Origin of the sequence: Nocardia puris (assembly GCF_003315035.1) — a bacterium.
Lineage (GTDB): Bacteria > Actinomycetota > Actinomycetes > Mycobacteriales > Mycobacteriaceae > Nocardia > Nocardia puris.
Window position 1 is genome coordinate 1 of the sequence record NZ_QNRE01000009.1, and the last position, 113,865, is coordinate 113,865.

The window sequence follows — 113,865 nt, forward strand, 5'->3', positions numbered from 1 at the left end:
ACCGCATCCGACAACCGCTCCAACACCACCAAACCCACACCCTCCGACCACCCCGTACCACCCGCACCCGCACCGTAAGAACGGCACCGACCATCGGCGGAAAGCCCACGCTGGCGCGAGAACTCGATGAAAGTGTTCGGCGTGGACATCACGGTGACGCCACCGGCGAGCGCGAGATCGCACTCGCCGCTGCGCAGCGACTGCGCGGCCAGGTGCAGCGCGACCAGCGACGACGAGCACGCGGTATCCACCGTGATCGCGGGACCTTCGAAGCCGAAGGTGTAGGACAGGCGGCCCGATACGACGCTGGACAGGTTGCCCGCCAGCAGCAGTCCCTCGAACTCGCCCGCGGCGCCCTGCACGCGGACGGCGTAGTCGTCGTACATCGCGCCGGTGAACACGCCGGTGCGGCTGCCGCGCAACGTGGCCGGATCGATGGCGGCGTTTTCCATTGCCTCCCAAGAGGTTTCGAGCAGTAGGCGCTGCTGCGGGTCGATCGCGGTGGCCTCGCGCGGCGAGATACCGAAGAAGGCCGCGTCGAATACGTCCGCCTCGTGCAGGAAGCCGCCCTGCTTGGTGATCGAGGTGCCCCCGCGCTCGCCGGTCGGATCGAACAGGTCGTCCACGTTCCAGCCCCGGTTGACCGGGAACTCGCTGATGGCGTCCACGCCCTCGCTCACCAGCCGCCACAGATCGGCGGGCGTGCGCACCCCGCCGGGGTAGCGGCAGGCCATGCCCACGATGACGATCGGGTCGTCGTCGGTGCGCGCGGTGGCCGTGAAAGCCACTGCGGTGGTGGTCTTCTCGGGCTTCAGGAGTTCGCCGAGGTGGGCCGCGAAGGCGGCGGGTGACGGATGGTCGAAGACCACGGTCGCCGACAGCGCGATGCCGGTGTCGGCGCTGACCTTGTTGCGCAGCTCCAACCCGGCCAGCGAGTCGAAGCCGAGTTCGCGGAAGGCGGTGTCCACGTCGATGCCGGCCGCCGAGGTGTGGCCGAGCACCGTGGCGCTCGCCGCGGTGACGTAGTCGAGGATCGCGGCGGCACGCTCGTCCTCGGGCAGCGCCTCGATCGCGGCGGCCCATCCGCCCCCGCGGGCGGCGGTCGTGCGACGGGTGGGCGGGCGCAGGATCGCGGGACCGTTCGCCGCGGCGGCGGCCGTGTCGATACGTGCCGCCACCACAACGGGATCCGGGTGCGCGAGAGCCGCGTCGAACAGCGCGAGCCCCTGGTCGGCGGTCAGCGGCGGAGTGCCGACGCGCTTCCAGCGCTCGACGTCGGTGTCCGAGAGACCGGTGCCCATGCCCGCTTCCCACAGACCCCAGGCCAGTGACAGCGCGGGCAGGCCGAGCGAGGCCCGGTACGCGGCGAGGCCGTCGAGATAGGTGTTGGCGGCCGCGTAGCTTCCCTGGCCGGCCGTGCCCACGTGGCCCGACAGCGAGGAGAACAGCAGGAACGCATCGAGATCCAGCTCCGCGGTGGCCTCGTGCAAGTACCAGGCGGCGTCCACCTTTGGGCGCAACACGGTGGCGATCCGCTCGTCGGTGAGCGCGTCGAGGGTGGCGTCGGCCAGCGTGCCCGCGGCGTGCACCACCGCGCGCAGCGGGCGGTCGTCCGGGATCGCGCCCAGCACGTCGGCCACACCGGCGGCGTCCGCGACATCGGCGGCGATGACGCGCGCGGTGGCGCCCGCGTCGCTGAGTTCGCCGAGCAGCCGGTCCACACCGGGCGCGGCCGGGCCGCGACGGCTGACCAGCACCAGGTGCCGCACACCGTGCGCAGTCACCAGGTGCTTGGCGATCAGCGCGCCGAGTCCACCGGTGCCGCCGGTGACGAGCACCGTGCCATCGGTGCGGATCGGGCGGGGTGCGGGGGCGGCGGTGCGCTTGATCACCTTGGGCGCGAACAGTTTTCCGTCGCGCACGGCCAGCTGGCTCTCGCCGCTGCCCACGGCGCGGCGCGGCCAGGCGCCGATCTCCTCACCTTCGGGCAGGTCGAGCAGCAGGAACCGGCCGGGGTGCTCGGTGGCGGCGACCCGGCCGAGGCCCCAGACCGCCGCGCCCGCGAGATCGGTGACCCGCTCGTCCGGGGTGACGGCGACCGCGCCGCGGGTGATCAGCACCAGCGGTGGCGCGCCGTCGGCGATGCGCTCCCGAATCGTCTGTGCGGCAAGTGAAACCGCCGCGTACACCGCTTCCGGTGCACGGCCCGCGGGCACCTCCAGCGCCACGGCGTCGGCCTCGCCCGCATGCGCCGCCTCCGGTCCACGACCGGCGGGCACCTCCACCGCGACGGCGTCGGCCTGGTCCGCACCGGGCAGCGGCGACCACGTCACGCCGTACAGCGGTGGGCGCGTGGCCGATCCGGCGACGGCGGTGGGGCGCAGATCGAGCGAGTCGACGGTGACGACCGGCGTACCGTCCGCACCCGAGACCGCGATGGTGACCGACCGGTCCCCCGTGCTCGTCAGTCGCGCCCGCAGCGCACCTCGGCTGGGATTCGCGACGCGCACACCCGTGAACGCGTAGGGCAGCAACAACTCTCCGGGTTCCGACGACGCCGCCAGTTCCAACACCAGCGGATGCAGCACGGCGTCGAACAGCGCCGGATGCACGGCGTACCGGTCCGCACCGGTCACCTCGCCGATCTCGGCGAACAACTCGCCTTCGCGCCGCCAGAGCCGGGTGACCAGGCGGAACGCCGGACCGTACGCGTAGCCGATCTCGGCCAGCCGCTCGTAGAGGTCGCCGACCGGCACCTCCTCGGCGTCGGCGGGCGGCCACGCACCCACGGGTGCGGCGGCGGGAGCCTCGGCGTCGAGGAAGCCCGACGCGTGCCGGGTCCATGCGCCGCCATCATCGGCGGGCCGGGCGTGGATCGCGAGCGCGCGCCGTCCGGTGTCGTCGGCGGCGGCAGCGACGACCTGGAGGTCGACGGGTCCGTCGAGCGGCAGCGCCGCCTCCACCACCAGCTCCGACACCTGTCCCGCGCCGACCTCGCCCGCCGCCGCGAGCGCGAGATCCACGAACGCCGTGGCGGGCAGCAGGGCGGTGTCGGCGATGACGTGATCGCGCAGCCATCCGTGGTCGGCGCCGGTGACGCGCCCGCCGAACAGCACCTCGTCGCGGTCGGCGGGGTCGAGGCGGGCGGTGAGGAGCGGATGCCCGGTGTCGGACCGGTCCGTACCGGTGGGCAGCCAGTACCTCGTGTGCTGGAAGGCGTAGGTGGGCAATTCCACAGGCGCGGAATCGGTTTCGTACAGCGCGGTCGGTTCGGCGGGTGCGCCGTACACGTGCGCGGTGTGGACGCCCACGCGGAACGTCTCGTCCTCCGGCCTGCCGTCGCGCTGCAACGCCACCGCCACCGACCCACTCTCGGCGAAGGAAGCGCGGGCGAGACCGGTGAGGACCGCGTCCGGCCCGATCTCCACGAAGACCCGCGCGCCGTCGCGCTCGAGCCGCCGGACCGCGTCGTGGAACCGCACGGTGCCGCGCAGCTGGCGCACCCAGTAGTCCGGGGAGCTCGATTCGGCCTCGCCCGGCGCGTAGGTGGACACCACGGGAATCGCCGGCGCGGTGAATCGCACCGAGGCGGCCACCTGCCGGAACTCGTCGAGCACGCCGTCCATGTGGGCGGAATGGAACGCATGGCTCACCCGGAGTTCGCGCGTGCGGCGTCCGGCATCGCGCCACCGGTCGGCCACCGCGCGCACGGCCTCGGCGTCGCCGGAGAGCACGACCGCGTCGGGGCCGTTTACCGCCGCGAGATCCACACCGGCACCGAGGGATTCGGCGATCTCCTCGGCGGTCGCGGCGATCGCGACCATGGTGCCGCCCGCCCGCGCGGCCTGCATGAGCCTGCCGCGCGCGGCCACCAGCCGCGCCGCGTCGGCCAGGCCGATGCCGCCCGCGACGTGCAGCGCGGCGAGTTCCCCGATCGAGTGCCCCGCGACGAGGTCCGGGACGAGTCCGGCGTGCGCGCACAGCGCCGCGAGCGCGACCTCGACCGCGAACAGCGCGGGCTGGGTGTACTCGGTGCGGTCCAGCAGATCGGCGTCGTCGCCGAAGACCACCTCGCGCAGCCCGCGCTCCAGCCACGGGTCGAACGCGGTGCACACGTCGTCGAACGCGGCGGCGAAAACCTCGGAGCGCGTGTGGAGTTCGCGGCCCATGCCGAGCCGCTGGGCACCCTGTCCGGTGAACAGGAACGCCGTGCGCCCGGTCTTCGCGGCGCGGCCGGTCACCAGACCGGGCGCGTCGGCATCGTCGCGCAGCGCGCGCAGACCGGCCAGCAGCTCGTCGGCGGTGCGCCCGAAGACCGCGGCTCGCTCGTCCAGCAGGGCGCGCGAGGTCACCAGCGAGCGCGCGACCGCGCCGACCGGCAGTTCCGGTCGCGCGGAGACGAAGTCGGCCAGCCTGTCCGCCTGGGCCCGCAGCGCCGCGCGATCGCGGGCGGACAGGAACCAGGCCACCGTCTCGTCCGCGTGGTCGGCCGCGACGGGTGCGCTCGGATCGCCCTCCTCGAGCACCAGGTGGGCGTTGGTGCCGCTGATGCCGAACGACGAGATGCCGGCGCGACGCGGTCGCTCACCGCGTGGCCAATCTCGCTGTTCCACAAGCAGTTCCACGGCGCCCGCGCTCCAGTCCACGTGTGGAGTGGGCGCGTCGACGTGCAGCGTCTTGGGCAGGGTCGCGTGTCGCAGCGCTTGCACCATCTTGATCACACCGCCGACGCCGGCGGCCGCCTGGGCGTGCCCGATATTGGATTTGAGCGAACCGAGATACAGCGGACGGTCCTCGGCGTGCCGCGCGCCGTAGGTGGCGAGGATCGCGTCGGCCTCGATGGGATCGCCGAGCGCGGTGCCGGTGCCGTGGGCTTCCACGGCGTCCACCGCGTCGGCGGTCAGGCCCGCGTCGGCCAGCGCGCTCGCGATCACCCGCCGCTGCGCGGGCCCGTTCGGCGCGGTGAGCCCGTTGGACGCGCCGTCCTGGTTGATCGCGGTGCCACGGATCACCCCCAGCACCCGGCGCCCGTGCCGCCGCGCCTCCGAAAGCCGCTCCAGCACCAGCACACCCGCGCCCTCGGCCCACGCCGTGCCGTCGGCCGCCGCCGCGAACGGCTTGCACCGGCCGTCGGGCGCCAGGCCGCGCTGACGCGAGAACTCCACGAACATCCCGGGATTCGCCATCACCGCGACACCGCCCGCGAGCGCGAGCGTCGCCTCGCCGGAACGCAGCGAGCGCACCGCGAGATGGATCGCGACCAGCGACGACGAGCACGCGGTGTCCACCGTCAGCGCGGGCCCGAGCAGCCCGAGCTGGTAGGCGACGCGGCCCGACATCACGCTCGGCGCGGTGCCGGTGAGCACGTAGCCGTCGGTGCCCGCCGCGGGCGTGTGCATCCGGGGACCGTAGTCGGAGGTGGTGGCGCCGACGAAGACCCCGGCGCGGGTGCCGGACAGTGACTGCGGGTTGATGCCCGCGTGTTCCACCGCCTCCCAGGATGTTTCGAGCAGCAGCCGCTGCTCGGGGTCCATGCCGAGCGCTTCGCGCGGGGAGATGCCGAACAGTCCGGCGTCGAAATCGCCCGCGCCGTCGAGGAATCCGCCGCGCCGGACATAGCTGCGGCCCGCCCGCTCCGGTGAGGCGTCGAACAGCGCGTCGTCCCAGCCGCGATCGGCGGGAAACTCCGAGGTGGCGTCGACGCCGTCGAGCACCACGCGCCACAGCTCGTCCGGGCCGGTCACACCGCCGGGGAAGCGGCAGGCCATGCCGACGATGGCGATCGGGTCGTCGGTGGTGGCGACCGCCGACACGGCGTCGAGATCGATTGCCGCGCCGGAGAGTTCGGCGCGCAGGAACTCGATCAGCGCCGCGGGCGTCGGGTAGTCGAACAGCAGGCCGCCGGGCAGCGATCGGTCGAGCGCGCGCGCCAGCGACGTGCGCAGCTCGACACCGAGCAGCGAATCGAAGCCGAGATCGCGGAAGCGGGCGCGCTCGTCCAAGCGCTCGGTGGGGTCGAGTCCGAGCACGGCGCGCACGTGGGTGAGGACCAGGTGATCGAGGTCTGCGGGGAGGTTACGTTGGGAGGAGCCGTTCTCCGCAACGGCCGACTGTCCCCCGGCGCCGGGTACCGCCTGGTGCGCGGCCGTTTGCCCATCGGAGCGGTTCTCCGTCCCGTGGGAGCTGCGCTCCGTCGCGTCAGCAACGGACGCTCCGCTCCAATCAGCGGACGCACCCGGCAGCGGGTACCGCCTGCGCTGGAACGGGTACGTCGGCAGATCCACCACGCGCGCACCGCTTTCGGCGAACAGCGCCGCCCAATCCACTCCTGCCCCGCGCACGTGCAGGCGGGCGGCCGCCGCCACGGCGGTCTCCGGTTCGGACCGGTCCGGCCGCAGAACGGGCACGGCGGCAATGCGCTCGGGATGCTCGGCCGCGTCCGCGATCATCGCCGAGCAGATGCCGTCGGGCCCGGCCTCCAGCACGGTGGCCACACCGGCTCGCTCCAGCGCGCGGACCGCGTCGAGGAAACGGACGGGTTTGCGAACGTGCTCGACCCAGTAGTCGGCGGACGCCCAGTCGGTCGCGTCGCCACCGGTCACCGACGACACGCCCCGCAGCCGGGGTTGCTCGAAGCGCAAAGTGCCGACCACATCGGCGAATTCGCTGAGCATCGGCTCCATGAGAGGCGAGTGGAACGCGTGCGAGACGCGCAGGCGCTTCACCTTGCGCCCGCGCCCCGCGAACTGCTCGGCGACGGCCAGCGCGTCCGCCTCGGCGCCAGCGACAACCACGGCTCGCGGCCCGTTGATCGCCGCGATCCCGAGTTCGGGCCGCCCGGCCAAGAGCGGGGCGACCTCCTCGGCGCTCGCCTCCAGCGCGATCATCGCGCCACCCGCGGGCAGCGCCTGCATGAGCCTGCCGCGCGCCGCGACCAGCCGCGCCGCGTCGGCGAGCGAGAGCACACCGGCCGCGTGCGCGGCGGCGATCTCGCCGATGGAGTGCCCGGCCACGAAATCCGGTGCCACACCCCAGGATTCCGCCAGCCGGAACAGCGCCACCTCGAGCGCGAACAGCGCGGGCTGGGCGTGACCGGTCTCGTCCAGCCGCGCGCCGGACGCGATGAGCTCGCGCAGGGGGCGCTCGAGTTCGCCGTCCAGATGGGCCGCCACCTCATCGAAAGCCGCGGCGAAGGCCGGGTATTCGGCGTACAGCCCCAGCCCCATGCCGGTCCGCTGGCCACCCTGGCCCGCGAACACCACGGCCAGGGCGCCGGGCTCCACCCGTCCGGAAACCAGTGCGGGCGAGGGCAGCCCGGCGGCGACCGCCGCCAGCCCGCCGAGCAACGCCCGCTCGTCCGCGCCCCACACCACGGCGCGGTGCTCGAAACTCGCCCTGGTGCGCACCAGCGACCACCCGACGTCCACCGCGTCGCGACCGGTCAGGTCCAGCCGGCCCGCCGCGGCGGCCAAGGCCTCGGGTGTCTTGGCCGACAGCACCAGCGGCACCACCGCGGGGCGACGGCCCGGCGCGGCCGGTTCGGGGTCGGGACCGGCCCCGACCACCACGTGGCAGTTGGTGCCACCCATGCCGAACGAACTCACGCCCGCCAACAGCGCCGCATCGGGAGCGGGCCACGGCGTGAGTTCGGTCTGCACCGCGAGCGAGAGCTCGTCGAACGCTATGGCCGGGTTGGGCTCGGAGTACCCGAGGCTGGGCGGCAACTGCCGATGCTTCAGTGCCAGCAGCACTTTCAACAGTCCGGTGAGCCCGGCCGCGCCCTCCAGGTGGCCGACGTTGGTCTTGGCCGACCCGATCCGCAGCGGCGCCGCACGACCCGCACCCAGCACCGCGCCAAGGGCGGCCGCCTCGATCGGATCGCCCACGGGCGTGCCGGTGCCGTGCGCCTCCACGTACTGCACCTGCGCGGGCGAGACACCGGCCCGCCGGTACGCCTCGCGCAGCACCTGCTCCTGGCCCTGCTGCCCGGGGACGGTCAGCCCGTCGGTCGCGCCGTCGTTGTTCACCGCGCTGCCCAGAATGACGCCGTGCACCCGGCGACCGGCCGCGAGCGCCTCGGCCAGCGGTTCGAGCACCAGCACCACCGCGCCCTCGCCGCGCACGAAACCGTCGGCGCTCGCGTCGAAGGCCGCCGAGGTGCCCGTGGGCGACAGACCGCCGAACCGTTCGGTGGCCACCGCGCCGGATTCGGCCAGGTTGAGGTTGACCCCGGCGACCAGCGCCGTCGACGCCTCGCCCGAGCGCAGGCTCTGGCAGGCCAGGTGCACCGCGACCAGCGACGACGACTGCGCCGAATCGACGGTCAGGCTGGGCCCGCGCGCGCCGAGGAAATAGGAGAGCCGGTTCGCGATGACGCCTCGGCTGGCGCCGGTGAGCGTGTGGTGGGTGATCGACGCGTCCTCGGCGGTCGCCAGCAGTGCCGCGTAGTCGTCGCGGTGCGCCCCGACGAAGACGGCCGCGTCGGTGCCGCGCAACCGGTCCGGGACCGTGCCCGCGTCCTCGAGCGCTTCCCAGGCCAGTTCCAGGACGAGCCGCTGCCGGGGGTCCATCGCCGCGGCCTCGCGCGCCGAGATGCCGAAGAATTGCGCGTCGAACCCCGTCACGTCGGCGAGGAACGCGCCGCGGCGGATGCCGGTCGCGGTGGGAGTGCGGAATTCCGTGCGTCCGGCGGGCCACGCCGATATCGCATCGTTTCCGGACCGAAGTAATTCCCAGAATGCTGCCGGATCGGCGGCGCCGGGCAACCGGCACGAGAATCCCGTGATGGCGATTTCGGCGGCGCCAGCGGCGTGTGTCGAAGTCAAAGCGATTCTCCCCTTAGTCCCACCGGAAAACAGTCGATCACCATGGACGTAACGACAACGTAGCAATGCGCGGGGCACGGCTCGGTAATCCGCGAGTAATCGCGCCCTCACGAACACGAAACAGGGCGGCCGGTACGGGCCGCCCTATTCGTTTCGATCACTGTGCGACAAATGGTTTCCGGAAAAACAATGACCGGATAATGAAAGATGACGCGCCGGTCGTCAACGCACGTCGGCGACGGATTCCGCGCCGGTCAGCCGGGCCCGCAGCGCGCCCGCCACCGCGTCGGCGTGCTGGTTGAGGAAGAAGTGCCCGCCGGCGAACTCGCGCAGCGTGAACGCGCCCTCGGTGTGCGCGCCCCACTCGGCCACCTCCTCGACGGTGGCCTTCGGGTCGGCGTCCCCGGTGAATGCCGTGATACCGCAACGCAATACGGGCCCGCCCGCCCGCCGGTAGCGCTCGATGGCCCGGTAGTCCCCACGGATGACCGGCAGCACCATAGCCGCGATCTCGGGGTCGTCCAGCGCGGCCGTGTCGGTGCCGCCCAGCCGCCGCACGTCGGCCAAAAGCTCTCGGTCGCTTGCCAAGTGAGTGCGCTCGTCCCGGAACGTGCCCGGCCCCCGCCTGCCGGACACGAAAAGCTCGGTCAGCGTCACACCGGTCTGCTGCAATCGGACCGCCACCTCGAACGCGACAGCCGCCCCCATGCTGTGCCCGAAGAACGACACCGGCCGGTCGATCCAGGGCAGAACGGCCTCGGTGACGCGGTCGGCGAGGTCGCCGATGTCCTCGATGATCGGTTCCGCGCGACGCTCCTGCCTGCCCGGATACTGCACGGCGACCGCGTCGATCTCGGGCGCGAGCGCCTTGGTCAGCCGGAAGAAGTAGCTCGCCGAGCCGCCGGCGTACGGAAAGCACACCAGCCGGTGCGCGGCGTCGGGCGCGGGACCGAATTGCCGGACCCAGCGGCCCGCCCCCGCGCGAGTGTCGGTGTCCACCATGGGAATCCCTCAGTTCGTCGGAGCCCCGCCCGATCCGCGGCAGGGTGGCCGGCGCGGGCGGCCCGGCCGGACCGCCCGCGCCGAAGGTGCTACGCGTCACCGCCGGGCAGCAGCCCGACCTGCTGCGACATATCGAAGAAGTCGAAGCTGATCCGCCACCAGGAGATGAGCCCGCCGCGGAACTCGTAGGTGTCGGTGCCCTCCAGCGTCCACTGCTTGCCGGTGCCGTCGACGCGCGGGGCCGGGTTCTCCGGCGGCCAGCGGTCGATGTAGCCGGTGAACGTCGCGGTGCCGCGCCACGGCACCACGATGCGGTTGCCGTCCAGCGCGATCAGCGGCGCCGTGGTGGCCTCGAAACGCATATCCGGGAACGCCGTGTAGGTGATCTCGGAGAACAGGCGGAAATCGTCGTGCCCGCGCGAATTGCGCCCCATCATCGACGGATCTTCCACCACGATGTCGTCGGTGACCAGCGTCAGCAGCGTATCGGTGTCGTGGGTGTTCAACGCGGTGAACCAGCGCTCGAAGATATCGCTGATCTGTTCCGCGCTCGGCAGCGAACCGCCCAGCGCGGCGCGCGCCTTCGTATATCGGTCGTCGAAATATTCGATTTTCTCCAGGCCAGCCATCGGAGAAATCCTTCCGGTAGAAATCAGTCGTTCGTTCAGTCGGCCGGACGGACGGCCAGGGTGTGGGTGAAGTGATTGCCCGGGTCCCAGTCGGCCTTGACCTGCCGCAGCCGCGGGTACGCGGACCCGAAGAGCAGTTCCTCCCAGGAGTGGCCGGAATCGTTGAGTTCCGGGTCGGCCAGATCGGTATCGGTGTAGTTGAGGACCGCGCCGCCGTTCGGGCCACCCGCCGCGGGCACGCCGCCGGTCGCGGCGTAGACGTCGCGGTACCAGCCGCGGATCCACGCCAGGTTCGCCGCGTCCTCCGCCTCGGTCGCCCACATCACCAGGAACAGCAGCTTGATGATCGAATCGCGCTGCGGCGCCGCGGTTTCCGCGGGATCGACGGCGTTGACCCGGCCGCCGTAGCCGCCGAGCTCGACCAGCGTGGCTGGCTCGCGGAAGTCCGGGTCGGTGAGCCGACGGTAGAACGCGCTCGCCTGGTCGGCGGGCAGTTCGGTCCGCAGGTAGGCCGACTTCGCCTTGAACCGGCCCTTGCCCTCCCAGCCGTCACCGCCCAGGTTCGCCCAGGCGGTGACGTGGCTGATCCACGACACCCGCTCGCGCACGTCCACCCGGTACTCGGCCACGCCCTCGGCGACGGCGGCCAGGAACTCGTCCAGGATCCGCTCGGCATCCGGTGTGGCGGCGTCGATCTGGGTGGAGAGCAGGAACTCCCCGGCCGAGATGTGGCGCGGCTTGAGCGCGCTGAACAGGTTGACGGCCGGCGAATCCGGCGCCGAGTTGCGCGCGTGCCAGCCGGTGAAGTTCGTCAGCAGCCTGGTGAACTTCGCCTCGTCCAGATCGGCCCAGCGAAACACCACTTCGGAGACGAGCATTTCCTCCGGCGCGGCGGGCAGCGCGTCGGCGGGCGCGTCGCCCTCGGCGTCCGGCGCGCGGAACCAGAACTTGGTGACGACCCCGAAAGTCCCGCCGCCACCGCCGGTGTGCGCCCACCACAGATCCCGGTTCGGATCGTCGGCGGCCCGGCTCGCCACCACGGCCCGAGCGCGCCCGCCCGCGTCGACCACGACCACCTCGACCGCTTCCAGATAGTCGACCAGGTGGCCGAACTGGCGCGTGAACGCGCCGTAGCCCGCGTTGGTGACCTGGCCGCCGAGCGCGACCGGCGGGCCGACGCCCGCCGGCACCGTCACGCGCCACTGCTCGTGCAGCGCCTTGTACAGGTCGACGGTGGTAATGCCCGGTCCGACCGCGAAGGCGGAACGCTTCGCGTCGTACTCCACCGACGTCAATTGCGAGGTGCTGATCACGACGCGGTTCTGCGGCGCCGCGATCAGACCCTCATACCCCGCGCCGCTGCTGTGGACGGCGAAGCGGGCGCCGCTGTCCACGACGTGCTGCACCGCGGCGACGGTCTCCTCCACCGAGCGCGGCAGCAGCACGTAATCCGGTGTGCCCGACCATCGTCCGTTGAAGCTCGCCGTCAAGGTGGCGTACCTCGGGTCGTCCGGTGTCACTCGCTCGACTTCGGAGGTCACGGTCATTCCTCAATCTCCTCACTGGGTTGGCGCTGAATTCCGGTGCGGCACGGGCTCAGGCGATGGCCGCCAGCCGTGCCCCGCCCGCGTCCCTGATCTCGCGGCACACGTCGCGCAGTGCCGCCGCCAGGCGCTCGATATCGGCGGTCTCGATGTAGACCGAGGGCTCGAAGCGCAGCGTGTACACCGCGCTCGAGGTCGGGAAGGTGCGAATGCTGTGCTCGCGCAACAGGAATCCGGAGACGTAGTAGCCGAAGAAGCCCGAGGCGTCCACCTCACGCAACGCCGCCGAGTCCGACTCCGCCTGGTTCACGAACTCCAGGCCCGCCATCAGGCCGCGGCCGCGCACGTCGGCGACCACGTCGGGGAACTCCTCGCGCACCGAGCGCAGCGCCGCCAGCAGTTCCGCGCCGCGCCGTTCGGCCGCCCGGTAGAGCGCGCCGTCGTCGGCCTCCAGGATGTCGAGCACCCGGCGCGCGATCAGCGTGGAGAAGCTGTCCTTGGCGAAGGTCGAGCTGTGCATCAGCTCGAAATCGCTGAGGTAGCGTGACTCCCGCACCAGCAGCACGGCGGCCTTGGCCACCCCGCCGCCCAGGCTCTTGGCGATCGCGTAGTAGTCGCCGCGCAGGCCGAGGTGACCGCTGGCCAGGAACGCGCCGGTGCGCCCCATGCCGGTCTGGATCTCGTCGATGATCACCGGGATGCCGAGTTCGGCAGCGACCCGCTGGACGTCGGCGACGAAGTCCGCGGGCATCTCGTGGATGCCGCCCTCGCCGAGGATCGGCTCGAGCACCACGGCGGCGAACACGGGGAACGGCCGCTCCACGACGCGCACGGAACCGCCTTCGACTACAAGGCTTTTCGCAACCCGGCTCTCCGCCCGCACCACCGCGTCGAGCGCGCCCGGCTCGTCCACGGGCACGAACCGCGCCTGCGCGGCCAGCGCCGAGAACACCGCCCGGTAGTTCGGGTTGTAGGTGAGCTGGACGCTGCCCGCGAGCTTGCCGTGGAACGCGCCGACCGGCGACAGGAACAGCGGCGTGGCGGCGAACAGCGCCTCGTTGTGCGCTGTCACCTCCGCCACCAGCGCGTCGATCTCCGCGGCAGGCACCGAGGCCTCGCGGGCCGCCTCGATATCGGCCTCGATCTGCGCCCGCAGTCCGGCGGCCCGCACGAATCGCTCGAACTCGGCGTGCTTGAGCCCGGCCTCGATCGCTTCCGCGCCGCTGTTGGCGAAGATCGCGAAGTAGCCTTCGTCCGAATCCAGTTCGCGACGCACGATGCGATTGAGCTGGTTGGCCACGTCGTTGGCGTACGGGTGGCGGGAGAACTGCGCGTGGATGGGCGTCTGCGCGGCCAGCAGTTCCCTGGCGTACTCGATGATTTCGGGGTTGCTGTGCCCGAGCAGCGTGGAGCCGTAGCCGCCCACGAAATCGAGCACCGCGATCTCTTCGTCGCCGCGGCGGTAGTAGAGCGTATCGCCTTCGCCCCGGGTGTATTCCACGTCGAGGCCCGCCGTCGCCAGCACCCCGCGCAGGTACGGCTCGGCGAACTCCCGTTCGGTCGCTACGGCGGTCATCGGTTCTCCAGCTGTTCGGTGCGGGCCAGCCGCACGATTTCGGCCGCGACCGTCTCCGGGTCCTGCTGCGGCTGCCAGTGCGAGGTCTGCTCCAGCGTCACCAGCCGGTACGGACCGGTCACGTGCTCGCTCGTCTTCTCGACCGCCAGCTTGCTGACGGCGGTGTCGGTGACGCTCCACACGAAGGTGGTCGGGACCGGTACAGGGCCGAACTCGAAGGGTTCGCCGAGCAGGTTGTTGGCGCGGTACCAGTTCAGCGCCGCGTCCAGCACGCCGGGCTCGCGGTGCTTGGTGACGTAGCGCTCCACTTGTTCCGGGGTGAGCACGCCCTCGCCCGCCTGCGCGAACCACCCGTAGAGCTGGGCGGCGTCGTCGGCGAGGAACTGCTCGGCCGCGCCGTCGGACATCAGGAACTCCACGTACTGGGAGCTGTGCTGCTGTTCGGCGTCCACCCGGTAGGCGTACTGGTAGGCGTCCAGATGCGGGATGGCCAGGGCGACAAGGCTGTTCACCCGGTCGGCGTGCCGCGCGCCCAGGTACCAGGCCACCGCCGCTCCCCAGTCGTGGCCCACCACGTGCGCCGACTCGACACCGAGCGCGTCCAGCACGGCCAGCGCGTCGGCCGCCAGCAAGGGCAGCGCGTACTCGCTCACCGTGGTGGGCCGGGCGTCGTCGGAGTACCCGCGCTGGTCGGGCGCGATGGTGCGCAGCCCGGCGCGGTGCAGGATCGGCGCCACTTCGGTCCACGACGCCCGGCTGTGCGGGAAGCCGTGCAGCAGCAGCACCGCGGGACCGTCGGCGGGGCCCTCGACGTCGACGTCGAACGTCCACTGCCCGAACGGGATTCGCTCGACGCTCATGCCGGCACCTCGCCCAGGATCTTGGCCTCGAGCTGCGGCTCGTGCAGCACGCTCGGGTGGTCGGCCAGGCCGATCACGCGCTGGTAGGCACGCGACACATCGCCGTCGCGGCTGGCCGCGTCCTGGACCTGCGCGATGAACGCGTGCGCCTCCAGGATCTCCGGGGTGCGCTCGCCCTGGACCTCGGGGTAGCTGAGGTCGGCGCCGATCGCCATCTGCCAGCAACCGTCGATCGCGTCGGCGGCCAGGTCGGCGAAGTAGGCCAGCGGATCGATCTCCTCGTCGCGGTTGACGTGCTCGCGCAGCACCGTCGAGCCCATCGCGGCCACCGTCATACCCTGGGCGTAGCTGGGATTGAAGCTGGCGACCGCGTCGCCGATCACCAGGAAGCCCGCCGGGAAGTCGGTCATGCGCTGGTAGTGCCTGCGCAGGTTGGTCGGGAACTTGTAGGCCACCGGGTCGTTGATCGGCTCGGCGTGCTGCAAGGTCTCGTAGATGTCCGGCGCGGCAAGGGTTTTGATGAACGCCAGGTAGCCCTCGGGATCGGTCGGCGGGTGATCGCCGAGGATGCCGTAGGCCGTGACGATGCTGCGCCCGCCGTCGATCTTCTGGCAGATGCAGCCGCGCGGCACGCCCGCCGAGGCCACCGTGTTGATCGAGATGTCGCCGCCGAACGCCTCGTCGGGGATCGTGTAATACCGGGTGGCGTAACCCATCCCGATCTTGTGCTTCTCCTCCTCGACCCGCTCGTAGCCGAGGTCCTCGAGCCACACCGCCGCGCGCGAACCGCGCCCGGAGGCGTCGACGACGAGGTCGGCGGGCAGCAGGGTCTCGTGCGACGCCTCGGGGAACACCCACACGCCCGCGATCCGCTTACCGTCGTCGACCACTTCCAGCCTGCTGATATCGGTCTGCTCGAGCAGGTCGACGTTGGGCAGCGCCAGCACCCGGTCGCGGATATGGGATTCGAAGAACGGGCGGCTGGCGGTGAGGCAGACCAGCCCGGAATCGACCTGCACCAAGCGCTTTCCGTTGATGATCCAGCGCACGTCGGCGGAGGCGTCGCCGATCGCCGCGCCGTCGGCCACCATCTGATCGGTGACACCGGGGAAGTGTTCTTCGGCGATCTGCTGGCCGCGCGAGAGCAGCCCGTGCAGATGGTGGCCCTGCGGCAGACCGCGCCGCAACAGATTCGGGCCGGTCAGGTGGTCTCGGTCCACGAGGGTTACCCGCTCGTACCGGTCGGCGAGCACGCGGGTCGCGAACAACCCGGCGAGCCCACCTCCCAGCACGACAGCGCGGCTCCGCACACGGCTGGTCATGGCCTGTCTCCCTTGCTCGTACAGCTCTTGCCGAGGGGCGGCCGGTGCTCCCGGCCAGCCCACGGGGCGACCGTATCCACGGGCCTGTAATCGACCGCTCATCGTCCGGAAACTGCCCGCTGTTCGCGCTGGTAGAAGCGATATTTCCGCGCGGAAGGGCCGGTTTTCGCGGCCGTGCGCGGACCGCTCAGGACACCCGGCGCACGTCCAGGACTGCCTTGCCTTTGATCCGGCGGTTCAGCAGGTGGTCGGCGGCCTCGCGGTAGTCCACCCAGTCCCCGCGCCAGCCGATCGGAAGGCTCAGCGCGCCGCGCTCGGCGAAGTCCACCAGCGTGGCCAACTCCTGCCCCAGCGGCGCGTGCAAGTTGAACGCCTCGATGCGGCCCCGGTCGACCTGGATGCGCGCCTCCTCGAAGTCGATGGTGGTCGGCTCGCGTGACGCCTTGCCCACGGCCACCACGGTGCCGCCCGCCTCGAGTCGCAGGTAGGCGTCGGCCAGCTGCCGGCCGCCGACGTTGTCCACGACGCCGAAGACGCGCTCGCGCAACGCTTCCGGACCCACGATCACTTCGGACGCGCCCAGTTCGGCCAGGCCCTCGCCGCGCTCCGGGCTGCCGACCGACGCGATCACCCGCGCGCCCGCCAGATGCGCCAGCTGCACCGCGAACCGGCCGACGCCGCCGGACGCGCCGGTGATCAGCACCCGGCGCCCGACGATCGGGCCGAGCGCGCGCAACGCCTGCAACGCGCTCACCCCGGCCACCGGCAGCGCGGCCGTGGCTCCCAGGTCGAGTCCGTCGGGCACCACGGCCAGGTTGGCGGTGTCGACCGCGCGCAGCTCCGCCCAGGCGCCGGTCCACCCGAAGGTGACCACGCGCGTCCCGGCGGGCGGACCGGACCCGTCCACCGCGGCCCGCGCCACCACACCCGCGGCGTCCCACCCCGGGATCAGGCCCGCGGGCGCCTCGGGCGAGCGGAACGCGACCTCCCCGAAGTTGAAGGAGAACGAAACCACTTCCACCAGAGCCTGATCCGGCCGCGGGGCCGGCGGCTCGGCGCTGCCCAGGCGCAGCATGTGCGGACTCACCTTGTCGTGCACGAGTGCCTTCAACGCCCGCGCTCCTTTCGGTACGGCCGGCTACGCGCCGGCGCTCGAGCCGCGCGAGCACGTCCGGCCCACGCGGTACGGACATGACGAGACCACCCCGCGCGCACCGGCCTACCGGTGCCGCGCGCGGGGTGATCGTCGCGGGAATCAGGCCGAGGCGACCTTGTCCAGGGTCGGGTAATCGGTGTACCCGGTGTGGTCGCCGCCGTAGAAGGTGGCCTGGTCGGGGGTGTTGTACGGCCCGCCCGCCTTGATCCTGGCGTCCAGATCGGGGTTGGCCAGCCACAGCGCACCCAGCGTGACGGCGTCGGCGACACCGGACTCGAGCGCCTCGGTGGCGGCCTCGACGGTGGCCGGGAAGGCCTCCGGGGTGGGGTGCGGGTTGAGGATGAAGGTGCCGGGCCACGCGGCGCGCAGGGTCTTGGTCAGCTCGCGGCTGCCGCCCTCGATGATGTGCACGTAGGCCAGGTTCAACTCGGCCAGCTTGCTCAGCAGCTCGGTGTAGAGCGGCGCCGGGTCGGCCTCGACGATGTTGTTGAACGGGTTGGCCGGCGAGAGGCGGATGCCGGTGCGGTCGGCGCCGATGGCGTTGATCACCGCGGACGCGACCTCGAGGACCACGCGGATCTTGTTCTCGACCGAACCGCCGTACTCGTCGGTGCGCAGGTTGGTGTTGTCGGCCAGGAACTGGTGCAGCAGGTAGCCGTTGGCACCGTGCAGCTCGACACCGTCGAAGCCGGCGTCGATGGCGTTGCGCGCGGCCGAGACGAAATCGGCGACGGTGGTCTTGATGTCCTCGACGGTCAGCTCCCGCGGGGTGGGGTGATCGATCATGCCGTCGGGGGTGAACAGCTGCTCACCGCTGGCCACGGCCGAGGGCGCGACCGGCAGGGCGCCGTCCGGGTACAGGGCCGGGTGGCCGATGCGGCCGGTGTGGGTCAGCTGGGCGAAGATGCGCCCGCCCGCGTTGTGCACCGCGTCGGTGACCGCGCGCCACGCCTCGACCTGCTCGGCCGCGTGCAGGCCGGGGGTGAGGAAGTAACCCTGCCCGATGACGCTGGGCTGGTTGCTTTCGCTGATGATCAGGCCCGCACTGGCCCGCTGTGCGTAGTACTCCGCGGTGAGCTCGGTGACACGTCCGTCGAGGGTGGCCCGGTTACGGGTCATCGGCGCCATGAACAGGCGGCTCGGGAGCTCCAACTTGCCGATCGTGATCGGCTCGAACAGGGTGCTCACCTTGACTCCTTCTGCTTGGGTCGCGCGCGGCAGCCCCGGCGCGAATACTTTATCGAATCAAGCGCTATCGTGGCACAGGTGCTTGATCGGATCAAGCATTCCACTCAACGTTGGCATAGAATTCGCGTTATGGCAGTTCCGGCAGGCCCCGTACGCGCGTCCACCGACCTCGAGCGCGTGATGTTCGACTTCGTGGACGCCTACAACCACGCCTTCGAGGCGGCGGCGCGCGAGCACTCGATGAGCATGGCGCACGCCTGCGTCCTCGGCCGGGTCGGCACCCGCCGCGGCATGGGCGAACTGGCCGAGGAACTCGGCTGCGACGCCTCCAACATCACCCAGATCGTCACCCGGCTGGAGGGGCGGTCCCTGGTGCGGCGCGAGCCGAACCCCGAGGACCGCCGCTTCCGCCAGATCGTGCGCACCCCGGCGGGCGACGTCGTCAACGACGCCTTCGAGGAGTCCTTCGACTTCCCCCGCCGCGCGGTCGACGGCCTCACCGACGAGGAACAGCAGCAGCTCGCCGCCCTGCTCCACAAGGCCCTGGCCGCGCAGAGGCCCACGGCCTGAACAACACTCGGCACGCGCGGCCGATGGCTCGAATCGCCCGGTCGCCGGCCGAGAGTCCGGGCCGACTTGCCTGCTCAACAGCATCGATACGTATCTGCCCGGCGAAGGGAAAATCATCGCCCGCCGCACCGTTTGACTTCCGGAACAGCGGGAACCTCGATTCCGCACATTGTTACTCGGTATGTGGGAATTGCCATGATCATCATTCTCGGAGTCCTCGTCGCGGTGCTGGCGGTCGCCGCCGGTGTGGCCGGAGTCGCCGCCAACACCGGCGATGCCAACCGCCTCGGCAGCGAGTTCTCGGTATTCGACTACCAGTTCGGCGGCACCACCGGTGAGCTGTTCCTCCTCGGCATCGTCGTCGGCCTGGTCGGCGGTGTGGGCGTGAGCCTCACGCTCAGCGGCGTCTTCCGGTCCACCCGCAAGAACATGGCGGTCCGGCGCGAATTGCGGGAATCGCGGCGGGTGGCCGCCGCGGCGCGCGCCGATCACACCGGTGATCGGAAATCGACGGCGCGCACGCCACAGTGGCGGGTTCCGCAATTCCTGCGCAAATCCGGCTCCCCCACTCGCGGCGCCACCACCAAATAATTCGAACTGAAATACTCGATCGGAAAGCTCGTCATGATCGTTCTCGGACTCGTTCTGCTCATCGTCGGATATCTGCTCGGATTCGGGCTGCTGATCACCGCCGGCGTCATCCTGCTCCTCATCGGCGCGGTGCTGTATATCGCCGGTTCGGTGGGCCGCCCGGTGCGCGGCCGCCGCCACTATTTCTGAGTTCCTCCCCGACAGCGGCCGTGCCAGAATCACCGCATGTCACGACCAGTCCCGACCGATCCCCTCGCGGGCCGCGTGCCCCTCGTCAACGCGCCGATGGGCGGTGCGGCGGGCGGTGCGCTCGCGGGCGCGGTTTCCGCGGCGGGCGGACTGGGGATGATCGGCATGGGCAGTTCCGGCACGCGCGCGGCACTGAGTCGGGAATTGGACCGCGTGCCCGAGGGGGTGCGCGTCGGAATCGGGGTGGTGGACTGGGTGGTTCGCCGCGAGCCCGCCCTGCTGGACCTCGCCCTCGAATCAGGCCCGCTGCTGCTGTCCGTCAGCTTCGGGACGGAACTGGACTGGATCGCCCGCGCCCACGCGGCCGGCATCCCCACCGCCGTCCAGGTCGCCGACACCGCGGAGGCCGAGGCCGCCCACCGCGCGGGCGCCGACCTCCTGGTGGCCCGTGGGCAAGAAGGCGGCGGGCACGGCCGCCCACTCCACAACCGCGACACCCTCCTCGCGAACGTGCTGCGCGTCACCGACCGCCCCGTACTCGCCGCCGGGGCGATCGCCACCGCCACCGACGTATCGCATGTCCTGTCCCTCGGCGCGGCGGGCGTATGGGTCGGCACCGCCTTCACCGCCTGCCGCGAAGCGCTCACCACACCCGGCGAGCGCGCGGCCCTCCTCGCCGCCGACGGCGAAAACACCCTCCTCACTTCGATTTTCGACCAGGCCGCCGGCTACCCCTGGCCCCCGGACCTCCCCGAACGCGTCCTCGCCAACGACTTCACCCGCCGCTGGAGCACCGGCCTCACCGACCTCCCCACCGCCACCGCCGAACTCCACCGAGCCCTCACGGCCGACGACCCCCGCAACCGCCCCGTCAACGCCGGCCTCGGCGTGGGCAACCTGACCGAGGAAACCTCGGCCGCCGAGGTGGTGCGCAGGCTCGCGCCTCGCTGAAACCCGTTGCCCGGCAACCTGAAACGTGATGGGCACCGCGATTACCGGACATGGTGCCTCGACGAGGAGCTTCACCGCTTCCACGGTCAGACTTGGTCCGGGGTCGCCTCCACGCGATCGAAGTGGAACGGCAGTGACTCCCGCCCCGGCCGATGGTCGTCGCGCGTTCGAAGCGGAATCCGTGCCGGTCGGGATCGATGGCCGCGATCCAGGTGGCGTCGAACTCGCACATCTGCGGTGTCAACTCGGCGACGCCGTCGGCCCGCAGGACGTCGTGGTAGAAGCAGTGCCGGACGTTCACGTGGTAGCGGCGGTCGTCGTCGGCCGCGTGCTCGAAGACGAAACCGCGTCCGAAGGCGAAGGTTTCGCGGGACCGGCTGAGCTCGACCATGGCGGCGAACGGGTCCTCGACGGCGTCGAGCATCGCCCGCGTACCCGCACATAACGTGTCGGCGAGGGGTTCGACGAACGCCTTCCGCACGGCGACGCGCGCGGCGGTGCTCCCGAGCGCGGGCCGGAGGAACCGGTAGGCGAACACGAGCGCGAGCGTCATGCGCAGATTGTGGCGGGCGGGTTCGTCGACGACGCGATGTTCCTGTCGCACCGCCAATTCATCCAGGCGAGCGCGCATTTCGGGCACCGGGTCGCCGAGCCCGTGCGCACGCACGGTCCGGGCGACGCTGTCGAAGACCCCGTCGATGAGCAGGCGGGTGTCGCGCTCCGGATCGGGAACGTAGGCACCGGAATCGAGAGGGAACGGGTCGGTGTTCACCGTGCCGTCCTTTCGAGACGAGTCCGGTCTCGAAACACGGCCACCCGCGGGTCACGCAGCCGGCCGTGCTCGCTACCGAACGAGCACGCCGACGCACTCCACCGACCAACCTGGCGTCATCGATATGTTGTCGATATTACGAGGTCAGGATGCCATGGGCGCGCCGCCCTGTCCACTCCCTCAGTCACGAGAAGGCAATTCGCACCCGTCGGGTCCGCAGGTCTCGTCGCTCGCGCCGATGGGCTGGAGGGTGGGTTGGTGGGTGGACCAGCCTTGGGTGAGGGCCTGGGTGAAGACGGCAGGAGGTTGGGCGCCGGAAACCGCGTATTTGCCGTCGAAGACGAAGAAGGGGACGCCGGTGATGCCGAGGCGGCTCGCCTCGGTCTCGTCGGCGCGGACGGCGTCGGCGTAGGCGGTGGGATCGGCGAGGACCGCGCGGACGGCGGCGGCGTCGAAACCCGCGTCGGCGGCGATCTCGACCAGGCGTTCGGCGCTGCCGAAGGCGGGGCGCGCGTCGGCGAAGTTGGCGCGGTAGAGGGCGTCGAGGAGGTCGGCCTGCCTGCCCTGCTCGTGGGCGAAGTGCAACAGCCGGTGCATGTCGAACGAGTTGCCGAAGTCGCGGCCCTCGGTCAGGTAGGTCAGGCCCAGCTCACCGGCCTGCGCGCCGATACCGCGCTCGTTGGCGGCGGCCTGCGCCTCGCTGATGCCGTACTTGCTCGCGATCTTCGCCACCACCGGCCCGGTCTCCTCGGGCCCCAGCGTGGGATCCAACTCGAACGAGCGATGCACCACCTCGACCTGCTCGCGCTGCGCGAACTCCCCCAGCGCGCGTTCGAACCGCGCCTTCCCCAGGTAGCAGAACGGGCAGTTGATGTCGGTCCAGATGTCTACGCGCACGTTTCTGGCAACACCCGCCGCCACCGGCCTGTTCCCCGGAGGGGTGTGTTTCACCAGACGTCGTCCGCGTCGTAGTGCAACCGGCGCGGCCCCGGCCCTTCCACCGAGAGCCGGTCCCCGGGGTTGAGGACCCGGCAGGTGTTCAGCGACAGGCAGCCGCAGCCGAGGCAGCCGGTGAGCTCCTCTTCGAGCCGTTCGATCTCCCGCCGCCTGGCCTCGAGCCGGCGATGCCAGCGCGCGGAGATGCGCCGCCAGTCGCGTTTGCCCGGCATCCGGTCCTGCGGGAGGTCGGCGAACATCTCCGCGACTTCGGCGAGCGGAATGCCGAAACGCCGCGCCGCCAAGATGATCCCGAGCCTGCGCAGCACGTAGCGCGCGTAGCGGCGCTGGTTGCCCGACGTGCGCACCGACGAGATGAGCCCTTGCTCTTCGTAATAGCGCACGGCGCTGGTGGCGATCCCCGCGCGCTGGGCCACCTCCCCCACGGTCAGCAAGTCCTTCGGCGTGTAATTCACCGCACTCCTCGGCATCCGGTGTGTTGACTTCAAGTCAACCTTAACTTTTAGTTTGGCGTGCGTGGAACTCTCCCCTGTGAAACAAGACCTGGCGCCCAGCGGCTCGTGGCGCACGCTCTTCGGCAGGCCTCACCTGCCCGTCGTCGTGGTACTGGCCGGCGGCGTCGGCCTGTACGCGATGAACCTGTACTTCACCGCGGCGTTGATGCCGTCGGTGGTGCACGACCTGGGGGGCGCGCGGTATTTCGCGTGGGCCTCGACCGGGTACCTCATCACGGCGGTGATCGCGACGGTGCTGGTCGGCCGCTTCCTGCGCTCACGCGGCCCGGCCCGCTCCTACCTGATCGCGTACACGGTGTTCGCGCTCGGCACGGCGCTGGGCGCGGTGAGCCCGACGATGGAACTGTTCGTCGCGGGCCGGGCCGTACAAGGGTTCGGCGCGGGACTGCTCACCGGACTCGGCTACGCGGTGATCCGGTCCGTGCTGCCCGCCGGACTCTGGACTCGCGCAACAGGTCTGGTGTCGGCGATGTTCGGCGTCGGCGCGCTCGTCGGCCCGGCGGCGGGCGGCGCGTTCGCCGAACTCGACGCGTGGCGGCTCGCGTTCGCGATGCTGGTCGCGCTCGCACTCGCACTCGTCGTCCTGACCGTCCGCGCGCTGCCGGGCGCCGCGCCCGCCCGATCCGGCCCCGGCGCGGCCGTGCCCGTCCTCCCCATCCTCGCCCTCGCGCTCACGGCCGCGGTGATGAGCATCGGATCGACCGCCACCGGCGCGCTCGTGCCGGTGTGCATCGGATTGGGCATCGCCCTGCTCGCCACCTTCCTCGTGCTCGACGCGCGCACCCCGAACGGCGTGCTGCCCCGCTCGACCTACGCGCGCGGCAACCCCCTGAAGTGGGTCTATCTGACGGTCGCCGCCCTGTGCGCGGGCGTGATGACCGAGAACTTCATCCCCCTGTTCGGCCAGGAACTCGCGGGCCTCACGCCGCTGCTCGCCGGTTTCCTCGGCGCCGCGCTGTCCTTCGGATGGGTTGTCGCGCAACTGTTCAGCGTGAACGCCTCGCCCACCACCGCGCCCGGTCTGGTCCGGCTCGCGCCGTGGTTGCTCGCCGGTGGTCTGGGCGGATACGGGCTGCTCCAGTTCGCCGGGGCGGGCGCCGGTGTGGTGATCGCGTGGACGGTACTGCTGTTCATCGCCGGCGCCGGTATCGGCTTGGCCTTCCCGCACCTGTCGGTCGCCGCGATGAGCAGCAGCGCCGACGAGGGCGAGGGCGCCAAGGCGGCCGCGGCCGTCAGCACGACCCAACTGATCGCCTACACCCTCACCTCCGCCATAGCGGGCAACCTCCTCGCCCTCGGCGGGGAGGATATGGCCGCGTCGGCCCGCTGGGTCGTCCTGGGGATCGCGGCACTCGTATTCCTCGGTACCGCAACCGCTTTCGCGGCGACCCGGAGAACCACCTGACGACGCGGGCCGGCTTCGTCCACCGGCGGAAACCGAACCGCGTCGTCACCGGCGAGCAGGTGGAGCGACGGCCCAGCGGACGTGCACGGCCGGAAAGCCTTGCCACACCGGCGCCGCCCTGCCCGCAGCCGACTACCGCCATCCGGAACCCTTTGCGGGACAACAGGTTATCGGCGCGGGCAACGACCGTGTGGATCGCAGGCGAACCGACCGAACACGCCGGGGTGACACCGGTGAGCCTTCCGAGACGATCGGCGTCACCCCGAACGTCGCGATACGCCTCCGGAAACGGTTGATCCCCTCACCCCACGTCGCGGCGCAGCCAGGTGACTTCCGCCCCCACTCCCCCGTCACCCGACCGGTACACCTCGAGGTCGTCGTCCCACGGCGTGCCGAGCGCGCGATCGATCTCGGCGGCCAGGTCGTAGGCCGAGTACTTCCCGAGTTCGCGCGCGGCTTGCAGCATGGTGCGCAACCGCATCTCGCCCAGCGTCACATCGCCGTTGGCGCCGGTGGATCCGTGGAACAGGCCGAGACCGGGCACGAAACTGTAGCGCTCGCCGTCGACGCCGTCGCTCGGATCCTCGGTCACCTCGAACCGCAGGACCGGCCAGGAGCGCAGCGATTGGGCGATGCGGGAGGCCGTGCCGACCGGTCCGATCCAGTCGCTGGTGGCGCGCAGATGACCGTCGGCGGGCTGGGCGGTCCAGCGGAGTTTGGCGGGGGAACCGAGGGCGGAGGTGAGCGCCCACTCGACATGCGGGCACAGCGCGGCCGGCGACGAGTGGATCCACACCACACCCGCCGTCGAGTCCGCGAACTGACTCGATGCGCGCACCACTGACACCTCCAGCTCCGACGAGGGACGTCTTCCCCAACGGCCCGTCTCGGCTGGCGTTGCCCGAGTTTACTGGAGTGTCCGGAGTTACGTCTGTTACTTCGCGAGCGTGTTGCCCGCGAGTCGCGCCTCGGCGACGACGGCGTCGCTCAGGACCGGCCACACCTCCCGCGCCCAGTCCCCGAAATTCTCGTCCGCCAAAGCCACACACGCCACCGATATTCCGGGATCGACCCACAGGAATGTGCCCGACTGACCGAAGTGGCCGTAGGTGCGCGGCGAGTTCGCACCACCCGTCCAATGCGGCGATTTCCCGTCGCGGATCTCGAATCCGAGCCCCCAGTCGTTGGGCCGCTGCGACCCGTACCCCGGCAACACCCCGTTCAAACCGGGGAACTGCACGCTGACGGCCTCGGCGTGCGCCTGTGCGGAAATCAGCGTGGGTTCCAGCAATTCGGCCGCGAACCGCAGCAGATCGGCCACGGTGGACCGGCAGGCGTGTCCCGCCGACCCGGTCAGCACCGAGGCTTTCATGCCGAGCGGCTCGAATACCGCGCCCCGCAGATAATCGTCGAACGCGATCCCCGTCTCCTCGGCGAGAAAGTCGGCGAGCACCTCGAATCCGGCGCTGGAATAGATGCGCCGGGTGCCCGGCTCGGCCATCACATCGGTGGTGGCGAAGGCCAGTCCCGAGGTGTGCGCGAGCAGATGCCGGACGGTAGCTCCGGGCGGGCCCGCGGGCTGATCGAGTTCGAGCGCGCCCTCTTCCACCGCGACCAGCACGGCATAGGCCACCAGCGGTTTGGTGACCGAGGCGAGCGGGAAGACGCGTTCGGCGTCGCCCTGCGCGACGGCGCCGGCGCGGGTCACCACCCCCGCCGCCGCGTGCCGAACCGGCCAGTCCTGGATCTGCTCGAGTGAACGCACACCGCGAGCGTACGGAATGCCCGGCGTACGGGCGGCATCTCGCACCGGTACCGCCGGTACCATGGTCGGATCATGAGCACCCTACCCGCGATCCACGGCGAGGCGGCCCCCGGTTTCGGCCCGGTCGCCGACGCGTTCCGCCGGAATTTCTCCCACCACGGCGAGATCGGCGCCGCCGTCGCCGTCTACGCGGGCGACGACCTGGTCGTCGACCTGTGGGCGGGCCACCGTGACCGCCACCGCACGCTGCCGTGGGAGCGCGACACCATCGTCCCGGTGTTCTCCTCCACCAAGGGCATGGCGGCGTTCGTCGTCGCGAGCATGGTGTCGCGAGGCGTGCTGGACTACGAGAAGCCGGTGGCCGACTACTGGCCGGAGTTCGCCGCGCACGGCAAGGGCACGGTCACCGTCCGTCAGCTCATCGACCATCAGGCCGGGTTGTCCGGGCTCGACCGGATCGTGACGCTGCGCGAACTCGCCGATCTGGACGGGCTGGCGAAGATCCTCGCCGAGCAGAAACCGGCGTGGCGGCCCGGCACGCGCCACGGCTATCACGCGCTGACGCTCGGTCTCTACCAGGGCGAGCTGGTGCGCCGCGTCGATCCGCGCGGGCGCACCCTCGGGCGGGTCTTCGCCGAGGACATCGCGGGCCCGCTCGGCCTGGATTTCTTCATCGGGTTCCCGGAGTCGGAGCCGATCGAACGCGTCGCGACGCTCTCGGCGACGCGCGGCCTGGACATCCTGCGCTTCGAGCGCGACCTTCCGCTGCGCATCGGCACCGAGATCTACCTGCAACGCGGGCATTCCCATGCGGCGCTGACCAATCCGCGCTGCGGAGCGCCCGTGCGGGCCGCCCGGCGCGAGTTCCTGGGCCTCGAGCTGCCCGCGCACGGCGGCGTGGGCAACGCGCGCTCGCTGGCCAAGGTCTACGGCGCGGCGGCCGGGCGGACCAGCGCGCTACCGCTGGCCGACGACGTGCTCGAGCTGCTGGCCGCCGCCGACACCGCCGACGACGTGCCCGCCGACGATCTGGTGCTGCACACCAAGAGCCGCTACCACCTCGGGTTCCGCAAGTCGCGCGGCTCGTTCCGCTTCGGCGCCGACAAGCGCGCCTACGGCACCACCGGGCTGGGCGGTTCGTTCGGATTCGCCGATCCCGCCACCGGACTCGGCTTCGGCTACACGATGAACCGCCTCGGCATGGCCGTGCTCGACGACGTGCGCAGCCGCAACCTGCGCGAAGCGCTCCTGCGCTGCACCCGCTGAGCACTCATGACGAAAGCTCGGCCCGGCGAACCGGTTTGGCGCCACCCGCCCACGCGGGTGGCGCTGCGGCTCGCCGGGTGAACCGTTACCAGTCGGCCTCGGTGTAGCGGATGATGCCGCGAATGTTCTTGCCGTCCAGCATGTCCTGGTAGCCCTGGTTGATCTCCTCGAGCGAGTAGCTGCGGGTGACCATGTCGTCCAGGTTCAGCTGGCCGCTCTTGTACAGGGCGAGCAGGCGCGGGGCGTCCTGGCGGGCGTTGCCGCCGCCGAAGATGCAGCCCTTCACCGTCTTCTGGAGCATGGACAGCAGGAAGCTGTTCATCTTCACCTCGCCGGCGTCCATGCGGCCCATGGAGGTGACCACGAGGGTGCCCGCCTTGGCGGTGAGGATCAGGCCCTCCTCGATGTAGTCGCCGTGCATCTCGCCCATGGTGAGGATGACCTTCTCGGCCATGCGGCCCTCGGTCGCGTCCATCAGCGGCATGATGGCCTCGGCCATGCTGGCGTAAGTGTGTGTCGCGCCGAACTTCTGGGCCTGCTCGCGCTTCCACGGGTTCGGGTCGATCGCGACGACCTTCGACGCGCCGGAGAGCACGGCGCCTTGCAGCGCGCTCATGCCGACGCCGCCGATGCCCGCGATCACCACGGTCTCGCCGGGCATCACGTTGGCGACGTGGGTGGAGGAGCCGAAGCCGGTGGGCACGCCGCAGCCGACGAGGCAGGCCACCTCGAACGGGACGGTCGGGTCGATCTTGACCACCGACGTGTGGTGCACCGTCATGTACGGCGCGAACGTGCCGAGCAGGCACATGGGGATGACGTTCTGCCCGCGCGCCTGGATGCGGTAGGTGCCGTCGCTGATCGCCTGCCCCAGCAGCAGCCCCGCGCCCAGATCGCACAGGGCCATATGGCCCGAGACGCACGCCGGACAGCGCCCGCAGGCGGGGATGAACGAGAGGATGACGTGATCGCCGACCTGGAGGTCGGCGGGCACGTTGGGGCCGAGCTTGGTGATGACGCCCGCGCCCTCGTGACCGCCCATCACCGGGAAGCCCGGCATCGGTGTCGCGCCGGTGACGATGTGGTGGTCCGAATGGCACATCCCGGCGGTCTCCATCCGGATCTGCACTTCGCCCGCGACCGGATCACCGACTTCGATCTCTTCCACCGACCACGGCTCGTCAATCCCCCACAGGATCGCGCCCTTCGTCTTCATTGCTGCCGACCTCTCGCATGCACGTGCTTCTCTGTGACTGCACCCACACTACGAGAAAAATGGAACGCGTTCTAGTGGTGTCGCGGAAATTGATCTACAAGGCCGATATCGGCACCCGAACGCGTTCTAGATTCTGCCTCGCGCGGGCCCTCGGTCACCCGGGACCCTACGCGGCACCCGCCCCGCGCCGAGGCCTTTTCGACCCCGACGGCGGCAATGGTCAGCCCCGGACGTCGTGCACGTGGTGGACGAGGTCGTGCGCGAAGTACTTCGCCAGCGACTCGACGGTGAACAGCGAGCCATTGCTGCGCCGGGCGCGCAGGCCCCGATCCGCCGGCGGCACGGCGGCGAAGGCGCGGGCGGCGGCATCGGCCGCCACGGACAGATCGGCGGCGACCATGGCCGGGTCCTGTGCGCCGTAGCGGTCGGCCACGGCGGTGGCGTCCTGATCCCAGTTCGAGAACTCGGGCAGGCCGTCGGGCGTCTCCCCCGCCGCGCGCCCGCGCGGGTCGAACGCGGGCACGCCGGGGTCGATCGCCTCGGCGCCCGTCACCACGGCGGCGCGGTAGACGAAGATCCGGCACACGTCGCGCACGTGGGCCCCGTATTCGAGCGCCGACCAGGTCGACGCGTCGGGCCGCACCGCCGCACCGGGCCGTTCCAGCGCCGCGCCCAGCCGGCGCGCGCTCGCCCGCGCCAGCTCGGGCACCTCGTCGTAGGCGGTGGCGGTGGCGTCGAAACCGCAGTCGGGGCAGACGCGTTCGAGCACCCAGGTCCAGTCCTTGACATCGGGAACGATCGACATGGCACCGACCCTAGACTGGCTCGATATCAATCTCCATCAATATCCAGCCAGTCCCCGTCGAGATCGCGACGCTCACTCCAGCAGCCGGTCGGCCTTCTCGAACAGCTCCAGGGTGACCGCGTGCAGGAAGTCGCCGACCTGCTTGGGCGCCTTGTTGGCGAACGCGCGCGCGTAGGTGCCCTCCAGCACGATGCCGAGCTTGAAGCAGGCCAGCACCGTGTACCAGGTGACCGCGCTCAGGTCGCGATCGGAGAAGCGCGCGTAGTGCGCGATCATCTCCTCCGGCGTCGGCAGCCCGCCCGCGGCGCCGAGTTTGCCGACCAGCGCGGAGGCGGTGGAGCCGGGGTCGGGCCGGGTGGCGATCTGCCAGCCCAGGTCCAGCAGCGGGTCACCGATGGTGGACATCTCCCAGTCCACCATCGCCGCGACCTCGGGGCCGTCGTAGTCGAACATCATGTTGGCCAGGTGGCAGTCGCCGTGCAGGATGCCTGGCGTCCAGTCGGCGGGGCGGTGGCGCTCGAGCCAGTCGCCCACCCGGTCCAGCGCGGGGATGGCCGGGCCCGGGTAACCCTCGTTGGCCGAATACGATTCGAGCTCGCCCAGCCAGCGCGGGACCTGTCGTTCCAGGAAACCGTCCGGCTTGCCGTAGTCGGCCAGGCCGAGGGCCTGATAGTCCAGCGACCCCAGCCGCGCGATGGCCTCCACGGCGGACAGGCCCATCTGCCTGCGCACCTCCGGATCACCGGCGTGCAGGGCGGGCAGTTCGTTCTGCGGGTTGAATCCGGTGATCGGCTCCATGAGATAGAAGACCGCGCCGATGAGGGTCTCGTCGGTACACGCGGCGATCACGCGCGGGGACCGCACCTCGGTGGCGTCGAGCGCGCCGAGCAGGCGCGCCTCGCGGCGGATCACCTCGTTGCTCTTGGCGCGCAGGTGCTTCGGGCCGCGGCGCAGCACATAGTCGCGGCCGCCGCGGGTGAACCGCAGCATGATGTTCTGGGTGCCGCCGCCGAGCGAGGTCACCCCTTCGAAGTCACCGCCGGGCAAGCCCTGCTCGTCCATCCACTTCCCGACGATCGCGAAGTCGACGACCTCGCGATCCACTGCGACCGGCTGCGCTACAGACATGCCCACATTGTGCACCACCGGTCCACAACAACTGAAGGCACCTGCCAACAGTTCTGCGCGCGCGGCCGGGCGTAGGGTTCGGTACACCATGCGCACGCTGTTGATCGACAACTACGACTCGTTCACCTACAACCTGTATCAGCTGATCAGCGAGGTGAACGGCGTCGAGCCGACGGTCGTGCGCAACGACGAGGCGCGCACGGTGGCGGCGCTGGGGTTGTCGCGGTTCGACAACGTGGTGATCTCCCCCGGCCCCGGCCGCCCCGACGTGGCGCGCGACGTGGGCGTCTCCGCCGCCGTGATCGCCGAGACCGACCTGCCGCTGCTCGGCGTCTGCCTGGGACACCAGGGGATCGTCGTCGCGGCGGGCGGCGTCGTGGGTCCCGCGCCCGCCGCCCGCCACGGCTATCTGGACCGCATCGAGCACGACAACCGCGACGTGTTCGCGGGGCTGCCCGCCGGATTCGTCGCCGTGCGGTACCACTCGCTGAGCGCCCGGCGGCCGTTGCCAAACGACCTGGAGATCACCGCCGCGGCGGCCGACGGCGTGGTGATGGGCGTACGGCACCGCACTCGCCCGCAGTGGGGCGTGCAGTTCCACCCGGAGTCCATCGCCAGCGAGTTCGGCGCGGCGCTGCTGCGGAACTTCGCGGGACTGACTGCCGCGCATCATGAGTCGCGCGGGGGCGGGCCTGTGGGGACGGGCGCGTTGTCGGCCGTGCACCGGCCTCGTCGGTCGGGAGAGACGCGGGTGCCAGGCTTTTCGTCGACCACACCTCCTGCCGCGCAACAGTTTCCGACGGCGACAGCTTCCGGTGCGGCGGACCGGTCCATCTCGCCCACCGCGGTGCGTGAGCGACCGGAACAACCGGAACAAGCTGAGCTCGCGGAGTCAGCGGATGCCGCACCCGACCTCCGCGTACCGGCGACAGGTTCCGCTGAAACGGCCGGCGATGCGGGTCATCCCACCGCGGCCGACCCGCGCGAGGCGAGCCGCGCCGGATCAGCGCGCACGGCGGGCTCGACACCGGTACCCGCCTCGGCGGCCGCCGTCACTCCCGGACCGGGACCCCGAGGCAGGATTCCCGCTCCGGCGATCACCTCCACGTCGCTGGACTCGGGGCCGGGTTCGGTCAGCACGGGATTGCCGATCGAGGACGAAAACCGTTACCCCCCTGTCGATTCCACGCGACGGATGCGGCTGCTGCACTCCGTGATCGACCGAGCCATCGACACCGAGGCGGCGTTCGTCCGGCTCTACGGCGCGTCGCCCACCGCGTTCTGGCTGGACAGCGAGCACGTGGAGCCGGGGCTGGACCGGTTCTCGTTCCTGGGTGACGCGAGCGGACCACTGGCCGAGGTGGTGCGGTATCGCGTCGGCGACGGCGCGGTGATCGTCGAGACAGCCGAGGGCGGGCGGCGCACCGTCACGGGCGACGTGCTCGACTACCTGGCCGCACAGCTGCGGGCCCGCGAGGTCGAGATCCCCGAACTGCCTTTCGATTTCGCGTGCGGCTACGTCGGGTATCTCGGCTACGAGGTGAAGGCCGACTGCGGCGCGAACGCCGCGCACCGCGCCGAAACACCCGACGCGCAGTGGATCTTCGCCGACCGCCTGGTCGTGGTCGACCACGTGGCCGGGCACACCCATCTGCTCGCCCTCACCGACCCCGCGCCGGAAAGCGCTCTGGCCGCGGCGGATTGGCTGCGCGATACCCGCGAGGTGCTGGGCACGCTGCCGACGTGGTCGAATCCGCCCGAGCTCGAGGTCGATTCGGATACCGCGGCAGTCGAAGCGCTGCTCACCCGCGGCCGCGAACGCTATCTCGCCGATATCGCGATCTGCCTGGACCGGCTGCGCGCGGGCGAGTCCTACGAGATCTGCCTGACCGACGGCCTCACCGTCGCCGCCGATATCGGCGGCCTCGACTTCTACCGGGTGCTGCGCCGCTGCAACCCCGCCCCGTACGCGGCGTACCTTCGTTTCGACGACCTCGAGGTGGCCTGCTCCTCCCCCGAGCGCTTCCTCAAGATCGACCGCGCCCGCACGGTGGAGACCAAGCCCATCAAGGGCACCGCGCCGCGCGGCGCCACCCCCGCCGAGGACGAGCGCCTGCGCCGCGGCCTCGCCGAGGACCCCAAGACCCGCGCCGAGAACCTGATGATCGTGGACCTGCTGCGCAACGACCTGGGCCGGGTCTGCCAGATCGGCAGCGTGCACGTGCCCAACCTGATGGCCACCGAGACGTATACGACGCTGCACCAACTGGTTTCGACCGTGCGCGGCACCCTGCGCCCCGGCACGGACGTCATCGATTGCCTGCGCGCCTGCTTCCCCGGCGGGTCCATGACGGGCGCCCCCAAGCTGCGCACGATGGAGATCATCGACGAGCTCGAGACCGAGGCGCGCGGCGTCTACTCGGGCACCATCGGCTTCCTCGGGCTGGGCGGCACCGCCGATCTGAACATCGTCATCCGCACCGCCGTCCGCCACGCCGGGCGGTGGCGTATCGGCGCGGGCGGCGCGATCGTGCTGGACTCCGATCCGGAGGCCGAGTTCCGGGAGATGCTGCTGAAAGCGGCCGCCACCTATCGCGCGCTGGGACGCTGAACCGTCAGCGGCGCTTCTTGCGGCGCGGCTCTTCGGGCGGTTCCGGCTCGACCTTGGTGCTGATCCCCGTGACGCGCCCCAGCAGCGAGATCCCCGGCAACCTCGACAGCGCGCCGAGCACGTCCTCGCCGAGCGAGATCATCGCCTCCAGGCGCGGCAGCAGGCGGTCGTAGGCGGCGAACGCCGGATCGGCCAGGGCCAGGGTGCGGTCGAGGCGGTCGATGGTGGAGTTGAGCCGGTCGATCGCGACGGAGAGGTTCTCCACCAGGTCGGGCAGCTGAGCGGCGAGCTGGGCCGAGGCCGGTGGCAGCCGGACGGCGGCGTCGAAGGCGTAGCCCGCGGTCTGCTGGGCGGAGTCCAGCGCCTGACCCGCCGCCGACTGGGCGGCCTCGACCGCGGCCTGCGCGGCGGCGAGGATGTCGGCGGGGCCGGGCACGCGCGCGCCCGGCTGCTTCGGGGGCCGCCCCTCGCCGGGGTCCCGAGGGGTGCTCATGACCGGACCCGACCGGCGCGCGCCTGCGGGATCAGGATTCGCTCACCGCGTGCGCTCGTGCCCCGCGCCCTGCGTTCGTTCATGGCTCTACTGTGCCCCACCCGAGCCCGTCCGGGCGGTAAATCACCGACCGCCCGGTCTGTGTCGCGGGCCTCCGACGTCGGCGAATACGGCGTGTCGGACCGGCGTGGCAGGATTCCAGCACGATGGAACTCAGCAGAGGCGCACACGCACCGGTACCGACATCTCTTCTCGCCGTGATGGTTTCATGGCGCTCGGAGCAGGTCGTCGACGCGCATGCGCTGCTGCTCGCCGACGGCGGCGCCGTCCGCACCGACCGCGACTTCGTGTTCTACAACGCGCCCCGCCACGTCTCGCAGGCCGTCACGCTGGACCAGGAGCCCGCGCCCGGCACCGCGCGGCTGAGCGTGTCGCTGCCGCGCACCGAGGCCGACGTGGCGCGCGTGGTGATCGGCGGTTCGCTCGAACACGGCACCTTCGCCGACGTCGCGGGACTGGCCGTCACCGTGCTGGCGGCCGACGGCCCGGTAGTGCGCTTCGAGATGGACACGCCCGACCCCGTGTCGGCCATGATGTTCGGCGAGTTCTACCGCCGCGACGGGCGCTGGCGGTTCCGCGCCATCGGACAGGGGTGGGACAGCGGGCTGGCCGGGTTGGTGACCGAGTTCGGCGTCACCGTCCAGCGGGAACCGGCCCGCACACGCCATTCCACCAACCCGTTCAGCCCCTATCGGACCGGCCGCGGACAGATCGTGCGCGCCTCGGCTTCGTCCGGTTCGGCTGCGGGAGGGTCCGTTTCGAGCGTGCCCGCGTGCGAGACGTCGGAGCGCACCGGCGCTACCCCCGCGGGCTCGGTCGCGCGACGGCCATCGGTTCGGCCTGGAACCGCCGAGACGGGAAGCGGCGCAGCCGCATCCCCGGCAACGACGGAACACCCGGGCTCGACGGCGTATCCGTTGCGCGACACGACGGAGGCGAGTGAGCTCCCCGGGAACCCACCGCGCACCGCATCGAACGACTCGCGCGACCGCCCCCATCCCGTCGACCTCGCACGGCATTTCACCGAACCGCCGCACACCCCACCGCCCGCGCCGCCGAATCCCGAACGCGCCGACTGGTATCCCGATCCCGACGACCCGCAGCGTCTGCGGTGGTGGGACGGCACGGAGTGGACCTCCGCGACCCACCCGCTGCGCCGCCCCGATCCCCGCGCCTGCGAGCGCTGCGGAAACCCGCGGCGGCGCAAGCTGTTCGGCGGGCTCGCGCCGTGCCAGACCTGCGAGGTGGAGATCGGCGAGTTCCTCACCCACTGGCACGCGCGGGCGTGGCGGGTACTGATCACCTCCGGGCCGCAGGGCGCGGAGTGGGACGCGCTGTGGGCGTCGCTGCGCTATCAGCGGGTGGACGAGAGCATCGGCCACACCTCGCTGCGCGAGGTCGGGATGGGCTACGTGGAGCGGCTGGTCACCTTCGCGCTCGCCGACGGCGCGGTAGCCCAGGACGAGTACGACGCGTTCGAGAACGCCGTCGCCGAACTCGCGCTTTCCGGTCCGCTCATCGACGATCTGCGCGTCCACATGACGCGCGGGCGCACCCTGAGCCGCCTGCGCGAGGGCGACCTGCCCGTGGTCCGCACGCCCGGCCTGCACCTGGACCCCGAGGAGCGCGTGCACCTCGACCTGCCCGCCACCCACGTCCGCCACCTGGCGAAGGGGCCACGCCACACCGAGGGCCGACTCATCGCCAGCAACAAGAAGATTCGTTTCGTCGGCGCCGGTGCGGGTGTGGAAATGCCGTGGTCCCGGGTGGTTTCGGTGCACACCGACGGGCACGAGATCGAGATCGCCGCCACCTCCGCTCGCGGCAGCGCCACCTTCGCCGTCGCGGACGCGGAATACGTCGCGGCCGCCCTCGAAGGCGCCCTGCGCGTCGCCAAACGCCTCGTCCTCACCCCCGGCCAGCTCGACACGCGCAGCATCCCGCAGGAGGTGAAAGCCGAAGTGTGGCAACGCGACGGCGGACGCTGCGTGGAATGCGGCAGCGGCCACTACCTCGAGTTCGACCACATCATCCCGCTCAGCCGCGGCGGCGCCACCAGCGCGGGCAACCTCCAAATCCTCTGCCGCGCCTGCAATCGCTCGAAGGGGGCACGGATCTAGCGGCCCGCCTCCCCCGCGAAGAACACACCCCGCCCGAGCACTTCGACGCCGACCTCGTCCCCAGGACGCACCACCAGTGGCGCGGGCACCCGCGCCAGCAGGTCCGCCCCCGACGACGTCCGCAGCGACACCACCGCGTCGTGACCGTGGAAGCGCACCGTCCGCACCACCGCCACGGGATGCCCGTTCACGGCCGGAACGAGGCGAAGTTGCTCGGGGCGCAACAGGATCGCGCCCGCACCCCGCGCGGGCGCGGCCAATCCCACTCGGCCCAGCGCACTCTCGGCGTCCGCGCCCGCCGCCGTGGCGGGCAGCAGCACGGCGTCGCCGAGGAATCGGGCGAGCGCGATATCGACGGGCTTGCCGTAGATCTCCTCGGGCGGGCCGGCCTGCGCGACCCGCCCGTCGCGCAGGACCGCGACCTGGCCCGCCATGGACAGCGCCTCGTCCTGGTCGTGGGTGACCAGCACGGCCGTCGCGCCGAAGCCGGTGAGAATGTCAAGCACCTGGGTACGGACCTGGTCACGCAGACCGGCATCCAGGGCGGAGAACGGTTCGTCCAGCAGGACGGCGGCCGGGCGCGGGGCGAGCGCCCTGGCCAGCGCGACCCGCTGTTGCTGGCCGCCGGAGAGTTCGTGCGGACGCCGCGCGCCGTGCCCGGCCAGACCCACCAGCTCCAGCAATTCCCCCACCCGCTCGCGCCGCACCTTGCGCGCCCGGCCGCTCCACCCCGGCAGCCCGTAGCCGATATTGCCGGCGACCGACAGGTGCGGAAAGAGCGCCGCTTCCTGCGGCACGATGGTGACGCGCCTGCGCTCGGGCGGCAGCGACGACGACGCGCTCGCCACCACCCGCCCGCCGACCTGGATCTCCCCCGCCGCGGGCCGCAGGAACCCGGCGATCGCCCGCAGCAGCGTGGTCTTGCCGCACCCCGACGGTCCCAGCACCGCCGTGAGTTCGCCGGCGGGCACGTGCAGGTCGACGCCCCGCAGCACCTCGGTGCCCCGGTATCCGGCCACCAACCCGGCGATCTCGAGCTCACTCATGCCCGCACCTCACGGCACGCCAACCGGCACCGGCATTGTGGGCCGGCGGCCGCGCCGATCTCGCCTGCGGGTCGAGCTCGCCGCCGCACATCCGCGTGTCACTCGAGCGAACTGGCACACCCCTGCGCGATCCTCGGCCGCTCACTGCTGGTACCCACCCGATTCCGAGCGGTGTCGAACGGTCCGTCCTTCCCGTGCGCTCAGCCGACACCCTGTCCCAGGCGCGCGGACCAGAATCGCCGAAAACCATATGGGCACAACGAACTTTGTCGGTTTCCTCGCAGGACGACCACTCCTCGCCCACCCGAGCCGGCACGCACCTCCTCCTCATCGCCCACGCACCGTCCCTTCGGCGACCCGCTGCAACACGATCGTCGGCAGCACCGCCACCACGACCAGCGCCACCGCGTACCAAGCCGCTTGGGTGTATTCGAGAACTTCGGCGTGCTTCCACAATTCGAGGGCGAGAGTGTTCCCGCCGGGCGGTTGCAGGATGAGCGTCGCGGGGAGTTCCTTGGCGCAGCTGACGAAGACGAGCGCGGTGCCCGCGAGGATCCCCGGCGCGGACAGCGGCACCGTCACCCGCGCGAGCGCCCCCACCCCGGACGTGCCGAGCGATCGCGACACCTGCTCGAACCGGGGCGAGGCCGCCGCCACCGACGCGCGCACGGCGCCGATCGCGATCGGCAGGAACAGCACCACGTAGGCCAGCACCACCATCTGCCCGCGCCCGTACCAGGCGGGCGCGGCGTTGATCCCGAAGTACACCAGCGCCAACCCCACCGAGATCGCGGGCAGCGCGTACCCGGCGTAGGCGGCCAGTTCGATTCCGCGCGCCACCGTGCCGCCCGACCGCGCCGCCATGATCCCCACCGGCAGCGCCAGCAGCAACGCGATCACCGCGCCGGACACCGAGAACGACAGCGTATTGCCCAGCGCGGCAAGCAATTCCGTAACATCCAATCGCCCGGTGGTGCGTCCGGCCAACCACGGCAGCAACCCGCCCAGTGGGAACACCACCGAAACCACCACCAGCACAACGCATCCCGCCAACGCCATCGGCTTCCACGCCCCCAGCCGCACCACGGCGGGTGGACGCGGACCCGCCGACCCCACGCTCACCTTTCCCCGCGCCACCGACTCCACCACCGCGAACATCAGCGCGAGCCCGACCAGCACCAGACTGATCACCCCAGCGGCCGTCCGGTCGAAGCTCGCGTTATAGGCGTACTGGATTCCCTTGGTGAAGGTTTCGTAGCGCATCATCGCCACGGCACCGTAGTCGTGCAGCACGTAGAGCGCTCCAAGCAGCGCTCCCGCCAGCAGTGGCAACCGGATCTGCGGCAACGTCGCGGTCAGGAACGCCCGCACCGGTCCCGCCCCCAACGACCGCGCCACCTCCTCCGGCGCGGCGTCGGTCCCCCGCAACGCCGCGTACACCGGCAGCAGCACCAGCGGCGTGTTGCTGCACGTCAACACCAGCCAGGCACCGCGGAACCCGGCCGACTCCGGAAAGTGCGCCACCCACGAGAACGCCGCCACGTACGACGGGATCGCCAACGGCATCACCACCAGCGGCAACAGGATTCGCTTCCCCGGCAGATCGGTCCGCGCCAGCAGGAACGCCGCGCCGGTCCCCAGCACCACCGACGCCACCGTCACCGCCGCCAGCAATGTCAGCGTATTGACCGCCAACTCCGCCGTGCGCGCCGAGAAGGCGTACCGCCACACCGGTTCCCACCCGCGGTCGGTAGCGCGCAACACCGTGTACACCAGCGGCAGCAGCGCGACCACCACCGCGGGCAGCGCGGCGAGCGGAACAACCGCGCGCCGCACCGTGTCTCGCAGCGCGGCGGGCCCGGCGGTCATTTCAGCAGACCGGTGTCTTTCAGCAGCTGCTCGGTGGCCGCCACCGATTCCAGCTGGTTGAGGTCGATGACCGGCGGGCTCAGCTCCTCCAGCGTGGGCAGCGCGTGCTTGGAGGTCACGGCCGCGACCACCGGGTACTCCCCGGTCTCGTCGGCGAAATACTGCTGGGAGTCGGCGGCCAGCAGGAACCCGATCAGGTTCGCCGCGGCCTCCTTGTTGTCCGAGCAGGTGAGGATGCCCGCGGCGGCGATATTCACCAGCGCGCCCGGTTCGTCGCCGCCCCGGAAGTAGTGGATCCGCGCGTTCACGGAGTCGGCGCCCTCCGCATTCGTCTTCATGAACCAGTAGTAGTGGTTGATCAGGCCGAACTTCACCTGCCCCTGGTCGACACCGGTCAGGACCGCGTTATTGCCGTCGAACTCCACCGGCTCGGTGGCGCGGAACTTCTCCAGCCACTCGCGTGCGCCGTCCTCGCCGCGCAGCACCCGCAGCGCCGTGACGAAGCTCTTCCACGAGGCGTTGGTGGGCGCGTAACCGATGGCGCCGCGCCATTTCTCGTCCACCAGCTCGTCGATGCCGGCGGGCAGTTCGGCTTCGGACACCTGGCGCGGATCGTAGGCGAGCACCCGCGACCGCAGCGTGACCGCCGCCCAGCGGTGGCCCGGATCGACGTACTGCTCGGGGACCTGGCTCACCACGTCGTCGGGCAGTTCGGCGAGGTAGCCCTGCGCGGCGAGCGCGCCGAGCTCACCGGCGTCCTGGCCGAACCACACGTCGGCCGGACTGCGCGGGCCTTCCTCGAGGATCTTCACCGGCTTCTGGTCGTAGAGCGCCTCGACCCGCACGCCCGGCCCGAGCACGCTCTCGTCCATTTGATCGATCAAGGGTTTGACGAGCTTCTCGGTGCGGCCGGAATAGAGGGTGAGGACGTTCGGGTCGCCGGTCGGGGCGCATTGCGCGGCGAGGTCGGTGGCGGTCGCGGTGCTGTCGTCGTCGCCGGTACAGGCGGTGAGGGCGAGTGCGGCGGCGGCGCCCAGAGCCGCCAGCCGCAGAGAAGTGCTGTTCACGAGAGTGTCCTTCGTGGCGCGGCTCGGGGCGAGGCCGTGCTCGATCCCGCCCGGCCGGGAAGCGCCAGGCGGCTCGGACAATGCCCGCTCCACAGCGTGGAGGAAGTTGAGCCTGGCCTATCTTAGCCGACCCTGAGAAAAGTCTGAGAGGGAATGGTGCCCGAAGTTTGCCGGACAGTCATCGATTCGCCAGGCCGGTGGTCCGCGCCAGGTCGGCGAGCATCGCGTCGAACACCACGTCCGGATTCGACAGCGGCACCGGGAAATTGCCGAACACCTCGAGCGTCACGTGCCCGTAGAGCCGGACCCAGATCTGCATCATCAGATACGTCACGCCCAGGTCCAGCTTCTCCGCCGGGAACTTCTGCCCCGACTCCGACAGCGAGGCCAGCAGTTCGGTCTGGAAGCGCGTCAGGTCCTCGCGCAGATCGGCCGGGATCACGTCGGCGGGCGGGGTGACGATGTCGTAGGTGGCCAGCAGCCGGCCGGCCGCCGCGAGGAAGATCCGGCCGAACGGCTCGTCGAAGCGGCGCGTCATCGGGGCCGCGCCGGTGCCGGGCGAGGCGAACACCAGCGTGAACTCGGTGGTGTGCGCCAGCGCCCAGCGTCGGAAACCCTTGCAGATGGCGAAGAACTGCACCATGCCGTCGTCGGGCAGTTCCTCCATCTCGGCGGCCAGCCGCTCGGCGAGGTCGGCGCAGCAGTCCAGGCGCACCGCTTCCAGCAGATCGTCGCGCGAGTTGTAGTGCCGGTACAGCGCGGGCGCGGTGATGCCGAGGTCGCGGGCGATGGCCCGCAGCGTCACCGCCTCGTGTCCGCGTTCGGCGAGCAGGCGCCGCGCCACCCGGCGGATGTCGGCGTCGGTGACCACCGGCGCGCGCCCGCGCGGCCTCGGCTCGCTGCGCTCACTCATGCACCGATTCAAGCGTATTCGACGTCCCAGCGCTTGATCCCGTTCAACCAGCCCGAGCGCAGCCGCACCGGCTCCGCGAGCTGCCGCAGGTTCGGCATCACGTCGGCGATGGCGTTGAACATCAGGTCGATCTCGAGCCGCGCCAGGTTCGCGCCCACGCAGTAGTGGGTGCCGGTGCCGCCGAACCCCACGTGCGGATTCGGGTTGCGCAGCACATCGAAGGTGAACGGGTCCTCGAACGCGTCGGCGTCGAAATTGGCCGAGCTGTAGAACAATCCGACGCGCTGGCCGGCCTTGATCAGCTGCCCGCCCAGTTCGGTGTCGCAGGTCGCGGTGCGCTGGAACGCCGTCACCGGGGTCGCCCACCGCACGATCTCGTCGGGCGCGGTGCGCGGACGCTGTTCCTTGTAGAGCTCCCACTGGTCGGGATTGTCGACGAACGCCTTCATGCCGTGGGTGATCGAGTTGCGGGTGGTCTCGTTGCCCGCCACCGCCAGCAGGATGACGAAGAACGCGAACTCATCCGACCCGAGGTGCTCGCCGTCCACGTCGGCGTTGACCAGCTGGGTGACGATATCGCCCGCCGGGCAGCCGCGGCGCTGCTCGGCCATGTTCCACGCGTACCCCATCACCTCGGCGGTGGCCACGTGGTGGTTGCCCTCGAACTCGGGGTCGTCGTAGGAGATCATCTGGTTGGTCCAGTCGAACAGCTTCCTGCGGTCCTCCTGCGGGACGCCGAGCAGTTCGGCGATGGCCTGCAGCGGCAGCTCGCAGGCGACCTGTTCCACGAAGTCGCCGCGCCCCGATCTCTTCGCCTCGTGCACGATCCGCTCGGCGCGCTCGGTGAGCGCGGCGCGCAGACTCTCCACCGCACGCGGCGTGAAGCCCTTGGACACGATGCGGCGGGTCTTGGTGTGCTGCGGCGGGTCCTGATTGAGCATCAGCATGTCGCCGAGCATGTCGATCTGCTCGCGGGTGGTCTCCTCGTTGAACCGGATGATCGCGGTGTTCTCGTGCGAGGAGAACACCGTGGGATTCTTCGAGATCTCTTTGATGTCAGCGAGTTTCGACACCACCCAGTAGCCGCCGTCGTCGAAGCCGCTGGCGCGGCCGGACTGCGCGCACCACCACACGGGCGCCGTGCGGCGCAGCTCGGCGAACTCCTCGATGGGCAGCCGGGTGGCGAGCACGTCGGGGTCGGTGAAGTCGAATCCCTCGGGAATCGCGGGCATGGTCGCGGTCACGGATCTCTCCCTACCGGTCTGGGCTGCAGACCTCACAACGCTGTGCGGAACACTTCCTGACCCGATACAACCACGGATCGACGTTTCATGAACGCCGTTTACTAAAACCCGTTAAGAAATTACCCGCGCGCCGCCCGGCCGGTGCGCCACCGCACGTACCGGCCGAACAGTTCGGGCACCGGCCCGCTGTTCGGGACCGGCCGCACCCGGGTGTTCTGGAACGCCGCGACCTGCCAGTTCGCACCGATCCGGACCAGTACCCAGGTGTTGCGGGACTGTCGCGAGGCGGGCACGTCCCGCTGCCAGGCGAACACCACCGAGCCGAGTGCGTGCAGCACCGCCACGTCGTCGGCGAGGAATCGCACCGACTCGATCTCGACCACCATCCGGGTGCCGTGCAGCACCGTGGCGAACAGGTCGGCGTGCAGCGCGCGATTCGCCTCGCGGCCACGCAGCAGAGTGCCGTCGAATGCGACGTAATCACTGTCCTCGGTGAACTCCGCGGCGTAGGCCGCGGCGTCGTGCGCGTCCCACGCCCGCGCCGCGCGCGCCACCGTCTCGCGGATCAGCGCTTCGTCCTTCGCGCGCTCGGTCATGTCCGCTCCTCTCGTCTCGCGATACCTCGATGGTCGCGCGCGACGACGGCGGACGAATCAGGGAATCACCCTGAGGAATCACCGATTTCGGGCTCGGGGTGGCCTCACATCCCGACGACGGCGTTCATGATGGTGCCGGCACTCGTGGCGACGACACCGCCGATCATGGCCCCCGCCACCATCTTCGGGGAATTCATGCCGCTGCCGCTCCACTTCTCCCACGCGAAACGCCCACCCGCGTAGATGATGCTGATGATGCCCGACAGCAGCGCGAACCACGTCGCGTACCGCACGAACTGTTCGATCTTGTCCGACAGCGGCGGCGCTTCGGGGGTCGGATTACCGACCTGGGCCACCGTGGAGATCGCATCACCGACCGACAGCAGAATGAGGCTCATTGTGGTTCCTCGCCGACTCCCCGACCGGCACGACACCGGTACTCACGCACCACCCATGATCCCGGTGCGCGGCGTCCTCCGCAAGCGCCGCCCGCCCGACACCGGCGGGAGGTGACCACGCGTGAGCGCCGGACCGGATATCATTCGTGCAGCGATTCCCCTTGTCCCGAACCCGGAATGAGCAGCACAACGATGATTCTGGCCGTCGCATTCGACACCCTGGCGCAGATCGGCAATCCGACGCCCGAGGCTCCGCCGGTGTCCGACCGTATCCTGCAGCTCGTCCGCTACCTGACCTGGTTCGTTCTGCTGTCGGGTGTGTGCGGAATCATCTACGCGGGCGGCCGGTTCGCGTGGGAGAAGTGGACCGGCGGCGGCCTCGAGTCGCCGAAGATGGTGGCGGGCGCCATGATCGGCGGTGTGGTCGCCACCAGCGCGGGCACCATCATGAACGCCGTCATCGGCTGACGCCGGTCACCCCCGCGGCGGCGGCCGCGCGCAGCCACTGCGGGAACTCGCCGAGCAGGCGGGTGTAGAGCTGCGCGTCGTCGACCACATCGATGTCGTCGAGGGCGAAGAATCCGGCGTTATCCACCACGCGGCCGTCCAGGTCATCGAGCTCGCGCAGCAGACCGTAGTTGGCCGCGCCGAGTCCGACGAACTGCCAGAACGCCGGCAGTCGTGACGCGTCGCGCAGCAGCGCCGAGATCTCGCGGCGCTGCGCGAAGCCGCCGTCGGTGAAGAACAGCACCAGCGTGGGCGCGCCACCCGGGCGCAGCGACTCCAGCAGCGTGCGGATGATCGGCAGTTCGTCGTTGCGCCCGCCCAGCGGCGCGTAGTCGATGCCGCCGTGAACCCCGTTGAGGTGCAGGTAGGTTCGCGCCCACTGCTCGGCGCCCGCGACATCGATATCCGGCAGCTTGGCGAAACGGCGCGCGTACAGGTACGCCTCCAGCGTGCCGTCGTCGTCCAACTGCGTGGCCACCGGCACCATCCGCTCCACCACCCGGTGCACGACGCCCTTGCGGTACTGCTTGGCCATGCTGCCGGTCTTGTCGATCACCAGCACCACCCGCGCCCGCACACCCAGCGCGTCGCCGTCGATGAGGACCTTGGCGACCTCGCGCTTGCGCAGGTCGAGGACGGCGCGTTTCTCGAAGGAGAGTTCGGTTTCGCCGGGGACGGTGCGGACTTCTGGGAGGGGGCGGGAGGGGCCGGTGGAGGTGGTCGGCCCGACTTGTGCTGCGGGCGTTGCGGAGTCGGCGTGCCCAGCGGGCCATGCCTGAGAGGAAGGCGAGGCGGGTGAGGCGGTATCCGCCGACCGCACTTGCGGTTCCGCTGCGGACTCGTCGTCCACCACCACACCGTGATCGGTCACCAGCGCGGCGAACCCGCCCGCGTATCCCTGACCGACCGCCCGCACCTTCCACTGCGTGCCGCGTCGATACACCTCGAGCGCGATCACCACGGATTCGCTGTCCAGACCGCCGATCACGTACTCGTACAGCGGGTTTCCCGTCGCTTCGGCGAGCGTGACCACCGGCGCGCCGTACCGGCCGAAGGTGTCGCCGTCACCGTCGAGGGTCAGCACCGCGCGCACCTGTGCGATGTCGGCGGGTAGCTGCCCGAACGAGATCGCAATGGCCGCAGGCGTTCCCGGCCGCAGCTCGACGCCCGGCGCTTCGGGTTGGTTGTAGAAGACGAAGTCCGCGTCCGAGCGCACCTTGCCGGATTCGGTCACCAGCAGAGCCGAGACGTCCACCTCGGTGTCGGCCCGCACCGAGACCACGACGCCGTCGGCCGCGATCGGCCCGTTCTGCCCTTTGACCAGGGCGACCACCACGTGCACCTCCCACCGTCCGCGTGTGCGGGCCCAGCGTACGTCAGCGTCCCTGAAGCACACGAGGGCTCGAGTTCGGCCGCAGCCGCTGTTCAGACCCCGTCGAATCGCGAACTCACGCCGACGGGGTTCGCGCGTCGCCGCCGAGCCGGCCCCCGCTCGCTCAGCCCGCCTCGTCCAGGGACGTCCGGTAGGCGGTCTGGATCTGCTCACGCAGGTGCTTGTCGGTGAAGCGGATGGCCGGGCCGACGAACGCCTGGATGATCTTGTCGAGCGCGCGGCCCGCCAGACCGCCGGGCACCTTGTAGTCGGCCACCACGCGGATGCGGGTCGAGGTGGCGTCGATCGGCGCGAAACTCCACCGCATGGTGGCCTCGATGCCCTTGGTCGCGTAGAGGGTGATCAGCCTGTCGGCGACCCACTCGGTCACTTCGGCGTGCATGTTGAGGGTGGTCGGGCCCAGGTTGAGGGCGGTATCGAACTTCGCGCCCAGACCCCTGGTCTGCGTGCCGAGGGGCGTGAAGCGTTTGACGCCGAACATCCACTTCGGCACGTTCTGATAGTCGGCCACGTACTCGAAGGCGAAATCCACCGGCGCGTCACCGATGGCACTGTGTTCCACGTGCCCCATTCCGCTCCCCTTCCACTCCACCCGCGAACAGGATCGTTCGCGAAATACGAGCGTAAGCGGTGCGGGCGGTGTATCGGAACAGGCTCGGCGCACGCGTCTCCCGCCGAGTTCCCGGCGTTTGCCGACGTTTTGCCGGAAACCACTGGGCAGGTGCGGCTTTCGTCTCAGCGGGTGCTCTCGACCGGACTCGAGGCGATCTCCCCGGCCAGCGGCGCGACCGCACCGATGATCTGCGCGACCAGCTCCGGCGGCACCCCGGCGTCGGCCAGCGCACCGGATAGGTGCCCGGCCACGAGCTCGAAATGGTGCATGGTGATGCCACGGCCCTGGTGCACGCTCTTCATCGACGCGCCGTGGTAGGGCTCGGGCCCGCCGAGCACCGCTGCGAAGAACTCCACCTGTTTGCCTTTGAGCCGCGCCATAGTGGTCCCCGAGAAGAACGGCGACAGCTCGCCGTCGGCGAGAACCCGCACGTAGAAGTCCTCGACGACCGCCTCGAGCGCCTCGTACCCGCCGATCCGCTCGAAAATCGGGGGCGGCTCCTCGACCGCCGCGCCGCCCTTGGACATGGACTTGAACCACGATGAAATACCCATATCCAAGAACAACACCGGTCGGTTTCCACCCCTTTAGACCCGCGTCACAAGCCATTTTCGGCCAGTGGCGCGGGGATTACCCGCGGTTACCCGCACCTCACCGGTGGTTGTGGGTGCCGGTGAGATGTCTCGGCTCCCGCACCATCCGGCAGGCGTCCAGACCGCTGAGGCGCCCCGGCTTCAGCACCACTCGGCAGGCGAGCAGAGGGTGAGGCGCCTCTGCTCCCACATCACCCGGCAACCGGCGAGACCCGCCTACCGCACCCACCCGCGTCCGGGCGGTTCGATCCGGCGCTGCCGGTCGACGGGCTCGCCCGGGTGCAGGGAGTTCTGGAGCGTCCGCAGCGCGTCCTCGTCGAGGTCGTGCTCGATGACAGCGGCCGCCCAGTCCCAGCCGGGCGTCGACCAGACGTAGTGCACCGGCCCCCAACTGGGCGTCCACGCCTCGGGCCCGCGCGGGCGGCGGGACAGCATCGTGTGCCGGTTGTAGGCGTCGAACCCGCCGGGTTCACGGAAGTGCACGGTTTCGGGTGTGAAGTCGACCCGGACTCGGGTGTCGAGCGACGAGGCGCCGACCAGCTCCGCGAACCTCGCGATCTGCGCGGCGTGCTCCGCCTCCCGCCGGTCGCGCTGTTCCCGTTCGTACTCCTCCATCGTGAGAACCGGCCCCGCCCAGGTGAATACCGCGTCGTCGATCTCCTCGCCGATGACCGGGTCCTCGAATTGCGCACCGACACCGGCCTGTTCGGCGCGGTATCCCAGCATCTGACCGGATTCGATGTCCACCCAGATGCGCAACGGCATCGGCTTGTGCGGCGGTGGCGCGAGTTCCACTGTCCAGCAACGGCGTCCGGCGAAATCGACCTCCTCGACGGGGCCCGCCGGCTGGGTGAAATCGTCACCCGCCCACTCACTCGCGGGGCGCCGCTCCAAGAGAAACTGATGCTCGCCGAAGTACCGGACCCGGTCGATCGGTCCGGTGCGCGGCCGCTCGGCGTGCCCGGAGAAGTCCCACCCTCGCGCTCCGTCGGTGATGAAGACGGGCCTGCCTTGCCCGTCCTCCACCCGCAGCTTCTTCCCGGCCCGCCACACCCGGCACCCGTCCCCCACCGCGACCACCACCGGCAACTTCCCCGCCGACGCGAAGAACGCGACCCCCGCCGTCTCTTCCTTCGGCGCCACTTCCCGGATCGCCGCCCTGATGGGCAGGTCAGGGCCGGTCGTGAGCGCGGTGAGGACCTCGATCCATGCGGTCATGGGTGCGAGCCTAGGCGGCGCGGGAGCCCCCTCGGCCATTCCCCGCCGAACTCGTCTCCGCTCGAAATTCGATTGGCGCCACTCCTCGAGTGCCGCAAGATCCAGTGGGTGACCACAGTGCGGATGCGACGCTACGCCGGCCCCGGCGACCTCAGAGCCATGCAGACCCTCGCGCAACGTGTGTGGTCCCCCTCCAGCCTCTGGCATATCGGCGACCTGGCGTGGCAGCGCAGTCATCCCGCCGGCCACGAACCCAACTGGCCGACAGCGTTGTGGGAAGCCGGCGGCGAGGTACTCGCCTGGGGCTGGGCCGAACCGCCCGGTGAGCTGTTCTTCCAGGTCGACCCGTCCCATCCGGACCTGACCACCGCCGTGCTCGACTGGTTCACCGACGTCGCCACGACATCACGGACGACGGTCACGGTCCTGGATTCCGAGTGCCACCTGACCACCGCGCTCGAAAGCTACGGCTATGTCCGACAATACATTTCGCACCACTGCTCCTATATGACCCGCCCACTCGACGACCTCCCCGAACCGGAGCTGCCATCGGGTTTCCGTGCCCGCCCGGTCCGGGGCGAGGTGGACCTGCCGTCCCGCGTCGCCGTCCACCGAGCGGCCTGGGCGCCTTCCCTCCTCACCGAGGACAGGTACCGCAACGTCATGTCCACCTGGCCGTACCGCCCCGATCTCGACTGGGTCATCGAAGCTCCCGACGGCACGTTCGCCGCCAACTGCCTCCTCTGGTTCGACGACCGCAACGCGGTGGGCGAGCTCGAACCGGTCGGGACCGCCCCCGACTTCCGCCGCCGGGGGCTGGCCCGTGCCGTCTGCCTGGCCGCCCTCCACCGCCTCCGCGACCTCGGCGCGCAGAGTGCCATCGTCTACCCGGTCGCCGACCGCCCCGGCCCGGTCGCCCTCTACGGGGACCTGGGCTTCCGGCCGTACGCGCGCACGGTCACGTTCGCGAAGAACAGTTGAACGGCGCGGGTCGCCCACCGGGCGTCCCGTATCCCGGCGCCACGTCTCCCGCCTGCGCGAAGGTCACCACCATAGCCGGTAGGGTGCACCGCGGCCGGGCGCGAAGCGTGAGGAGTACATATGGACTGGGAGCAGTGGCAGCTGAGCTGGGATCGTCAGCAGGAGTTCTACCTGCCGGATCGCGAGGACCGCTTCCGGATCATGCTCGATCTGGTCGAGGCGGCCGTGGGGCCGGCACCCCGCGTGCTCGACCTGGCGTGCGGGACGGCGACCATCAGCAGGCGCCTGTTCGCCCGCTTCCCGGACGCGACTTCGGTGGCCGTCGACATGGACCCGACATTGCTGGCGATCGCGCGCGGCTCCTTCGCCGGCGACGACCGGATCACCTTCGTCACCGCCGACCTCGCGCAACCCGATTGGATGGACGACCTACCCCCCGAGCCATTCGACGCCGTCCTCACCGCCACCGCCCTCCACTGGATGCAACCCGACCCCCTGACGCGCCTCTACACCGACCTCGCCAAACTCGTCCGCCCCGGCGGAATCTTCCTCAACGCCGACCACACGCCCGACCCCGAAACCCCACTCCTCAACACCCTCCACGAATCACTGCAGAGCGCGCACGCCGACCGAGCCCGCGCGCAGGGCGCCGTCGACTGGGACGAATGGTGGTCCCTCGTCGCCGCCGAACCCGGCCTCGCCGACGAATACGCCCGCAGCCGAACAATTTTCGCCAACCACACCAAGGGCGTCACCCACCCACCCTCCTGGCACACCACCCATCTCACCGACGCCGGCTTCCTCGAAACCGCCATCGCCTGGAAGTCCGTCACCGACGCCATCGTCGTCGCTATCAGGTGAGTGCAGGAGACCCGGACTCCGTATTCCTGATTCCCGCCCGGCCCCGCGCTACCGGTAGTGTCCCGCCTGTACAGCGAAGGGGAGTTGTCATGAGCTATCCGTATGGGCCGCAACGTGGACCGATGCAGGGCGCGTATCAAGCGCCGTACCCGGCGAATCCGGGACCCTATCCGAACGCTGGCGGCTACCCACCCGGATACGGTTACGGTGCGCCGGGATTCGGCCAACCCAGTGGCGGCACCGCCCTCGCCGCGGGCTTCCTGGGCGTCGTGGTCGGGTTGCTGTGCGGCTTCTCGGCGACCATGGCACTCAACGCCGCCAACGAGATCGAGAAGCTGTCCAATCGCTTGGGCCAGGGCAGCGCCCAGGAGCACATCACCGGCCTCCAGACCATCGGCGGCATCAACATCGTCGTCGGCCTCCTGTGGTTCCTCGGCGCCCTGTTGCTGATCGGCCGCAAGCGCGCCGGTCGCGTCATCCTCATCCTGCTGTCCTGCGTCGGGGGCGTCCTCAATCTGGTCTCCGCCGTCATCAGCCTGGGTTCCGAAGCCCCCGCAGCCGGAGTCGGCAGCATCATCGGACTCATCCTTGCCCTCCTGATCCTCATCCTCGCCGCCTCCGGCTCCACCGGCCGCTGGCTCGCCGCCGCACCCCGCCGCCATTACGGACCCCCGTACGGCCAACCCACCCCACCCCCGTACGGCCAACCCACCCCACCCCCGTACGGGCAACCTGCCCAACCCGCGTACGGGCAACCTGCCCAACCCGCGCCCGGCTACGGTCAACAACCCCCACCGCGCTACTGAGTCCCCGCACACGGGTGATCCGCTGCTACTCGTCCACCGAGAAACGACGGCATGTCTGCCGCGCACTCCCGGCGACAGCAACAGAGCTGGTCCCGGCTGCTCGCGACCGATCGGGTCGAAAGCTCTTGGCCCAAGAGATGTTCCGACTCCTGAAGTCGGCGCACCTGGGATCAACGCGGTCTCTCCGGTCTCCCATCGGAACGCCGCACGCAGAGCTGGCGGGCCACCGACGGTAGCGGCAACGTGCACGCGCGGGTGGGGTTCAAGGTTCGCCGACCGAGCGATTCCTAGCCGGCACGCCGCCGGGGGCGAACACCGAGCGCCATCGCTGATCGTCGTTCGACAGGCGTGTGCCCTTCCGCGAACTCGGGCGACCGCCTTGTGGTGCCACAGATGACGACCGCTGGTCGGCGGGCTCAGCTGGCGCGTGCGGCACGAGCGCGCTGTAGAAGCTCTTCGGTCACGTCCATGAGCCGCTGCGCGTTCGCGGGATCGAAGGCGGGGTTGGTGAGGGGTACGGGGTTTCCCCGGTCGACGGCGGTGAGGGGTGCGGCGGGCGGGTGGTCGAGGAAATCATGGATCGGGGCGATGGCGGAATCGATGGTCCGAGCGGCGATTCGGGCGGCCGCGCGGATCAGTCCGCGCATGGGCGCGGAGAGGGGTGTGAGGTCGCCGCTCTTGGTGAAGCCGGGGTGGTAGAGGACGTACTTGATCACCTCGTCGGGGCGGGCGGCGAAACCGGCTCCGAGCAGGTCGTTGGCCCGCCCGGCCTGGAGTTGGGCGGCGAGCGTGCTGTATCGCCGAGCCAGTGACAGGTCGTCCCAGTGGACGCGTCCCCGAGCGGTGCCGGTGCCCGCGACGTTGACGATGACCGGAGAAGCGCTGCGCCGCAAGGACTCCGACAACCCCTGGCCGAGCAGATACCGGCTGAGGTAGTACAGGGCGAAGGTCCGTTCCAGACCGTCGACGGTGACGATTCGGCGGGGCGCCTGCCGATTGGCGAACAGGGCGAGGGCGTCTATGACGTTGTGGCGGCGCGTGATCCGCTCGACCGCGGATTCGGTCGCGGCGATATCGGACAGATCGACGCCGAGAAACTCCACGCGCCCGGGAGCATTCAGCCGCTCGGCGTCGGCGAGCAGGCGCTGCCCTTTGTCCTCGCTGCTACCGAGCGCGACGACCGTGTCGCCCCGCGCCGCCCGCGCGAGCGAAAGCGCGCGCCCCATTCCATCGGTGCCGCCGCTGACCACGACGACGCGACGATTACTCTCTGGCACGTTCCTGCTCCTCCGATGGATACGATCGGTACGACGACGATCATCGGCAACCGACCGGCCGAGCGTAAGGAGGCAGTTTCATGTCCGATACGCACACGGATGTGCCTTCCCTGGTCAGCGCGCCGCTCCCCAGCCCGGTGCCCGCCGGTGAATACGGGCAATGCCCCGTGACCGACATGCTGCGACACGTCGGCGACAAATGGCCGATGCTGGTGATCACCCTGCTCGCCCGCCGCCCGCACCGCTTCAACGAACTGCACCGTGAGATCGAGGGCATCAGCCAGCGGATGCTCACCCGGACCCTGCGCGGTTTGGAAACCGACGGGCTGGTCGACCGCGAGGTCTTCCCCACCGTCCCGCCGAGCGTTCAGTACAGCCTCACCCCACTCGGGCTCTCCCTGCTGAAACCGCTGTCCGCCCTGGCGGATTGGGCCGTTGAGCACGCCGAGGAGATCACGGCGGCACGGGCAGCGTCGGGAGATGACCAGCCCGCGATCCAGAACCCATTGACGCAGTAGACGATTCGGCGCTAGTCGCGCCCCGGGCGCATGCGGAACTCCACGATCGCCTCGGCGTTGGTACTCACCCACTCCAGCAGCCCGCGCAGCTGAGCGGCCGCTTCCGCGCCCCTCGGGGTCAGCGAGTACGAAACGCTCGGGGGCATGGTCGGCTGCACGGTGCGTTCGACGAGGCCGTAGTCGGTGAAAGTGCGCAGATTCTGGGACAGCATCTTCTCGCTGATCCCCCCGATCCGGTCGCGCAGGACGTGGAAGCGCAGGGGGCCGTCGTACAGGGCCGCCAGGATCAGCACGCCCCAGCGGCTGGTGAGCTTGTCGAGGACGGTGCGCGCGGGGCAATCGCTGTCGAATACGTCACTGCCGCCGGCGGGCGTACCCTTCGCCGCCCGGAAACCTACCGCCATCTCCAGAGCTTACCTCGAGGTATGCCCTTTCCAAGGGTAAGTTCCCTGCTTAGGGTCTGGACTATGGCTCGAACGAACAGAATTCTCGTGATCGGCGCTACCGGACATGTGGGCGGCCAGGTCGCCGCCCAACTCATCGGCTCGGGTGCCGCGGTGCGCGCGCACTGATCCGTGATCCTGCGGCGGCCTCGCTACCGTCGAGCGTCGAGATCGCGCCCGGCGATCTGACCGAACCCGGCACCCTTGCCTCGGCGCTGGCCGGTGTGGACACGGTGTACCTGACGTGGCCGATGCTCTCGGCGGCGGTGGCGGATGCGGCGGTCGAGGTGATCGCCGCGCACGCGCGCCGGATCGTGCTGTTGTCCTCGGCCGCGGTCGACGAGCAGGACAACCCGATCGGCGCGGCGCACGCGATCATCGAGCGGCCGATCCTCGCGTCCGGACTGGAATGGACCTTCCTGCGGCCGCACGGATTCGCCACCCTCACCCTCGAATGGGCGCCGCAGATCCGGGCCGGCGATGTGGTGCGCGGGGCCTACGGCGCGGCGACGATGACGCTCCTGCACGAGGCCGATATCGCGGCGGTCGCGGTGCGCGCGCTGACCGGCGACGGCCACGCCGGGGCCCGCTACGAACTGACCGGCCCGACGCCGTTGAGCAGGGTCGAGCCCGTGGCCACCATCGGGGCGGCGCTGGGCCGCGAACTCACCTGGCAGGAGATCCCGCGCGAGCGGGCGAAGGCGGAAATACGCTGGATCGCACCGGAATACGCCGACGCCATCCTCGCAGGCCTGGCCGGACTGGCCGACTCGCCCGGACGACCGACCTCGACCGTGGAAGACCTCACCGGCACACCCGGCCGCACCTACGCGCAATGGGTGCGGGACCACCTCGCGGATTTCACCTGAGCGACCCGCACACTCACCGCACGGCGACCGGTCCAGCGCAGACCGCGTCCGCTCGGTCGAAAACCCACCGCCGCAGGACATCCGGCGGGAGGACGCAGTCGAACCGCCCTCCGGCGACAATCCATTGCCGTAGGAGCGCTGTTCTGGATCGAAACCTCTCGACGGATTCACAAAAACGCAGGTGAGAGGGGGTTTGTGGGGCGGGCGGGGCTCGAACCCGCGACCAATGGATTATGAGTCCACGGCTCTAACCGACTGAGCTACCGCCCCGAATGCGCTGGTTTCCGCGACGAGGGGGATGGTACCTGGCGGGAGTGGGGGATCTCCAATCCGGTTGCGGTGGGGGCGTAGGGTGGGGGAAACGGAAACTTACCGGAGGGTCAGATATGGCCAGTCTGTTCGCGAATGTGCTGCGAGTGCACCAATGGGTCTACGAGAAGAGCGACGGGTGGGTGGGGCATCGCCTGCTGTTCGGGAACCCCACGCTGCTGCTGCGCACGGTGGGGCGCAAGACGGGGCAGCCGCGCACGTCCGCGCTGACCTACGCGCGGGACGGGGGTAGTTACCTGGTGACGGCGTCCAACGGCGGGTCGCCGCGGCCACCCGGCTGGTTGGCGAATGTGAAGGCGCAGCCGGATTGTGAGATCCAGATCGGGCGCAACACGATGAAAGCCGTTGCGCACGCGACCTATCCGGACGATCCCGAGTACCAGCGGCGCTGGGAGCTCGTCGACAAGGTGAATCAGGGTCGCTACAGCGAATATCAGAAGAAGACCACGCGGCCGATCGCCGTGGTGGTGTTGACCCCCGCGAGGTAGGTCAGTCCGCGTCCACCCACTCGCGATCGTCGGCGACCTCCTCGCCGCGAGTGCGGCGCACGTCGGAAGCCGGTGGGCGACCGGCGAATTGGACAACTGCTACAACAAGAATGAGGACGGTGGCGACGGCACCGACGACGATGAGTGTCTGCACGCAGGCACCCTAGCGCCGTCGGCTGCCGATCGCAGGCATTGCCGGACAAGTCACAACTCGAGCACCGTCCGGCCCACCGACTTCCTGAATTCGATTGCGGCGTGGGCACGGTCGGCTTCGGCCAGGGGGAAGGTCTGACCTATCACCACTTCGATTTCACCGGTCGCGACGGCCTCTTGCGCACGCCGCGCCAGAGCGTTCCAGTCCGCGACGGCGCCCGAGATTCCGAACAAGTCCACCACTTCCACCCCGCGCTCCGTCAGCGCCTCGGTATCCAGCTCGGCGAAATCCCCGGCGGCCGAGCCGTATCCGAGGAACCGGCCGCCGTCGGCCAGCGTCGTGGCCGCAGCCCCACCGAGTTCGCCGCCCGCACCGTCCAGCACCACGTGCACGGCGCCACCGGACGCCGCGCGCACGGCGTCGGTCCACCCGTCCTCGGAGTAGTCGACCACGGCGTCCGCGCCGAGCCGCGCGGCCAGCGCGAGCTTTTCCGCCCCGCGCGCCACCGCGACGACGCGAACGCCTGCCGCGCGGGCGAATTGGATGAGCAAGGTGCCGAGCCCACCACCGGCCGCGGTAATCAGCACCCACTCCCCCGGCTCGGGCGCGGCGCGCTCGAACACGGCCAGCGCGGTCCTGCCGTCGTGGACCAGCGCGACGGCCTGGCTCACCGAAAGCTCTTGCGACACTTCCACGAGCGTGTCGGCCTTGGCCAGGGCGAGTTCGGCATAGCCGCCGATGGGCAGCCCACCGCCGATCCCGCTCGCCGCCGTTCGCGAACTCACCCGCTTGCCGATCCACACCGGATCCACGCCGGGCCCGACCTGGATCACCGTGCCCGCGATCGCGCCGCCCGGCACATAAGGCAGTTCGAGCGGGAAGAAGTCCAGGCCCCATCCCGAACGCAGCCGGGTATCGAGGTACATCACGTCGGCGGCGGCGACCCGCACCAGCACCTCACCCGCGCCGGCCACCGGCTCGGGCACCTCCCGCACCGACAGCACTTCCGGACCGCCGAACTCCTCCACTACCACCGCACGCATCCTCGACCTCCCGATCTCGTCTCACATCGACGAAGACCAGCATTCAACCTCGAGGTAGGTTCAGGTCAAGCTCCGCTCACGATCCGCCGCCGCAACCCCCGCCACCGCCGCCACAGCTGCTGCTCCCGCCGCCACAGCTGCTGCTCCCTCCACCGGAATCGGACCCGGGCCCGGAGTCCGACCCGCCGAATCCGCCGAAATCCGACCCGCTGTGGCCATCGTGGCGCTGGTGATGATCGTGGTCCACGCCCGCCCCGCCGGCCGTCCACGGCGACCCGCCCGGCCCGCCGAACCCCTGGTTTCCCGAGTTCACCGCGTTGATCACGACCACCACGATCGCGATGATCACCCCCACCACGACGAGCACGCCGACACCCACCACCACCAGGACCATGAAAGCCATACGGGAATCGTAGGGCCGCGCGGTCGTACAGTGGATTGTGTCCGTTTTTCGATTCGGTAACCGGTTGCGCCGCCAGGTCGACCTGCGCGACGTCGATCAGGCCGTCGCCGCCCTGGAACTGCCCGAGGCGGTGTTCAAGACCTGCCCGTGGCAGCCGCGCGAGCTGATCGCCACCGGGCTGCGGCAGTGGCTGCGCTGCTGCGGCGCGGCGATGCGCGACGGACAGGTGATCGGGATGCCCTCGCACGCGGTGGACGAGGCCTGGCACGGCCTCATCCTGTGCACCGAGCGGTACGCGGCGTTCTGCACCGCCGCCTACGGCCGGTTCCTGCACCACTACCCCGAGGGCTCCGCGCCGAAGAACGCCGCCGCGCACGGTTCGATGACCGAGCAACTCGGCCGCACGGTGGTGGCGTGGTCGATGGTCGCGAAACCCGGTGAGCGGTGCGTACTCTGGGACCTGGATCGTCAGGTCGGCGTCGCGCACCCGTGGGGCATCGACACCCGGCGCGTTGCGGCCATCGAGGCCGAATTGCACCGGGCGCCGGAGAATTCGAGCTAGGTCAACTTCACGCGGGCGGCGAAGAACCGCACGACCGCCGGCGCGAACCGGTTGAACTGGTACTGCAACCGCGCTTCCGGCGTCACCGGCACGATGCTGCGGTCCTCGCGCACGGCGCGCACGATCTGGTCGGCCACCTTGTCGGGCGTGTAGCGGCGCATCCGGTACAGGTTGTCGTATTTGGCCTGCTTGGCCTTCTCGTCCTCGGCGCTCAGACCCGAGAATGTCGTGGTGGCAACGATATTGGTGTGGACGATGCCGGGGCAGATGGTGTGCACCGAGATGCCGCGCCCGGCCAGCTCCGCGCGCAGGCAGTCGGAGAACATGAACACCGCCGACTTGCTGGTCGAGTAGGCGCTGAAGCCCTGCTGCGGCGAGAACGCCGCCATGCTGGACAGATTCACGATGTGCCCGCCGAGCCCGCGCTCGGCCATCGCGGCGCCGAAGGCGCGGCACCCGTTCACCACACCGCCCAGGTTGATGCGCAGCACGCGGTCGAACTCCGCCGACGGCGTGTCGAAGAAGCCGCCCGCCTGGCCGATCCCCGCGTTATTGATCAGGATGTCGGGCACGCCGTGCGCGGCGATCACCTCGGCGGCGTGCGCGGTGACCTCGGCCTCATCACCCACGTCCAGCCGATACGCGTGCGCCACACCGTGTTCGGCGGCGACCAGTTCGGCGGTCTCCTTGGCGGCGTCCAGATTGATGTCGGAGAGCACTATCTCGGCGCCGAGCCGCGCGAAGGCGAGCGCGGTCTCGCGGCCGATGCCGCTGCCGCCGCCCGTGATGACGACCAGCTGGTCGTCGAAAGGCCTACGGGTGCGGTCGGTTTCGGCGCGACGCAGCCCGCGCGGGGCCGGCGCGCCGTCCAGCGTGTCGATCAGTTCGGCGGTGGCGGTGGCCAGCAGCTCCGGATGCGAGAACGGCATCCAGTGCCCGGCGGGCACGTCGCGACGCCACAGCCGCGGCACCCAGCGGCGCTCGTCGTCGTAGCCGGCGGGACGCACGGCCACGTCGCGGCCCGCGACGATCAGCTGCACCGGCACGTCGGTGCTGCGTTCGCGCGGCGCGAGCAGGCGCGGCACGATATTGGCCCGGTAGATCAGCAGGCCGTCCACGATGTCCTGCCGGAACGTCGCGCCGAGCTTGACGTTGGCCGGCGGGGTGTCGTTCATCAGCGACACCGCGCGCTGCCAGCGCTCCTCGGTGCCGAACGCGCCGAATGCCGCGCGCGGCAGGCCGGGCGTCATGAAGAAGAACGTGTAGGCCGAGGAGAGCAGCTGGCTCACCGGCTGCCACACGTTGCGCGGGGTGGGCCGCGCCAGGCGGGCCCGCACCCACTTGGCGAGGTGGTCGAGGTTCGGCCCGCTCACCGAGGTGAACGAGGCGACGCGCTCGGCCGCCCCCGGCTCGCACACGGCCTCCCACACCTGCACCGAACCCCAGTCGTGGGCCAGCACGTGCACGGGACGGTCCGGGCTCACCGCGTCGGCGACGGCGAAGAAGTCGGCGGCCAGTTCCTCGAGGCGGAAGTCGGCGGTGCGGCGGGTACGGGTGGAGGCGCCGTGGCCGCGGGTGTCGTAGGTGACCACGTGGAAGCGGTCCGCCAGCAGCGGCACGACCCGATCCCACAGGTGGTGGGTGTCGGGCCAGCCGTGCACGAGCAGCACGGTGGGCGCGGCCGGATCTCCGTATTCGTAGACGGCCAGCTCGAATTCACCGCTGCGCACGATCCGCTCGGTCACGGCCGAGTCCATATCCGTCGTCATCGACATCTCCAGGTGGGAAGAGTTTGGCTTACAGGTCCAGGACGAGACGCCCACCGTCGCAACGCGATACGCAGGCCAGCATCTCCCCCGCGGCGTGCTGGTCCTCGGTGAGGACGGACTCGCGATGCTCGGGCGTGCCGGACAGCACGCGCACCTTGCAGGTGCGGCAGAAGCCCTGGCGGCACGAATACGGTTGATCCGGGCGGTATTTCAGGATGGTGGCCAGCGCCGACTCGTCGGCGGGCACCTCGATCACCTGTCCGGTGGAGGCGAATTCGATCTCGAACGGTTTGCCGTCCACCACGGGCGGCGGCGAGAACCGTTCGGAATGCAGTTCCACCCCGCGCAGGTGCCGCACCGCCGCGGCGACGGTGTCGGTCATCGGCACCGGGCCGCAGCAGTAGACGGCGGTGCCGGTGGTGACGCCGGGCAGCAGCGCGGCCGCGTCGGGCAGGCCGTGCTCGTCGTCGGTGCGCACGGTGACGCGGTCGCCGAAGGATTCGACCTCGTCCAGGAACGGGATGGTGTCGCGGCTGCGGCCGACGTACACCATCGACCAGTCCAGTCCGAGGCGCACGGCCAGGCGCGCCATCGGCAGGATAGGCGTGATCCCGATGCCGCCCGCCACGAAATGCAGGTGCACCGAGGGTGATCCGTACCCCGGCACCGCGAACGGAAAGGCGTTGCGCGGACCGCGCACCACCAGGCGCGAACCGACCGGCAACTCGTCGTGAACCTCCACCGAACCGCCGCCGCCCTCCGGGATGCGCCGCACGGCAACCCGGTAGGCGCGGATGTCGGCCGGGTCGCCGCACAGCGAATACTGCCGCAACCGTCCCGACGGCAACTCCAGATCCAGGTGCGCGCCCGGCCGCCACGGTGGGAGCTCCCGTCCGCCGGGCGCCTCGAGGCGCAGGCTCACCACGTCCTGGTCGTGCGCCTCGACGCGCCGTTCGGTCACCACCAGCGCGATGCGACGGTCGTCGACCCTGGTGGTCAGGTCCCGGCGGTTGACCAGGGTGGCCCAGCGCAGGCGCGCGGTGGCGACCGCGTCGAGCACCTTCGTGGTGCGGTCCGATTCGCGTTTGCCGAACAGGTCGGCGGGCACGCGCTCCGGAATGACGCGTGGGCTCACGAGGCGACCGCGCGCGCCGCCGGGGAGGCGGCCAGGTAGGCCACCGCCTGCGCCGTGGAGCCGACCGACTCGGGGGTGTAGCGCGGGTTGAACGTCGACACCGCGCTCCACAGCAGCGAGGGCACGCCGGGCAGCGCACCGCGCCACATGGAGCCCAGTACGCGCTTGAGCAGGCGGGGGTAGCCCAGATCGGGCAGGCTCGGGTCCTGGTGGACCATGTACTTGGTGCCGCGGAAGACCAGCGCCAGGAAGATCGGGAACACGATCGTCATCAGCGCCGACCGCCGCACGAAGCCCGCGCCGAAGTAGACGGCGACATCGTGCGCGACGTGGCGGTGCTCGACCTCCTCGGCGCCGTGCCAGCGGAACAGATCGGCCACGCGCGGGTCGGCGCCGAACTTCTCCAGCTCGGCGTTGAGTACCCAGTCGCCCAGGAACGCGAAGAAGTGCTCCAGGCACGCGATGAACGCGAGCCGTTCCACCATCACCTGCCGCTGCGCGCGGCCTTCGACGCTCTTGGGTCCCAGGGTCTTCCGGAACAGGTATTCGGCCTGGCGCACGTACGGCATGGGGTCGATGCCGTTGGCCGCGAGCACCTCGTGCAGCACCTTGTCGTGCGTCTCGGCGTGCATGGACTCCTGGCCGATGAAGCCGAGCATGGCTTCGCGCAGCTTCTCGTCCTTCACGTACGGCAGCGCCTCGGCGTAGGCCGCGCAGAACATGCGCTCACCCTCGGGGAGCAGCAGATTGAGCGAGTTGATCAGGTGCGAGGCGATCGGCTCGTCGGCCATCCAGTGCAGCGGCGTATCGGCCCAGTCGAACTGCACGTTGCGCGCGTGGAGGGCGACCTCCCCCGGATCGACGTCCGGCCGCGGGTCCGCCTTGCGAAGTATCTTCATCGGTACTCCCTGGTCATCGTGCGTACGCACCGCGCGGAGAGTCAGCTTCCTGCACGGCTGTAGCAATCATCTTACACATAGCTGCGACTTCCAGTAACACACAGAACCACGACGGTCATGTCTGAAACTTGTTACAGCCACATCCCGAGCCGCATCCCCGAGGTGAAAATCCACCCCCTTCCTGACTATAGACCGCGTCACTGTGACGAATCTCCCGGAATACACCGCTTCAAAACTAGAACACGTTCTAGTAGTCTTTCGCTATGGAACGACTGACCGGATTGGACGCGAGCTTCCTCTACCTGGAGACCGGGACGCAGCACCTGCACGTGTGCGCGCTGCTCGTCCTGGACCCCGCCGCGGAGGGCGCGCCGTACTCCTTCGACACCTTCAAAGCCGAACTCGGCCGTCGCCTGCCCCTCGTGCCCCAGATGCGCAGGCGCGTGCGCGAGGTGCCGCTCAACCTGGACCATCCGGTCTGGGTGGCGGACCCCGATTTCGATCTCGACCACCACATCCGCCTCGTGCGGGCCCCGAGCCCGTGCGGGCACGAGGAGTTGGCGCGACTGGTCGGCGAGATCGCGAGCACGCCGATGGACCGGAACCGACCGCTGTGGCAGATGTTCGTGGTGGAGGGCCTCGACGACGGCAAGGTCGCGGTGATCTGCAAGTACCACCACGCCGCGGTGGACGGCATCACCGGAACGAACATGATGATGCACCTGTGCGATATCGAGCCGGGCGCGGCACGGGTGGACACGGTCGACAGTGCACCGGCCGACCCCGCGCCCGCCACGTGGAAGTTGCTGGCGGAGGCCGCGATTCGCTTTCCGGGTCGTGCGGGCGTGCTCGGCATGGTGCCGAAGACCGTCGGCATGCTGGCCGGTTTCGCGCAGCGGCGGCGAAACAACCAGGCGGGCATGGCGATTCCGCTCACCGCGCCGCGCACCCCGTTCAACAGGGCGATCGGCGCGAGGCGCGCGGTGGCGTTCACCGCGACCGATCTCGACGCCATCAAGGAGATCAAGACCGCGTTCGGCGTGAAGGTCAACGACGTGGTGCTCACCGTCGTGGGCGGTGTGCTGCGAACCTACCTGGACAAACACGGTGAGCTGCCGGACAAGTCGCTCATCGCGTCGGTGCCGGTCTCGGTACACGGATCCACCCGCCACACCGAGGGCATCAACAAGGTCTCCTCGCTGTTCTCCGAACTCGGCACCGATATCGACGATCCGGTCGCGCGGCTGCGCGCTGTCGCCGCGGCCAACCGCGACGCCAAGGACGAGCACGATCTGATCGGCGCCGACTTCCTGCAGGACTGGTCGAAGTACGCGCCGCCCAACGTGTTCCGGCTCGCCTCGCGCGCCTACTCCGCGCTGAAGCTGGCCGAGCACCACCCGGTGGTGCACAACCTCGTGGTGTCGAACGTGCCGGGACCGCCGGTGCCGCTGTACTTCCTGGGCGTCAAGGTGGACGCGATGTATCCGTTCGGCCCGGTCTTCCACGGGGCGGGCCTCACCGTCACCGTGCTGTCCAATAACGGCGATCTGGATTTCGGGTTCATCGCGTGCGCCGACCTGATGCCCGACGTCGACGTCCTGGCCGACGCGGTGCCGCAGGTCATCGACGAATTGCTCACCGCGGCACGCGCATCGGACTGACCACGGCCACCCTGTTCGCCAGAGCCGCCGAACAGGGAGACCTCTCTCAGATCCGCTCCGCGACCGACTCGCACGCATCCAGCAGCGCGGGCACGAAACGTTCGGCCCCGAAGACGCAGCCCGCGTGCCCCACGGCGGCCAGATGGATGGTCGCGCCGGGAATCATGGTCGCCATCTCCAGCTGCCGGTAGACCGGAATCGCGTGGTCACGCGTGGTGATCACCACCGAGGTGGGGGTTTTCAGCGTGGGCAGCCACGGTGAGGCGTCGAACCGGCCGAGTTCCGCGACGACCTGCGCCACCGCCCACCCGCTGGTGCTACGGAACTCCTTCATCGCCCAGCGCTCGAAACCCTCGGTGTCCCAGATATTCTCAGGAACGTCGGGCAGCCGTTCACCGAACCTGGCGACGCGGCGCAGCGAGTACGGGCCGAGCGCACCCGCCATCGCGCCGAACGCCCGATGAAAGGCCTTCTCGCGCAACTTCTCCCGGAACCGATAGGGCGTCGCGCACAGCACGATGCCCGCGACGCGATCCGGATGGTGGTGCGCCGCCGACAGCGCGACCATGCCGCCGAGCGAATAGCCGGCGCAGATCGGGCGCTCCAGCTCGAGCGAGTCGGCGATCGCGATCACGTCATCGGTGCAGTCGGCGACCGTGAACGGGCGCGTGCGGATGCCGCGGCCGTGCCACCGCTGGTCGAACAGGACGACGCGGTAGCGCTCGGCCAGCGACGCGAGCGCCGGGAACCAGGTGAGGGTCGCGGTGCTGGCGGTGCCGTGCAGGAGGATCAGCGTCGGCGCGCCCGGCGGACCGGGGATGTCGGTGACGTAGGTGCTGCCCCGGCCGGGCAGGTCGACGAGGGCGCCGTCGGGGACGCGCGGAGAGTCGGGCACGCCCGCCCGCCGGATCGCCCGCCGTACGCGGGTGTCGGCGTCCCGGTCCGGACTCACCATGCTGGTCCTCCTCGCGATCCCGGTCGAAAAATAGAACCTGTTTCACTAGATGATGCCACACGGCGCCGGACGACTATCACCACGAGGGACCGGTAAATGGGACTGGTCGAGCCGCACTCGGCCACTCTTTCTGTAACGTGTTCCGCGTCGGCGACGAACGGAGGCAGCGATGGCGCGACTGACCGGCAAGGTGGCCCTGATCAGCGGCGGGGCGCGGGGTATGGGCGCCGCCCACGCCCGGCGGTTCGTGGCCGAGGGCGCGCGGGTGGTGCTCGGCGACGTGCTGGACGACGACGGCAAGGCGCTGGCCGCCGAGTTGGGCGAGTCCGCCCACTACGAGCACCTGGACGTGCGCGAACCGGAGCAGTGGCGCGCGGCGGTGGCCGCCGCGACCGAGCGGTTCGGCGGACTGCACGTGCTGGTGAACAACGCGGGCATCGTCAACGGGAACCTGCTGGTGGATTTCGCGCTCGAGGAATGGCAGCGGATCATCGACATCAATCTGACCGGGACGTTCCTCGGCATGCAGGCGGCGACGCCCGCGCTGATCGCCGCGGGCGGCGGATCGGTCGTCAACATCTCCTCGGTGGAGGGGATGCGCGGCAGCCCCGGCCTGCACGGGTACACCGCCACCAAGTTCGCCGTGCGCGGACTCACCAAATCCACCGCGCTGGAACTGGCCCCGCACAATATCCGCGTCAACTCGGTGCACCCCGGCCTGATCAGCACGCCGATGACCGAGGGCATCCCCGCCGACTTCCTCCAGATCCCGCTCGGCCGCGCCGCGCAGCCCGACGAGGTGTCGAATCTGGTGGCGCACCTCGCCTCCGACGAATCCTCCTACTGCACCGGCGCCGAATTCGTCATCGACGGCGGCCTAACCGCCGGCGTCCCTCACAAGTCCTTCTAGCGGGTCAGGTCACCTTTTCGGTGCGGGCGAGGGTGGCGGCGAATTCCTCGAGGAGCGGGGCGGTGCCGGCGTGGGAGAAGCGGAAGACCGGGTGCCACGGGGCGACCTGGCCCGCGACGACGGCGGGGAGGCGTTGCCAAACGGGTTTGGCGGCAAGGGCTTCCGGCGGTAGGGCCGAGCCGCGGCTGTCGAGGATGACGAGGTCGGCCGGGTAGCGGTCGGCGTACTCCCAGCTCAGGTTCTCGAAGAAGCCGCCCGCCTCGGTGCGCTCGGGGACCACCACGTCGACGCCGAGTTCGCGCAGGTAGGACAGGTCGGCGGAGACCTCGGGGTTGGAGACGTAGAAGGCGTCGGCCGCCGCCGAACAGGCCAGCACCCGCAGACCGGGGCGCGCGGCCACGGCGTCGCGCACCGCCTGCGAGGCGGCGGCGAAACGCTGCTGCGCATCGCGGAGCCGTACGGCCTCCGGGTCGGCGCCGAGCGCGAGGGCGAGATCGATGTAGCGGCCGATCGGGACGGGCAGCGGCTTGTTCGCCACACCGATGGCGATGGCGGGCGCGAGTTCGAGGATCTTGTCGCGGTTGTCGTCGGGGATGTACCAGAGGTTGTCGTCCATGTAGGTGTCGGTAATCAAAAGGTCGGGCTCGAGCTCGGCGTATCGCTCGAGGTCGAACTGGCCCCACTGGTCACCGAGAACCGTCACCGTGTCGAGGTCCAGGTCGCCGAGCAAGGCGGTGTCGCCGCCGCTCGTGTCACCGAACACGCCGGCGATCCGGTCGGCCAGCCCGTGATCCACCAGCACCGCGGCGGCCCCGCTGAACGCGACGATGCGCGACGGCGTGCCCGCGGCCTCGGCGGTGACGCCGCGATCGTCGACGAACGACCAATCCTTCTCTCCCCCACCGTCGTCCGCGCCGCCGCACGCGGCGAGCCCGACGGCCAGACCCGCCACACCTGCCACCGAGAACAGGCCCCTGCGACTGAGCACCACCACACCACTCCCTCCTCCGGCGAACACTTAGTTAAGCCTCACCTTAGACGAGGGCGGGAGCATCACCTCACGACAGCACGAGCCCGATCGCCAACGTCACCATCACGACGGCGATCACCGAATCGAGCACCCGCCACGCGACCGGCCGGGTGAACAGCGGACCGAGACGGCGGGCACCGAATCCGAGGGCGGTGAACCACAGCGCACTGGCGACCATCGCGCCCGCGCCGAGGAACCACCGGTCGGCGGCCGCGTATCCGTTCGCGAAGGAACCGAGCAACACGACGGTGTCGAGGTAGACGTGCGGGTTGAGCCAGGTGAGGGCCAAGCAGGTCGCCACCGTCGCGCCCAAAGCGACCGAGGCGCCCGCCGAATCGACCACCAGCGCCGACGAGGTCAGCGCGCGCCGCGCCGCGAGCACCGCGTACCCGAGCAGGAACGCGGCTCCGGCGTAGCGCAGCACCGTGATCAGCGCGGGCGCGGCTTGCACCAGCGCGCCGAATCCGCCGATCCCGGCGGCGATCAGCAGGACATCCGACACCACGCACACCGCGACCACGGCGGCCACGTGCTGCCCGCGCACACCCTGGCGCAGCACGAAGGCGTTCTGCGCGCCGATCGCCACGATCAGCGACAGTCCGAAACCCAAACCCGAGATCGCGGCGAACGCCGCGGAGGAAACCGTCACGCCCTCGACGCTAGGGCCGTTCGATCGAACCAGACAAGCTGAAGATTCTAAAGCATCATTACAATTTCTTGATATGGATCTCCAGCTGGACCAGCTCAGGGCCCTCAACGCGGCGGTCACCGAGGGCACCCTGGACGCGGCGGCGCGACGCCTGCACGTGACGCCCTCGGCGGTGAGCCAGCGCATCAAGGCGCTCGAGGACGCGGCGGGCCGCGTGTTGCTGCTGCGCACGAAACCGGTGCGCCCCACCGAATCCGGGCTCGCCGTGCTCCGCTTGGCGCGACAGGTCGAGCTGCTCGCGGGCGACACGGCGCGCGAACTCGGCGACGCGCACGCCCCGGCGCACGGCCCGATCCGCATCCCGATCGCCGTCAACGCCGACTCGCTGGAAACGTGGGTGCTGTCCGCGCTCCGCGACGCTCCCGCGGGCGTGTGTTTCGAGATCCACCGCGAGGACGAGGAGCACACCACACGCCTGCTGCGCGACGGCACGGTGATGGCGGCCATCACGTCGACGGCGAAACCCGTGCAGGGGTGCAAGGTGAACAGGCTGGGTGCGATGCGCTACCGGCCAATGGCCGAACCGGGCTTCGCGCGGAAGTGGTTCGGCGAGGGGCCGACTTCACGCGCGTATGGGGCGGCTCCGGTGGTGATCTTCGACCGGAAGGACGAGCTTCAGGACCGCCATATGCGTCGGCGCACCCGTCAGCCGATCGACCCGCCACGCCATTACGTGCCGTCCTCGACCGCGTATGGCACGGCCGTGCGGCTCGGGCTCGGATGGGGGATGCTGCCGGACCTACAGACGACGGACGATACGCCCGAGACGCTGGTGCCCATCGACGGTGATTCCCACATCGATGTGCCGCTCTACTGGCAGCAATGGAAGCTGGACTCCCCCGCGTTGAGCGGAGTCGCCGCGGCGATCGCCGCGGCCGCCGCGCGAAGCCTGCGCTGACGGCCGCCGCGTGCCCGTCAGCCGAAGTGGCAGACGTAGTGGACGGTGTCGAGCACCTCGATCTGGAACGAGCTGTCCCCCGGCACCGAGAACGACTCGCCGCCACGGTAGGTGACGGCCTCCGTCTCGCCGGCCAGCGTCACCTTGCACTCACCCTGGACCAGTTCCATGATCTCGGGCGCGCCGGTGGTGAACGTCAGCACGGACGGCAGGATCACGCCCACCGACTTGGCCGTCCCGTCGGCCAGCGTGATGTTGTGGCTCACGCACTTGCCGTCGAAGTACACATTCGCCGTCTTCGCGACACTGACATTCTCGAACTGCGCCATGATCTCTTTCCCGTGGTCGATGAGGGCACGCCAGCCTACTTCAGCAGGTCGGCATGGTTGCGCGACCACTCCCACACCGGCGCCAGCGCCGCGCACAGCGCGGTGCCCGCCGCGGTCAGTGCGTAGGACTTGTCGGCGCGTTTGACGAGCAGTCCGGCGTTCTGGAGGTCCTGCAATCGCACCGACAGCACGCTCGACGAGCACTGCCCCATCCGCCGCCGCAGTTCGAGGAAGCCCAGCGTGCCGGGCTCGAGTTCCCACAGGATGCGCAGCACCCATCGCTGGCCGAGCAACTCGGTGACCGCGAGCACGGGCTCGTCGGCGGCGTCGGCCCGGCCGCGCGACGGTTTGGCGCCCCTTGCGCTTCTCATTTCGAACCACCATAGTGATTCTGAATCAGAAGCACAGCGGCGGGCTCCGTGCCGCGAGCGAGAGGAGAACCGTGGGCACCCAGGACCAGACCCGGCGCGTCGCGCTGGTCACCGGCGCGTCACGAGGCATCGGGGCCGACACCGCGCGGGTGCTCGGCGCGCGGGGCGATCACGTGATCGTGAACTACCGCGAGAAGCGCAAGCGCGCGGAGACGATCGCCGGGGAGATCCGCGCCCACGGCGGCAGCGCGTCGGTGGCGGGGGCCGATGTGTGCGACGAGGCCCAGGTGCGCGCGTTGGTCGCCGAGGTCGGCGCGGAGTTCGGGCGGCTGGATGTGCTGGTGCTCAACGCATCCGGCGGTTTGGAGCGCGGCGCGGCGCCCGACTACGCGATGCGCGTGAACCGGGACGCGCAGGTCGGCCTGGTGCGCGCCGTGCTGCCGCTCCTGCCGCGCGGTGGGCGGATCGTGTTCGTCACGAGCCACCAGGCGCATTTCCACGGGCGCGAACCCGTGCCCGAGGACTACCTGCCGATCGCCGCCAGCAAGCGAGCCGGCGAGGACGCACTGCGTGCGATGATCCCCGAATTCACCGCTCACGGAATCACTTTCACGGTCGTATCCGGCGACATGATCGACGGCACCATCATCGTCCGCCTGCTGGAACGCCGTAACCCGGACGCCGTGACGGACCGGCGCGACCACGGCCCGCTGCCCACCGTGCTGGAGTTCGCCACCGCCGTCGCCGACGCGACCTCCGCCGAAACCGAATCCGGGCACACGGTGTACGTCGGCGGACAGGACTACCTGACCTCGAGTTCGCGAGCGTAGGCCCGTGCCCGGCGACGAGCGAGTAACCGCGGCATACGCGCGCAATGCCGAGTTCTGGATGGACGTCGTTCGCGGCGGTCTGGATCGGTTCCAGACCGAACTGACCGATCCCGCGCTGCTCGAGACGATCGGGGCGTGCGACGGACTGCGCGTGCTGGACGCCGGATGCGGGAAGGTTATCTCACCAGGGCATTGGTCCGCCGGGGCGCGGAGTTCGTGCACGGCGTCGACACGTGCGCCGAATTCGCGGCGGCGGCGCGGAGCCACCCCGAGGCGCACCCGCAGACCAGTGTGTTCCATCTCGCCGATGTGGCCGACCTGCCGGTGGCCGACCGGTCGGTGGACCTGGTGGTGGCGAACCGCCTGCCCCACGGGATCATCGAGCCGGGCAAGCGATTCCGGGAGTTCGCGCGGGTACTGCGCCCATCGGGACGGTTGATCGTGCTCAGCATGCACCCGTGCTTCTACGTCGCGCGCGCCGACCGGAACCGGCCCGAGGCACGGGGTTTCGATCTCGACGCGTACTTCGGCACGCGCACGGTCGAGCAGCCGTTCCAAGTCGCCGGGAAGACCTCGCCCGCAGCGTCGGTGCAGACGTTCTTCAGCCTGGAGGACCACGTGCGGATGCTCACCGACGCCGGGTTCGCCGTCACCGGTCTGCGCGAGCCACGGCCGACCGCCGAACAACGCCGCGATCCGTGGTGGCGGGAGAACTTCCCGCGGCCGCTGTTCCTGCTCCTGGACTGCGTGCGCTTCCGGTAGCCGGGTACTCCCGATCGGGCTATGCTCATCCCGCACAGGGAAGTGCCTGGTGGCCAGCAACTTTCGCGCGAATCCGGGTCGGGGACGGCTGGGGCCGGGCCCCTCCGACGATCGATGCAGCGGGAAGGTTGGGGTTCTGTGCGGGTGCAGGGGGCTGGAGAAGTGCGGGGTGGAGCGACCGCCCGGCGCATCCCCTTTCCGTTCCTGATCGGCGGCGCGCTGGTGACCGTCGCGGCGGTCCTCACGGCCGTGTTCAGCGTTCCCGCCGCGGCGCGCACCGCCGTGGCCGTGGTCCTCGGGGCCGCCGCCGTGGCGCTGTGGGTCGCCACCGCGACCGCCGTGCACTACCGGGCCGCCGCGCTCGCGGCACGCCGGGCGGGGCGGGAGGCGACGGCCGCCGCGTCCGATCGCGTGGCCGCCGTAGGTGATGCGGCGTGGGCGGCCGAATCCCGGGCCGCCGCCGCGATCGCCGAAGCGCGCGCCGCCGCCGACACCGCGCGGGCCGAAGGCGAGGCCAAGGTCGCCGAGGCGCAGACCGCCACGCGGGCGAGCGAGAGCCGCAGGAAGGCCGAGCGCGCCGCGTTCGCGAACATCGCGGGCCGCACCCAGGCCATGACCACCAGCATGCTCGCCGAACTGCGCGAGATGGAGGAGCGCCACTCCGACACCGAGGTGCTGGCCGACCTGCTCCGCCTCGACCACCGCGCCACCCAGGTCGGCCGCCTCGCCGACAGCATCGCCGTGCTCTCGGGCGCGCGGTCCGGACGCCGCTGGGCCAAACCCATTCCCCTGGAACGGATCCTGCGCGGGGCGATGGGCCGGGTCGCCGACTACACGCGCATCCGGCTGCGCGCGGGCGTCGAGATCGCGGTCATCGGCCCCGCCGCCGAGGGCGTGATGCACCTGCTCGCCGAGTTGATGGACAACGCGTGCCGGTTCTCCCCGCCCACCACCGAGGTGCACGTGTACGCCTCCGATATCCCGGCGGGCGTGCTGGTGACCATCGAGGACAGCGGACTGGTGATGAGCGACGCCGCGCTGCGCTACGCCACCCGCATGGTCGGCGAACCCGACTCCGGCGCGGGCCCGCCCGACCTCTCGTCGGTGCGCGGGACGAAACTCGGGCTGGCCGTGGTGGGACACCTGGCCGCGAAACACAAACTGCGCGTGTCGTTCCGGCCGTCGGCGCTGGGCGGCACGGCCGCCGTGGTGGTCATCCCGAGGGAGATCACCACGCGCACTCCGGTCACGCGGCCCACTCCCCCGGCACCGGACAGCGCTCCGGTCGCGGCGGTGCCCGACAGCGTTCCGATCGCTTCGGTGCCCGAGGCGTCCGCCGAGCGGTCGCTGCCGAAGCGTCGCCGGGGCAGCGCCTTCGCCGCCGCCCACCCGGGCGGTTTCGCGGAACCGGTCCGCACCAACTCGCCCGAGCCGGTGCGGTCCAGCGCGCCCACCGAGGCGCCGGCGAGCTCCGACACCGACCGACCGGCAAATGCTCTCGCGAAACCGGTCCGCACGAACTCGTCCGAACCCGTGCGAGCCAGCGGGCCCACGGACGCACCGGCGATCCCCGACACCAACCGAACAGCAAGCGGCGCAACAGCACCCGCCCGCCCCGAACCCGGTTCGCTCGGCGCGTTCCAGCGGGCCGTGAACGCCCGCAGTACCTCGAATCCCCCAGCCGTGGAGACTGATTGATGACTTCGACCGATCCGGCCCGGTTGAGCTGGCTGCTGCTCGGACTCCTGGAACGCACCGCGGGCGCGCGGCACGCGGTGCTGGTCGCCGCCGACGGCCTGCCCGTCTGTCACGCCTCCCACCCCCGGCTCACCGACGCCGAACGCCTCGGCGTCGACGCAGTCGACCGGCTCGCCGCCGTCGCCGCCGGATTCCAGGGGCTGGCGATCGCGGTGTCCGCCGAACACGGTGACGGCCGCGCGGGCGTGCGCCGTTCGATGACCGAATACGGCGGCGGCATCCTGTTTCTCATCGAGGCCGGCGCGGGCGCGCACCTGGCCGTGCTCGCCGAGGAGGACGCCGACGCCGGGGTGGTCGGCTTCCACCTGGCCGAACTCGTCGACCAGCTCGCCGACCACCTGACCGCCGCGCCGCGCTCGCCCGGAGTGGGTGTGCCATGAGCAGGCCGGGGCGTGACGACGAGCCCGACCGGCTCTACACGCTGACCGGGGGCCGCAGCAGGCCGGGCACGGATGTGTTCGATCTCGTCACGCTCGTCGTCACGCAGTCCGCCCCGGTGCCCGGGATGTCGTCGGAGGACACCGCGATCCTGCGGATGTGCGCGACACCCACCTCGGTGGCCGAGATCGCCGCGGCGCTACGCCTGCCCGTCCACATCGTCGTCATCCTGCTCTCGGACCTGCTCGACGCGCGCAAGATCATCGCCCGGCACCCCCGCGTACACGGAACCGTGACGGACAAGGCCCTGCTGGAGAAGGTGCTCGGTGGACTCCGCACGCTCTGAGATCGCCCCCGCCCCACTCGCCGCCACCGCGAGCAATGGGCTGAAGATCGTGGTGGTCGGCGGTTTCGGCGTCGGGAAGACCACCCTGGTGGGCGCGGTCAGCGAGATCCGCCCGCTCGACACCGAGGCCACGCTCACCGAGGCCGGCCTCGGCGTGGACGACCTCGGCGGCGTCCCCGGAAAGCGCACCACCACGGTGGCTTTCGACTTCGGGCGCATCACCATCGACGCCGAGCACGTCCTCTACCTGTTCGGCGCGCCGGGGCAGCCGCGGTTCTTCTTCCTGTGGGACCAGCTGTTCCGCGGCGCGCTCGGCGCGATCGTCCTCGTGGACCCCGGCCGGATCACCGACTGCTTCTACGCGGTGGACCGTCTCGAACATTTCGGCACGCCGTTCGTGGTGGCCCGCAACGCCTTTCCCGGTGGTGATCATCCGCTCGATGCCGTCCGCGAAGCGCTGGACCTGCCCGCGCACGTTCCGCTGGTGGACTGCGACGCGCGCGACCGCGCCTCGGTCAAGCGGGTCCTGATCACCCTCGTCGAGCACCTGTCCGCGCGCGAGCCCGCCTTCACCGCACCGGAGACCGCATGACCACGCCCCACGCCGCGACCGGCTGCCCGGTGCACCGAGGCGACCCGATTCCCTTGAGCGGCCCTCGCTTTCACAACTACGACCCGCGCCAGCTCTATCGCGAACTGCGCCGCGACCACGGCGCCGTGGTGCCGGTGGAACTGCCCGGCGGCGTCCCGGCCTGGCTCGTGATCGGTTACCAGGAACTGCATTACGTGACCAGCGACGCGGAACTGTTCACTCGCGACCGCACGCTGTGGAACCAGCTCGGCACGGTCCCCGAGGACTGGCCGCTGTGGCCGATGGTGGGGCGGCCCATTCCGTCGATCTATTTCACGGCGGGCGCGGAGCACCGCAGGCACGCCGGGCTGGTCGACGCGGCGCTGGAGGCGGAGGACCCGTATGTCCTCGGGGAGCGGTGCGAACAGATCGCCGATGAGCTGATCGACGGGTTCTGCGGGCGCGGGGAGGCCGATATCGTCACCGCGTTCGCCGAACCGCTGCCGGTGCTGGCGCTGGCCTCGGTCCTCGGCTTCCCCGACGAGGACGGGCCCGCGCTGGCGCACACCATGAAGGCCCTCGCCGACGGCGGCGCCGAGGCCCAGGCCGCCTACGCGAGCTACTACGGACACATGAGCAAGCTGCTGGGGGCGAAGAAGTCCGCGCCCGGCGACGATCTGGTGTCGCGGCTGCTCGCCCACCCGGAGCCGTTCACCGACGAGGAGTACGTGCTCGATCTGATGGCGATCTGCGCCGCCGGGCACCTGCCGACCGCCGACTGGATCGGCAACACGGTGCGGCTGATGCTCACCGACGACCGCTTCGCCGCCTCGCTCGGCGGCGCGCGCCACAGCATCGGCCAGGCCATGACCGAGGTGCTGTGGGAGGACACGCCCACCCAGATCCTGGCGGGCCGCTGGGTCGCCCACGACACCGAACTCGGCGGCAGGCACCTGCGCGCGGGCGATATGCTGCTGCTCGGCCTGGCCGGCGCGAACGCCGACCCGCACATCCGGCACGAGACCGCGGGCCCCGCGCACAGCGGCAACAGCGCCCACTTCTCCTACAGCTACGGCGAATACCGCTGCCCGTTCGCCGCGCAGCAGCTGTCGGAGGTGATCGCGGGCACCGGCATCCAAGTGCTGCTGGACCGGCTGCCCGATCTGGACCTGGCGGTGCCCGCCGACCGGCTGATCCGCAGGCCCTCGGCGTTCCTGCGCGGAATGACTTCTCTCCCCGTCCGATTCACCCCAGCCCGCGCCGTCGGAGGCAGATCATGACCCGAGAACTCACCACCATCGACCCCCTCGTCATCGACCCGATGATGGCCGATCTGGCCGGCGAGACCGACTTCCTGCGCGCCAACGGCCCGCTCACCCGCATCGACCTGCTCGGCGTGCCGGCGTGGAGCGTCACCGATCACGCGGTGGCGCGACGGCTGCTGGTGGACGCCCGGCTGGTCAAGGACATCGGCGCGTGGTCGCTGTGGACGTCGGGGGTGGTGACCCGGCAGTGGCCGTTGATCGGGATGATCGACGCCGGACGGTCGATGTTCACCGTAGACGGCGTGGAGCATCGGCGGTTGCGCGCCAAGACCAATCAGGCCTTGAACCCGCGCCGGCTCGACGCCATCCGGCCGGGCGTCGAACGCTTCACCGAGGAACTACTCGACGATCTCGAGGAGGCGGGCCGCGACGGCGCGCCCGTCGACCTGAAATCGGTCTTCGCGTACCCGCTGCCGATGCGCGTGGTGAGCGAGCTGATGGGCGTGGATCGCGCCGACCACCCGATGCTGCTGGACCGGTACAAGGCGTTCTTCTCGGTGCTGACCCCGCAGGACGAGCGGCTGAAGGTGATCGACGATCTCGACGCCTACTACACGGCGCTGGTGCGGGCGAAGACCGCGCACCGCACCGACGACCTCACCTCCGATTTCATCTTCGCGACCGACGGTGGCGAGCCGCTGACCGAGGAGGAGGCGGTCGGCAATCTGAAAGCCCTGGTGGCGGCCGGGCACGAGACGACGGTGAGCCTCATCCTCAACACCGTGCGCGCGCTGCTGGCCCACCCCGAGCAGTTGGCGCTCATCCGCGCCGGCGAGTACGAGTGGAAGGACGCCGTCGAGGAGACGCTGCGCTGGAATGGCCCGGTCACCCATCTGCTGATGCGCTTCGCCACCGAAGACATCACCTTGGGCGACAGCGTGATTCGCCAGGGCGACGGCGTGGTGATGTCCTACCGCGCGATCGGCCGCGACGCCACCGTGCACGGCGAGGACGCCGACGCCTTCGACATCACCCGGGCCACCGCCAACCGCCACCTCACCTTCGGCTACGGCCCGCACATCTGCCCCGGCGCCGCGCTCTCGCGCCTCGAAGCCGCCATCGCCCTGCCCGCGCTCTTCACCCGCTTCCCCGCCCTGCGCCTGGCGGTCCCGGACGCGGAGCTCCAGAACCTGCCGGTGCTCACCCAGAACGACCTGGCCGTCTTCCCGGTGTACCTGACCTGACCGGAAAGCTCTCGGGCGACGGCTCCCACCCCGCACCGAGGTTGTCGACGGGGGTTCACACGGCATTCGCCGCAAGGCCGCCGAAACCGGGTAGTTAGCGGCGCACCATGGGAGGGAGGTGAGGAGGCCGCGATGGAGCTGCGGATCGGGACATTCAACGTCGAGAACCTCTTCGACCGGCCCCGGGCGATGGGCCGCGAACCGAACCCCGAGGTGCTGGCGGCACACGCGCGGTTCGGGGCCGCGATCGCGGAGGTCGAGTACGCCGAGCGGGTGCGGCGCGAGATCCTGGAATGCCTGGAGATCCTCGGACTGCTGCGCTCGGACAGCGCGGCGTACGCGCGATTGCGGCAGGTGCGCGGGCGGTTGATCCGGCGACCGCGCACTGGTGACCCGGAGATCGTGGCGCGAGGCCGGTCGGACTGGGTCGGGTGGGCCGAGCTGACCGACGAGCGCGTCGACGAACTCGCCATCACCCACCTGGGCCAGGTGATCCGCGAGGTGGGCGCGCACATCCTGGCGCTGGTGGAGGCCGAGAACCGCATCGTGGCCAAACAATTCACCGACGCGGAGCTGTGCGATGTGGAGGGCGAGCCGCTGTATCCGCACGTCATGGTGATCGACGGCAACGACGAGCGCGGCATCGATGTGGGCGTGATCAGTCGCGGCGGCTGGCCGGTGCGCTCCATCCGCTCGCACGTGGACGATCTCGGCCCCGACGGGCGGCGGATCTTCTCCCGCGACTGCCCGGTGTTCACCTACGACTTCCCGGCCGGGACGGCGCTCGAAGGGCAGCGGTTGCACGTGCTCGCCAACCATTTCAAATCGAAAGGCTATGGCCGCCAAGCCGACAACGACCGCACGCGCACCCGTCAAGCCACTCGCGTCGCCGAGATCTACCGCGAATTGCGCGATGCCGGAGAGGATTTCGTGGTCGTCGCGGGCGATCTGAACGACACGCCGCAACGTCCGCCGCTGGCGCCGCTGCTCACCGGCACCGATCTGCGCGAGATCGCCACGCTCGACGGCTTCGACGACGGCGGCCGCCCCGGCACCTACGGCAACGGCACCAAGAGCCAGAAGATCGACTATCTGCTGCTCTCACCGGCGCTCGCCGAACGCACCACGGGCGGCGCGATCTTCCGCGAGGGCGTGTGGGGCGGGCGCAACGGGACGCTCTTCCCGCACTTTCCCACCATGACCGCGCCGGAGCACGCGGCCAGCGACCACGCCGCGCTCTACGCCGATATCGACGTGGGCTGATTCCAGTCGAGCAGCCGGTGGCCGGTGTGGCGGGCGACCCAGTCGGCGACTACGGACAGGTCACGCGGGATGAGACCGAGGTTCGGCCGCGGAGTGAACGCGGTGGTGAGGCCCCGCGTTCTGGTGCGCGCCCAGCGCCGCGCGAACACGCCGACCAGGATGCTGTCGTCGGTCCACAGGACCGGAACGTCTTCGCCCACCGTCGCTTTCGCGCATTCGATCTTCCACTGCACCGACAGGTCACCGACCGCCGGATCCAGCGTCGCCGCGACGGCGGGCGGCAGACATGACTCGTCGATCCAGGGCAGTTCCGGCAGGCCCGGGATGATCTCGGGCAGCATCCGCGTGTGCTCGCGCCACGTGGTCAGCCAGCGCACGTCCACGCCCGCGTCGACGGCCCGCGCGATCACCGACACCACGGTGGGCGACCACAGCAGCGGATACACCACCGGCTTGCCGGAACGCTTGGTCTCGCTGGGCATCTCGACCCGCGCGCTGCGCCACTCGCGGTAGCCGACCGTCTTCGGCGGGCGCCTGCTCAGCGCGTTCACCACACCGTCGAAGTCCAACAGCCACACCGGATTCCGCATGAAGACCACCTCTCGCGCGCGACCATCCGGGTCGGCGGCGGCACTGCCGGGCACGACCCCGCGGCGCCCAACCCCGGCGGCCGCGCGGCCGGGCCGAACCCGTGTCGCCGTCGACACGCTCCGAACGCGGCGCCGCCAGATCGGGGAGAACACCCACCGACAAGTGTGCCATCTCCCCGAACGGCCGACAGGATTCCGAAAGCGTTGGTTCATCCCAGGTTTCCCGTCGGAGGTTTTCGCGCCGAGGGTCCCCCGAACCGAACGAAACGGCCGATTCAGCGAACAGGACAGTCAGCCCTTGACGAGCACCGGCTCGGCGTCCTCGGCGACTTCGTCCGGAGCGGGCGCGCGGTTCGGCAGGAAGACGGCCAGCACGATCACGGCCAGCGCCAGCGCCGCCGAGACCAGGAAGGCCAGCCGCGCGCCGTCCAGGCCCGCCTCGAGCGGGTCGGTACCGCCGTCGATCAACGCGGTGCTGCGCGCCGACATCACGGTGACCACGAGCGCGGTGCCGAACGCCGCGGCGACCTGCTGCAGGGTGCCCAGGATGGAGCTGCCGTGCGAGTACAGATGCTGCGGGAGCGCGCCGAGGCCCAGGGTGAACACGGGCGTGAAGATCGCGGCCAGCGACATCATCAGCACGATGTGCAGCACCAGCAACTGCCAGTACGGCATCGTCAGCGAGATCTGGGTGAAGCCGGCCATCGACACCGCGATGCCGACGGCGCCGGGGATCACCAGCGGGCGCCCGCCGAACCGGTCGAACAGCCGTCCGATGGTGGGGCCGAGCAGACCCATGGCCAGGCCGCCCGGCATGACGAGCAGGCCGGTTTCCAGCGGGCTGAGATCACGCATGTTCTGCAGATACAGCGGCAGCAGCATCATCGAGCCGAGCATCGCCATGAACGCCATCGCCATCAGCGCCAGCGCCTTGGTGTAGGTGCCCGAGCGCAGCGTGCGCAGGTCCAGCAGCGGCGTGCCGGTGCGCTGCAGGCTCAACTGGCGGACCACGAAGGCGGCGATGAGCGCCGCGCCGGCGGCCACGATCAGCACGGGCTCGGCGGAGAGGCCGCCCTCGAAGCGGCTCAGGCCGAACACCAGACCGCCGAAGCCGAGTGCGGCCAGGACCACGCTGAGCATGTCGATCGCGCCGGCTTCCGGTTCTCCGACGTTCTCCAGGTGCCGCAGCCCCGACCAGGTGATCGCACCCGCGATGGGCAGCACCAGCACGAAAAGCCATCGCCACGAACCGGCTTGGAGCACGGCGCCGGAGATCACGGGGCCCATGGCGGGCGCGACCGAGATCGCCAGCGTGACGTTGCCCATCACGCGGCCGCGGTCGTGCTCGGGCACCACCGTCATGAGCGTGGTCATCAGCAGCGGCATCATCACCGCCGTGCCGACGGCCTGGACGATCCGGCCCGCGAGCAGCACCTCGAAGGTCGGTGCCACGGCCGACAGCGCCGTGCCCGCGAGGAACACACCCATCGCCACGGTGTAGGCGCTGCGCGTGGTCACGCGTTGCAGGAACCAGCCGGTGGTCGGGATGACCGCCGCCATGGTGAGCATGAACGCGGTCGACACCCACTGCGCCGCCACCTCGGTGACGTCCAGATCGTGCATGAGCCGCGGGATCGCGTTGATCATGATGGTCTCGTTCAGGATCACCACGAACGTGGCGAGCACGAGCACCCGGACGACGGTCGGCGTCCGGCCCGCCGATGCGGGGGCGAGGGATTCGGCGGGCATCGATTTACCTTCCGGAGCATGAACAATGACGACACCCGCCGCGAGCACAACCGTCGCGTCTCGGGTCACGGATGTTGAGACGGGGCTGCTTGCTCGAACTCATCGGGCGTCGGCAAGTATTCCGCCGGGCACCGACAGGAAGCACCTGATTTTCCGGCGCCAACGGACTTACTTCCGGATGGAAACCACCGGTCGGGGCGATATTCGGCAGGCGGCGCCCCTCCACAGTGATGATGGTCACTGTCCGGTCGCGACGGGCGCCGCCGACCGAGGTGGTGTGGCCGATGGAGAAGCACCGGGCTCGGCGCATCTCGAACTCGTCTTCGGCGTTACCCGTCTGCACCCCGAAGGTGCATGGTCGGGCGATGCTGTCCGAGTGGTCCAAGCAGCAGCTGGGTGGGAGGCTGTCCCGCGAGACCGACGGTAAAGGTTCGCGCCGCCACCATCGGCGCGTTCATCGAGTTCTCGGGTCTGTATCCCTGGGCATGGACTGCCGCGATGATGGACAAGTGGAGCGCGCATTCGGTCGGCGAACGGTCTGGCGAAGTCGGCGATCCGGCAGGAGCAGGGTGCGGTCCGGGCTTTCTGCGCCACTGGGCTCGGGCCGAGCCCAGTGGCGCAGCTTGGCGATCACGTCGACGTGACCACCCCGTACCGTATGTGCAGCGCCGTCGGGGTGTTGATCACCTCCAGCGGCTCCAACGGGAGCTGCGCCGCCGGGACGCCGTCGAACAGTCTTGTGCCGGCGCCGAGCAGCACGGGAACCACGTGCAAGGAGACCTCGTCGACCAGGCCGGCAGCCAGGAACTGCTGGATCAGGTGGGCCCCGCCCATCACACAGACGGTGTGATCACCCGCCGTGTCCCGGGCCTGATCGAGCGCGGCGTTGATGCCACCGGTGACGAACCGGTAGACACCGTTCTCTGGCGAGTCGGCCGGCGCCGCATGGGTCACCACGAAGGTGGGGCGCCGCGCCGGACCGCTCGGGCCGTCGGCACCCCACCAGTGGACCGAGTCGTCATAGGTCCGCCGGCCTGCGATCACCGCACCCAGTCCCACCACCATCCTTCCCAGCAGGGCCTGACCGTCCTCACTGCCCATCCAGTTGTGCAGCTGGTCCCCGCCTTGTCCCATCGGCGCGTCGGCCGTACGGCCGGGCCCTGCGATGTAGCCGTCCAGCGAGACGCTGATGTCGAACGCGACCTTGCCCATGATGATCTCCTCGTCGATGCCGCCCGGGTCGTTCCCGGTCGGTTCATGAGGTACAACGACATCCCGATCGCGAACTCATCGGTCCGGATATTCGTACAAGGTGCCGAGCCGGCAGTCTGCGTCATCCGGTCACAGCTCGATGGGCAGTCCGAGCCAGTCGAAGACAGGGCGTTCGAACGTGGTGATCTCCGCGATCAGGCCACCCTGGAACCGCAAGACGTCGAGCTTGAAGGCTCGGTAGGAGTTGTCGCCGGTGGCCCGCCGATAGCAGGCGGCGGCCGGCATCCGATTGACGACGGTCGGCCGTACCTTCCAATCGCCCAGGCCTTCCGGGCCGAAGGCCAGCTCGTGCAAGGGCGCCAGGGAGTCCCACCCGATGAAGCAGACCGGCTGCGGGGGCATGGTGATGCGGATGTCGTCGCGGACCAGAGCCGCCATGGCGGTCGGCTGGGGATTCTCGTGCAGGTCCACGTACCGCCGTAGCAGCTCGTTCTCCTCCGCGCTGAGCTCGGTGCGCCTGCCGTCGGAGTCGGTCGACCGGCGGCTCTGCATGGTACGGCGAGCCCGTTGCAAGGCACTGTTGACCGCGGGGACCGAGGTGTCCAGGGCCTGCGCCGTCTCGGCCGCGGACCAGCCGATCACCTCGCGCAGCACCAGGGCCGCCCGCTGCTGCGCCGGCAGCAGTTGCAGGGCGGCGATGAACGCCAGCTCGATCGTTTCCCGGGCCACCACGATCTCCTCCGGCTGCCGCTCCGAAGGCGACACCTGGTCCAGCAGGTGGTCCGGATAGGGCTGCAGCCACGGCACCTCGGCGAACGACTCCATCGCCGAGACACGCCGGCGCCGGCGCAGCACATCGAGGCATGCGTTGGTGGCGATCCGATACAGCCAGGCCCGGGCGTTGTCGCCGCGATTGAAGGTGTCCCGCTTCGACCAGGCCCGCAGGAACGTCTCCTGGATCAGGTCCTCGGCCTCGTCGAACGAGCCGAGCATCCGATAGCAGTGCACGTGCAGTTCCCGCCGGTGCCTCTCGACGATCGTCTCGAAGCCTGCCTCATTGTCCCACCCGTCGCCCATCCGAGGATTCTGCATCAGTCGGGATCGGGAGTAGCAATGGCCCCGCCATGCGGTGATGATCAACGGTTCCGGGTGGATCGGCACGATCACGCTGATTCGATGAACTGGTCGACGATCTCGGCCAGACGCAGTAGCGGGTCTTGCTGGACGAAGTGGCTGGCATCGGGGATGGTGGCATGCGGATGTCCCGCCCCGCCGGGGATGCGCGATCCGGCTGATCATGGAGAACAAACCCGTGGACGCGTGCTTCGCCGGCGACAGCGACGAGGCGAAGGCGCGTTACCAACAGACCGCGACTGTTGCCGCGACGATGAGCAGGGCGGTGGTGTGCGGGACGGCTTGGGTGACGTTGCCGATTCGCTTGCCCAATTCGTCGTTGGGCGGTGTGCGCGAAGCGCTGGACCTGCCCGACGACTTCGTCCCCTACTCCTTCCGGAAACCCTACTCCTTCCGGAAACTCATCGCGCTGCTGCTCGACGACGCCAATCGTCGGCCCGCGTCACCGCCGACGTCTTGCAGCACGCCGATCCCGCGATGACCCAACGCAAATACATGCGGCGCGGCAAAGCCCATCACGAGGCAGCCGAGGTGATCCACCGCGCCGTGCGCAAGCGCCGCGACGACCGGCCCGACTGAGCCGTCGTGCCCCCGGCACCGGACCGCCCGACCGCCAGTCCGGAATTCGGCGGTGCGAGGCACCACCCAGCCGTCCGCGCGGGCGGTGACCCGCCGAGACCACGGTCCCCACGCGATACGACCGACCACGACGCGATGCGACTTAACGACGACTTTTCTACATTTTTGCGCCCGATCGGGACCAGCGAACTCTGACCCGCCTCGCGTTCCCGCAGGTCAGAGGGCTATGATGCTCCCCCATCTGGACTCGAACCAGAAACCTGCCGATTAACAGTCGGCTGCTCTGCCAATTGAGCTATAGGGGACTATCCTGGTGGCTTCGCCCTTGCCGGGCTGACCGAGGAGAAACTCTAGCCTATCGGTGGTCGGGTTCCCAAATCGTGCCTCTAGCTGGGGGGATGTGGGGGCGACGTTGGGCGATCCGGATCGACAGGGGGACCCCGTGTCGGGCAGGATGGTACCCGCGCACTGGCGATTGGGAGGAGCTCGAGGAATGCTGCGGTTGATCATCGGCGTCGCGGCCGGTTACGTGCTCGGCAGTAAGGCCGGGCGGGCTCGCTACGAACAGATCTCGTCGGCGACGCGCGCGGTCACCACGAGCCCGGTGACCCGCAAGCTGGTGCAGGTCGGCCGCCAGAAGCTGTCCGACAAACTCAGCACCCGCCCCCAGCTCGAGCCGATGGAGCCCATCGACGAGCGCACCACCGTGATGGTCCCCCACGACCAACTCCGCCGCTGAGGGCGCGCTCCGCCTGGGTATCGAGACTGACGGCAACAGCCCGCGCCTCGGCATGCGGTACCCAGGCTCGCGCCGCGTCCCCTGAACCCCGAACCGCCGGCAGACCACCCGACACGACTGGCGGCCCGGCTGGAACCTCATCGCTACCCGCGCGTCTCGGCCGCGCCTCGTTGAAGTGGCCCGGACGAGCAGCGGACTGGTGATCGGCAGGTTTGTGGTTCGAGTCCGGATTCGGGCACCAGAAGCTCCATGCCGATCGAGTGCCTCCGCCCCGGTATGCGGTCGGCTGTGGAGCTCCTCCGAACACCCCACCCCCCGAGGCGTTCGGCAATCAGGTGTTCGGGATCGAGGGGTTCTTCTCGAGCGATCCAGAGGCCGCGAAACCCCATCTGGAACGGTTCTTCGCCGACGTGGTCCCGGTGGTCCGCGCCGAAGCGCGGACCGCTGCGCTCACACCGTGGTGAAGTCGTCGTAGTTGCCCATGGCCTGGGTCAGCAGGCTCTTGCGGTACTGCTCGAGCGCGACCAGGTCGCCGAACAGCGCCATGTAGGCGTCGGTCTGCTCGGTCGAGGAGAGGCGCTGGAGTTTGGATTTGAGTTCGGCGACCTGGCGGCCCACCCACGCCTCCTGCGCGCGGGCGAGCACGCCGGTGACGAAGCGGGGGATGTCGTCGGCGGACTTCACGGGCAGCGGTTCGCCGGCCAGTTCGGAGACCATCGCGCGCAGGGTGAGGTCGTCGGAGGCGTCGGCGACGGCGTTGACCCACTCTGCCCCGCCGAGCCCGCTGGACGTGCCGCCCGCCTCGGCGATCATCGTGCGCACCGCGACATAGGCGGGGTGGGTGAAGGCGTCCACCTCGAGCGAGTCGAACACGGTGCCCGCGATCGCGGGGTATTGCAGTGCGGCGCACAGGGCTTGGCGCTGCGGCAGCAGCACGGGGTCCTTCGGGTTGGGCCGCGTGGCGGGCGGGGCGGGCGGCTGCCCGGCGCGCGCCTTGGCTTCCGCGCGCGCGACGCCCGCGGGGGAACCCTCGCGGCGGTGCTTGCGCGCCTCCTCGTCCACCCGGCGGTGCACCTGGCCGACGTCGAGCCAACCGGTGCGGTCGGCCAGCTGCGTGGCATAACGCTTACGGACGCCGTGATCCTTGATCTGGGCGACGATCGGCACCGCCCAGCGCAGCACCTCCACCTGCATGGCGGGGCTGAGGTCACCGTTGGCGTCCTCGCGCTTCTCGATCTCCATACGCAGGAAGAACTCGAACAGCGGCTCACGCCGGGCGACCAGGTCGCGCAGTGCGGCGTCACCTTGGCGCTGGCGCAGTTCGCACGGATCCTGGCCGTCGGGAGTGACGACGACGAAGGTCTGACCGGAGATCTTCTGGTCCTCCACAAAGGCTTTCAGCGCCGCCGCCTGGCCCGCCGCGTCGCCGTCGAAGGTGTAGATGATCTCGCCGCGCCAGAAGTTGTCGTCCATCAGCAGGCGGCGCAGGATCGCCATGTGCTCGTCGCCGAATGCCGTACCGCACGCGGCGACAGCGGTTTTCACGCCCGCCAGGTGCATGGCCATGACGTCGGTGTAGCCCTCGACGACCACGGCCTGGTGGCTCTTGGCGATCTCGCGTTTGGCGTGGTCGAGGCCGAACAGCACCTGAGACTTCTTGTACAGCATGGTTTCCGGCGTGTTGATGTACTTGCCGGGCATGGTGTCGTCGTCGAACAGTTTGCGCGCGCCGAAGCCGATGACCTCGCCGCCGAGATTGCGGATCGGCCACAGCAGCCTGCGGTGGAAGCGGTCGATGGGCCCGCGCCTGCCCTGGCGCGACAGACCGGCCGCCTCGAGTTCCTTGAACTCGAATCCCTTGCGCAGCAGGTGTTTGGTGAGGGTGTCCCAGCCGTCGGGGGCGTAGCCGCAGCCGAACTGACGAGCGGCCTCGCCGTCGAAGTTTCGCTCGGTGAGGTACTTGCGGGCGGCCTCGGCCTCGGGTTCGCGCAACTGCGCCATGTAGAACTCGTGGGCGGCCGCGTTGGCGGCGACGAGGCGGGCGCGGGTGCCGCGATCGCGCTGCACCGAGGTGCCGCCGCCCTCGTAGTTGATCTGGTAGCCGATGCGGTCGGCCATCTGCTCGACGGCCTCCACGAAACCGATGTGCTCGATCTTCTGGAGGAACTTGTAGACGTCGCCGCCCTCACCGCAGCCGAAGCAGTGGAACAGGCCGTGGTTGGGCCGCACGTGGAACGACGGCGACTTCTCGTCGTGGAACGGGCACAGGCCCTTCATGGAATCCGCGCCCGCCCGCTTCAGGGCGACGTACTCCCCCACCACATCCTCGATCCGGACTCGGTCGCGTATCGCCGCGATATCGCGATCTGGGAGTCGTCCGGCCACGGGTCGAGTCTAGCGCCGTCACCGCCGGTCCGGTCCGCCGGGCGAACGGGTCACACCCCGTACGACGCCGCGAACCGCTCCAGCCTGCTCTCCGTGTACGACGCGATCTGGTCCACCACCACGCGCACGCGGGCGGCGTCGGTGTCGGCGGCCTTCCACCACGGCAGCAACTGCGGATCGAGATGCTGGGGAGCCGCGGCGAGCAGGCGGTCGGCGACGGCGTGGATGAGGTCGCGCTGGGCGGCCTGGCGGCGCAGGTGCTCGGTGTCCGACATCACGTAGCGCAGGGCCACCGTCTTGAGAATCGCGACCTCGGCGGCCACCACGGGCGGGATCTCCAGATCGGCGGCGTACCGAGAGAGGGGTTCGGGTCCGGCGACGGCGCGGGTGGCGATGATGGCGGCGGTGGCGAACCGGCCGACCAGCTCGCTGGTGAGCCGCTTCAGCGCGACGAACCCGGCGAGCGTGTGATCGAACTCGAACACGGCCGCCACCACGGGCAGCTCCGACAGCCGCTGCGCCGCCGCGGCCAGCTCGTCGGTGCTGAGCCCGCTGTGCTGGGCGTGACCCATGCGGGCCAGTTCGGACTGTTCGCCCGGGTCGGCGAGGGCGCGCAGGTCGATGCGGCCGGCGATGATGCCGTCTTCGACGTCGTGCACGGAGTAGGCGACGTCGTCGGACCAGTCCATGATCTGGCATTCCAGGCTGCGCCTGCCGACGGGCGCGCCCTCGCGGATCCAGGCGAGCCGGTCGGTGTCGACGTCGTAGGCGCCGAACTTCGAGCCGGAACCGCTTCGGCCCCACGGGTATTTGAGCGCGGCGTCGAGGGCGGCGCGGGTCAGGTTGAGCCCGGCGCTCACGCCATCAGGTCCGAACACCTTCGGTTCCAGCCGGGTGACGATGCGCAGGTTCTGCGCGTTGCCCTCGAAACCGCCGAAGGCGTCGGCGAACTGATCGAGCGCGCGCTCCCCGTTGTGGCCGTAAGGCGGGTGCCCGATGTCGTGGGCGAGACCGGCGAGGTCGACCAGGTCGGGATCGCAGCGCAAACCGTCGGCGATGCTGCGCCCGATCTGGGCCACCTCCAGCGAATGGGTGAGCCGGGTGCGCGGGGTGTCACCATCGCGCGGGCCCATGACCTGCGTCTTGTCCGCGAGCCTGCGCAGCGCGGCCGAATGCAGGACGCGGGCGCGGTCGCGCGCGAACTCGGTGCGGTGCCCGGTGTCGAATTCGGCGCGCGGCGGGCCGAGTCCGGCGGTCTTGGCGCCCTCGGTGACCATCCGCTCGCGATCGTGGGCGGTGTAGGTGTGGCTCATCGGGCTCACTGGCCCGCAGTGTAGGGGAAGTCGGCGGAGAAGTGCGTGAGCTGATACCAGACCAGGGCCAGGGTTTCCCTGGCGATGCCGTGTGCCTGCGATTCGCGGGTGTAGACGGCGGGGCCGGTGCGGGTGGGCGCGGTCCACGCGCGCAGGCCTGCGTCGCGGGCCATGGTGCGGGTGCGTAGCGAATGCCACGGGTCACTCACCAGAACCGCCGAGGACATATCGCGCGCTTTCATGGCGGTGGCGACCGCTTCGATGCTGCGCAGCGTGTCGGAGCCGGTCTCGACGGCGAGGATGGCGTCGGCCGGGACGCCGCGCCCCTCCAGGTAGTTCTTGCCGGACGCGGCCTCGGTATAGAGGTCGCCCTCCTGTTTGCCGCCGACGGTGATGATGCGCGGCGCGACGCCGGCTTCGAACAACTGATACGCCTGATCGAGCCGCGCCTCGAACACCGAGGACGGCGTGCCCGAGTACTGGGCCGCGCCGAGCACCACGATGGCGTCGGCCGGGGTGTAGTCGTTGATGCGCGCCACCTGCCACACGCGAACAGCGGTGCCGCCGACCAACACCATGGCCATCAGCACCGCGGCCGCGACGATGCGGCGGATCCAGCGCGCCAAGCCGGGGCCGGCCCCGCGCGCGAGACCGGATTCGTGCGCCGGAGCCGAGCGCTGAGGAGCCGAGATCACTCACCAAGTCTGCCAGGTCGCCGGGCCGGGCGGCGGAAGGCGCCGACCTGGTCACTTACGTTGAGGTTCGTACTGGACTTCATTGTGGGTACTTGCCGGAGCGCCCGCACCGCGCCGACGATGGATTCCGGCGCGCCACACCGAATTGATCTCGTATCACCGAGGAGTGGATTCAACATGGCGGATTATCCGCAATCGGCAATTCCGTCTGTCCGGGTCACGGTGCTCGGGCTCGGGGCGATGGGCCGGGCACTCGCCGACGCGCTCCTGCGCGGCGGGCACCCGACGACGGTGTGGAATCGCAGCGCGGGGCGTGACGCGGAACTCGTCGCGGCGGGGGCAATCGGCGCGCGGACCGTCTCCGAAGCGGTCGCGGACGCCGATCTGGTGATCGCCTGCCTGCTCGACCACGCGTCGGTACACGAAGTGCTCGACTCGGTGGCGGCGTCGTTGGCCGGGCGGGTGCTGGTGAACCTCACCAGCACCGAGCCCGCGGGTGCGCGGGAACTCGCCGACTGGGCGACCGGGCACGGCATCGCCTACCTCGACGGCGGAATCATGGCTGTCCCCAGCATGATCGGGCAGCCCGGCTCCACCGTGCTCTACAGCGGCTCACGCCAGGTGTTCGACGCCTACCGCCCGGTGTTCGAATTGCTGGGCACGGCAGAGTATTTCGGCACCGACGCGGGCAGCGCGTCGCTGGTCGACTTCGCGCTGCTGGCCGGGATGTACACGATGTTCAGCGGCTTCTACCACGGCGCGGCGATGGTGCGCACGATCGGCATGAGGGCCGAGGAGTTCGGACACCGTGCGGCCGCGTGGATCTCGGCCATGACGGCGAGCCTGCCCGAGGCGGGCGCCCAGATCGACAGCGGCGATTACACGACCGTCGTCCAGCCGCTGGACTTCACCAAGGCGGCGCTGGACGCCATCGTTTCCGCGAGCCGCGATGCGGGGGTCGATCTCGACATCATCGGGGCGGTGCGCGATCTGGTGGATCGCCAGGTCGCCGCGGGGCACGGGAAGCTCAGCTCGGAGTTGATGTTCGAGAGCTTGCACCCGCCCGCTGTGGCGGTGCGGGGGGAGTAGGCCACTCCCCCCGAGTACCGCCCTCGCCACGCGCACAAAGTAGGCGGCACTTCGGCCGCGTGAACGGCCCGCGCGCCTTACGACTCACCACCCCCGTTCGCGCCACTCCTCCAGATGCGGCCGCTCGACCCCGAGCGTCGTGTCGTCACCGTGCCCCGGATACACCACCGTGTCGTCCGGATAGGCGAAGAGTTTCGTGGTGACGTCCGCGAGCAGGGTGGTGAAATCCTCTGGGTTGTGGGTCTTTCCGACCCCGCCGGGGAACAAGGAGTCGCCGGTGAACAGGTGGGTGCGGCCCGGCTCTTCGGGGAGGGCGAGGGCGATCGAGCCGGGGGTGTGGCCGCGCAGGTGGTGGATGGTGAGGGGGAGGTCGCCGATCTCGAGGACGTCGCCGTCCTCGAGGTAGCGGTCGGGGGTCACCGGGAGCGGGTCGGCGTCGAGGCGGTGGGCGGCGGTGGGGACGCCGAGGGTCTTGGCGACCTCCTCGAGCGCCCACCAGTGGTCGGGGTGCTGGTGGGTGGTGACGATCAGCTTGATCTTGCCCGGCGCCTCCTGGGCGACGAGTTCGAGAATGCGCTCGGGCTCGTTGGCGGCGTCGATGAGCAGCGCGGCGCCGGTCGCGGCACACTGCACGAGGTAGACGTTATTGTCCATGGCGCCGACGGCCATCTTGAGGACGCGCGCGCCCTCGAGATCGCGCTGCTGGGGATTCGATCCGGGGGACACGTGGCCCGTGTAGGGGCGATCGATCGTGATCACGCCTCGATGCTATCCACTCCCCCGACACCCGCCGGGGATACATTCGTGTGATGCTGTCGCAGCCGAGCCGTCTCGCCACCCGGTCCGCCCGGACGGTCGCCCTCCTCTTCCTGCTGATCACCACCGCGCTGGCCGGTGCGCCCGCCGTCGCGGAACCGCCCGCCCGCCTGGACACCTACGTCGTGGACCGGGCCGGCGCGCTCGGCGGCGACCAGGCCCGCGTCGGCGACGCGGTGAACCGGCTCTACGACGACCGGCAGATCCGGCTGTGGATCACCTACGTGCGCGATTTCGACGGGCTCACCCCGCAGTCGTGGGCCGGACGCACCGCCACCGCCTCCGGTTTCGGCGACCGCGACGTGCTGCTGGCCGTCGCCACAGGTGACCGCGAGTACTGGTTCGACGGCGAACTCCCCAGCGGGGTCAGCGAGAGTGAACTCGACCGCATCCTCACCCGCGACGTGGAACCCGCGCTGCGCGACGGCCGGTGGGCCGACGCCGGCGTGGCGACCGCCGACGGTCTCAACGACGCGGCGGGCGCGGGCGGGGTGAGCGTGCGGGGGCTGTTCATCGCCGCGCTGGTGATCGCGCTCGCGGTCGCGGCGCTGGTGTTCTACTCGCGCAAGCGCCGCCGCGACCGGAACAAGAAGGACCTGGCCGCGGCCCGGCAGGTCGATCCCACCGACAGCGCCGCCGTCGCCGCCCTCCCCCTCGAGGCCCTGCACACCCGCTCCACGGAGATGCTGGTGGAGATCGACGACGCGCTGCGCACCAGCGCCGAGGAGCTGGAGCTGGCCGTCGGCGAGTTCGGCGCCACCGCGACCACCCCGTTCACCACCGCCCTGGAGAACGCGAAAGCCGCAGCGGCGCGGGCGTTCACGATCCGCCAGCAACTCGACGACGACATCCCCGAAACCCCCGACGAGCAGCGCAGGCTGCTGGTCGAGCTGATCGGCGCCGTGGGCCGCGCCGACCGCGAACTCGACGCGCGGGTCGCCGAATTCGACGCCATGCGCGATCTGCTCATCAACGCGCCGAGCCGCCTGGACGCGCTCACCCGGGACCTGGTGGAACTCACCGGTCGCGCGCCCACCGCCGAGGCCGAGCTGACGAAACTCACCGCGGCGTATCCGGCCAGCGTGCTCGCCCCGATCAGCGATAACGTGCGGATGGCGCGCGAACGCATCACGTTCGCCGAACAGAACGTCGACGCGGGCAGGCAGGCGATGGCGCAGCCGGTGGGCGCGCAGGGCGGCGCGGTGGCCGCGATCCGGGCCGCCGAAAGCGCGGTGGGTCAGGCGCGCACGCTGCTGGACGCGGTCGACAACGCCGCCGCAAACATTCAGCAGGCGCGCGACGGCATCCCGGCCGCGCTCACCGAACTCGAAGGCGATATCGCCGCGGCCGCCGAGCTGACGCAGTTCGGCGGACCGGAACTGGAACGGGCCACCGCCGCCGCGCGGCAGGCGCTCGACCGCGCGCGCACGAGCGCCGACAGCGACCCCCTGGGCGCCTTCCACGCCGCCGTCGCCGCCGACGCCGATCTCGACCGCGCGATCGCCGCCGCCACCGACCGGAAGCTGGCGGCCGAGGACCTGCGGCGCAGGCTGGACCGGGCGCTCACCGACGCGCGCGCCCGCATCGGCGCGGCGAGCGATTTCATCACCACGCGGCGCGGCGGCGTCGACGTGAACGCCCGCACCCGGCTCTCGGAGGCGCAGCGCAACCTGGACGAGGCGCAGCGGCTCGACGCCACCGACCCGGCGCGGGCGCTGCCGCACGCGCAGGCCGCCGCCGACCTGGGCGGACGGGCGTTGCAGGAGGCGCAGGCCAGCGTGCGGGCGTGGGAGTCGAACCAGACGTTCTCGTCGAGTGGCGCGCAGACCACCGGCGCGGTGCTCGGTGGCATCCTGGTGGAAGGACTGCTGCGGGGTGCGGCGTCGGGGTCGCGGCGCTCCGGCGGCGGGTACCGGCCCCGATCGTTCGGCGGGTCCGGCGGCTCGCGCCGGGTGGGGCGCGGCGGACGGTTCTGAGCGCCGGGCTTGACCCTGACACCGTGTCAGCCGATACACCGGGAGGCGTCATGTTCAGTATCGGAGATTTCGCCAGACACGGACGGGTGTCGGTGCGCATGTTGCGCCACTACGACGCCATCGAGCTGCTGCGGCCGGACGCGGTGGACCCCGCCACCGGCTACCGGTTCTACGAGGCGGGCCAGCTGGCCCGGCTCAACCGGATCGTCGCGCTCAAGGAGCTGGGCTTCACCCTGGAACAGGTGCGCCAGATCCTGAACGACGAGGTGAGCGGCGCGGAGCTGCGCGGCATGCTCATGCTGCGCCACGCCGAGCTCGAGCGGCGGATCGAGGGCGACCGCGCCCGGCTGCGCCAGGTGGAGACCAGGCTCCGGATCATCGAGAAGGAGGGCACCATGCCCGCGAACGATGTGGTCATCAAGTCCATCCCCGCCGTGCGGGTCGCCGAGACGACCGGCGTGGCCGACAGTTTCGAGCCGCAGTCGATCGGACCCGTGGTCGGGCCGCTCTTCGACAAGCTCTGCGCGCTGTTGCAGGCGAGCGGCATCCAGCCCGTCGGCCCCGCCATCGCCTACTACGACGAGCGCCAGGACGGGACCGTGCTGGTGCACGCGGCCCTGCCGGTGAACGCCGAATCCGCTGCGGCGGAAGGGTTCTCGATCGTCGATCTGCCCGCCGTCGAGCGCGCCGCCACCGTGGTGCACCGCGGCAGCATGGACGACGTCCTCGAACCCTGGCAGGCGCTGGGCCGCTGGGTCGACGCCAACGGGTACCGCACCCACGGGCAGTCCCGCGAGGTGACGCTGGAATGGAGCGAGGACCCGAGCGGGTGGGTCACCGAACTCCAGGAACCCATCACGACTCGGTGAGAGGGCTGGTCGGTCCCGGTGGTTCGTCACCGCCGGGATCGAACGATCCAGCTACACCTGAACTTTCACCGAGTGCAGCCCAGACGGACCCGACGGGAACGACGGGCGGTGCGCGCTTTCCTGAACGCGCCCCGAATTGCTGACGCAACGGGCCGACACCGTGTGGGTCCCCGAGGGAAGTTCGACCGTGGTGCGCCAGCGGCGCCAGGCGGCGGGGGCGAGTTCGGTGCCGAGGTCGGTGGGTTGCCAGTCGCCGTCGTCGACGCGGATCTCCACGCGCGCGACGCCGTGCGGGGGCGCCCAGGCGACGCCGGCGACGGTGAGGGTGCCCGCGACGGTGCGGCCGGGAGCGGTGACGTCGATGCGGGCGTGCGGTTCCACCCGCAGCAGGTCCTGGGTCCAACCGCGTTTCACCCAGTAGTCGAGGTGGGAGTCGTCGGTGAGCTCCAGCTCGGTCAGCCATTTCGCGCCGGTGTACTGGCCGTAGAGGCCGGGCACGAACACGCGCGCGGGGAAGCCGTGCTCGGGCGGCAGCGGTTGCCCGTTCATCCCGATGACGAGGTAACCGGGCAGCTCTCCGCTGCGCAGCGGCTCGACCGGCAGCGAGATCGTGTAGCCGTCGGCGGCGCGGGTCACGAGCTTGGTGGCGCCCGGCTCGGGGATCGCGTGCTTCAGCAGGTCGGCGAGCGGCACCCCGAACCAGCGGGCGTTGCCGACGCGCCCCTGCCCGCCGTGATTGTGCACGCACACCATGACGGCGTCGAATTCGACCGCGTCGGCGGCGAGTTCGTCCAGCGAGAGCCGCAGCGGATGCGCCACCTGACCGGTGACGGCCAGCCGCCAGCGCCGCGGGTCGATGCGCGGTGGGCGCGGGCTCACGTCGGCGACGTAGAAGCGGCCAGCGGTGGTGACGAGCGGGGAGAGTCCGGGCTCGTCGAGCCCGTCCTCGGGCACGAGACCGAGCCCGCCCATCGGGCCCACGCTACGGATCTCGTTGTGCCACTTGCGATCATGATCGCGCTGCACGATCTGCGCCGCGGCCAGCAGACCGGCGCCCGCGGCCGCCGTCGCGGCGGTGAACAGTCGCCCTCGCGGCCGCCCGCGCAATCCGGCGGCCAGCGTCGCGGCCGCGACACCGGCACCCGCCACGGCCGACGCCGACCGGCTGGGCTGCCGCAGCGACACCGCCGCGCCCAGCGCACCGACCGCCCCGGCCACCAGGTCGCGCGCGCGATCCGGCAACGCCGCCGCGGCGACGGCGGTGGCCAGCGCGCCCGCGCCGACGCCGAGCTGGATCGCGAGCTTGTCGTGCCGCCCGGCGAGCGTCACGGCGGCCTCGACGACGGGGATCGGCGCGGTGTCGGTGAGCGCGCGGCCGAAACTGTCGATCAGCGACCCACCCCGGCTCGCCGCCACCACCTCCCCCACGCCGAGCGCGGCCAACCCGACCGCCGCCGCGCGCAGTCCACCGCCGGTTTCCCGTGTCGCCTCAGGCACCGCTCGATCACCCTCCACTCGTCCGTCCCGTCCCCCGCATTGTCCACGAAGTCGGGCCATCATCGAACCCCTGGGTTTTACGCGGGCGGCGGCGCGCTCACACGTCGACGGAAAAGGCTGTCAGGGCGCTCAATTCGCGTTCCACCGCTGCCGGGAGGTGTGCGCCGCCGCCGAGGACGCCGATTGTGAGGCGGGAGGCGAAGCTGTAGACGAGGAAGGTGACGGCCGCGGACGGGCCGGTCGAGGGGCGGGGGTGGGCGGAGAGGTAGACGATTTCGTAGTCGGTGATGGTGAGGCCGGGTGGGGTGCGCAGCAGGGGGACGCGGCCGGTGTTGGTGACGGCGACGTGGCCCGGCATGGCGCGGGTGGCGGCGGGGCCGTAGTAGTCGGGGAAATGCAGGACCGATTGCGCGACAATGCCTTCGGCCAGATCGTGATGCAGTCGGGCCGTGACGCGCACGCCCAGGTCCACCGGGTCGGTGGTGGGGTCGATCTCGGCGGTGAACGCGGTCAGCCCGGCCATATTGGTGCCGTCGGCGGCCGCGACCGGCGGCTGCAACCTGGCGCGCATGTCGACCGGGTACACGCAGCTCAGCACCACGGATTCGCCCGCGCCGTAACCGATTTCGGCCGCGTAGGCGCGCATCAGCGCGGCGGTGACGAGACCGTTCACGCCGCCGCCCTCGCGCGCGCGTTCGGTGAGGCGCGCCGTGTGCTCGGCGTCCAGCACGATCCGCGCCGGACGGTAGAGCGCAGGGGGCGCGGGCACCGCCGGGTCCGGCGGAAACGGGCACGCCACCCGGTCGACCGACGCCTCTTCCAGCCCGGACACTCCGGCCCGGGTGACGCCGTACTGCCCGGCATACCATTCCAGTGGACACGGAAAGCCTTGTGGCACAACCTCGGTCGCGATGCCACAGACGAGATCGGAGTACCGTTCCCACAGCCGCCTCAGCAGCGCCACGCAGTGCCCGGCGTCGGCGATGGCGTGGTGCGCGTACAACGTCACCCGCGCCAGCTCGCCGTCGGTCACCACGTCCAGGTAAGCGAGCTGCACGGTGGGGTCGATCCGCCCGGCCGGCAGCCGGGGTTCGGCGACGGCTCCCGCACGGACCCCGGCCTCGACGCCGGGTCCGGCTGGCCGCAGCAGCACGCCGGCCCCGGCCGCGTTCTCCCCGATCCGGCAGGCCAGGATCGGATGGGCGCGGCGGAGGTCGGCGAAAGCTGTTCGCAGCGCGGCGATATCGAGCACGCCCGCCACCGCGACCGAGCGACCGGTGAAGGTCGCGTGCCGCACGAATCGCTGTTCGGACGGCGCCAGCTCGCGCAGCTCGTCCCCGGTTTTGCACCACACACCGCACAGCGTGAGGCACGGCGGCTTCGCGCGCAAACCGGCCGGTACGCCACACTGTCGGGCATGAGTCTCGCCGCACATCTCGAGGACATCGGAGGCCCGCTGGTGGCCGAACAGCTCACCCATCCGACGGTCGCCGGCATCGCCTCGGGCGAGCTGCCGGAGCCGGTGTTCCGGTCCTGGCTCGAACAGGACTACCTCTTCTTGCTCGACTACGTGCGGGTGTTCAGCAGGCTCGCCTGGCAGGCGCCCGCCGCCCATCTCGGCGATCTGGTCGACCTCGCGCACGCCACCTTCCACGACGAGCTCGCGCTGCACCGCTCGCTCGCCGCGGAGTTCGGCGCCGACCTCGACGGCGCGACCAAGGGCGCGCCCTGCGCGGCCTACACCGCGTTCCTGCTGGAGTCGGCGGCCGACTACGCCGAGGGGCTGGCCGCGCTCTACCCGTGCATGTGGGGCTACTCGACGCTCGGCGCCCGGCTCGCCGAGAACCCGCCCGCCGACCCGCGCTACCGCCGCTGGGTCGACACCTACGCCGACCCCGGCTTCGCCGCCCTCACCCGCCGCTGCGCCCAGATGCTGGACGAGTCGGGCGCCGACCCCGCCCGCGCCGAACACCTCTTCCGCGAAGGCATGCGCCACGAACTCGCCTTCTGGGACGTGCCCGCACCTTGAGCCCGGTCGGCCCTCGCCTACCTACTGGAACATTGCCCGTCCACGCACGACATCGCCGCACCACGTCGGTGAAGCGCTGCACCAGAACCGCTATGGCAACGGCGAACAGCGTTGCCCCCGAACCGGTCCCGGACGCACGACGACCCGCGACCGGGAGGCCGCGGGTCGTCGGAACCGGGATTTACACGCCGATGAGGTGCTGGGCCAGGTAGCCCTCGACCTTGTCCAGCGCGATGCGCTCCTGCGCCATGGAGTCGCGCTCGCGGACGGTGACCGCCTGGTCCTCGAGGGTGTCGAAGTCGACCGTGATGCAGAACGGGGTGCCGATCTCGTCCTGGCGGCGGTAGCGGCGGCCGATGGCGCCCGCGTCGTCGAACTCGACGTTCCAGTGCTTGCGCAGCTGGGCGGCGAGGTCCTTGGCCTTCGGGGTGAGGTCGGCGTTGCGCGAGAGCGGCAGCACGGCGGCCTTCACCGGCGAGAGCCTGCGGTCCAGGCGCAGGCTCACGCGCTCCTCCATCACGCCCTTGGCGTTGGGCGCCTGGTCGACGGTGTAGGCGTCGACCAGGAAGGCCATCAGCGAGCGGGTGAGACCGGCCGCAGGCTCGATGACGTAGGGCAGGTAGCGCTCGCCCGCGTTCTGATCGAAGTAGCTCAGGTCGACGCCGGAGTGCTCCGAATGCGTGCGCAGGTCGTAGTCGGTGCGGTTGGCGACGCCCTCCAGCTCACCCCACTCGCTGCCCTGGAAGCGGAAACGGTACTCGATGTCGACGGTGCGGGTCGAGTAATGCGACAGCTTCTCCTTCGGGTGCTCGTAGAGGCGCAGGTTCTCCGGATCGATGCCGAGGTCGGTGTACCAGGCCAGGCGGGTGTCGATCCAGTACTGGTGCCACTGCTCGTCCTCGCCCGGCTTGACGAAGAACTCCATCTCCATCTGCTCGAACTCGCGGGTGCGGAAGATGAAGTTGCCCGGCGTGATCTCGTTGCGGAAGCTCTTGCCGATCTGGGCGATGCCGAACGGCGGCTTCTTACGCGCGGTGGTCTCGACGTTCTTGTAGTTGACGAAGATGCCCTGCGCGGTCTCGGGCCGCAGGTAGTGCAGGCCCTCCTCGTCGTCCACCGGGCCCAGGAAGGTCTTGAGCAGGCCGGAGAAGTTGCGCGGCTCGGTCCACTGGCCCGGATCGCCGGTCTCTGGGTCGCGGATGTCGGCCAGGCCGTTGGCCGGCGGGTGGCCGTGCTTCTCCTCGTACGCCTCGAGCAGGTGGTCGGCGCGGTAGCGCTTGTGCGTGATGAGCGATTCGACCAGCGGATCGGTGAAGGTGGCGACGTGACCCGAGGCCTCCCACACCTGGCGCGGCAGGATGACCGAGGAGTCCAGGCCCACGACGTCCTCGCGGCTGGTGACCATCGCGCGCCACCACTGGCGCTTGATGTTCTCCTTCAGCTCGACGCCGAGCGGACCGTAGTCCCACGCCGACTTGGTGCCTCCGTAGATCTCACCGCACGGGTACACCAGACCCCGGCGCTTGGCGAGGTTGGCAACGGTGTCCACCTTCGACTTGGGTGCCACGCGAGAATTCTCCATCCACTGCGAGTACGGATTGCCGCGGTCCGGACCGGACCGCTGGCTACAGACTATCGACCCAGACCAAACGACTTTCCACCGCACAGGGCGCGGCGCGTTCCGCGGCGACGTGGCACGCTGGTCGGACGGGCACCGCGAGCCTGTTTGACATGCGCACGCATGCATATCAAAATGGAATCGCTTTCCAATAAGGAGTTGGTTCCGATGACCGCCGACACGGCCGCCGCGCATTCGCACACCCCCTATCGTTCGCCGGGGCCCGCGCCGGTCCCCTCGCGGACCGTGCTGGAGGACGCGGGTGAGCTCCTGCGCGCCCTGGCCGCCCCGGTGCGCATCGCCATCGTGCTGCAACTGCGCGAGTCGCCGCGCTGCGTGCACGAGCTGGTGGACGCGCTCGGCGTCACCCAGCCGCTGGTCAGCCAGCATCTGCGCATCCTGAAGGCCGCCGGCGTGGTGCACGGCGAGCGGTCCGGGCGCGAGGTGCTCTACGAACTCGTCGACGACCACCTGGCGCACATCGTCGTCGACGCCGTCGCGCACGCCGAGGAAGGGTGAACAGGGTGCAGGACAAGACCATGGAGCGGCAGAAGTCGGTGGGGGTCCGCAGCACCCGCCAGCGCAGCGCCATCTCCGCGCTGCTCGGCGATATCGACGAGTTCCGCTCGGCCCAGGAGCTGCACGACGAACTGCGCCGCCGCGGCGAGGGCATCGGCCTGACCACCGTCTACCGCACCCTCCAGTCGCTGGCCGACGCCGGCATGGTCGACGTGCTGCGCACCGACTCGGGCGAATCCGTCTACCGCCAGTGCTCCACCGGCCATCACCACCACCTCGTCTGCCGCCACTGCGGGTGCACGGTGGAGGTGGAAGGCCCCACCGTGGAGGCGTGGGCGTCGGCGATCGCCGCCGAACACGGGTTCATCGAGGTGAGTCACACGGTGGAGGTGTTCGGCACCTGCAAGGCCTGCGCCAAGCACCGCGAAACGTCCTGAACGGGGAGCGCTTCCGCGCAACGATCGACGATCGCCCGAACACCGCGGCATCCGCGTCCGGAGTTGGCCGGAGCAGTCCATGCCGTCGGCCGATCGTGATGCCCTTCACGAGGTCGCCGCGCCGGGTGTGCTCGTCCGCCGCACCGTCCCGTCGAACGGAATGCGCAGCGAGCGCGCGTGTTCCAGCACCAACTCCGTCAGCGTCGGATCGGTGGCCGGGAGCCGGCCCGTCTTCCCGACCACGGTCAGCGCCCCTGTCACGCGATGGTCGTCGTCGTGCACAGCGACCGCGAGAGCGCTACGGCCCACGCGTGATTCGTCCACTTCGAGCGCGATACCCGTGTCGCGCACCCCATCCAGTTCCGCGCGCAACACCTCCGCGTCCGTAATGGTGCGGGGCGTCAGCCTGCGCAGCGGCGGCCGCGCGATCCCCCGGTGGGCCAGCAGGATCTTGCCGATCGCCGACGCGTGCGGATGGTCGCACATGGTGGCGGCGCCGGGGAGATCGTGGTCGGGATCGCGGTCGATGAAGCGGACGCGATCGCCGGTGAAGGCGGCCAGGAACACCCCGTAACGCACCGCGCCGCGCAGGCTTTCGAGGACGGCGGCATTGCGGTCGGGCAGGTGCTGGGGCCGGGCGAGCTGCTGGATGCGGATGCCGAGGGCGAAGCCGGAGAGGTCGGCGATGCGCACCAGATAGCCGTCGGCGACGAGGATGTTGAGCAGTTTGTAGGTGGTGGCGCGGGGAATGCCGGTGTGGGCGGCGATCTGGGCCGCCGTCGCGCCGGGACCGATCTCGGCGACGGCCTCGAGCAGTTGCAGTCCCCTTGTCATCGCGCGGGGCTCGTGCCCGCTGGGTTCCCGGCCGCGCATCATGGTACCGGCGGACACTTCCGGTCGGCGACGAGCACCAGCGCACCGGACGGATCCTGTCCGTAGCTGGCCGCGCCGGGGAGCACGTCGGCGGAATCGGCCCGGTCGAACGCGCCGATGGTGAGCAGGCTGCGGGGCGCGAAGCGGCGCAACCACATCCACCACAGCACCGCCCCGAGCACCAGGACCACCAGCACGCACACCGAAAACCCTTGGCGCCCGGTGTCCCTCAGCACCAGCCCGCCCAGCGCCGCCGAACTCGTCACGACCGCGGCCACACACACCACGCGCACGCCGGCCGTGATCTCACCGATGCGCGTGAGGAACAACAGCGCCGCCGCGCCGACCACCAGGTAGGCCGTCACGACGCCGATCCGCGCCGCCGGTTGCAGATGCGGCAGCAGCACCGCGCGCCCACCGCCGATCATCACCATCGCGACCGTCGCGACGATCCCGACCGTCAGCAGCAGCCCCGCCACCGGCGTGCGGAAACTCCGGTGCACGAAGGCGAGTCCGCGCGGCAGCACCCCGTCGAGCCCCATGGTGAACAGCACCCGCGAGGCCGCGTTCGACGACGCCATCGCCGAGGCCACCCACGAGAACGCCAGCGCCGTGTGCAGCAGGATCACCGTCGCGTCGCCGAATCCGGCGCTGGCCCCGTGCAGATACGCTTCGACCACCGAGTTCGCCCGCCCGGTGAACGCGGCCCATCCGGCGACCAGGAACAGCGCACCGCACACCACCGGCGTCCACACCACCGCGCGCGTCACCGTCACGTAGGGCCGCTTCGCCTCCGACCCGAGGAACGTCGCGCTCTCGAACCCGACCAGCGCGAACACCGCCGTCAACCAGAACGGCAGCGACGTCGGACCGGTGCCCGCCGCGACCGTGAGGGGTTCGGCCGCGCCGCCCGCGAACACCATCAGCCCGACGATGAACGCGAGCGAGCACACCTCGATGCCGAGGATCACCATCGCCGCGAGCTTCACCCCGCGCACCAGCGCCGTCAGCACGGCGGCGGCGATCACCAGGCAGACCACGAATCTCGTTGCGGTGCCGCCCGATCCGAGACCGAGTTGCGCCAGCGCGGTCACCGCGGCGGTACTGCCGTGGTAGAGCGTCATCGACGCGCTCGCCAGGTACTTCACCAGGATCGCCGCTCCCGTGAGCAGCGCACCGCGTCCGCCGAGACCCTGGTAGGCGAAGCTGTAGAGCCCGCCGGGCGAGATCATCCGCCGCGTGAACTGCGCGATGCACGCCGCCGCCAGGACGGTGCCGACGAGCACCACCACCAGCGTCGACAATCCGCTCGGCCACGCCCCGTGCGCGAGCAGCATCGTCGGCACCACGACCATCGACGCGGCGGGCGCGGTGGTGGCCACCGACTGCGCGAACACCTCGTAACCCGACAGTTGCCTGCGCCCCAGCACCCGCATCGGGGAGTCGTCTCCTCCGGTGTGCTGCGCGGGTTCGAACGATCGGACGATCGCCGTGGTCAGGGCGGACATGGCCGATCAACCTAGCGGCGCGCTGTTTCGCGGCCGTTGCCGGACAGTTACCCCCGATCGATGCCCGACCGAGAAACCCGGTGCGCCCGTTCTCATTCGCGAGTGTGGTGACCGTATCCGCGCGGTAAGTGTTCCGACATCGGCCGCGGGCAGTGTGGCCTCCCGTGACGACCTCGCGATGTGCGCGGTGGATGTGGGAGGCGATGTGGAAGTAACACGGAGATCGCTCATCAGGGGCCTCGGCATGGCCGGCGGCGCCGGGCTCGCCTACGGGGCGATGTCGACGATGGGCTTGGCGCCGGCACTGGCGGATCCGGCGGCGGTGCGGTTCCGCTCGCCCAGTTCCGGTGATCTCATCGGTGACGCGGCGGGCGATCGATCCATCCTGATTCTCGGCGGCGGTCCCGCCGGGCTGTGCGCGGCCTACGAGCTGGGCAAGGCCGGCTACCGGGTGACCCTCCTGGAGGCGCGGCAGCGTCCGGGCGGCCGGGTGTGGTCGGTGCGCAACGGCACCACGGAGACCGACCTCAACGGGGAGACGCAGTCGTGCACGTTCTCCGAGGGGCACTATTTCAACCTCGGCGCGACGCGGATCCCGCAGACGCACATCACCATGGACTACTGCCGCGAACTCGGTGTGGAACTCCAGGCGTTCGGCAACCAGAACGCGACGACGCTGGTCAACTACACCGGCGACCAGCCGCTGGCGAACACCTCGATCACCTACCGCGCGGCGAAGGCCGACACCTACGGCTACCTCTCCGAACTGCTCAAGAAGGCCGCCGACCGCGGCGCGCTCGACGATGTGCTGAGCCGCGAGGACAAGGACGCGCTCGCGGAATTCCTCACCGACTTCGGCGACTTGTCCAGCGACGGACGGTATCTGGGGTCGACGCGGCGCGGCTATCACTCCGAACCCGGTGCGGGACTGGACTTCGGCGGCGGCACCACGGCGCCGTACCGGATGAGCGATGTGATCCGCGGCGGCATCGGCCGCAACTTCACCTTCGAATTCGGTTACGACCAGGCGATGCTCATGTTCACCCCGGTCGGCGGCATGGACCGCATCTACTACGCGTTCGAGAACGCCATCGGCGCGGGCCGCATCCGCTACGGCTCGGAGGTGCGGTCCCTGCGCAACACCCCCGAGGGCGTGGCGGTCGAATACGTCCAGGACGGCGTGCGCAAGCAGGAGACGGCGGACTATTGCATCTGCACGATTCCGCCGAACCTGATCGGCCGCCTGGCCAATAACCTGCCGGGCGAGGTGCTGACGGCGCTGCGCGCGGCCCGGCCGACCTCCTCGGGCAAGCTCGGCATCGAGTACTCGCGCCGGTGGTGGGAGGAGGACGACCGCATCTACGGCGGCGCGTCGAACACCAACCGCGATATCTCCCAGATCATGTTCCCCTACGACCATTTCGGCTCCGATCGCGGTGTGGTGGTCGGGTACTACAGCACCGGCGCGCGGCAGCGGGCGTTCGAATCGCTCACGCACCGGCAGCGATTGGAGAAGGCGCTGAAGGAAGGCGCGGAGATCCACGGTCCGAAGTATCGCGAGAACGTCTCGTCCTCGTTCTCGGGGAGCTGGGCGCGCACGAAATACTCGGAGTCGGCGTGGGTTTCGTGGGCCGGAGCCTCCGGGCACGGTGGCGAGGCGACCCCCGAGTACACAAAGCTGCTCGACCCCGTGGGGCGCATCTACTTCGCCGGCGACCACCTGTCCAACGCGATCGCCTGGCAGCACGGCGCTTTCACCTCGGCGCGCAAGGTCGTCACCCAGATCCACGAACGGGTCGCGCAGGCCGCCTGATCATCCGCAACGAAAGAGGAATGAACCCATGAAGATCGGACGTCGCCCGCTGGGCCTGGTCCTCGCGTCGGCCTCGGTGGTGCTGCTGGCCGCGTGCTCCTCCTCGGACGCCGAACCAGCACCGGCCGCGTTCACCGCGCGGCCGGTGCTGGCGGCCGACGCGGAGAACCCCATGATCGCCGAAGGCGTGACCATCGCGAAGGACGCGTACTTCTACAAGTCCTCGGGGCTGGGCCCGGAGGCGCTGAACGACGCCGCGCCCGAAGGTTCCCCCGAATCATTCATCGACACAGACGCTTTCGCCGACGGCGCGCTCACCGGCGGTGTGACCATCACCGAGGCGCAGGGACTCAACGCGCTGGCCCGCATCAAGGCCAACCTGGAACAGCAGGGCCTGTCCCTCGCCGATGTCGTGTCGATGCGCGTGTTCCTGGACAACGCGCCGGGCACCGACCGCGCGGACTACGCGGGCTGGAACCGCGCCTACCGCCAGTACTTCGCCAACACGAACCTGAAAACCGGTGATACCGAACTGGTTCCGCTCGGCACCGGCGCGCCCGCCGCGCCGCTGGAGCGCAACCCGGCGCGGCCCAGCCGCTTCGCGCTCGAGGTCGCGAGCCTGCCGGTGCCGGGCTGGCTGGTCGAGATCGAGGTCGACGCCGTGTATCCGGCGGACAAGGAACCGGAGTGATATGGGCGCCCTGAGTCCCACCCACTGGCTCATCGTCGCCGGGGCGCTGGTGCTGCTGTTCGGCGCCAACCGGCTCCCCCAGCTGGCGCGCGGTCTCGGCCAATCGCTGCGCATCCTCCGCAGCGAGGTGCGGGAAAACGACACCGAGGTGGGGGGTGAGATCGCTTCCCGGCGTTAATGCGCGGCCCTGCCGCACCTATCCACTGGGGAACGAATCCCGGCTGGGGTTCCGGAATCCTTGGAGGAAGCGTGCAGACACGAGCGCGCGGCATGGGCAGGACCGCACGAATCACCGGGGTGGCGCTGATCGGCGCGGCGCTGTTGGTCACCACGGCCTGCCTCGGCGACGAGACGAGCGGGACGGCGACCCCGGCGGACGGCGGAACGACCACGACGACGGCACCGGCGCAGCCACCGGCCGGTGCGCCCGCCGCCGACCGGGCGGTGGTCCGCGAGATCGACAAGACGGGCTGGTACGACGGTTTCGAGATCACCGTGGACACCGCGACGGTGGTGCCCGACGAGTACGGCGGCGCCGACGTGCTCCTCGGGCTCACCTTCACCAACACCACGCTCGACGACAAGATGCCAGGCATCCGCGCCTACCTCCAGGTCGGCGACGAGATCGACGGCGGCGCGGGCTTCGACCACCCCACCGTGCCCGCGGGCGGCTCGGCGGACGGCAAGATCACCACGTCCGTGGCGGTGCTGCGCGACGCCGACCGCCTGCTCGACTCGATGACCGTGGTGTACGGCGAGTCGAGCGGCAACCAGACGAAGATCCCGCTGCGCGACGGCGACGACGTCGAGTCCGTCGAGCCGCGCACGCTGGACGTGACGGGCGAACTGGTGCAGGACCACACCACCGTGCTCGTCACCGGCGCCACGCTCGCGCCCAGCTACGGCGAGAACGAGCGCGGCAAAATGGATCTCGGCCTGCGGATCACCCTGATCGGTGACGCCGGGGTGCCCGCGGGCGGCGCCAACATCTACTACCAGTACTTCACGCTCACCACGCCGGACGGGCAGACGCTGGCGGCCGATTTCCGCGGGCCGATCAACGAACTACTCGCCGCCAATCAGACGATCGATAATCCGAGGAACTCGGTGGTGTTCGTCGTGCCCGAACCCGCCACGGGCGACTATGTGCTCACCTACGACGCGCTCGCCGACGAGGATGGTTCCGGCGCACCGACTTTCGAGTTCACCATCGACTGAGGGATGACACGCGGCGGGCCCGACATCCTTGGGAGGGATGTCGGGCCCGCCGTGTGAGTGGCGCCCACGGTGTGAGCAGAGCCACCGTGTGCGTAGAGCCGATCGCGTGAGCGGAGCCGACCGTGGGCGTGGAGTTCGCCGCGTGCGTAGCTCGCCGCCGGCCGATCAGCACTCAGCTCGCGGGCACCGGCTCCGTAGGTGTGGCCGCGTCGGTACCACGCCTACGCAGCGCGCCCACACCGAGCAGCACCACCGCGGCGCCCGCCCAGACCAGCAGTACCACAAGGGGTTTCGCCGCACCCGCACCGTCGAAGAAGGCGACCGAGCGGAGCAGTGAGGCGCCCGCGCCGGGCGGGAGCAACTGCCCGAGCGCACCCCACGGCTGCGGCAGGAGTTCGGGTGCCGAGGTGGCACCGGAGAACGGGTTGCCGACGAACAGCAGCGTCAGCGCGGCGAGGCCGATCCCCGGGTTGCCGATCACCGCAGCCAGACCCGTGACGGTGCCCGCCACCGCGAACGACGCCAGCCCGGCGACCGACGCCACCGCGAGATAGCCGCCCGGAATCACCGACAACCAGCCCTGCATCACCACCGTGCTCAGCAACCCGCCTGCCACGCCGAATGTCACCAAACCGGCAGCGCGACCACCGATTCCGGGCACCGCGAGGGTCAGCAGCACACCCGCCGCCAGGCCCGACATGACCAGCGGCAGCACGAGCGCGCCGAACGCCGCGCCGCGCGGATCGTCCGGGTCGGCGGGCACCACGTCCTCGACCGGTGCGGCGGGCGCTCCCGACAGCTGTTGCGCCATCGCGGTCAACTGCTGGGCGACCGCCGGACTCGCCGCCGAGGCGATCAGCACCCGGGGCGCTCCCCCGCCGGTGACGATCGCGCCGTAGACCTCGCGGTCGGTGATCGCGGCGCGGGCGGCCGCCTCGTCGGACACGGTGGTGATCTCGAACCCGTCCGGCTGGGACTGGGCTAGCCGGTCGGCGACCATCGCCGCCTGCGGGCCGGCCACCGCGACGGGGAGGTCGCGCGGGGCCATATTGGCCGCGGGCCAGGCGAACGCGATCAGCATCAGCGCCTGGAGCAGGGCCGCGCCGAGGCCGACGGCGAGCCCTCGTTGCACGGTGTTCATGACATCTCCCGAAATCGAATGTTCGTTCTTTTTAGGTGGATCCACGGTCGCACCGGCGCCGGATGTTTGTCAAGAACGAGCATTCGTTTTATTTTGGGTTCCATGCCCCGAGTCAGCGAGGAACACCTGGAGCGCCGCCGTCAGCAGATCCTGGACGCGGCGCTGCGCTGCTTTCGCCGCAAGGGGTTCCACGAGACGTCCATGCAGGACGTGTTCGCCGAGTCGGGGTTGTCCGCGGGCGCGGTGTACCGCTACTTCAAGAGCAAGGACGAGCTGATCGGCGCATTGGCGATCAGCGCCGTCGGGGAATTGCGCGGCGTGATGGCCGAGGCCGTCCACGCCGATACCCTGCTGACGCCGGGCGAACTGGTGCAGCGCGTGGCCACCGAGGTGGTGGCCCGCTCGGGACCGGACGGCTTGGTGCCGCTCATCCCCCAGGCGTGGGCGCTGGCGGTGGTGAAACCCGACGCGGCCGAGTACGTGCGGGTCGCGGTGCACGGCCTGCGCGGCCTGTGGCACGAGTACGTCGTCCGGATGCGCGACGAAGGGTGGCTGGCGCCCGACACCGACACCGACGCTGTCGCCAAGGTCATCATCGGCGTCATGGCGGGTTTCATCCTCCAGCACCTGCTGGTCGGCGACGTCGACCCGCAGTCCTTCGCCCGCGGCGCCGACCAGCTGATCCCGGTGCGCCGCTCCCCCGCGCCGAACGACTGAAGCCGGCTCCCCGGCCGAGGGTGGTCCCCACCGCCTGCGACAACGTCCGGCCTCGACCACCCACGAGACCGCCACGTCAGGGCGCGGGACCCGACGCCGTCACCGCATCGGCACGCCCACATCCCGCCCACCTTCCGGCGTGAGCCGCCTGCCCACCTTCGCCAGCGTGGGCGCGGGCACGAAACCGCCCGCGAACAGCGCCTCGCCCTGCCGGAACCACGGCGATCGGTCCAGCAGCGCGGCGGGCGCGTAGCCGAAGTAGGTGCCCAGTTCCGCCAGGTCCTGCGGGGAGGTCATCTTCATCAGGGCCAGGTTGTCGCACTGGGAGAGGATGCCGGGGTGCACCTTCGAGGGCCGCTGCGTGGACAGCAGCAGCCACAGCCCGAACTTGCGGCCCTCCGCCGCGATCTGCACCAGGCGTTCGCGCACCGCCACCGCGATCGGCGAATCCAGGTGCGGCGACGCCAGATTGTGCGCCTCGTCGATGACCAGCAACACCGGGCGGCGCTCCTCCCGCTTCGCCCACAGATCGTCGAGCAGGGCCAGCGCGACCACCAATTGCTGTTCGGGAGTGGCGAATCCGCCGAGATCGAGGACCGTGGCGTCGGGCCGCTCGCCGACGATCCTGGTGGCGTCGGTGTACTCCCGCGCCCACACCTCCCAGTCCAGGATGCCCAGATTCTCGATCCGCAGGGCGAGCCTGCGCCAGGACGGCTCCCCCGATTCGTGCAGGCGCGGCAGCACCTGATCCAGTTCGCCGGCCGAGAGCATGTCGCCCAGGTGCAACAGGACGTTGAACTCCTCGCGGTCGGCGACCGGGTCCAGCCGCAGCACCGCCGCCTTCGCGGGCAGCGGCAGATCGGTGAACCGCGCGCGCAGCGGCAGTTCCGTCGCGTGCGGGCGCAGCACCCGCACGTCGCGGGCGGCCAGCGCGGTCGCGGTGGGGCCGGCGGCGTCGGGATTCAGCTCGCCGAGGCGCACGAAATCGGAGTTCGGATCGAAGATCACCACCGGCAGCGCGGTGTGCGCGATGACCTGTTCGAGCACGACGCCCAGCGCGTAGGTCTTGCCGGAGCCGCTCTGCCCGCACCAGAAGGTGTGCCGGTTGAAGCGGGTGGGCAGCATCCGCGCCGGGCCGCCCGGCGCGGACAGGTTCACCCCGACCTCGAGCCGGGCGCCCGTGGTCTCGTGCAGGTCGCTGATCGTGGCTTCGTCGGCGGGTTCGAGCAGGCCCACCTCGAAGGCGTGACTCGCCTTCGTGTCGATGCCCGACCCGGTCAGCTCGCCGATCAACCGGCCGCGCAGCCGGATCGGCGCGGTGTCGGTGCGCTCCTCGACGAGGGCGAGCTGGCGCCTGCCGTCGGCGGCCACCACGGCCAGCGAACCGGCGGCGAGCGGTGATCCCGCCGCGTCGGTCACGGTGAACGAACGGCCGTCGGCGGAGCGGACGACCGGGGACGCGGACGGTGCGGCTGCCATTCACCGATGGTGCCACCGGTGCGCGGTCCGCCGTGCGAGGTCGGCGAGAACGCGCTGATTCACGGGCAGCAACTGTTCGGCGACCCGTACGCACCCGGCCGGCGCGGATCAGGCGGCGGTCTCGTTCCCGCCCGGCCGCACCCGCCCGGTCCCCCGCGCAGCTCGGATCAGCCAGCGGCCTCGCTCGCGCCGCGCAGGCCGCTTCCCCCGCCCGTGCGTATCAGGGCAGCAGACCCTCGCGCGCCCGCGAGGCGCCGGAGAGGACGAGCAGCAGCATGGTGGACAGCGCCTGATCGTCCAGGCCGGCGGCCGGGAAGGTGTAGCGGTGGATTACGTCGGCGAGCTTGCCGCGCGTGATCACGGTGAGCGAGCCGAACTGGAGATTGCTGTTGCGCTCGGCGACGCGCTTGTGCAGCTGCGGTTTGAGCGGGCGGTCCCAGGCCAGCACGCAGGTCACCGACAGCACGTCGAGGCCGGGCGCCAGGGTGACCGCGCGCAGCGAGCACAGCAGGCCCTCGTAGGAGAAGCCGATCGAGCCGTCGTCGTCGACGCGCACGTCCACGTCGTAGAGCGACAGGCACGCGCCGGCGCGGGCCTGTAGTTCGATCTCCGGTGACACCGTCGCGTCCATCTCCGCCTCGCCGTTCACTTGGTGCCGCCGAAGCGGCGATCACGACGAGCGTACTCGAGGCAGGCTTCCCACAGGTTACGCCGGTCGAAATCGGGGAAAAGTGTTGCCTGGTACACGAATTCGGCGTAGGCCGACTGCCAGAGCAGGAAGTTGGAGCTGCGGAACTCCCCGGAGGGGCGCAGGAACAGATCCACGTCGGGCATGTCCGGCTCGTCCAGGTAGCGCGCGACGGTGGCCTCGTCCACCTTCTCCGGATCGATCTCACCCGCCGCCACCCGGCGCGCGATTTCCCGTGCGGCGTCGGCGATCTCGGCGCGACCGCCGTAGTTCACGCACATGGTCAGCGTAAGCACGCTGTTGTCCTTCGTGAGCTCCTCGGCGACCTCGAGCTCGCGAATCACGCTGCGCCACAGGCGCGGCCGCCGCCCGGCCCAGCGCACCCGCACGCCCATCTCGTGCATCTCGTCGCGACGGCGGCGGATCACGTCGCGGTTGAAGCCCATGAGGAAGCGCACCTCGTCGGGGCTGCGCCGCCAGTTCTCGGTGGAGAAGGCGTAGGCCGAGAGCCACTGCACGCCGATCTCGATACAGCCCTCGACGGTGTCCATGAGCACCGCCTCGCCGCGTTCGTGCCCCGCCGTGCGCGGCAGCCCGCGCTCCTGGGCCCAGCGCCCGTTGCCGTCCATCACCAGCGCGACGTGCCGGGGCACCAGCTCCGGCGGCAGCTCCGGCGGGCGCGCCCCCGACGGGTGCGGTGACGGCGGCCGGACGGTGCGTCCCGCGTTCGGCGCGGGCGCGGGGGCGGAGTCTCGACGGAGGATCACGGGCTCCATCCTGCCTGATCGCGCGCGAGGCCCGGGACGACCTCCGCCGATTGCCGCCTCAGCCCACGCGCCCCGCGGCCGAGGGCGTGCGCTCGATCAGCGGCAACGTGCGCAACTGGCGTTCCAGATGCCATTGCAGATGGGCGGCCACCAGGCCGCTGGCCTGCCTGCGCGCCGAATCGGGGACGCCCACGATGTACTCCCACTCCCCCTTCAGCAGGGCGACGAGCAGGTCGAGCACCCCGGGTCCGGGAGTGGCCGCGCCAGGCGGACGGCAGTGCACGCACACCGCCCCGCCCGCCGCGACGTGGAAGGCCCGGTGTGGACCGGGGGTGGCGCACTTGGCGCATTCGTCCAGCGCGGGCGCCCAACCCGCGAATCCCATGGCGCGCAACAGGTACGCGTCGAGGATCAGTTCGTGCGGACGCTGTTTGGCGGCGAGGGCGCGCAGGGCGCTCGCGGTGAGCGCGTGCAGTTTCGGGGCGGGGGCGCGCTCCTCGCCCGCCAGGCGCTCGGCGGTCTCGAGGATCGCGCAGCCGGTGGTGTAGCGGCCGTAGTCGTCGATGATGTCGGCGGCGAACGCCTCGACGGTGTGTACCTGGGTGACCACGTCCAGCGTCCGGCCCGGATGCAGTTGCACGTCGATGTAGGAGAACGGTTCCAGCCGTGCGCCGAAGCGGGATTTGGTGCGCCGCACCCCCTTGGCCACCGCGCGGACCAGGCCGTGCTGACGCGTCAGCAGCGTGACGATGCGGTCCGCCTCGCCCAGCTTGTGCTGGCGCACCACGACCGCCTCATCCCGATACAAACGCACGCTCCCATCCTCGCACGCGCCGGTGACAGCGCGAGCCAGGCACGGCGGTCAGGTGCGCAGCAACCCGGCCGTGAGCAGCAGCAGCGACTGCTGCGCCCGCGCGCGGGCGGCCTCCTTGTCCTCGGCGTGCGCGACGATCAGCCCCGCCTCGGTGACCGCGCTCAGCAACAGTCGCGCCACCATGTCGACCGGGGCGTCCACGATCGCGCCCGCCGCGCGGGCCTGTTCGAGTCCGGCGACGATCAGTCCGAGCCCGTGCCTGGCCTCGAACGCGCGCCACTGTTCCCAGCCGAGCACGGCGGGCGCATCGTAGAGGGCGATGCGGATCATCTCCGGGCGCTCACAGATCTCCAGGAAGACGCCGAGCCCGACGGCCATGGCGGCGACCACGTCGTCGGACCCGGCGGCGGCGATCGCGCGCCCGATCTCCTCGGTGTTCTCCACTTCCAATTGCTCCAATACGGCCAGGAAGAGACCGCGCTTGTCGCCGTAGTGGTGGTGCAGCGCGCCGCGCGTGACGCCGGCCTCGGCCACCAACTGCTCGGCGGAGGTGGCCGCGAAGCCGCGCTCGGCGAACAGGTGACGGCCCGCCCGCTCCAGCGCGGCCCTCGTGGCCCGCGATCGATCCTCCTGGCTACGGCGTGGCATGCAGCCGAGTGAACTCCAGAATGCGGTGGGTAAGCAACTCGGGACGGTCCTCCGGCACCAGGGTGTAGGAATCGTCGATCCAGGTGAGCGTGGCGCCGGGCAGTTCGCGCGCCAGCCGCTCGGCGTCGGAGGCGGGGAAGAGCTTGTCCTCGCGCGCCCAGGCGAGCAGCACCGGCACGCGGACCGAGCCGAAACGCGACGCGGCGTCGAGGGTGTAGCGGCGGTGCATCGTTTTCAGGAAGCGCCGCAGATCTTTTCGGATCGCGCCCGAGCGGCGGCTCGGCAGCAGGTAGGAGTCGGCGATCTCGGCGGGCATGGGGCGCTTGGTCACCCAGCCGAAGGCGATCGGCAACCGGTGCAGGGCACGCACGCGCAGCAGTTCGGTCACCGGGCGCATGCTGCCCGGAAGGCGGGCCAGCAGCGGTAGCGTGCCGAAGACGCGCGGCGGGAAGTTCTCGTAACTGTCGACCGAGGCGAGCACCACCCGGCCGATGCGCTCGGGACGCCGGGTCAGCAACACCTGGGTGATCGCTCCGCCGGTGTCGTTGGCGACCACGGTGACGTCGGTCAGGTCGAGGCGGTCGAGGAAGTCGGCGATGAGATCGGCGACGCCGGTGGGCGTGAGGTCGGCGCCGGGGACCGGGATCGAATGCGCGCCGAGCGGCCAGTCCGCCGCCAGGCAGCGGTGCCCCGCCGCCGCGACGGCCGGTACCACCGCGCGCCACAGATCGGCGTTGACGAGCAGTCCGTGAACGAAGACGACGGGCGAACCCGAGCCGATGTCGTGATAGCGGATGCGGCCGGCGGGCAGGTCGATCTCGTGGGCGGGGCCGAGGGCCTGACTGGTTCCCATGATTCCTCCCATGGTTCATCGGGACCGGTCCACTTTTACATACATGCCGTATGTATGTCTATACCGCGCCAGTGATGCGCTTTCGCCCGCCCCGCGATAACCGATATGGACGATCGACCAATTGAGCGCTACGGTGCAGGTGAACCAGGAGAGGGAGATCACATGACGGCGTCGGACCGCGCGACCCCCGCCACCGTCGCGCCGGAGCACCGCGGACTCGGCGAGCTGGCGGACGCGCTCGCGACGGGCGCCGTCACGTCGGTCGACGCCGTGACGGCCGCGCTGGACCGGATCGACGCGAGTCAGCCCACGCTCAACGCGTTCCGCCTGGTCCGCCGCGAGCGGGCGCTCGCCGAAGCCGCCGAGGCCGACCGCAGACTCGCGGCGGGCGAGCGACTGCCGCTGCTCGGCGTGCCGATCGCGGTGAAGGACGACACCGACATCGCCGGGGAGCCCACGGCGTTCGGCTGCGGGGGCGACTTCCCGCCGAAAACCGAAGACGCCGAACCGGTCCGGCGCTTGCGCGCGGCCGGCGCGGTGATCGTCGGCAAGACCAACACCTGCGAGTACGGGCAGCTGCCGTTCACCAGCGGCGCGGCCTTCGGCCACACCCGCAACCCGTGGCACCGCGAGCACACGCCCGGCGGCTCCTCGGGCGGTTCCTCGGCGGCGGTGGCGGCCGGACTGGTCCCCGCCGCCCTGGGTTCCGACGGCGCGGGCTCGGTGCGCATCCCGGCCGCGTGGACCAACCTGGTCGGCATCAAACCGCAGCGCGGGCGCATCTCCACCTGGCCGGAAGCCGAAGCGTTCCACGGGCTCACGGTGAACGGCCCGCTGGCGCGCACCGTCGCCGACGCCGCGCTGCTGCTCGATGCGGCGGCAGGCCCGCACGCGGGCGACCGCCACACGCCCGCGCCGATCCGCGCGAGCGAGGCGGTCGGGCATGATCCCGGACGCTTGAACATCGCCCTGTCGCTGCGCATTCCATTCACCGCGACGAAGACCGCGCTGGATCCGGAGGTGGCGGCGGGCGTGCGCCGGATCGCGGCGACGCTGCGCAGGCTCGGCCATTCGGTCACGGTCGCCGACCTGCACTACGGACTGCTGATCGGCGCGACATTCCTGCCGCGCTCGATGGCGGGCATCCGGTCCGTGCACGACAGCATGCCCGGCTCCCGGGTGGATCCGCGCACCCTCGCCAACGTGCGTCTCGGGCGCGTGCTCGGCGGGCCCGCGCTGTTCGCGGCGCGCCGGGCGGAAGCGTTGCTGCACAAGCGGATCGGCGGCTTCTTCGCCGACTACGACGTGGTGCTCGCGCCCACCACGGCCACTCCCCCGCCCCGCGCCGAGGAGATCGACGGCATCGGCGTCACCGACACCAACAACCTCATCACCGCCGCCTGCCCGTACACCTGGCCGTGGAACGTGCTCGGCTGGCCCAGCGTGAACGTACCGGCCGGTTTCACCGACGCGGGCCTGCCGATCGGCGCCCAGCTGATGGGCCCCGCCGACGCCGACGCGCAGCTCATCTCGGTGGCGGCACAGCTGGAATCCGAATTGCATTGGGAGCGTGCGCGGCCCGAACCCTGGTGGTGAGCCGGCTCATTCCGTGGCCGAAATCCATTCCTCCAGTGTGCTGCTCGTGCCCGCCGGGCACCCGTCGCCGTCGGCGGGCCGCGGTGACATCACCAGGCACTGCTGCGGCCCCGGCTGTCCGACGCCCTGCGTGATCAGGATCGCCAGCGACGACCCGTCGGCCACCCGGCTGGACGAGAAGCCGAGCGTGCCGCCGACGCCCTCGTAGTCGTCCTCGCGCAACTGCATCGCGACGGCGGTGCGGTTCGGCGAATCGCCGCCGATGCGCACCGCGCGCAGGAACAGGCCCACCACGTCGTAGGCCAGACCGGTGCCGTCGCCCGGCCAGGACGGCTGATAGTCCGCCATGTCCGGGTACTCCCGCAGGTCCGCGATGAGCGCGGCCAGCCCCGCGCACAGCTGCTGGTAGTCGAACGCCACCGGCTCGTCGCCGAGTGTGCCGTTGCCGCGCACGCATTCCGCGCCGCCCAGCATCACCGGGGCGGCCTTGGCCACGTAGCGCACCGGCAGCGTGGACGGCAGCGCGGCCATCGCCTTCTGATCGGTGATCAGGCGGGTCACGGTGTCGTTGCCCAGGATGGCGGGCGATTCGCCGGTGAGGCAGCCGCGCGTCACCGACCGCGCGAACGTCGCGAAATCGTCGTTGCGGCCCGCGAAGAACAGCAGCGTGCCGCGATCGAAATCGGCCGTCTCGCACGGCGCCGGAAAGCGGTTCAGCTCTTGCTGTTCGGTCCAGGTGAGCGTCTCGTACCCGATGTCGCGAGCGTGTAGTTCCTCGCGCAGATCATCGACCAGCGTGTTGACGTAGATGTCGTCGGGCGCTTCCGGCTGATAGATGGCGACCTGCGTGTAGCGCGGTTGGCCGGCGCGCGGCGCACCCTCCGGATAGCGCGCTCCCCGAACGTAATCCGCGATCAACCGGGCCTGCGTCCGATTGCTCGGCGCGGCTTGGAAGTACAGCGGCGAGGACCGCTCCAGCCCGTCGGCCGAGAGCGTGGTCGCCACCACCGGCACACCCAGCTCACCCAATCTGCCGATGGCGCGCCGGGTTTCGGCGTTGCTGCGGTCCATGCCGATCACGCCGAGAATGGTGGGATCGTCGCGCAGCAGTCCCTGCAACTGCCGGTCCACCACGAAGGTCGCGTGCCGCATGTCAGAGCCGCCGTTGGCGATCACGATCCGCAGCAGCGGTTCGGACTCGTCGGAGGCGGCCAGCGCGCGCCGCTGCTGCACCGCGATCCCGGCCAGCTCCTCCACCTGCGCGTGCGGATACCGCGTGTTGGTGTCGACGTAGCTCAGGCCCGAGAAGAACACCAGCGTGATCAGGGGCCTGCGCGGATTGTCGCGCCGCGCGTCGGCGGCGGCGACGTTGAGCCGGAACACTTCCCGCTGCACCGCCGACAGCGAGGGGTCGTCGGTGAAGATGTGGTCGGCGTTGTCGCTGTAACCGACGCATTCGCCGTCGCGCTCCTGCACCACGATCCCCGACGTCCACGGCCAGTTCGAACAGGGCGCGCCGCGCAGCGGCGGGATGTACACCAGCGCCAGCGCCGCCGCCAGCAGCACCGGGATCAGCACGCACAGCGCCACGAACGAGCGGCGCGCGGCGAGCGGCGGCGCGGGCGGCACCGCGAGATGCGCGTACTCCGGATCGCGGACCTCCCGGTCCGGCGGGTCGGGCAACTCCGCGCGCAGCGGCAGGAACCAGGCGTCCGAGAGCCGGTTCGTGCGCATGTTCTCGATATTGCGCAGCCACCGCTGCACGGGATCGGGCTGGCGCTCGGAATACGGCCGGTCGACCAGGCTTTCGAGCGTGTCGAGGGAGTGCAGGTCCCCCACCCGCGACAGATCGCGCACCGGGGGACGCGCCGGTTCCCGTTCCAGACAGGCGATCACTACCAGCGGATCGTCGTGGCCGGTCTCGTTGCGGATGTCGTTGATCCGGCGCAGCAACCGCATCCCGTCGCCCGCTTCCTCCACCACGCCGAGCAGCGCCACGGGGTAGGCGGTGCGCCGCCAGCCCGAGGGCCGCCACAGCCGTTTGCGGTAGGCGTCGCGCAGATCCTCCAAGAAGGCGTGCACGAGCAGCTTGGCGACCTGGTCCTCGTTCTCGTCGCTGCGCCGGGTGGCGGTGAGCCTGGTCGCGAAACCCAGGAAGCTGTCGGACAATTCGGGCGCCATGTAGCGCTGGTGCATGAACCAGTGCGTCACCTTGGACATGCCCGGGATACGACCGCTGATCCACAGCCACAACCGCAGCACCGGCCACAGCGCCAGCACACCGAACACCAGCCGCGAGATCGCGTCGCCGCTCACCCCCTCGGCGGTGTCGGATCGGTCGGTGAACGAGCCGCTGCGCAGCAGGCGCGGCAATCGGGACCGCAGTTCGACCGCGGCCTCGGTCTCGTCGTTCGTAACCCGTTGGCGCGTCAGCCAATCCGCCGTGCGGTAGCGCGGGAACTTGATCGGCCCCATATTCGTGTCGTCGGTGGAGAAGCCCTCCACCAGTCGCTGCACGATCGGCAGGCAGTGGCCGCGCAGTTCCTCACCGGCGGCGTTCGGATCGGGTGCGAGCGCGTCGGGCGGCAGGTCGGGGGCGTTCAGATCCACCCGGGCGCGCGGTGTGGCCCGCCGCCCGCCGGATTCGCCGAGCCAGCGGTACAGCTCCACCAGCAGGCCGTTGTGCGCGCCGGGACCGGTCAGCTCGACGATCGGGCGCGGGACCGGCCGCCTGCGGCGCAACATCGTGCGCAGCACACGGGGTTTGGCATCGGGCACGCCGAGCGCGCGCAGCAGCTCGAGGAGCTTGCCGACGTCGTTCGTGGTTTCGGACACTGACGGCCTCCCCCGTGCGATCCGTGGCTGTTGCGGGGACTGTACCCGGCCCATCCACCCGGGACACCTTGTTCACCAAGTTGTTTCGCAACCGGTGAACGGCATCAGAAGCCGAGTTTGCCCAGCTGTTTGGGATCGCGCTGCCAGTCCTTGGCCACCTTCACGTGCAGGTGGAGATAGATCCGCA

At 70.5% G+C, this 113,865-nt stretch carries 106 protein-coding genes and 2 tRNA genes (1 of these 108 only partly in view); 42 read left to right on the top strand and 66 right to left on the bottom strand.

Annotated elements, in window-relative coordinates; all coding sequences use genetic code 11:
• The 9 genes from DFR74_RS21260 to DFR74_RS21300 all read right to left on the bottom strand — a co-directional run.
• Positions 1-8,825: type I polyketide synthase (locus DFR74_RS21260; RefSeq protein WP_211334143.1), on the bottom strand; the 8,825-nt coding region annotated here is incomplete at its 3' end.
• A 222-nt stretch (positions 8,826-9,047) separates the two neighbouring features.
• Complete coding sequence (locus DFR74_RS21265; protein ID WP_067513816.1) at positions 9,048-9,827, bottom strand: thioesterase II family protein; 780 nt, start codon at positions 9,825-9,827, stop codon at positions 9,048-9,050.
• A gap of 89 nt (positions 9,828-9,916) precedes the next feature.
• Entirely contained in the window at positions 9,917-10,456 is a 540-nt protein-coding gene (locus DFR74_RS21270) for an ester cyclase (RefSeq protein WP_067513815.1), read from the bottom strand.
• A gap of 35 nt (positions 10,457-10,491) precedes the next feature.
• Positions 10,492-12,003, bottom strand: a complete 1,512-nt coding sequence (locus tag DFR74_RS21275) for an FAD-dependent oxidoreductase (RefSeq protein ID WP_067513814.1) — start codon at positions 12,001-12,003, stop codon at positions 10,492-10,494.
• 49 nt (positions 12,004-12,052) lie between these two features.
• Positions 12,053-13,576, bottom strand: coding sequence for an aspartate aminotransferase family protein (locus DFR74_RS21280; RefSeq protein ID WP_067513813.1), 1,524 nt, complete (start codon positions 13,574-13,576; stop codon positions 12,053-12,055).
• Positions 13,573-14,436 (bottom strand): alpha/beta fold hydrolase, encoded by an 864-nt coding sequence (locus DFR74_RS21285; RefSeq protein WP_067513812.1) that lies wholly within the window; start codon positions 14,434-14,436, stop codon positions 13,573-13,575. The genes DFR74_RS21280 and DFR74_RS21285 overlap by 4 nt, the downstream gene beginning before the upstream one ends.
• Complete coding sequence (locus tag DFR74_RS21290) at positions 14,433-15,758, bottom strand: FAD-dependent oxidoreductase (protein WP_067513811.1); 1,326 nt, start codon at positions 15,756-15,758, stop codon at positions 14,433-14,435. The genes DFR74_RS21285 and DFR74_RS21290 overlap by 4 nt, the downstream gene beginning before the upstream one ends.
• 187 nt (positions 15,759-15,945) lie before the next feature.
• Positions 15,946-16,869, bottom strand: a complete 924-nt coding sequence (locus tag DFR74_RS21295; protein WP_067513810.1) for a zinc-binding dehydrogenase — start codon at positions 16,867-16,869, stop codon at positions 15,946-15,948.
• A 144-nt stretch (positions 16,870-17,013) separates the two neighbouring features.
• Positions 17,014-18,102, bottom strand: coding sequence for an alkene reductase (locus DFR74_RS21300; protein ID WP_067513809.1), 1,089 nt, complete (start codon positions 18,100-18,102; stop codon positions 17,014-17,016).
• Positions 18,103-18,231: 129 nt separating this feature from the next.
• Here DFR74_RS21300 and DFR74_RS21305 point away from each other — a divergent pair, with 129 nt between their 5' ends.
• The 4 genes from DFR74_RS21305 to DFR74_RS21315 all read left to right on the top strand — a co-directional run bounded on the left by DFR74_RS21305 (position 18,232) and on the right by DFR74_RS21315 (position 20,403).
• Positions 18,232-18,672 (top strand): MarR family winged helix-turn-helix transcriptional regulator, encoded by a 441-nt coding sequence (locus DFR74_RS21305; RefSeq protein ID WP_067513808.1) that lies wholly within the window; start codon positions 18,232-18,234, stop codon positions 18,670-18,672.
• A 195-nt stretch (positions 18,673-18,867) separates the two neighbouring features.
• Complete coding sequence (locus DFR74_RS21310) at positions 18,868-19,263, top strand: hypothetical protein (RefSeq protein ID WP_067513807.1); 396 nt, start codon at positions 18,868-18,870, stop codon at positions 19,261-19,263.
• A gap of 33 nt (positions 19,264-19,296) precedes the next feature.
• Positions 19,297-19,452 (top strand): DUF6131 family protein, encoded by a 156-nt coding sequence (locus DFR74_RS36145; protein ID WP_170160782.1) that lies wholly within the window; start codon positions 19,297-19,299, stop codon positions 19,450-19,452.
• 36 nt (positions 19,453-19,488) lie between these two features.
• Positions 19,489-20,403, top strand: a complete 915-nt coding sequence (locus DFR74_RS21315) for an NAD(P)H-dependent flavin oxidoreductase (protein ID WP_067513806.1) — start codon at positions 19,489-19,491, stop codon at positions 20,401-20,403.
• On the opposite strand, the gene DFR74_RS21320 is transcribed toward DFR74_RS21315, so the two are convergent.
• The 3 genes from DFR74_RS21320 to soxR form a co-directional block, all read right to left on the bottom strand.
• Positions 20,324-21,175, bottom strand: a complete 852-nt coding sequence (locus tag DFR74_RS21320) for an L-2-amino-thiazoline-4-carboxylic acid hydrolase (protein ID WP_084538145.1) — start codon at positions 21,173-21,175, stop codon at positions 20,324-20,326. The genes DFR74_RS21315 and DFR74_RS21320 overlap by 80 nt on opposite strands.
• 180 nt (positions 21,176-21,355) lie before the next feature.
• Positions 21,356-22,072 (bottom strand): DsbA family oxidoreductase, encoded by a 717-nt coding sequence (locus DFR74_RS21325; RefSeq protein ID WP_067513805.1) that lies wholly within the window; start codon positions 22,070-22,072, stop codon positions 21,356-21,358.
• A 50-nt stretch (positions 22,073-22,122) separates the two neighbouring features.
• The gene (soxR, locus tag DFR74_RS21330; RefSeq protein ID WP_067513804.1) at positions 22,123-22,587 is read right to left on the bottom strand and encodes a redox-sensitive transcriptional activator SoxR; all 465 of its coding nucleotides are present in this window, start codon (positions 22,585-22,587) and stop codon (positions 22,123-22,125) included.
• 61 nt (positions 22,588-22,648) lie between these two features.
• Here soxR and DFR74_RS21335 point away from each other — a divergent pair, with 61 nt between their 5' ends.
• Positions 22,649-24,052, top strand: coding sequence for an MFS transporter (locus tag DFR74_RS21335; RefSeq protein WP_232331904.1), 1,404 nt, complete (start codon positions 22,649-22,651; stop codon positions 24,050-24,052).
• 301 nt (positions 24,053-24,353) lie between these two features.
• On the opposite strand, the gene DFR74_RS21340 is transcribed toward DFR74_RS21335, so the two are convergent.
• Both DFR74_RS21340 and DFR74_RS21345 read right to left on the bottom strand, forming a co-directional pair.
• Entirely contained in the window at positions 24,354-24,890 is a 537-nt protein-coding gene (locus DFR74_RS21340; RefSeq protein WP_067513817.1) for a DUF3145 domain-containing protein, read from the bottom strand.
• Between the two features lie 96 nt (positions 24,891-24,986).
• On the bottom strand, positions 24,987-25,817 hold the full coding sequence (locus DFR74_RS21345; protein ID WP_067513803.1) for a serine hydrolase domain-containing protein: 831 nt from the start codon (positions 25,815-25,817) through the stop codon (positions 24,987-24,989).
• 72 nt (positions 25,818-25,889) lie between these two features.
• On the opposite strand from DFR74_RS21345, the gene DFR74_RS21350 reads away from it, so the two are divergent.
• Positions 25,890-27,083: a serine hydrolase domain-containing protein gene (locus tag DFR74_RS21350; RefSeq protein ID WP_067513802.1), complete on the top strand. Its 1,194-nt coding sequence runs from the start codon at positions 25,890-25,892 to the stop codon at positions 27,081-27,083.
• Between the two features lie 85 nt (positions 27,084-27,168).
• On the opposite strand, the gene DFR74_RS21355 is transcribed toward DFR74_RS21350, so the two are convergent.
• The 3 genes from DFR74_RS21355 to DFR74_RS21365 all read right to left on the bottom strand — a co-directional run bounded on the left by DFR74_RS21355 (position 27,169) and on the right by DFR74_RS21365 (position 30,232).
• Positions 27,169-28,299, bottom strand: coding sequence for an NDMA-dependent alcohol dehydrogenase (locus DFR74_RS21355; protein ID WP_067513801.1), 1,131 nt, complete (start codon positions 28,297-28,299; stop codon positions 27,169-27,171).
• A gap of 220 nt (positions 28,300-28,519) precedes the next feature.
• Entirely contained in the window at positions 28,520-29,104 is a 585-nt protein-coding gene (locus DFR74_RS21360) for a DinB family protein (RefSeq protein WP_113975228.1), read from the bottom strand.
• Between the two features lie 72 nt (positions 29,105-29,176).
• Positions 29,177-30,232 carry a phosphotransferase family protein gene (locus DFR74_RS21365; protein WP_067513791.1) on the bottom strand — a complete coding sequence of 352 codons (1,056 nt, stop codon included), beginning with the start codon at positions 30,230-30,232 and terminating at the stop codon, positions 29,177-29,179.
• 88 nt (positions 30,233-30,320) lie between these two features.
• On the opposite strand from DFR74_RS21365, the gene pabB reads away from it, so the two are divergent.
• The gene (pabB, locus tag DFR74_RS21370) at positions 30,321-32,843 is read left to right on the top strand and encodes an aminodeoxychorismate synthase component I (RefSeq protein WP_067513790.1); all 2,523 of its coding nucleotides are present in this window, start codon (positions 30,321-30,323) and stop codon (positions 32,841-32,843) included.
• A gap of 4 nt (positions 32,844-32,847) precedes the next feature.
• Here pabB and DFR74_RS21375 read toward each other — a convergent pair whose 3' ends face one another.
• On the bottom strand, positions 32,848-33,336 hold the full coding sequence (locus DFR74_RS21375; protein ID WP_067513789.1) for a hypothetical protein: 489 nt from the start codon (positions 33,334-33,336) through the stop codon (positions 32,848-32,850).
• A 206-nt stretch (positions 33,337-33,542) separates the two neighbouring features.
• Between DFR74_RS21375 and DFR74_RS21380 the strand changes: the two genes are divergently transcribed.
• Entirely contained in the window at positions 33,543-35,516 is a 1,974-nt protein-coding gene (locus tag DFR74_RS21380; protein ID WP_067513788.1) for a TerD family protein, read from the top strand.
• Here the strand turns inward: DFR74_RS21380 and DFR74_RS21385 are convergent.
• From DFR74_RS21385 to DFR74_RS21415, 7 genes are all read right to left on the bottom strand, one after another.
• On the bottom strand, positions 35,513-36,562 hold the full coding sequence (locus tag DFR74_RS21385; RefSeq protein ID WP_067513787.1) for an ABC transporter ATP-binding protein: 1,050 nt from the start codon (positions 36,560-36,562) through the stop codon (positions 35,513-35,515). The genes DFR74_RS21380 and DFR74_RS21385 overlap by 4 nt on opposite strands.
• Positions 36,563-36,889: 327 nt before the next feature.
• On the bottom strand, positions 36,890-38,431 hold the full coding sequence (locus tag DFR74_RS21390) for an ABC transporter permease (protein ID WP_084538143.1): 1,542 nt from the start codon (positions 38,429-38,431) through the stop codon (positions 36,890-36,892).
• Entirely contained in the window at positions 38,428-39,498 is a 1,071-nt protein-coding gene (locus tag DFR74_RS21395) for an extracellular solute-binding protein (protein ID WP_067513786.1), read from the bottom strand. The genes DFR74_RS21390 and DFR74_RS21395 overlap by 4 nt, the downstream gene beginning before the upstream one ends.
• Before the next feature lie 178 nt (positions 39,499-39,676).
• The gene (locus DFR74_RS21400; protein ID WP_067513785.1) at positions 39,677-40,411 is read right to left on the bottom strand and encodes a TetR/AcrR family transcriptional regulator; all 735 of its coding nucleotides are present in this window, start codon (positions 40,409-40,411) and stop codon (positions 39,677-39,679) included.
• Positions 40,412-40,419: 8 nt separating this feature from the next.
• Positions 40,420-41,643 (bottom strand): cytochrome P450, encoded by a 1,224-nt coding sequence (locus DFR74_RS21405; RefSeq protein ID WP_067513799.1) that lies wholly within the window; start codon positions 41,641-41,643, stop codon positions 40,420-40,422.
• Positions 41,644-41,774: 131 nt separating this feature from the next.
• Positions 41,775-42,251, bottom strand: coding sequence for an SgcJ/EcaC family oxidoreductase (locus DFR74_RS21410; protein WP_067513784.1), 477 nt, complete (start codon positions 42,249-42,251; stop codon positions 41,775-41,777).
• Positions 42,252-42,355: 104 nt separating this feature from the next.
• Complete coding sequence (locus DFR74_RS21415) at positions 42,356-42,649, bottom strand: hypothetical protein (protein ID WP_067513783.1); 294 nt, start codon at positions 42,647-42,649, stop codon at positions 42,356-42,358.
• Between the two features lie 192 nt (positions 42,650-42,841).
• On the opposite strand from DFR74_RS21415, the gene DFR74_RS21420 reads away from it, so the two are divergent.
• Positions 42,842-43,117 (top strand): hypothetical protein, encoded by a 276-nt coding sequence (locus DFR74_RS21420; RefSeq protein WP_067513782.1) that lies wholly within the window; start codon positions 42,842-42,844, stop codon positions 43,115-43,117.
• On the opposite strand, the gene DFR74_RS21425 is transcribed toward DFR74_RS21420, so the two are convergent.
• The 4 genes from DFR74_RS21425 to DFR74_RS21440 form a co-directional block, all read right to left on the bottom strand.
• Positions 43,107-44,492, bottom strand: coding sequence for a vWA domain-containing protein (locus DFR74_RS21425; RefSeq protein ID WP_067513798.1), 1,386 nt, complete (start codon positions 44,490-44,492; stop codon positions 43,107-43,109). The two genes, DFR74_RS21420 and DFR74_RS21425, sit on opposite strands and share 11 nt — an antisense overlap.
• A gap of 160 nt (positions 44,493-44,652) precedes the next feature.
• Positions 44,653-45,120 (bottom strand): SRPBCC family protein, encoded by a 468-nt coding sequence (locus tag DFR74_RS21430; protein WP_067513781.1) that lies wholly within the window; start codon positions 45,118-45,120, stop codon positions 44,653-44,655.
• Positions 45,121-45,284: 164 nt separating this feature from the next.
• Positions 45,285-45,689: a group I truncated hemoglobin gene (locus tag DFR74_RS21435; protein WP_067513797.1), complete on the bottom strand. Its 405-nt coding sequence runs from the start codon at positions 45,687-45,689 to the stop codon at positions 45,285-45,287.
• A 282-nt stretch (positions 45,690-45,971) separates the two neighbouring features.
• Positions 45,972-46,973 carry a hypothetical protein gene (locus DFR74_RS21440; protein ID WP_067513780.1) on the bottom strand — a complete coding sequence of 334 codons (1,002 nt, stop codon included), beginning with the start codon at positions 46,971-46,973 and terminating at the stop codon, positions 45,972-45,974.
• 108 nt (positions 46,974-47,081) lie between these two features.
• On the opposite strand from DFR74_RS21440, the gene DFR74_RS21445 reads away from it, so the two are divergent.
• The 3 genes from DFR74_RS21445 to DFR74_RS36150 all read left to right on the top strand — a co-directional run bounded on the left by DFR74_RS21445 (position 47,082) and on the right by DFR74_RS36150 (position 49,621).
• Positions 47,082-47,954, top strand: coding sequence for a GNAT family N-acetyltransferase (locus DFR74_RS21445; RefSeq protein WP_147265868.1), 873 nt, complete (start codon positions 47,082-47,084; stop codon positions 47,952-47,954).
• Between the two features lie 120 nt (positions 47,955-48,074).
• Positions 48,075-48,815 (top strand): class I SAM-dependent methyltransferase, encoded by a 741-nt coding sequence (locus tag DFR74_RS21450; protein WP_067513779.1) that lies wholly within the window; start codon positions 48,075-48,077, stop codon positions 48,813-48,815.
• Positions 48,816-48,904: 89 nt separating this feature from the next.
• Positions 48,905-49,621, top strand: coding sequence for a hypothetical protein (locus DFR74_RS36150; RefSeq protein ID WP_157115883.1), 717 nt, complete (start codon positions 48,905-48,907; stop codon positions 49,619-49,621).
• A gap of 416 nt (positions 49,622-50,037) precedes the next feature.
• On the opposite strand, the gene DFR74_RS21460 is transcribed toward DFR74_RS36150, so the two are convergent.
• Entirely contained in the window at positions 50,038-50,898 is an 861-nt protein-coding gene (locus DFR74_RS21460) for an SDR family NAD(P)-dependent oxidoreductase (RefSeq protein WP_067513777.1), read from the bottom strand.
• Between the two features lie 80 nt (positions 50,899-50,978).
• Here DFR74_RS21460 and DFR74_RS37265 point away from each other — a divergent pair, with 80 nt between their 5' ends.
• Positions 50,979-51,416 (top strand): winged helix-turn-helix transcriptional regulator, encoded by a 438-nt coding sequence (locus tag DFR74_RS37265; protein ID WP_067513776.1) that lies wholly within the window; start codon positions 50,979-50,981, stop codon positions 51,414-51,416.
• A gap of 11 nt (positions 51,417-51,427) precedes the next feature.
• On the opposite strand, the gene DFR74_RS21470 is transcribed toward DFR74_RS37265, so the two are convergent.
• Positions 51,428-51,820, bottom strand: coding sequence for a winged helix-turn-helix transcriptional regulator (locus tag DFR74_RS21470; RefSeq protein ID WP_067513775.1), 393 nt, complete (start codon positions 51,818-51,820; stop codon positions 51,428-51,430).
• Positions 51,821-52,029: 209 nt separating this feature from the next.
• Between DFR74_RS21470 and DFR74_RS21475 the strand changes: the two genes are divergently transcribed.
• The gene (locus DFR74_RS21475) at positions 52,030-52,728 is read left to right on the top strand and encodes an SDR family oxidoreductase (RefSeq protein WP_324192266.1); all 699 of its coding nucleotides are present in this window, start codon (positions 52,030-52,032) and stop codon (positions 52,726-52,728) included.
• A gap of 196 nt (positions 52,729-52,924) precedes the next feature.
• On the opposite strand, the gene DFR74_RS21480 is transcribed toward DFR74_RS21475, so the two are convergent.
• Positions 52,925-52,998 (bottom strand) — tRNA-Ile (locus DFR74_RS21480).
• A gap of 116 nt (positions 52,999-53,114) precedes the next feature.
• Between DFR74_RS21480 and DFR74_RS21485 the strand changes: the two genes are divergently transcribed.
• Positions 53,115-53,546 (top strand): nitroreductase family deazaflavin-dependent oxidoreductase, encoded by a 432-nt coding sequence (locus DFR74_RS21485; protein WP_067513774.1) that lies wholly within the window; start codon positions 53,115-53,117, stop codon positions 53,544-53,546.
• Between the two features lies 1 nt (position 53,547).
• On the opposite strand, the gene DFR74_RS36155 is transcribed toward DFR74_RS21485, so the two are convergent.
• The 3 genes from DFR74_RS36155 to DFR74_RS21495 all read right to left on the bottom strand — a co-directional run bounded on the left by DFR74_RS36155 (position 53,548) and on the right by DFR74_RS21495 (position 55,146).
• On the bottom strand, positions 53,548-53,700 hold the full coding sequence (locus tag DFR74_RS36155; protein ID WP_157115882.1) for a hypothetical protein: 153 nt from the start codon (positions 53,698-53,700) through the stop codon (positions 53,548-53,550).
• A 50-nt stretch (positions 53,701-53,750) separates the two neighbouring features.
• Entirely contained in the window at positions 53,751-54,743 is a 993-nt protein-coding gene (locus DFR74_RS21490) for a zinc-binding dehydrogenase (RefSeq protein WP_067513773.1), read from the bottom strand.
• A gap of 76 nt (positions 54,744-54,819) precedes the next feature.
• Positions 54,820-55,146 carry a hypothetical protein gene (locus DFR74_RS21495; protein WP_198161894.1) on the bottom strand — a complete coding sequence of 109 codons (327 nt, stop codon included), beginning with the start codon at positions 55,144-55,146 and terminating at the stop codon, positions 54,820-54,822.
• 37 nt (positions 55,147-55,183) lie between these two features.
• Between DFR74_RS21495 and DFR74_RS21500 the strand changes: the two genes are divergently transcribed.
• Entirely contained in the window at positions 55,184-55,708 is a 525-nt protein-coding gene (locus tag DFR74_RS21500; RefSeq protein ID WP_067513772.1) for a glycine-rich domain-containing protein, read from the top strand.
• On the opposite strand, the gene DFR74_RS21505 is transcribed toward DFR74_RS21500, so the two are convergent.
• From DFR74_RS21505 to DFR74_RS21515, 3 genes are read right to left on the bottom strand one after another with little or no spacing between them, the layout of a single operon-like run.
• The gene (locus tag DFR74_RS21505; protein ID WP_067513771.1) at positions 55,705-57,483 is read right to left on the bottom strand and encodes an SDR family oxidoreductase; all 1,779 of its coding nucleotides are present in this window, start codon (positions 57,481-57,483) and stop codon (positions 55,705-55,707) included. The two genes, DFR74_RS21500 and DFR74_RS21505, sit on opposite strands and share 4 nt — an antisense overlap.
• A gap of 22 nt (positions 57,484-57,505) precedes the next feature.
• The gene (locus DFR74_RS21510; RefSeq protein ID WP_067513770.1) at positions 57,506-58,612 is read right to left on the bottom strand and encodes a PDR/VanB family oxidoreductase; all 1,107 of its coding nucleotides are present in this window, start codon (positions 58,610-58,612) and stop codon (positions 57,506-57,508) included.
• Complete coding sequence (locus DFR74_RS21515; protein ID WP_067513769.1) at positions 58,609-59,511, bottom strand: metal-dependent hydrolase; 903 nt, start codon at positions 59,509-59,511, stop codon at positions 58,609-58,611. The genes DFR74_RS21510 and DFR74_RS21515 overlap by 4 nt, the downstream gene beginning before the upstream one ends.
• Before the next feature lie 263 nt (positions 59,512-59,774).
• On the opposite strand from DFR74_RS21515, the gene DFR74_RS21520 reads away from it, so the two are divergent.
• On the top strand, positions 59,775-61,172 hold the full coding sequence (locus DFR74_RS21520) for a WS/DGAT/MGAT family O-acyltransferase (RefSeq protein ID WP_067513768.1): 1,398 nt from the start codon (positions 59,775-59,777) through the stop codon (positions 61,170-61,172).
• A 46-nt stretch (positions 61,173-61,218) separates the two neighbouring features.
• On the opposite strand, the gene DFR74_RS21525 is transcribed toward DFR74_RS21520, so the two are convergent.
• Positions 61,219-62,127 carry an alpha/beta fold hydrolase gene (locus DFR74_RS21525; protein ID WP_067513767.1) on the bottom strand — a complete coding sequence of 303 codons (909 nt, stop codon included), beginning with the start codon at positions 62,125-62,127 and terminating at the stop codon, positions 61,219-61,221.
• Between the two features lie 169 nt (positions 62,128-62,296).
• On the opposite strand from DFR74_RS21525, the gene DFR74_RS21530 reads away from it, so the two are divergent.
• Positions 62,297-63,037: a glucose 1-dehydrogenase gene (locus DFR74_RS21530; RefSeq protein WP_067513766.1), complete on the top strand. Its 741-nt coding sequence runs from the start codon at positions 62,297-62,299 to the stop codon at positions 63,035-63,037.
• Positions 63,038-63,041: 4 nt separating this feature from the next.
• On the opposite strand, the gene DFR74_RS21535 is transcribed toward DFR74_RS21530, so the two are convergent.
• Together DFR74_RS21535 and DFR74_RS21540 are read right to left on the bottom strand one after the other, a co-directional pair.
• The gene (locus DFR74_RS21535; RefSeq protein ID WP_067513765.1) at positions 63,042-64,031 is read right to left on the bottom strand and encodes an ABC transporter substrate-binding protein; all 990 of its coding nucleotides are present in this window, start codon (positions 64,029-64,031) and stop codon (positions 63,042-63,044) included.
• A 64-nt stretch (positions 64,032-64,095) separates the two neighbouring features.
• Entirely contained in the window at positions 64,096-64,716 is a 621-nt protein-coding gene (locus tag DFR74_RS21540; protein WP_232331902.1) for a LysE/ArgO family amino acid transporter, read from the bottom strand.
• A gap of 73 nt (positions 64,717-64,789) precedes the next feature.
• Between DFR74_RS21540 and DFR74_RS21545 the strand changes: the two genes are divergently transcribed.
• Positions 64,790-65,674 (top strand): LysR family transcriptional regulator ArgP, encoded by an 885-nt coding sequence (locus tag DFR74_RS21545; protein ID WP_067513764.1) that lies wholly within the window; start codon positions 64,790-64,792, stop codon positions 65,672-65,674.
• Positions 65,675-65,691: 17 nt separating this feature from the next.
• Here the strand turns inward: DFR74_RS21545 and ppnP are convergent, their stop codons facing one another.
• Together ppnP and DFR74_RS21555 are read right to left on the bottom strand one after the other, a co-directional pair.
• The gene (gene ppnP, locus DFR74_RS21550) at positions 65,692-66,003 is read right to left on the bottom strand and encodes a pyrimidine/purine nucleoside phosphorylase (RefSeq protein WP_067513763.1); all 312 of its coding nucleotides are present in this window, start codon (positions 66,001-66,003) and stop codon (positions 65,692-65,694) included.
• A 35-nt stretch (positions 66,004-66,038) separates the two neighbouring features.
• Positions 66,039-66,374 carry a winged helix-turn-helix transcriptional regulator gene (locus DFR74_RS21555; protein ID WP_067513762.1) on the bottom strand — a complete coding sequence of 112 codons (336 nt, stop codon included), beginning with the start codon at positions 66,372-66,374 and terminating at the stop codon, positions 66,039-66,041.
• A 71-nt stretch (positions 66,375-66,445) separates the two neighbouring features.
• On the opposite strand from DFR74_RS21555, the gene DFR74_RS21560 reads away from it, so the two are divergent.
• The 9 genes from DFR74_RS21560 to DFR74_RS21600 all read left to right on the top strand — a co-directional run bounded on the left by DFR74_RS21560 (position 66,446) and on the right by DFR74_RS21600 (position 74,791).
• On the top strand, positions 66,446-67,204 hold the full coding sequence (locus tag DFR74_RS21560; RefSeq protein WP_067513793.1) for an SDR family oxidoreductase: 759 nt from the start codon (positions 66,446-66,448) through the stop codon (positions 67,202-67,204).
• Positions 67,205-67,369: 165 nt separating this feature from the next.
• Positions 67,370-67,966: a class I SAM-dependent methyltransferase gene (locus DFR74_RS21565; protein WP_067513761.1), complete on the top strand. Its 597-nt coding sequence runs from the start codon at positions 67,370-67,372 to the stop codon at positions 67,964-67,966.
• A gap of 138 nt (positions 67,967-68,104) precedes the next feature.
• Positions 68,105-69,664 (top strand): ATP-binding protein, encoded by a 1,560-nt coding sequence (locus DFR74_RS21570; RefSeq protein ID WP_233444455.1) that lies wholly within the window; start codon positions 68,105-68,107, stop codon positions 69,662-69,664.
• Positions 69,664-70,104 carry a roadblock/LC7 domain-containing protein gene (locus DFR74_RS21575; protein WP_067514357.1) on the top strand — a complete coding sequence of 147 codons (441 nt, stop codon included), beginning with the start codon at positions 69,664-69,666 and terminating at the stop codon, positions 70,102-70,104. The genes DFR74_RS21570 and DFR74_RS21575 overlap by 1 nt, the downstream gene beginning before the upstream one ends.
• Positions 70,101-70,448 carry a DUF742 domain-containing protein gene (locus tag DFR74_RS21580; protein WP_067514355.1) on the top strand — a complete coding sequence of 116 codons (348 nt, stop codon included), beginning with the start codon at positions 70,101-70,103 and terminating at the stop codon, positions 70,446-70,448. The genes DFR74_RS21575 and DFR74_RS21580 overlap by 4 nt, the downstream gene beginning before the upstream one ends.
• Complete coding sequence (locus tag DFR74_RS21585; protein WP_067514353.1) at positions 70,429-71,040, top strand: GTP-binding protein; 612 nt, start codon at positions 70,429-70,431, stop codon at positions 71,038-71,040. Before DFR74_RS21580 ends, DFR74_RS21585 begins: the two co-directional genes overlap by 20 nt.
• Positions 71,037-72,299, top strand: a complete 1,263-nt coding sequence (locus DFR74_RS21590; RefSeq protein WP_067514351.1) for a cytochrome P450 family protein — start codon at positions 71,037-71,039, stop codon at positions 72,297-72,299. Before DFR74_RS21585 ends, DFR74_RS21590 begins: the two co-directional genes overlap by 4 nt.
• Positions 72,296-73,528, top strand: a complete 1,233-nt coding sequence (locus DFR74_RS21595) for a cytochrome P450 family protein (protein ID WP_067514349.1) — start codon at positions 72,296-72,298, stop codon at positions 73,526-73,528. Before DFR74_RS21590 ends, DFR74_RS21595 begins: the two co-directional genes overlap by 4 nt.
• A 132-nt stretch (positions 73,529-73,660) precedes the next feature.
• Positions 73,661-74,791, top strand: a complete 1,131-nt coding sequence (locus DFR74_RS21600) for an endonuclease/exonuclease/phosphatase family protein (RefSeq protein WP_198161932.1) — start codon at positions 73,661-73,663, stop codon at positions 74,789-74,791.
• Here the strand turns inward: DFR74_RS21600 and DFR74_RS21605 are convergent.
• The 4 genes from DFR74_RS21605 to DFR74_RS21625 form a co-directional block, all read right to left on the bottom strand.
• Positions 74,767-75,381: a hypothetical protein gene (locus tag DFR74_RS21605; RefSeq protein ID WP_147265869.1), complete on the bottom strand. Its 615-nt coding sequence runs from the start codon at positions 75,379-75,381 to the stop codon at positions 74,767-74,769. The genes DFR74_RS21600 and DFR74_RS21605 overlap by 25 nt on opposite strands.
• 291 nt (positions 75,382-75,672) lie before the next feature.
• The gene (locus tag DFR74_RS21610) at positions 75,673-77,130 is read right to left on the bottom strand and encodes an MDR family MFS transporter (protein ID WP_113975232.1); all 1,458 of its coding nucleotides are present in this window, start codon (positions 77,128-77,130) and stop codon (positions 75,673-75,675) included.
• 630 nt (positions 77,131-77,760) lie between these two features.
• The gene (locus DFR74_RS21620) at positions 77,761-78,342 is read right to left on the bottom strand and encodes a dihydrofolate reductase family protein (protein WP_067514343.1); all 582 of its coding nucleotides are present in this window, start codon (positions 78,340-78,342) and stop codon (positions 77,761-77,763) included.
• A 129-nt stretch (positions 78,343-78,471) separates the two neighbouring features.
• Positions 78,472-79,419, bottom strand: a complete 948-nt coding sequence (locus DFR74_RS21625) for an RNA polymerase subunit sigma-70 (RefSeq protein ID WP_067514345.1) — start codon at positions 79,417-79,419, stop codon at positions 78,472-78,474.
• 220 nt (positions 79,420-79,639) lie between these two features.
• On the opposite strand from DFR74_RS21625, the gene DFR74_RS21630 reads away from it, so the two are divergent.
• On the top strand, positions 79,640-79,957 hold the full coding sequence (locus DFR74_RS21630) for a hypothetical protein (RefSeq protein WP_067514341.1): 318 nt from the start codon (positions 79,640-79,642) through the stop codon (positions 79,955-79,957).
• Positions 79,958-80,287: 330 nt separating this feature from the next.
• Here the strand turns inward: DFR74_RS21630 and DFR74_RS21635 are convergent.
• Positions 80,288-80,360: transfer RNA gene (locus DFR74_RS21635), tRNA-Asn, on the bottom strand.
• 188 nt (positions 80,361-80,548) lie between these two features.
• Between DFR74_RS21635 and DFR74_RS21640 the strand changes: the two genes are divergently transcribed.
• The gene (locus tag DFR74_RS21640) at positions 80,549-80,794 is read left to right on the top strand and encodes a hypothetical protein (protein ID WP_067514339.1); all 246 of its coding nucleotides are present in this window, start codon (positions 80,549-80,551) and stop codon (positions 80,792-80,794) included.
• Between the two features lie 450 nt (positions 80,795-81,244).
• On the opposite strand, the gene dnaG is transcribed toward DFR74_RS21640, so the two are convergent.
• The 3 genes from dnaG to DFR74_RS21655 are packed head-to-tail and all read right to left on the bottom strand — an operon-like array spanning position 81,245 to position 85,187.
• Entirely contained in the window at positions 81,245-83,179 is a 1,935-nt protein-coding gene (gene dnaG / locus DFR74_RS21645) for a DNA primase (RefSeq protein WP_067514337.1), read from the bottom strand.
• A 50-nt stretch (positions 83,180-83,229) separates the two neighbouring features.
• Positions 83,230-84,492: a deoxyguanosinetriphosphate triphosphohydrolase gene (locus DFR74_RS21650; RefSeq protein ID WP_067514336.1), complete on the bottom strand. Its 1,263-nt coding sequence runs from the start codon at positions 84,490-84,492 to the stop codon at positions 83,230-83,232.
• A 5-nt stretch (positions 84,493-84,497) separates the two neighbouring features.
• On the bottom strand, positions 84,498-85,187 hold the full coding sequence (locus DFR74_RS21655; protein ID WP_067514334.1) for a YdcF family protein: 690 nt from the start codon (positions 85,185-85,187) through the stop codon (positions 84,498-84,500).
• Positions 85,188-85,364: 177 nt separating this feature from the next.
• Between DFR74_RS21655 and DFR74_RS21660 the strand changes: the two genes are divergently transcribed.
• Positions 85,365-86,276: an NAD(P)-dependent oxidoreductase gene (locus tag DFR74_RS21660; RefSeq protein WP_067514332.1), complete on the top strand. Its 912-nt coding sequence runs from the start codon at positions 85,365-85,367 to the stop codon at positions 86,274-86,276.
• Between the two features lie 84 nt (positions 86,277-86,360).
• Here DFR74_RS21660 and DFR74_RS21665 read toward each other — a convergent pair whose 3' ends face one another.
• Entirely contained in the window at positions 86,361-87,035 is a 675-nt protein-coding gene (locus tag DFR74_RS21665) for an MBL fold metallo-hydrolase (RefSeq protein WP_067514331.1), read from the bottom strand.
• A gap of 50 nt (positions 87,036-87,085) precedes the next feature.
• On the opposite strand from DFR74_RS21665, the gene DFR74_RS21670 reads away from it, so the two are divergent.
• Entirely contained in the window at positions 87,086-89,068 is a 1,983-nt protein-coding gene (locus DFR74_RS21670) for a TPM domain-containing protein (RefSeq protein ID WP_113975233.1), read from the top strand.
• A 50-nt stretch (positions 89,069-89,118) separates the two neighbouring features.
• The gene (locus DFR74_RS21675) at positions 89,119-89,937 is read left to right on the top strand and encodes a MerR family transcriptional regulator (protein WP_067514868.1); all 819 of its coding nucleotides are present in this window, start codon (positions 89,119-89,121) and stop codon (positions 89,935-89,937) included.
• A 51-nt stretch (positions 89,938-89,988) separates the two neighbouring features.
• On the opposite strand, the gene DFR74_RS21680 is transcribed toward DFR74_RS21675, so the two are convergent.
• Positions 89,989-91,434: a molybdopterin-dependent oxidoreductase gene (locus DFR74_RS21680; RefSeq protein WP_113975234.1), complete on the bottom strand. Its 1,446-nt coding sequence runs from the start codon at positions 91,432-91,434 to the stop codon at positions 89,989-89,991.
• Positions 91,435-91,531: 97 nt separating this feature from the next.
• Entirely contained in the window at positions 91,532-92,788 is a 1,257-nt protein-coding gene (locus tag DFR74_RS21685) for a phthiocerol/phthiodiolone dimycocerosyl transferase family protein (RefSeq protein WP_232331848.1), read from the bottom strand.
• Positions 92,789-92,851: 63 nt separating this feature from the next.
• Between DFR74_RS21685 and DFR74_RS21690 the strand changes: the two genes are divergently transcribed.
• Entirely contained in the window at positions 92,852-93,463 is a 612-nt protein-coding gene (locus DFR74_RS21690; protein ID WP_067511928.1) for a TenA family protein, read from the top strand.
• A 181-nt stretch (positions 93,464-93,644) separates the two neighbouring features.
• Here the strand turns inward: DFR74_RS21690 and DFR74_RS21695 are convergent, their stop codons facing one another.
• A complete protein-coding gene (locus tag DFR74_RS21695) occupies positions 93,645-95,045 on the bottom strand; it encodes a glycine--tRNA ligase (protein WP_195125756.1) in 1,401 nt (466 codons plus the stop codon).
• Between the two features lie 204 nt (positions 95,046-95,249).
• On the opposite strand from DFR74_RS21695, the gene DFR74_RS21700 reads away from it, so the two are divergent.
• A complete protein-coding gene (locus DFR74_RS21700; protein WP_067512021.1) occupies positions 95,250-95,600 on the top strand; it encodes an ArsR/SmtB family transcription factor in 351 nt (116 codons plus the stop codon).
• A 20-nt stretch (positions 95,601-95,620) separates the two neighbouring features.
• Positions 95,621-96,037: a Fur family transcriptional regulator gene (locus DFR74_RS21705; RefSeq protein WP_067512024.1), complete on the top strand. Its 417-nt coding sequence runs from the start codon at positions 95,621-95,623 to the stop codon at positions 96,035-96,037.
• Between the two features lie 105 nt (positions 96,038-96,142).
• On the opposite strand, the gene DFR74_RS21710 is transcribed toward DFR74_RS21705, so the two are convergent.
• Positions 96,143-96,871 carry an IclR family transcriptional regulator gene (locus DFR74_RS21710; protein ID WP_113975248.1) on the bottom strand — a complete coding sequence of 243 codons (729 nt, stop codon included), beginning with the start codon at positions 96,869-96,871 and terminating at the stop codon, positions 96,143-96,145.
• A gap of 38 nt (positions 96,872-96,909) precedes the next feature.
• Entirely contained in the window at positions 96,910-98,418 is a 1,509-nt protein-coding gene (locus DFR74_RS21715; RefSeq protein WP_067511931.1) for an APC family permease, read from the bottom strand.
• Between the two features lie 244 nt (positions 98,419-98,662).
• Here DFR74_RS21715 and DFR74_RS21720 point away from each other — a divergent pair, with 244 nt between their 5' ends.
• The 4 genes from DFR74_RS21720 (at position 98,663) to DFR74_RS21735 (ending at position 102,140) form a co-directional block, all read left to right on the top strand.
• Positions 98,663-100,231, top strand: a complete 1,569-nt coding sequence (locus DFR74_RS21720; protein WP_228791315.1) for a flavin monoamine oxidase family protein — start codon at positions 98,663-98,665, stop codon at positions 100,229-100,231.
• 28 nt (positions 100,232-100,259) lie between these two features.
• Entirely contained in the window at positions 100,260-100,922 is a 663-nt protein-coding gene (locus DFR74_RS21725) for a Rid family hydrolase (protein WP_067511933.1), read from the top strand.
• 1 nt (position 100,923) lies between these two features.
• Positions 100,924-101,100, top strand: a complete 177-nt coding sequence (locus tag DFR74_RS21730; RefSeq protein ID WP_067511935.1) for a Sec-independent protein translocase subunit TatA — start codon at positions 100,924-100,926, stop codon at positions 101,098-101,100.
• 71 nt (positions 101,101-101,171) lie between these two features.
• Positions 101,172-102,140, top strand: coding sequence for a hypothetical protein (locus DFR74_RS21735; RefSeq protein ID WP_147265870.1), 969 nt, complete (start codon positions 101,172-101,174; stop codon positions 102,138-102,140).
• 172 nt (positions 102,141-102,312) lie between these two features.
• Here the strand turns inward: DFR74_RS21735 and DFR74_RS21740 are convergent, their stop codons facing one another.
• On the bottom strand, positions 102,313-103,281 hold the full coding sequence (locus DFR74_RS21740) for a hypothetical protein (RefSeq protein WP_067511939.1): 969 nt from the start codon (positions 103,279-103,281) through the stop codon (positions 102,313-102,315).
• 102 nt (positions 103,282-103,383) lie between these two features.
• On the opposite strand from DFR74_RS21740, the gene DFR74_RS21745 reads away from it, so the two are divergent.
• Positions 103,384-103,998, top strand: a complete 615-nt coding sequence (locus DFR74_RS21745) for a TetR/AcrR family transcriptional regulator (RefSeq protein WP_067511941.1) — start codon at positions 103,384-103,386, stop codon at positions 103,996-103,998.
• Between the two features lie 99 nt (positions 103,999-104,097).
• Here DFR74_RS21745 and DFR74_RS21750 read toward each other — a convergent pair whose 3' ends face one another.
• From DFR74_RS21750 to DFR74_RS21775, 6 genes are all read right to left on the bottom strand, one after another.
• On the bottom strand, positions 104,098-105,477 hold the full coding sequence (locus DFR74_RS21750; protein ID WP_084537976.1) for an ATP-binding protein: 1,380 nt from the start codon (positions 105,475-105,477) through the stop codon (positions 104,098-104,100).
• A 220-nt stretch (positions 105,478-105,697) separates the two neighbouring features.
• Positions 105,698-106,108, bottom strand: a complete 411-nt coding sequence (locus DFR74_RS21755) for a YbjN domain-containing protein (protein ID WP_067512030.1) — start codon at positions 106,106-106,108, stop codon at positions 105,698-105,700.
• A 14-nt stretch (positions 106,109-106,122) separates the two neighbouring features.
• On the bottom strand, positions 106,123-106,941 hold the full coding sequence (locus tag DFR74_RS21760) for an isoprenyl transferase (protein ID WP_067511943.1): 819 nt from the start codon (positions 106,939-106,941) through the stop codon (positions 106,123-106,125).
• A gap of 49 nt (positions 106,942-106,990) precedes the next feature.
• A complete protein-coding gene (recO, locus tag DFR74_RS21765; protein WP_067511945.1) occupies positions 106,991-107,746 on the bottom strand; it encodes a DNA repair protein RecO in 756 nt (251 codons plus the stop codon).
• 48 nt (positions 107,747-107,794) lie between these two features.
• Positions 107,795-108,394 (bottom strand): TetR/AcrR family transcriptional regulator, encoded by a 600-nt coding sequence (locus DFR74_RS21770; protein WP_067511947.1) that lies wholly within the window; start codon positions 108,392-108,394, stop codon positions 107,795-107,797.
• The gene (locus DFR74_RS21775; RefSeq protein ID WP_067511949.1) at positions 108,381-109,247 is read right to left on the bottom strand and encodes an alpha/beta fold hydrolase; all 867 of its coding nucleotides are present in this window, start codon (positions 109,245-109,247) and stop codon (positions 108,381-108,383) included. The genes DFR74_RS21770 and DFR74_RS21775 overlap by 14 nt, the downstream gene beginning before the upstream one ends.
• A 162-nt stretch (positions 109,248-109,409) precedes the next feature.
• Between DFR74_RS21775 and DFR74_RS21780 the strand changes: the two genes are divergently transcribed.
• Entirely contained in the window at positions 109,410-110,843 is a 1,434-nt protein-coding gene (locus DFR74_RS21780) for an amidase (RefSeq protein WP_067511951.1), read from the top strand.
• Between the two features lie 6 nt (positions 110,844-110,849).
• Here the strand turns inward: DFR74_RS21780 and DFR74_RS21785 are convergent, their stop codons facing one another.
• Complete coding sequence (locus DFR74_RS21785; protein WP_067511953.1) at positions 110,850-113,678, bottom strand: ABC transporter substrate-binding protein; 2,829 nt, start codon at positions 113,676-113,678, stop codon at positions 110,850-110,852.
• A gap of 104 nt (positions 113,679-113,782) precedes the next feature.
• On the bottom strand, positions 113,783-113,865 hold the end of the coding sequence (gene era / locus DFR74_RS21790; RefSeq protein ID WP_067511955.1) for a GTPase Era. The gene runs 832 nt beyond the window's last position; only the last 83 of its 915 coding nucleotides appear in the window; its start codon lies off the right edge, out of view — the gene reads right to left on this strand; the stop codon is at positions 113,783-113,785.

Coding starts and splice junctions, on each gene's coding strand:
- DFR74_RS21695 (WP_195125756.1), bottom strand. CDS start 95,045: ATGGAGAATTCTCGCGTGGCACCCAAGTCGAAGGTGGACACCGTTGCC.
- DFR74_RS21530 (WP_067513766.1), top strand. CDS start 62,297: ATGGCGCGACTGACCGGCAAGGTGGCCCTGATCAGCGGCGGGGCGCGG.
- DFR74_RS21675 (WP_067514868.1), top strand. CDS start 89,119: ATGTTCAGTATCGGAGATTTCGCCAGACACGGACGGGTGTCGGTGCGC.
- DFR74_RS21310 (WP_067513807.1), top strand. CDS start 18,868: ATGATCATCATTCTCGGAGTCCTCGTCGCGGTGCTGGCGGTCGCCGCC.
- DFR74_RS21525 (WP_067513767.1), bottom strand. CDS start 62,127: ATGGTGAGTCCGGACCGGGACGCCGACACCCGCGTACGGCGGGCGATC.
- DFR74_RS21435 (WP_067513797.1), bottom strand. CDS start 45,689: ATGTCCAAGGGCGGCGCGGCGGTCGAGGAGCCGCCCCCGATTTTCGAG.
- DFR74_RS21305 (WP_067513808.1), top strand. CDS start 18,232: ATGGCAGTTCCGGCAGGCCCCGTACGCGCGTCCACCGACCTCGAGCGC.
- DFR74_RS21350 (WP_067513802.1), top strand. CDS start 25,890: ATGAGCACCCTACCCGCGATCCACGGCGAGGCGGCCCCCGGTTTCGGC.
- DFR74_RS21780 (WP_067511951.1), top strand. CDS start 109,410: ATGACGGCGTCGGACCGCGCGACCCCCGCCACCGTCGCGCCGGAGCAC.
- DFR74_RS21315 (WP_067513806.1), top strand. CDS start 19,489: ATGTCACGACCAGTCCCGACCGATCCCCTCGCGGGCCGCGTGCCCCTC.
- DFR74_RS21440 (WP_067513780.1), bottom strand. CDS start 46,973: ATGACCGCATGGATCGAGGTCCTCACCGCGCTCACGACCGGCCCTGAC.
- DFR74_RS21380 (WP_067513788.1), top strand. CDS start 33,543: ATGGAACTCAGCAGAGGCGCACACGCACCGGTACCGACATCTCTTCTC.
- DFR74_RS21400 (WP_067513785.1), bottom strand. CDS start 40,411: ATGAGTGAGCGCAGCGAGCCGAGGCCGCGCGGGCGCGCGCCGGTGGTC.
- DFR74_RS21495 (WP_198161894.1), bottom strand. CDS start 55,146: ATGGCTTTCATGGTCCTGGTGGTGGTGGGTGTCGGCGTGCTCGTCGTG.
- DFR74_RS21405 (WP_067513799.1), bottom strand. CDS start 41,643: ATGCCCGCGATTCCCGAGGGATTCGACTTCACCGACCCCGACGTGCTC.
- DFR74_RS21660 (WP_067514332.1), top strand. CDS start 85,365: ATGGCGGATTATCCGCAATCGGCAATTCCGTCTGTCCGGGTCACGGTG.
- DFR74_RS36145 (WP_170160782.1), top strand. CDS start 19,297: ATGATCGTTCTCGGACTCGTTCTGCTCATCGTCGGATATCTGCTCGGA.
- DFR74_RS21285 (WP_067513812.1), bottom strand. CDS start 14,436: ATGAGCGTCGAGCGAATCCCGTTCGGGCAGTGGACGTTCGACGTCGAC.
- DFR74_RS21610 (WP_113975232.1), bottom strand. CDS start 77,130: ATGCCCGCCGAATCCCTCGCCCCCGCATCGGCGGGCCGGACGCCGACC.
- DFR74_RS21580 (WP_067514355.1), top strand. CDS start 70,101: ATGAGCAGGCCGGGGCGTGACGACGAGCCCGACCGGCTCTACACGCTG.
- DFR74_RS21700 (WP_067512021.1), top strand. CDS start 95,250: ATGACCGCCGACACGGCCGCCGCGCATTCGCACACCCCCTATCGTTCG.
- DFR74_RS21430 (WP_067513781.1), bottom strand. CDS start 45,120: ATGGGGCACGTGGAACACAGTGCCATCGGTGACGCGCCGGTGGATTTC.
- DFR74_RS21755 (WP_067512030.1), bottom strand. CDS start 106,108: ATGGACGCGACGGTGTCACCGGAGATCGAACTACAGGCCCGCGCCGGC.
- DFR74_RS21705 (WP_067512024.1), top strand. CDS start 95,621: ATGGAGCGGCAGAAGTCGGTGGGGGTCCGCAGCACCCGCCAGCGCAGC.
- DFR74_RS21275 (WP_067513814.1), bottom strand. CDS start 12,003: ATGACCGTGACCTCCGAAGTCGAGCGAGTGACACCGGACGACCCGAGG.
- DFR74_RS21620 (WP_067514343.1), bottom strand. CDS start 78,342: ATGGGCAAGGTCGCGTTCGACATCAGCGTCTCGCTGGACGGCTACATC.
- DFR74_RS21565 (WP_067513761.1), top strand. CDS start 67,370: ATGCGGGAAGGTTATCTCACCAGGGCATTGGTCCGCCGGGGCGCGGAG.
- DFR74_RS21410 (WP_067513784.1), bottom strand. CDS start 42,251: ATGACCGAGCGCGCGAAGGACGAAGCGCTGATCCGCGAGACGGTGGCG.
- DFR74_RS21485 (WP_067513774.1), top strand. CDS start 53,115: ATGGCCAGTCTGTTCGCGAATGTGCTGCGAGTGCACCAATGGGTCTAC.
- DFR74_RS21450 (WP_067513779.1), top strand. CDS start 48,075: ATGGACTGGGAGCAGTGGCAGCTGAGCTGGGATCGTCAGCAGGAGTTC.
- DFR74_RS21590 (WP_067514351.1), top strand. CDS start 71,037: ATGACCACGCCCCACGCCGCGACCGGCTGCCCGGTGCACCGAGGCGAC.
- DFR74_RS21265 (WP_067513816.1), bottom strand. CDS start 9,827: ATGGTGGACACCGACACTCGCGCGGGGGCGGGCCGCTGGGTCCGGCAA.
- DFR74_RS21490 (WP_067513773.1), bottom strand. CDS start 54,743: ATGCGTGCGGTGGTAGTGGAGGAGTTCGGCGGTCCGGAAGTGCTGTCG.
- DFR74_RS21365 (WP_067513791.1), bottom strand. CDS start 30,232: ATGTCTGTAGCGCAGCCGGTCGCAGTGGATCGCGAGGTCGTCGACTTC.
- DFR74_RS37265 (WP_067513776.1), top strand. CDS start 50,979: ATGTCCGATACGCACACGGATGTGCCTTCCCTGGTCAGCGCGCCGCTC.
- DFR74_RS21415 (WP_067513783.1), bottom strand. CDS start 42,649: ATGAGCCTCATTCTGCTGTCGGTCGGTGATGCGATCTCCACGGTGGCC.
- DFR74_RS36150 (WP_157115883.1), top strand. CDS start 48,905: ATGAGCTATCCGTATGGGCCGCAACGTGGACCGATGCAGGGCGCGTAT.
- DFR74_RS21555 (WP_067513762.1), bottom strand. CDS start 66,374: ATGAGAAGCGCAAGGGGCGCCAAACCGTCGCGCGGCCGGGCCGACGCC.
- DFR74_RS21600 (WP_198161932.1), top strand. CDS start 73,661: ATGGAGCTGCGGATCGGGACATTCAACGTCGAGAACCTCTTCGACCGG.
- DFR74_RS21420 (WP_067513782.1), top strand. CDS start 42,842: ATGATTCTGGCCGTCGCATTCGACACCCTGGCGCAGATCGGCAATCCG.
- DFR74_RS21625 (WP_067514345.1), bottom strand. CDS start 79,419: ATGGGCGACGGGTGGGACAATGAGGCAGGCTTCGAGACGATCGTCGAG.
- DFR74_RS21725 (WP_067511933.1), top strand. CDS start 100,260: ATGAAGATCGGACGTCGCCCGCTGGGCCTGGTCCTCGCGTCGGCCTCG.
- DFR74_RS21515 (WP_067513769.1), bottom strand. CDS start 59,511: ATGAAGATACTTCGCAAGGCGGACCCGCGGCCGGACGTCGATCCGGGG.
- pabB (WP_067513790.1), top strand. CDS start 30,321: ATGCGCACGCTGTTGATCGACAACTACGACTCGTTCACCTACAACCTG.
- DFR74_RS21545 (WP_067513764.1), top strand. CDS start 64,790: ATGGATCTCCAGCTGGACCAGCTCAGGGCCCTCAACGCGGCGGTCACC.
- DFR74_RS21470 (WP_067513775.1), bottom strand. CDS start 51,820: ATGGCGGTAGGTTTCCGGGCGGCGAAGGGTACGCCCGCCGGCGGCAGT.
- DFR74_RS21575 (WP_067514357.1), top strand. CDS start 69,664: ATGACTTCGACCGATCCGGCCCGGTTGAGCTGGCTGCTGCTCGGACTC.
- DFR74_RS21750 (WP_084537976.1), bottom strand. CDS start 105,477: ATGGCAGCCGCACCGTCCGCGTCCCCGGTCGTCCGCTCCGCCGACGGC.
- DFR74_RS21745 (WP_067511941.1), top strand. CDS start 103,384: ATGCCCCGAGTCAGCGAGGAACACCTGGAGCGCCGCCGTCAGCAGATC.
- DFR74_RS21670 (WP_113975233.1), top strand. CDS start 87,086: ATGCTGTCGCAGCCGAGCCGTCTCGCCACCCGGTCCGCCCGGACGGTC.
- DFR74_RS21730 (WP_067511935.1), top strand. CDS start 100,924: ATGGGCGCCCTGAGTCCCACCCACTGGCTCATCGTCGCCGGGGCGCTG.
- DFR74_RS21595 (WP_067514349.1), top strand. CDS start 72,296: ATGACCCGAGAACTCACCACCATCGACCCCCTCGTCATCGACCCGATG.
- DFR74_RS21640 (WP_067514339.1), top strand. CDS start 80,549: ATGCTGCGGTTGATCATCGGCGTCGCGGCCGGTTACGTGCTCGGCAGT.
- DFR74_RS21270 (WP_067513815.1), bottom strand. CDS start 10,456: ATGGCTGGCCTGGAGAAAATCGAATATTTCGACGACCGATATACGAAG.
- DFR74_RS21520 (WP_067513768.1), top strand. CDS start 59,775: ATGGAACGACTGACCGGATTGGACGCGAGCTTCCTCTACCTGGAGACC.
- DFR74_RS21760 (WP_067511943.1), bottom strand. CDS start 106,941: ATGGAGCCCGTGATCCTCCGTCGAGACTCCGCCCCCGCGCCCGCGCCG.
- ppnP (WP_067513763.1), bottom strand. CDS start 66,003: ATGGCGCAGTTCGAGAATGTCAGTGTCGCGAAGACGGCGAATGTGTAC.
- DFR74_RS21740 (WP_067511939.1), bottom strand. CDS start 103,281: ATGAACACCGTGCAACGAGGGCTCGCCGTCGGCCTCGGCGCGGCCCTG.
- DFR74_RS21280 (WP_067513813.1), bottom strand. CDS start 13,576: ATGACCGCCGTAGCGACCGAACGGGAGTTCGCCGAGCCGTACCTGCGC.
- DFR74_RS21770 (WP_067511947.1), bottom strand. CDS start 108,394: ATGCCACGCCGTAGCCAGGAGGATCGATCGCGGGCCACGAGGGCCGCG.
- DFR74_RS21690 (WP_067511928.1), top strand. CDS start 92,852: ATGAGTCTCGCCGCACATCTCGAGGACATCGGAGGCCCGCTGGTGGCC.
- DFR74_RS21605 (WP_147265869.1), bottom strand. CDS start 75,381: ATGCGGAATCCGGTGTGGCTGTTGGACTTCGACGGTGTGGTGAACGCG.
- DFR74_RS21375 (WP_067513789.1), bottom strand. CDS start 33,336: ATGAGCACCCCTCGGGACCCCGGCGAGGGGCGGCCCCCGAAGCAGCCG.
- DFR74_RS21505 (WP_067513771.1), bottom strand. CDS start 57,483: ATGTCGATGACGACGGATATGGACTCGGCCGTGACCGAGCGGATCGTG.
- DFR74_RS21715 (WP_067511931.1), bottom strand. CDS start 98,418: ATGTCCGCCCTGACCACGGCGATCGTCCGATCGTTCGAACCCGCGCAG.
- DFR74_RS21650 (WP_067514336.1), bottom strand. CDS start 84,492: ATGAGCCACACCTACACCGCCCACGATCGCGAGCGGATGGTCACCGAG.
- DFR74_RS21775 (WP_067511949.1), bottom strand. CDS start 109,247: ATGGGAACCAGTCAGGCCCTCGGCCCCGCCCACGAGATCGACCTGCCC.
- DFR74_RS21355 (WP_067513801.1), bottom strand. CDS start 28,299: ATGAAGACGAAGGGCGCGATCCTGTGGGGGATTGACGAGCCGTGGTCG.
- DFR74_RS21290 (WP_067513811.1), bottom strand. CDS start 15,758: ATGACCAGCCGTGTGCGGAGCCGCGCTGTCGTGCTGGGAGGTGGGCTC.
- DFR74_RS21390 (WP_084538143.1), bottom strand. CDS start 38,431: ATGACCGCCGGGCCCGCCGCGCTGCGAGACACGGTGCGGCGCGCGGTT.
- DFR74_RS21385 (WP_067513787.1), bottom strand. CDS start 36,562: ATGAGTGAGCTCGAGATCGCCGGGTTGGTGGCCGGATACCGGGGCACC.
- DFR74_RS21630 (WP_067514341.1), top strand. CDS start 79,640: ATGGAGAACAAACCCGTGGACGCGTGCTTCGCCGGCGACAGCGACGAG.
- DFR74_RS21710 (WP_113975248.1), bottom strand. CDS start 96,871: ATGACAAGGGGACTGCAACTGCTCGAGGCCGTCGCCGAGATCGGTCCC.
- DFR74_RS21360 (WP_113975228.1), bottom strand. CDS start 29,104: ATGTCGATCGTTCCCGATGTCAAGGACTGGACCTGGGTGCTCGAACGC.
- DFR74_RS21720 (WP_228791315.1), top strand. CDS start 98,663: ATGGCCGGCGGCGCCGGGCTCGCCTACGGGGCGATGTCGACGATGGGC.